At 40.3% G+C, this 115,343-nt stretch carries 86 protein-coding genes and 1 tRNA gene (2 of these 87 cut by a window edge); 54 read left to right on the top strand and 33 right to left on the bottom strand.

The features are described from left to right. Both LQ201_RS02755 and LQ201_RS02750 read right to left on the bottom strand, forming a co-directional pair. Positions 1-1,409 carry the 5' portion of a gliding motility-associated C-terminal domain-containing protein gene (locus tag LQ201_RS02755; protein ID WP_230143657.1) on the bottom strand. The gene continues 541 nt to the left of window position 1, outside the view, so 1,409 of the gene's 1,950 nt are visible here — the first part of the coding sequence; the start codon lies at positions 1,407-1,409; its stop codon lies off the left edge, out of view. Between the two features lie 77 nt (positions 1,410-1,486). Next, entirely contained in the window at positions 1,487-2,503 is a 1,017-nt protein-coding gene (locus LQ201_RS02750) for an acyl-CoA reductase (protein ID WP_230143659.1), read from the bottom strand. A gap of 78 nt (positions 2,504-2,581) precedes the next feature. On the opposite strand from LQ201_RS02750, the gene LQ201_RS02745 reads away from it, so the two are divergent. Next, a complete protein-coding gene (locus LQ201_RS02745; protein WP_025143125.1) occupies positions 2,582-2,932 on the top strand; it encodes a 4Fe-4S dicluster domain-containing protein in 351 nt (116 codons plus the stop codon). 165 nt (positions 2,933-3,097) lie between these two features. On the opposite strand, the gene LQ201_RS02740 is transcribed toward LQ201_RS02745, so the two are convergent. Then, positions 3,098-3,550 carry a universal stress protein gene (locus LQ201_RS02740; protein WP_108200692.1) on the bottom strand — a complete coding sequence of 151 codons (453 nt, stop codon included), beginning with the start codon at positions 3,548-3,550 and terminating at the stop codon, positions 3,098-3,100. A gap of 110 nt (positions 3,551-3,660) precedes the next feature. Here LQ201_RS02740 and LQ201_RS02735 point away from each other — a divergent pair, with 110 nt between their 5' ends. The 3 genes from LQ201_RS02735 to LQ201_RS02725 are packed head-to-tail and all read left to right on the top strand — an operon-like array spanning position 3,661 to position 6,023. Beyond that, positions 3,661-4,446 (top strand): C40 family peptidase, encoded by a 786-nt coding sequence (locus LQ201_RS02735; RefSeq protein WP_230143661.1) that lies wholly within the window; start codon positions 3,661-3,663, stop codon positions 4,444-4,446. A 39-nt stretch (positions 4,447-4,485) separates the two neighbouring features. After that, positions 4,486-5,247 (top strand): hypothetical protein, encoded by a 762-nt coding sequence (locus LQ201_RS02730; protein WP_230146594.1) that lies wholly within the window; start codon positions 4,486-4,488, stop codon positions 5,245-5,247. Between the two features lie 17 nt (positions 5,248-5,264). Beyond that, positions 5,265-6,023, top strand: coding sequence for a carboxypeptidase-like regulatory domain-containing protein (locus tag LQ201_RS02725; protein ID WP_230143665.1), 759 nt, complete (start codon positions 5,265-5,267; stop codon positions 6,021-6,023). A 56-nt stretch (positions 6,024-6,079) separates the two neighbouring features. Here LQ201_RS02725 and LQ201_RS02720 read toward each other — a convergent pair whose 3' ends face one another. The 10 genes from LQ201_RS02720 to hisG form a co-directional block, all read right to left on the bottom strand. Continuing rightward, positions 6,080-6,976, bottom strand: a complete 897-nt coding sequence (locus LQ201_RS02720) for a WD40 repeat domain-containing protein (RefSeq protein WP_230143667.1) — start codon at positions 6,974-6,976, stop codon at positions 6,080-6,082. An 81-nt stretch (positions 6,977-7,057) separates the two neighbouring features. Next, the gene (gene hisIE / locus LQ201_RS02715) at positions 7,058-7,660 is read right to left on the bottom strand and encodes a bifunctional phosphoribosyl-AMP cyclohydrolase/phosphoribosyl-ATP diphosphatase HisIE (protein ID WP_230143669.1); all 603 of its coding nucleotides are present in this window, start codon (positions 7,658-7,660) and stop codon (positions 7,058-7,060) included. Next, positions 7,657-7,932: a hypothetical protein gene (locus LQ201_RS02710; protein WP_230143671.1), complete on the bottom strand. Its 276-nt coding sequence runs from the start codon at positions 7,930-7,932 to the stop codon at positions 7,657-7,659. Before LQ201_RS02710 ends, hisIE begins: the two co-directional genes overlap by 4 nt. Before the next feature lie 9 nt (positions 7,933-7,941). Then, positions 7,942-8,697, bottom strand: a complete 756-nt coding sequence (hisF, locus tag LQ201_RS02705; protein ID WP_230143673.1) for an imidazole glycerol phosphate synthase subunit HisF — start codon at positions 8,695-8,697, stop codon at positions 7,942-7,944. A 309-nt stretch (positions 8,698-9,006) separates the two neighbouring features. Then, positions 9,007-9,756: a HisA/HisF-related TIM barrel protein gene (locus LQ201_RS02700; RefSeq protein WP_230143675.1), complete on the bottom strand. Its 750-nt coding sequence runs from the start codon at positions 9,754-9,756 to the stop codon at positions 9,007-9,009. A gap of 1 nt (position 9,757) precedes the next feature. After that, positions 9,758-10,390: an imidazole glycerol phosphate synthase subunit HisH gene (hisH, locus tag LQ201_RS02695; RefSeq protein ID WP_230143677.1), complete on the bottom strand. Its 633-nt coding sequence runs from the start codon at positions 10,388-10,390 to the stop codon at positions 9,758-9,760. 193 nt (positions 10,391-10,583) lie between these two features. Beyond that, entirely contained in the window at positions 10,584-11,717 is a 1,134-nt protein-coding gene (gene hisB / locus LQ201_RS02690; RefSeq protein ID WP_230143679.1) for a bifunctional histidinol-phosphatase/imidazoleglycerol-phosphate dehydratase HisB, read from the bottom strand. A gap of 1 nt (position 11,718) precedes the next feature. Further along, positions 11,719-12,759 (bottom strand): histidinol-phosphate transaminase, encoded by a 1,041-nt coding sequence (gene hisC / locus LQ201_RS02685; RefSeq protein ID WP_108200683.1) that lies wholly within the window; start codon positions 12,757-12,759, stop codon positions 11,719-11,721. A 79-nt stretch (positions 12,760-12,838) separates the two neighbouring features. Continuing rightward, a complete protein-coding gene (gene hisD, locus LQ201_RS02680; RefSeq protein ID WP_230143681.1) occupies positions 12,839-14,161 on the bottom strand; it encodes a histidinol dehydrogenase in 1,323 nt (440 codons plus the stop codon). 49 nt (positions 14,162-14,210) lie between these two features. Then, positions 14,211-15,062 (bottom strand): ATP phosphoribosyltransferase, encoded by an 852-nt coding sequence (gene hisG / locus LQ201_RS02675; RefSeq protein ID WP_230143683.1) that lies wholly within the window; start codon positions 15,060-15,062, stop codon positions 14,211-14,213. A 274-nt stretch (positions 15,063-15,336) separates the two neighbouring features. On the opposite strand from hisG, the gene LQ201_RS02670 reads away from it, so the two are divergent. The 23 genes from LQ201_RS02670 to LQ201_RS02560 all read left to right on the top strand — a co-directional run bounded on the left by LQ201_RS02670 (position 15,337) and on the right by LQ201_RS02560 (position 38,487). Continuing rightward, on the top strand, positions 15,337-16,899 hold the full coding sequence (locus LQ201_RS02670) for a L,D-transpeptidase family protein (RefSeq protein ID WP_230146593.1): 1,563 nt from the start codon (positions 15,337-15,339) through the stop codon (positions 16,897-16,899). 72 nt (positions 16,900-16,971) lie between these two features. Continuing rightward, positions 16,972-17,664 (top strand): NUDIX domain-containing protein, encoded by a 693-nt coding sequence (locus LQ201_RS02665; RefSeq protein ID WP_230143687.1) that lies wholly within the window; start codon positions 16,972-16,974, stop codon positions 17,662-17,664. Between the two features lie 68 nt (positions 17,665-17,732). Then, complete coding sequence (prs, locus tag LQ201_RS02660; RefSeq protein WP_230143689.1) at positions 17,733-18,575, top strand: ribose-phosphate diphosphokinase; 843 nt, start codon at positions 17,733-17,735, stop codon at positions 18,573-18,575. Positions 18,576-18,602: 27 nt separating this feature from the next. Further along, positions 18,603-20,099: an ADP-ribosylglycohydrolase family protein gene (locus LQ201_RS02655; RefSeq protein ID WP_230143690.1), complete on the top strand. Its 1,497-nt coding sequence runs from the start codon at positions 18,603-18,605 to the stop codon at positions 20,097-20,099. 16 nt (positions 20,100-20,115) lie between these two features. After that, positions 20,116-20,625: an O-acetyl-ADP-ribose deacetylase gene (locus tag LQ201_RS02650; RefSeq protein ID WP_230143692.1), complete on the top strand. Its 510-nt coding sequence runs from the start codon at positions 20,116-20,118 to the stop codon at positions 20,623-20,625. A 13-nt stretch (positions 20,626-20,638) separates the two neighbouring features. After that, positions 20,639-21,181, top strand: a complete 543-nt coding sequence (locus tag LQ201_RS02645) for an RNA 2'-phosphotransferase (protein WP_230143694.1) — start codon at positions 20,639-20,641, stop codon at positions 21,179-21,181. A 1-nt stretch (position 21,182) separates the two neighbouring features. Continuing rightward, positions 21,183-21,917 (top strand): metallophosphoesterase family protein, encoded by a 735-nt coding sequence (locus tag LQ201_RS02640; protein ID WP_230143696.1) that lies wholly within the window; start codon positions 21,183-21,185, stop codon positions 21,915-21,917. Positions 21,918-21,934: 17 nt separating this feature from the next. Continuing rightward, positions 21,935-23,392, top strand: a complete 1,458-nt coding sequence (locus LQ201_RS02635; RefSeq protein WP_230143698.1) for a nicotinate phosphoribosyltransferase — start codon at positions 21,935-21,937, stop codon at positions 23,390-23,392. Positions 23,393-23,451: 59 nt separating this feature from the next. Further along, positions 23,452-23,856 (top strand): hypothetical protein, encoded by a 405-nt coding sequence (locus LQ201_RS02630; RefSeq protein WP_230143700.1) that lies wholly within the window; start codon positions 23,452-23,454, stop codon positions 23,854-23,856. A 60-nt stretch (positions 23,857-23,916) separates the two neighbouring features. Continuing rightward, positions 23,917-25,956, top strand: coding sequence for a BatA domain-containing protein (locus LQ201_RS02625; protein ID WP_230143702.1), 2,040 nt, complete (start codon positions 23,917-23,919; stop codon positions 25,954-25,956). Next, entirely contained in the window at positions 25,953-27,209 is a 1,257-nt protein-coding gene (locus LQ201_RS02620; RefSeq protein ID WP_230143704.1) for a dihydroorotase, read from the top strand. The genes LQ201_RS02625 and LQ201_RS02620 overlap by 4 nt, the downstream gene beginning before the upstream one ends. Positions 27,210-27,372: 163 nt before the next feature. Further along, positions 27,373-28,041 carry a hypothetical protein gene (locus LQ201_RS02615; protein WP_230143705.1) on the top strand — a complete coding sequence of 223 codons (669 nt, stop codon included), beginning with the start codon at positions 27,373-27,375 and terminating at the stop codon, positions 28,039-28,041. 16 nt (positions 28,042-28,057) lie between these two features. Further along, positions 28,058-28,627: a DUF4199 domain-containing protein gene (locus tag LQ201_RS02610; protein ID WP_230143707.1), complete on the top strand. Its 570-nt coding sequence runs from the start codon at positions 28,058-28,060 to the stop codon at positions 28,625-28,627. Between the two features lie 170 nt (positions 28,628-28,797). After that, positions 28,798-29,748 (top strand): glycosyltransferase family 2 protein, encoded by a 951-nt coding sequence (locus LQ201_RS02605; RefSeq protein ID WP_230143708.1) that lies wholly within the window; start codon positions 28,798-28,800, stop codon positions 29,746-29,748. Between the two features lie 68 nt (positions 29,749-29,816). Beyond that, positions 29,817-30,785 carry a glycosyltransferase family 2 protein gene (locus LQ201_RS02600; RefSeq protein WP_230143709.1) on the top strand — a complete coding sequence of 323 codons (969 nt, stop codon included), beginning with the start codon at positions 29,817-29,819 and terminating at the stop codon, positions 30,783-30,785. After that, on the top strand, positions 30,782-31,570 hold the full coding sequence (locus LQ201_RS02595; RefSeq protein WP_215125730.1) for a hypothetical protein: 789 nt from the start codon (positions 30,782-30,784) through the stop codon (positions 31,568-31,570). Before LQ201_RS02600 ends, LQ201_RS02595 begins: the two co-directional genes overlap by 4 nt. A gap of 47 nt (positions 31,571-31,617) precedes the next feature. Beyond that, positions 31,618-33,117, top strand: a complete 1,500-nt coding sequence (locus LQ201_RS02590; protein ID WP_230143711.1) for a GH3 auxin-responsive promoter family protein — start codon at positions 31,618-31,620, stop codon at positions 33,115-33,117. A gap of 252 nt (positions 33,118-33,369) precedes the next feature. Continuing rightward, entirely contained in the window at positions 33,370-34,530 is a 1,161-nt protein-coding gene (locus tag LQ201_RS02585; RefSeq protein ID WP_230143712.1) for a 1-deoxy-D-xylulose-5-phosphate reductoisomerase, read from the top strand. A 28-nt stretch (positions 34,531-34,558) separates the two neighbouring features. Beyond that, positions 34,559-35,947, top strand: a complete 1,389-nt coding sequence (gene rseP / locus LQ201_RS02580; RefSeq protein WP_230143714.1) for an RIP metalloprotease RseP — start codon at positions 34,559-34,561, stop codon at positions 35,945-35,947. Between the two features lie 83 nt (positions 35,948-36,030). Further along, the gene (gene hscB, locus LQ201_RS02575) at positions 36,031-36,567 is read left to right on the top strand and encodes a Fe-S protein assembly co-chaperone HscB (protein ID WP_230143716.1); all 537 of its coding nucleotides are present in this window, start codon (positions 36,031-36,033) and stop codon (positions 36,565-36,567) included. Positions 36,568-36,795: 228 nt separating this feature from the next. Next, the gene (locus LQ201_RS02570; RefSeq protein ID WP_116249862.1) at positions 36,796-37,092 is read left to right on the top strand and encodes a DUF3817 domain-containing protein; all 297 of its coding nucleotides are present in this window, start codon (positions 36,796-36,798) and stop codon (positions 37,090-37,092) included. Positions 37,093-37,138: 46 nt separating this feature from the next. Next, on the top strand, positions 37,139-38,338 hold the full coding sequence (locus LQ201_RS02565; protein WP_230143717.1) for an aminotransferase class V-fold PLP-dependent enzyme: 1,200 nt from the start codon (positions 37,139-37,141) through the stop codon (positions 38,336-38,338). 69 nt (positions 38,339-38,407) lie between these two features. Continuing rightward, positions 38,408-38,487, top strand: a tRNA-Leu gene (locus LQ201_RS02560). A gap of 253 nt (positions 38,488-38,740) precedes the next feature. Here the strand turns inward: LQ201_RS02560 and LQ201_RS02555 are convergent. Together LQ201_RS02555 and LQ201_RS02550 are read right to left on the bottom strand one after the other, a co-directional pair. Continuing rightward, entirely contained in the window at positions 38,741-39,763 is a 1,023-nt protein-coding gene (locus LQ201_RS02555; protein WP_230143719.1) for a hypothetical protein, read from the bottom strand. 10 nt (positions 39,764-39,773) lie between these two features. After that, the gene (locus tag LQ201_RS02550; RefSeq protein ID WP_230143721.1) at positions 39,774-40,913 is read right to left on the bottom strand and encodes a hypothetical protein; all 1,140 of its coding nucleotides are present in this window, start codon (positions 40,911-40,913) and stop codon (positions 39,774-39,776) included. A 787-nt stretch (positions 40,914-41,700) separates the two neighbouring features. On the opposite strand from LQ201_RS02550, the gene LQ201_RS02545 reads away from it, so the two are divergent. The 12 genes from LQ201_RS02545 (at position 41,701) to LQ201_RS02490 (ending at position 71,074) form a co-directional block, all read left to right on the top strand. Further along, complete coding sequence (locus tag LQ201_RS02545; RefSeq protein ID WP_230143723.1) at positions 41,701-43,119, top strand: glycoside hydrolase family 28 protein; 1,419 nt, start codon at positions 41,701-41,703, stop codon at positions 43,117-43,119. A gap of 13 nt (positions 43,120-43,132) precedes the next feature. Continuing rightward, a complete protein-coding gene (locus LQ201_RS02540; RefSeq protein ID WP_230143725.1) occupies positions 43,133-46,528 on the top strand; it encodes a DUF4450 domain-containing protein in 3,396 nt (1,131 codons plus the stop codon). Between the two features lie 94 nt (positions 46,529-46,622). After that, positions 46,623-50,945: a hybrid sensor histidine kinase/response regulator transcription factor gene (locus tag LQ201_RS02535; protein ID WP_230143727.1), complete on the top strand. Its 4,323-nt coding sequence runs from the start codon at positions 46,623-46,625 to the stop codon at positions 50,943-50,945. Between the two features lie 1,100 nt (positions 50,946-52,045). After that, positions 52,046-54,325 (top strand): fasciclin domain-containing protein, encoded by a 2,280-nt coding sequence (locus LQ201_RS02530; protein ID WP_230143729.1) that lies wholly within the window; start codon positions 52,046-52,048, stop codon positions 54,323-54,325. Between the two features lie 83 nt (positions 54,326-54,408). After that, on the top strand, positions 54,409-57,633 hold the full coding sequence (locus LQ201_RS02525; RefSeq protein WP_230146592.1) for a SusC/RagA family TonB-linked outer membrane protein: 3,225 nt from the start codon (positions 54,409-54,411) through the stop codon (positions 57,631-57,633). Positions 57,634-57,643: 10 nt separating this feature from the next. Beyond that, positions 57,644-59,197: a RagB/SusD family nutrient uptake outer membrane protein gene (locus LQ201_RS02520; RefSeq protein ID WP_230143733.1), complete on the top strand. Its 1,554-nt coding sequence runs from the start codon at positions 57,644-57,646 to the stop codon at positions 59,195-59,197. A 23-nt stretch (positions 59,198-59,220) separates the two neighbouring features. After that, on the top strand, positions 59,221-60,975 hold the full coding sequence (locus LQ201_RS02515; protein ID WP_230143736.1) for a fasciclin domain-containing protein: 1,755 nt from the start codon (positions 59,221-59,223) through the stop codon (positions 60,973-60,975). 146 nt (positions 60,976-61,121) lie between these two features. Beyond that, complete coding sequence (locus LQ201_RS02510) at positions 61,122-62,627, top strand: fasciclin domain-containing protein (protein ID WP_230143737.1); 1,506 nt, start codon at positions 61,122-61,124, stop codon at positions 62,625-62,627. Between the two features lie 15 nt (positions 62,628-62,642). Next, complete coding sequence (locus LQ201_RS02505) at positions 62,643-65,840, top strand: SusC/RagA family TonB-linked outer membrane protein (protein WP_230143739.1); 3,198 nt, start codon at positions 62,643-62,645, stop codon at positions 65,838-65,840. Positions 65,841-65,861: 21 nt separating this feature from the next. Continuing rightward, complete coding sequence (locus tag LQ201_RS02500) at positions 65,862-67,574, top strand: RagB/SusD family nutrient uptake outer membrane protein (RefSeq protein ID WP_230143741.1); 1,713 nt, start codon at positions 65,862-65,864, stop codon at positions 67,572-67,574. A gap of 45 nt (positions 67,575-67,619) precedes the next feature. Then, on the top strand, positions 67,620-68,924 hold the full coding sequence (locus LQ201_RS02495; protein ID WP_230143743.1) for a polysaccharide lyase family 1 protein: 1,305 nt from the start codon (positions 67,620-67,622) through the stop codon (positions 68,922-68,924). Between the two features lie 5 nt (positions 68,925-68,929). After that, entirely contained in the window at positions 68,930-71,074 is a 2,145-nt protein-coding gene (locus LQ201_RS02490) for a hypothetical protein (RefSeq protein WP_230143745.1), read from the top strand. 177 nt (positions 71,075-71,251) lie between these two features. On the opposite strand, the gene LQ201_RS02485 is transcribed toward LQ201_RS02490, so the two are convergent. After that, positions 71,252-71,641, bottom strand: a complete 390-nt coding sequence (locus LQ201_RS02485) for a helix-turn-helix domain-containing protein (RefSeq protein ID WP_230143747.1) — start codon at positions 71,639-71,641, stop codon at positions 71,252-71,254. A 98-nt stretch (positions 71,642-71,739) separates the two neighbouring features. On the opposite strand from LQ201_RS02485, the gene LQ201_RS02480 reads away from it, so the two are divergent. The 3 genes from LQ201_RS02480 to LQ201_RS02470 all read left to right on the top strand — a co-directional run bounded on the left by LQ201_RS02480 (position 71,740) and on the right by LQ201_RS02470 (position 76,100). Continuing rightward, the gene (locus LQ201_RS02480; RefSeq protein WP_230143749.1) at positions 71,740-72,714 is read left to right on the top strand and encodes an NmrA/HSCARG family protein; all 975 of its coding nucleotides are present in this window, start codon (positions 71,740-71,742) and stop codon (positions 72,712-72,714) included. Positions 72,715-72,942: 228 nt separating this feature from the next. Next, complete coding sequence (locus tag LQ201_RS02475) at positions 72,943-73,917, top strand: glycoside hydrolase family 5 protein (RefSeq protein WP_230143751.1); 975 nt, start codon at positions 72,943-72,945, stop codon at positions 73,915-73,917. A gap of 359 nt (positions 73,918-74,276) precedes the next feature. Continuing rightward, a complete protein-coding gene (locus LQ201_RS02470; protein ID WP_230143752.1) occupies positions 74,277-76,100 on the top strand; it encodes a glycoside hydrolase family 2 protein in 1,824 nt (607 codons plus the stop codon). 205 nt (positions 76,101-76,305) lie between these two features. Here LQ201_RS02470 and LQ201_RS02465 read toward each other — a convergent pair whose 3' ends face one another. From LQ201_RS02465 to LQ201_RS02415, 11 genes are all read right to left on the bottom strand, one after another. Continuing rightward, the gene (locus tag LQ201_RS02465) at positions 76,306-76,920 is read right to left on the bottom strand and encodes a TetR/AcrR family transcriptional regulator (RefSeq protein ID WP_230143754.1); all 615 of its coding nucleotides are present in this window, start codon (positions 76,918-76,920) and stop codon (positions 76,306-76,308) included. 131 nt (positions 76,921-77,051) lie between these two features. Then, positions 77,052-77,639, bottom strand: coding sequence for an SRPBCC family protein (locus LQ201_RS02460; protein WP_230143755.1), 588 nt, complete (start codon positions 77,637-77,639; stop codon positions 77,052-77,054). A gap of 19 nt (positions 77,640-77,658) precedes the next feature. After that, entirely contained in the window at positions 77,659-78,438 is a 780-nt protein-coding gene (locus LQ201_RS02455) for an SDR family oxidoreductase (RefSeq protein WP_230143757.1), read from the bottom strand. A gap of 65 nt (positions 78,439-78,503) precedes the next feature. Further along, entirely contained in the window at positions 78,504-79,400 is an 897-nt protein-coding gene (locus LQ201_RS02450) for a 3-hydroxyacyl-CoA dehydrogenase (protein ID WP_230143759.1), read from the bottom strand. Positions 79,401-79,486: 86 nt separating this feature from the next. Then, positions 79,487-82,540 (bottom strand): efflux RND transporter permease subunit, encoded by a 3,054-nt coding sequence (locus tag LQ201_RS02445; protein WP_230143761.1) that lies wholly within the window; start codon positions 82,538-82,540, stop codon positions 79,487-79,489. Positions 82,541-82,550: 10 nt separating this feature from the next. Then, entirely contained in the window at positions 82,551-83,597 is a 1,047-nt protein-coding gene (locus LQ201_RS02440) for an efflux RND transporter periplasmic adaptor subunit (RefSeq protein WP_230143762.1), read from the bottom strand. A 5-nt stretch (positions 83,598-83,602) separates the two neighbouring features. After that, on the bottom strand, positions 83,603-84,976 hold the full coding sequence (locus tag LQ201_RS02435) for a TolC family protein (RefSeq protein WP_230143764.1): 1,374 nt from the start codon (positions 84,974-84,976) through the stop codon (positions 83,603-83,605). A gap of 44 nt (positions 84,977-85,020) precedes the next feature. Further along, positions 85,021-85,629, bottom strand: coding sequence for a TetR/AcrR family transcriptional regulator (locus tag LQ201_RS02430; protein WP_230143766.1), 609 nt, complete (start codon positions 85,627-85,629; stop codon positions 85,021-85,023). Positions 85,630-85,918: 289 nt separating this feature from the next. Then, on the bottom strand, positions 85,919-86,815 hold the full coding sequence (locus LQ201_RS02425; protein WP_230143767.1) for an AraC family transcriptional regulator: 897 nt from the start codon (positions 86,813-86,815) through the stop codon (positions 85,919-85,921). A 59-nt stretch (positions 86,816-86,874) separates the two neighbouring features. Beyond that, positions 86,875-87,693: an SDR family NAD(P)-dependent oxidoreductase gene (locus tag LQ201_RS02420; RefSeq protein ID WP_230143769.1), complete on the bottom strand. Its 819-nt coding sequence runs from the start codon at positions 87,691-87,693 to the stop codon at positions 86,875-86,877. Positions 87,694-87,847: 154 nt separating this feature from the next. Then, positions 87,848-88,195: a helix-turn-helix domain-containing protein gene (locus tag LQ201_RS02415; protein ID WP_230143771.1), complete on the bottom strand. Its 348-nt coding sequence runs from the start codon at positions 88,193-88,195 to the stop codon at positions 87,848-87,850. Between the two features lie 206 nt (positions 88,196-88,401). Here LQ201_RS02415 and LQ201_RS02410 point away from each other — a divergent pair, with 206 nt between their 5' ends. Beyond that, the gene (locus LQ201_RS02410) at positions 88,402-89,175 is read left to right on the top strand and encodes an NADPH-dependent F420 reductase (protein WP_371823034.1); all 774 of its coding nucleotides are present in this window, start codon (positions 88,402-88,404) and stop codon (positions 89,173-89,175) included. Between the two features lie 255 nt (positions 89,176-89,430). On the opposite strand, the gene LQ201_RS02405 is transcribed toward LQ201_RS02410, so the two are convergent. The 5 genes from LQ201_RS02405 to LQ201_RS02385 all read right to left on the bottom strand — a co-directional run bounded on the left by LQ201_RS02405 (position 89,431) and on the right by LQ201_RS02385 (position 93,031). After that, a complete protein-coding gene (locus tag LQ201_RS02405) occupies positions 89,431-90,477 on the bottom strand; it encodes an alpha/beta hydrolase (protein WP_230143776.1) in 1,047 nt (348 codons plus the stop codon). Position 90,478: 1 nt separating this feature from the next. Continuing rightward, positions 90,479-90,904, bottom strand: a complete 426-nt coding sequence (locus LQ201_RS02400) for a cupin domain-containing protein (protein ID WP_230143778.1) — start codon at positions 90,902-90,904, stop codon at positions 90,479-90,481. 90 nt (positions 90,905-90,994) lie between these two features. Beyond that, on the bottom strand, positions 90,995-91,453 hold the full coding sequence (locus tag LQ201_RS02395; RefSeq protein ID WP_230146591.1) for a cyclophilin-like fold protein: 459 nt from the start codon (positions 91,451-91,453) through the stop codon (positions 90,995-90,997). Between the two features lie 17 nt (positions 91,454-91,470). After that, complete coding sequence (locus tag LQ201_RS02390; RefSeq protein WP_230143782.1) at positions 91,471-92,067, bottom strand: sugar O-acetyltransferase; 597 nt, start codon at positions 92,065-92,067, stop codon at positions 91,471-91,473. Between the two features lie 85 nt (positions 92,068-92,152). Then, positions 92,153-93,031 (bottom strand): AraC family transcriptional regulator, encoded by an 879-nt coding sequence (locus LQ201_RS02385; protein WP_230143783.1) that lies wholly within the window; start codon positions 93,029-93,031, stop codon positions 92,153-92,155. Between the two features lie 854 nt (positions 93,032-93,885). Here LQ201_RS02385 and LQ201_RS02380 point away from each other — a divergent pair. From LQ201_RS02380 to LQ201_RS02370, 3 genes are read left to right on the top strand one after another with little or no spacing between them, the layout of a single operon-like run. Further along, on the top strand, positions 93,886-97,281 hold the full coding sequence (locus LQ201_RS02380; RefSeq protein WP_230143785.1) for a TonB-dependent receptor: 3,396 nt from the start codon (positions 93,886-93,888) through the stop codon (positions 97,279-97,281). A 9-nt stretch (positions 97,282-97,290) separates the two neighbouring features. Next, positions 97,291-98,781 carry a RagB/SusD family nutrient uptake outer membrane protein gene (locus LQ201_RS02375; RefSeq protein ID WP_230143787.1) on the top strand — a complete coding sequence of 497 codons (1,491 nt, stop codon included), beginning with the start codon at positions 97,291-97,293 and terminating at the stop codon, positions 98,779-98,781. A gap of 6 nt (positions 98,782-98,787) precedes the next feature. After that, positions 98,788-100,203: an arylsulfatase gene (locus tag LQ201_RS02370; protein ID WP_230146590.1), complete on the top strand. Its 1,416-nt coding sequence runs from the start codon at positions 98,788-98,790 to the stop codon at positions 100,201-100,203. A 203-nt stretch (positions 100,204-100,406) separates the two neighbouring features. Here the strand turns inward: LQ201_RS02370 and LQ201_RS02365 are convergent, their stop codons facing one another. Next, a complete protein-coding gene (locus LQ201_RS02365; protein ID WP_230143791.1) occupies positions 100,407-103,181 on the bottom strand; it encodes a substrate-binding domain-containing protein in 2,775 nt (924 codons plus the stop codon). A gap of 335 nt (positions 103,182-103,516) precedes the next feature. Between LQ201_RS02365 and LQ201_RS02360 the strand changes: the two genes are divergently transcribed. The 8 genes from LQ201_RS02360 to LQ201_RS02325 all read left to right on the top strand — a co-directional run. After that, entirely contained in the window at positions 103,517-104,848 is a 1,332-nt protein-coding gene (locus LQ201_RS02360; protein ID WP_230143793.1) for a sugar porter family MFS transporter, read from the top strand. A gap of 20 nt (positions 104,849-104,868) precedes the next feature. Then, positions 104,869-105,759 (top strand): carbohydrate kinase, encoded by an 891-nt coding sequence (locus LQ201_RS02355; RefSeq protein WP_230143794.1) that lies wholly within the window; start codon positions 104,869-104,871, stop codon positions 105,757-105,759. Between the two features lie 37 nt (positions 105,760-105,796). Next, the gene (locus LQ201_RS02350) at positions 105,797-108,877 is read left to right on the top strand and encodes a TonB-dependent receptor (RefSeq protein WP_230143796.1); all 3,081 of its coding nucleotides are present in this window, start codon (positions 105,797-105,799) and stop codon (positions 108,875-108,877) included. Between the two features lie 18 nt (positions 108,878-108,895). After that, positions 108,896-110,614, top strand: a complete 1,719-nt coding sequence (locus LQ201_RS02345) for a RagB/SusD family nutrient uptake outer membrane protein (protein WP_230143798.1) — start codon at positions 108,896-108,898, stop codon at positions 110,612-110,614. A gap of 57 nt (positions 110,615-110,671) precedes the next feature. Beyond that, entirely contained in the window at positions 110,672-112,186 is a 1,515-nt protein-coding gene (locus LQ201_RS02340) for a glycoside hydrolase family 32 protein (protein ID WP_230143800.1), read from the top strand. A 438-nt stretch (positions 112,187-112,624) separates the two neighbouring features. Next, positions 112,625-113,224, top strand: coding sequence for an RNA polymerase sigma factor (locus tag LQ201_RS02335; protein ID WP_230143801.1), 600 nt, complete (start codon positions 112,625-112,627; stop codon positions 113,222-113,224). A gap of 95 nt (positions 113,225-113,319) precedes the next feature. Then, positions 113,320-114,513 carry a FecR family protein gene (locus tag LQ201_RS02330; RefSeq protein ID WP_230143803.1) on the top strand — a complete coding sequence of 398 codons (1,194 nt, stop codon included), beginning with the start codon at positions 113,320-113,322 and terminating at the stop codon, positions 114,511-114,513. Between the two features lie 210 nt (positions 114,514-114,723). After that, positions 114,724-115,343, top strand: the beginning of a protein-coding gene (locus LQ201_RS02325; protein ID WP_230146589.1) for a SusC/RagA family TonB-linked outer membrane protein. Its footprint extends 2,701 nt past the window's final position; the window shows 620 of its 3,321 coding nt (coding positions 1-620); its start codon is at positions 114,724-114,726; the stop codon falls past the right edge of the window.

Below are 115,343 nucleotides of genomic sequence, written 5' to 3'. Positions count from 1 at the left end.
CATCTTCCGTCTGAAACCTGAACAGTATATATCGTGGTTTCAGTTGGTGAGGCGATTGGGTTAGCGATTTGAGGATCTGACAAACCTTTTGATGGGCGCCAAAGATAGGTAGAGCCACCCGATGCTTCTAATTGAACCGATTTACCTCCACAAATGGTTGCAGTTTGGATATTGGTTATTGGAATTATTGGCGCTAAAACCTCAACGGTTGTTGTTGCTGGCGATGTACATCCATTAGCAGTCACCTGAACAGTATAAGTGCCTTCCATCGCTTTAGTTGCATTGGCAATAGTTGGGTTTCGCTCTGCAGAAAGAAATTGGCCATCTGGACCATACCACTTATAACTTATTCCCCCAGATGCATTTAGTTGAATGGTATTACCAATGCAAACCGGTCCAAAATTCTCAGCCGTGGCTGTTGGCAATGGGTTTACAGTAACCTTTATAGGCTCTGATATCGCTCTACAATAAGTTCTGTCAATATTACCATTCATAGCCGTAATTAACCGATATTGATAAGTGCCAGCTATGCGATTGGAAAAATCCATAGCAGTTTGTTTCATTGTTTTGCCAGCAATGTCAGCCCAGCCGCTACCGGTATTTTCCTGCCATTGATAAACTGCGTTTGTATATCCTGCAGTAATATTTGCATCTAAAATGAAATTGTTGGTATTGCCTTCGCACATATTTAATAAAGAGGCATTCGTGTTGAAAAATGGGACGATAGCTGGACCACAAGCTTGTACTGTAATATCATCCAAAGCAAAATCGTTTCCGCTATTTGTTGGTGTTCTGTTAACTAGTTGTAAGGTTACGGTTGAGCTGCTGCCATTGGTGAAATCTACGAAATATTGATGCCAGGTGAGGTCTGCGGGAACACTTCCAGTAGATTTCTCATTTAATACATTGCCATTAGGATCGGTGATGCGCAAGACCATGTTTGGGGTTTGGGCATTGGCAGCCGGCGAATTTGAATTTAATACCCAGATGGACAAGCGTAAAATAGTATTTGGGCACAAATTGTCCATTTGTTGCTCGAAAAATACGGTTGGTGTGGCAATCCCATCAATCAGAAGCATCAAACCATTGGGATCTCCGGTATGATCAGCATGTGGCTGCCAATAAATGGGGAAGGGATTACCTGGTGTTGCAGGTGTTTTAACCAATCCGGATTGATTCGGCCTTAAAGCAGAATTGCTCGGTCCTGGTGGACCAATAAATTCTGTAAATGTTGAAGCACCTGGTGCATATTGCGACAATGGGCCATACCAATTATCTGTACTATTTCCCTGTCCAAAAGTCTGACTAATGAGTGGTTGTCCGAAAGTACCACTGCAAAGTTGTGCTTTTGCTAAATTTGCAAACAAAAAAATATAAAGAAAGAATAAAGCTTTTGATAGCGCGTGCATTTACTGGTTTAGATTTATACAATATTAAATAAATTTAAAATCTAAACGCCATCAATGGGCAAAGTCACTCACCAATATTAATTTAACCCATTCAAAAACTCAATGGTATTTACATTATCTGCATAGTCCCAAAGTTTGGGGTGCTGGCTTTGGCCAAAACCGAAAGTGTTTAAACTTAAAGGCGATTTGCTAATCACACATTGAATGTTTTCTGATTGGTTTTTCAGTTTATCTTCAAGCGCTTGCAGTTGCTCGTATTCTTCATAAAAAAGAACAGCCAAAGGCGATGTCAGGCGCTCATCTTCTTTTAATAACAAGAAACCATTGTCGAAGTGTTTAGCAGCATTAACCAGATAGATAGATTTATTGTAATCGTAATTGTTATTGTATTTAAAATGATTGATAATAGGTTGAAAACTTTCTACGCCTTCGTAAAAATTTGCAATATCATATCCTTTTGGAAAATAAATTTTAGATACATTTCTACAACCTAAGCCAAAATAATCGAAAATATCGGCACCTAGCTTCTGGATATCCTCGAAACTTTCAGAACCATCTAAAACTGCAACACTGTTCCTGTTTTTTCTAATAATGTTAGGCACTTTACTGAAATAATAGTCGAAATAGCGAGATGAATTGTTGCTTCCGGTTGCAATAACAGCATCAAAATCTTTTAAGCGCTCTACATATTCTATTTTATCCTCAAAAGCAGGTTCTATTTTAACGAGTTCTGCAATTACGGCTTTAATTAATTTATCATCAGCCGAAGAAAGTTTGATTAAAGCAATATTACCAGTGGCTAATACACTTAAAACATCGTGTAAACCCACCAATGGGATATTCCCTGCCAGGATTAAACCCACCTTTTTTGGAGTGGTACTAAACTTAACCGATTTGAACCAAATGGCCAAATCACCCTCATTTAACATCTCAGCAAAAGATAAAATCGATTTTTTTATGTTTTCTGCAGTAAACCATGCATTAGTGCTTTCAGCGGTATAAAATGCATTTCCTAGTATGTCAGTAGGGTTTGTAAGCAATTTACCTAGTTTGTTGAACGCGATTATTACTTTTTCTTGAGTTAATGCTGACATATTTAGAATTATTATTAAGTGATTATATCTTATATTTGCAGCGCAAAGGTAAACTAAGCAAAAGAATTAGACGAAAACATGGCGATTAAAATAACAGATGAGTGTATAAATTGTGGGGCTTGCGAACCAGAATGTCCTAATAACGCAATTTACGATGCCGGTACTGCATGGCGTTTTTCTGATGGTACAAATTTAAATGGTATCATTGATTTTGGTAATCAACAAATTGAAGCTGATGCAGCTCAAGAAGCAGTTTCGGATGAAGTTTATTACATTGTGTCCGATAAGTGTACAGAGTGTAAGGGGTTTCATGATGAGCCTCAATGTGCGGCAGTTTGCCCGGTTGATTGTTGCGTAGATGACGAAGACATCCGCGAAACCGAAGAAGAATTATTAGCGAAGAAAGCTTGGTTACACCAAGAAGGATAAGCCTTTATTAGATATTTACAAAAAAGTCCCGCTTAAAGTGGGACTTTTTTTTTGGCTGTTTGTAGTTGCCAATGAAGTAATGAGTAGTAAACCCAGTTTTCTGTATTCCGTTTTCAGTTAAGAGTTTGCAATTACCAATGAACTAATGGCTATTGAACCAATGAACTAATCTACATCACATTTATTAGGAATAATCAAAACCGGACAAGCAGATTTTCTCGCCACGTGTTCTGCAACGCTGCCCATTAAAAAATGGTACAAGCCCGTACGTCCATAGGTACCAATAACAATTAAATCAGATCCCCACTCGTCTGATTGTTGGATAATACCATGCGCTGCGGTATCAACAACACTTAAATAAGTAGTTTTTGCACCTTTGCTATATTTCGTCTCCATTTCTTTGAGCAAAATATGGCTGTTTTCTTCGCTATTGTCATATGTTTCTAAAAATACTGGTGCCAAAGTTAAATCGGGATTTACGTTGGCCGGAATAGGCTCGATAATGTTAACCAATGCTACTTCTGCTCCAAATTTTTCAGCCATGTCGTAACCGGCTTTTGCCGCTTTTTCTGAGCAGGTACTGTTATCAACGGCAATTAATATTTTTTTAAAATTCATGGCGAGCATATTTAAAGGGTGATCATCATAAAAATAACAAATTTGTGTGTAAAATGTTAGGCAATGGATGTATTTTATTAGTTTTACAATAGTTTCACGAGCATATTTAAATGGAAAATCAATACGGTATTTGTAGGGTTGCTGTAGCGTCCTTAAGAGCTGATGCATCAGATAAAGCAGAAATTGTTTCGCAACTTTTATTCGGCGATCATGTAGAAATTATTCAGAAGGAGGGACGTTGGTGGCTTATTCAAAATGGCTATGATGGTTATGAAGGCTGGATGGATTTCAGACAATTGGCCCCGATTACCCAAAGCCAGTTTGCAGAAATGCACGATTGTAAACTGCTTGCCCCATTAAGTTTCAGTAATGTGCTAACAGCAGCCGATGGAAGTTCATATCATTTAAGTCCGGCAAGCAACCTTCCTTTTTTAAAAGATGGATTTTGTTATGCCGGCGAGGAAAAATTTAAACTGAATTTCGAAGCTTACGACAATAGTGCTGTGGATTTTGTTGGTAAAGTTACCGAAACGGCAATGTTTTTTCAAAATATCCCGTACTTATGGGGTGGAAGGAATTTGTTTGGCTTGGATTGCTCTGGTTTTGTACAAACCGTATTTAAAATGTTAGGCATTAAGTTAAACCGCGATGCCTCACAACAGGCCGAACAGGGTGAACTGGTTGGTTTTTTAGCTGAATGCAAGGCTGGTGACGTTGCTTTTTTTGATAACGACGAGGGCAGAATTACTCACGTAGGTATTATGCTCAGTCCAAATGAAATTATCCATTCCTCAGCCAAAGTAAAAATTGATCCGATTGATGATCAAGGGATTTTTAATAAGGAATTGGGTAAATATTCGCACAAGCTGAGAATTATTAAACGTTTTGTGGAATAGTAGCAGAAAATGTATCATAATATAAAAGATACATTTTTTATGCCATCTAAATTTAAAATTCAAATCTCAAATCCTTGCCATGCAGCGTGGGAAGGGATGGAACCGCAGACAAATGGAAAATTTTGTGGCTCCTGTCAAAAATTGGTTGTAGATTTTACTCATTTTACTGATGCAGCGCTAAAACAGTGGTTTAACCAAAATCAAGTGGTGAGTTGTGGAAGATTTAAGCCAGAGCAGCTTGATCGTTATATAGGTGGCAAAACCGCGACATTTTTCAAAATTTTTAAACCCAGTTTAATCGCAGCTTCAATTTTTGCATTTTTAAGTATTCCTAAATTCACTTATGCGAAATACGTAAGGCCATTGGAAACTGAATATAAAATCCAACAAAGCCAAGTTTTGGATGATGTAAAAGGAGAATATACCTTTATAATGGGAAGAGTGTATGATCAGGATGGAATTGGCTTAAATCATATAAACATCGAATTAAAAGATCAAAATATTTATGCTGAAACGGCCGCCGATGGCTCATTCTATATTAAAATTAAAAAACCAAAAAACAGGACTATCGCCGAATTGATTTTTACTTCAAACGCATTTGAGACTAAAAAGAGTTTATTTCTTTTAGGAGAGGAAAAAGAGATCTCTATTATTTTACAACATGCAATGCAGATGGATTTTACAAACAAGATAGTTGTTGATAAGCTAAGCGAACAATTGGTTGGAAGACTTGGTGGTATCTCGATAAAAACAACTGTAACCAGGCAAATTGTGAGCGGTGTTATAAATATCTTTAGATAATTTGTTAATTGAATTTTATGAGCACAAATTTTAAGATCCAGATTTCCAATCCTTGTCATGAGGAATGGAGCGAGATGATCGATAATAATACGGGAAAATTCTGCAATTCGTGTCAAAAATCAGTTGTTGATTTTACCAATTTCTCAGATCGCGAATTGCGTAGTTGGTTTACAGAGAATCAGGGCAAAAGTTGCGGTAAATTTAAGCCAGAGCAGCTCGATCGTTTAATCAGTGTGAAAGAGAATTATCGACTCAATAGATTTAAACCAAACCTGATTGCAGCATCTCTACTGGCTTTTTTGAGTGTTCCGAAGTTAAGTGACGCCAAAGTAGTCAAAACACCTTTTAATCAAACAGATCGATACCGCAAGAACACTCCTTTTGAAGAGAAAGCAGAAATTTTAGGCGATACCTTAAAGACAATAAAAGGCAGGGTGGTAGATAAAGATGACAAGCAGCCACTTCCTTCAGTATCTGTTATGGTAAACAACCGGGTGGCTTTTGCTTCTACCGATCAAAAAGGAAATTTTGAAATTAAATTACCTTCAGATTTTAATGCTAAGAACTGTACTTTAACTATAACTTACATTGGCTATAAGCGTTTGAATTCGTTGGTAGATTTAGCTGACAATAAAAACCTGAATCTTGAGCTATGTCTTAGCGATGAAATTATGGGAGATGTTGTTGTGACTAGAATGCCCTTCTGGAAAAAAGTATATTTTAAAATGAGAAATCAACTTCAAGATATCAATCCGTTTTATACGAATAAAAAATAGCTTAGCTGCGCTACAGGTCAGTGTGACGATAACACTCAACAAAAATAAATCTTAAATTATTCCATCTCCCAAACCATCACCTGCCGATCATCACCTGTAGAAATGAGGTATTTACCATCATGGCTCCATATAATTTTATTTATCGAATGGGTATGGCCCATGCCTGCTTTCTCTAAGCTTAAAATTTTATATAATTTGAAGTTCTCTGTATCCCAGAGTTTAATGCTTTTATCCTGACTGCTCGTAGCGAAATAAGGCAGGCTAGGGTGAAAGGCAATATCGTAAACAGTAAACATATGTGCCGGAACCGTTTCCCTAAGCTCATAATTTGGCAGATCCCATATTTTTAATTGCGCATCCCTGCTTCCCGAAATTAAGTATTTACCTGTTGGATGATATGCCAAAGAGGTAACAGGTAATGAATGCCCTTCCAGAGATTGTTTGAGGCTATAATCAGCCAGGTTATAAATCCTGATTAGGTGATCCTTGCAACCAAAGGCAACTTCACTTTCGTTAGGTGCAATTGCAATAGCCCTAACCGTATCGTAAGCTACCTGAAAACGGTAAATCTCTGTAAACTCTACTAACGACCAAACCGCAACCGTTCCGTCCTCGCCCGTAGTTAAAAGCTCATTTTTGCCTTTTACCGTTTGTATATTGAAAATGGGTTTGGTATGTGCATTGATCCTTGCAATTACTTTCTGATCATTAAAATCATAAACGCTAAACGCACCACTGCGTTCACCGATAAATAGTTGTTGATTGTAATAGTGTAAACAATATACCGAGCTCTGTACCGGCATTTTAACCTTTACAAAAGCCATCGTATTTAACGACCATTCTACAACGCCCTTATCGTTTCCTGCACTAAAAAATATACCATCCTCATCCGAATTGGCGAGCGCATAAACAGGGTTTTGGTGTCCGGGAAGGGTTTGTAGGTGTTTGAGCATTTCTTGAGTTTTATGGTTTAGGGTTTAGTGTGTAGGGTTAGGCATATAGCACCTTAAACCTTACGCCTTTTACCTCAAACCTTATTGATGTCTTTTCTCTAAATTCTTCGCTATATCCTGAATCGATAAACCTTTTTCTTTCAATAAAAACAATAGGTGAAAAACAAGATCCGATGCTTCTCCAATGAGTTCTTCTTCCGATTCGGCAAGTGCTGCGATTACCGTTTCTACACCTTCTTCACCAACTTTTTGAGCAATCTTATTTAATCCCTTGCTACGCATTTTGTTGATGTAAGAACCCTCAACCGGGTTTTCATATCGATCATTAATGATGTTTTCGAGTTCGAAAATAAAGTTTTGGTTAAAATCTGTTTTAAAACAGCTACGGCTACCGGTATGGCAGGTTGGGCCAACGGCATCCGCTTTGATTAGAATGGTGTCGTTATCACAGTCTACAAAAAGTTCTTTAACAAACAAAAAGTTATTGCTGGTTTCACCTTTTGTCCAAAGGCGGTTTTTTGAGCGCGAAAAGAAAGTTACCTTGCCTTCGGCCTGCGTTTTCTCGAGTGCTTCAGCATTCATATAACCCAGCATTAAAACCTCTAAAGTTTTATAATCCTGAATGATTACTGGAAGTAAGCCAGCTGTTTTATCCCAATCAAGGGTTGATATATCGATTGTCATTTAATTGTATTGTTATTTGCAGAGTGATGATGTTGTAAAATTAACTGCAGTATTATTTCTAAGTCAGATTTGTTAATATTTCCTATTGCTTCTATATCTGGGCCATAATTTAAATCGTATTTTAGGTTAAATCTTTCTCCTTTAAATCTGCAAAGGATAAGGTTTGCTTCAGGAATAAAAGCTTCTTTTTCTACTACAATCTCACATACAGCATCCATTTTATTTAATGCATCTAAAATTTCTGAATATGTTAAATTGTACAAATTCATCATTGATCGCAATTAGATCCTTACTGGAATACGATTTCTTTTTAATTCTTGTTTTAGATCAGGGATTAAAATTTCGCCATAATGAAATACCGAAGCTGCCAGTGCGGCATCAACATTGGCCTTTTGAAAAACCTCGGTAAAATGCGCCATACTACCCGCTCCGCCTGATGCTATAATCGGGATATTGATCATTTGGTTTACTTTACTGAGCAACCCGCAATCAAAACCTGCTTTGGTGCCATCGTGGTCCATCGAAGTTAACAAAATCTCTCCTGCACCTAAATCTTCTGCCTGTTTAATCCAGTTTTCGGTTTCCAGTTCGGTAATTAGTCTCCCTCCATTTAAGTGGACCATATTTTTACCGTTTACATATTTGGTGTCGACTGCCAAAACCACAAACTGCACTCCAAAGGTTTTAGCCAGATCTTCAATTAGCTTTGGATTTCGGACAGCTGCAGAATTGATGCTGATTTTATCTGCCCCTGCATTTAATAACGCTTCCGCATCCGCAATTTCTGTTATTCCACCACCAATGGTAAAAGGAATATTTAATTGACGAGCAACTGATTTAACCATTTCAATCATCGTTTTACGACGCTCGTGAGTAGCCGTAATATCAAGGAAAACCAATTCATCGGCACCTTGTTGTGCGTATTGAGCGGCCAGTTCAACAGGGTCACCCGCATCACGTAAATCAACAAAGTTTACACCTTTTACCGTCCGACCGTCTTTAACGTCTAAACAAGGAATTATTCTTTTACTTAACATTTGTTTGGGGTTTCGTCATTGCGAGGTACGAAGCAATCCTACAACGATAGCTAAAGCATGAAGATTGCTTCGTACCTCGCAATGACGAGTATTATAAAATTTATCTTTTTACTAAACCTATTATCGTTAAAACAATTCCAATTAGAAAAGTCGGGATGCATAATAATAAGGAATATTCACCTGTAACGGACATTAATTCCGTGAAGTCACCTCTGTATGCAAACATATGAACTCCCCATATAAACATTGCAATTCCGGCTATGAGTATGATTAATCCAACGAAAAATAATGTTTTAGATTCCAAGTATTTTAAATTGAGCTCAACGCTTTCAAATTCCACTCTTTAATTTCTTCGATGGTAATGCGGTCTTCGTAGATCGCTTTTCCAACCACTACACTTCTAATTGGATATTTAGCCAGATCATAAATATCCTGCATCGAACTTACACCACCTGAAGCAATCAGTTTGATCATAGGCGAGTGTTCAAGCAGTTTTTGGTATAAATCGATTGCTGCGCCACCTAATTTCCCATCTTTGCTGATATCGGTACATAAGAAACGGAAAAAGCCCAGTGAAAGACATTTGTCAACGTAATCCATCAGTTTAATCGGCGAGCTTTCCATCCAGCCAGAATATTTAATTACCTCATCCAAAACGTCGATTGCAATTACTATGCGGTTAGCGTAATCGTCTTTTTTAGCAAAAGCTTCACTTAGTTGAGGTAAAAAATCAGGATTGGTAATGGCCTGTGTACCTACAATTACACGATGGATGCCGGCATCAAGCAAATTGGTCACCTGCTCAATGGTCCTGATGCCACCACCGTACTGCACTTTCATTTCGGTTTTTTTGATGATCTCGAAAAGTGCTTTTTGATTGCCAAAATCGCCTTTGGCTCCATTTAAATCAATAATATGGATGAAATCTGTACCATTTGAACGGTATTTTTCTATCATTTCGGGGATAGAAACGTCATATTCCGTTTTTTGGTTGTAATCGCCTTCACGAAGACGGACAACTTTTCCATCCAAAATATCAATAGCAGGTATTATGTACATTTTATAAGCTTAAGTTTGAAAAATTTTTTAATACTAGTTCGCCGGCTTTTCCCGATTTTTCGGGGTGAAATTGAACGCCGTAAAAATTATCTTTTTGCACTGCTGCCGAAAACTTTAAACCATAATCAGCAGATGCGATGTCAAAAGTAGGGTTATATTCAATAAAGTACGAATGCACAAAGTAAAATTGTGTATTATCTTCAACACCTTCAAATAGCGAATTGTTTTTCGGACTAACCGCATTCCATCCCATGTGTGGTATTTTGATATTCAGCGACTTATCAAATTTTTTGGTTTTAACGGGAACGATATTTAAAAGCGCTGCATCGCCCTCTTCCGAATGTTCTGTTATGAGCTGCATGCCCACACAGATGCCAAGCACAGGTTTTGTTAGTTTTTTAATGGCTTCAACCAAGCCCGTTCCCTTTAATTTTTCCATGGCGGCACCCGCATGGCCAACACCAGGAATGATGATGTGGCTATATTTTTCAAGGTCGTTTTCGGTGTTTACCATGCCGTAAGCCACATTTAAGCGATCTAAAGCTGCGGTAAGGGAGAAGATGTTGCCTGCTCCGTAATTTACTATTCCAACCCCTAAATCCCCTGAAGGGGACTTCGAATTTTTATCGTTCATACAATTTGCATTATATTTTTTTTCTTGTTTTGAAAATGAAAGTCAGTTTTTCATGGAGGCTGTAGTCCCGCTATCGCTTATAGTCCGCTCCCGATGAAGAATCGGGATGCGGGCTATTCCGCTCTATCGGGTTTATTAACAGCGGATGGCCGTCAAAACCCTCCGCCTTAAACCTTTCAGCCTTTCACCGTTCTTACAATAGCCCCTTAGTACTCGGCAATACCATTTTCTCTGCATCACGTTTAATTGCCATTTTAATGGCTTTGGCAAATGCTTTAAAAATAGCTTCAATTTTATGGTGCTCGTTATCACCTTCTGCTTTAACGTTTAAATTGCATTTTGCAGCATCACTGAACGATTTAAAGAAATGGTAAAACATCTCCGTTGGCATATCGCCAACTTTTTCGCGTTTAAACTCAGCATCCCAAACAATCCAGTTTCTTCCCCCAAAATCGATGGCTACCTGTGCCAGGCAATCGTCCATTGGTAAGCAAAAACCATACCTTTCAATGCCTAGTTTATTGCCTAATCCTTTGGCAAAGGCTTCTCCAAGGGCAATTCCGGTATCTTCTATGGTGTGGTGCTCATCAATATGTAAATCGCCTTTAGCAATTACCTCTAAATCTACACTTCCATGTCGGGCAATCTGATCAAGCATATGATCGAAGAAGTTCAAGCCTGTTTCGATTTTGGCTTTTCCTGTTCCGTCAAGGTCAAGGTTAATGGTAATGTCAGTTTCGTTGGTTTTGCGCTCATGGTGAATTTTTCTGCTTCCTGCTTTAAGCAAGTTATAGATATCTTCCCATTTCTTGGTTTCCAGAATAATCACATCCAACAAAGTTTCGTGTTTGTCAAGTGCTTCAGTCGACCCCAATGCATCATTCTGGCGAAGAAATATCGCCTTAGCACCCAAATTTTTGGCTAAAACCACATCATTTAATCGGTCTCCGATCACGAAAGAATTTTTCAGATCGTAATCTTCGCTAAAATATTTGGTTAATAAAGCAGTACCAGGTTTGCGGGTAGGTGCATTGTCTTTCGCAAAAGTTCTATCAATTACAACCTCGCTAAAATGAACGCCTTCGCCTTCAAAAGTATCCAACATAAAATTGTGGATCGGCCAGAAATTTTCTTCAGAATTTGAAGGCGTTCCCAAGCCATCCTGATTGGTAACCATCACCAACTCGTAATCCAGTTCGGCAGCAATTTTAGATAAATAATATAATGAGCGTGGATAAAATTTAAGCTTTGCAAAACTATCTACCTGTTCGTCATCAGGCTCAATATTTAATGTCCCATCACGGTCTATAAACAATACTTTTTTCATCTTAAAAATTTTCTAGAACAGTTAATAGTTTGTCGTTTTCTTCTTTTGTACCTACTGTAATCCTTAAACATCCTTCGCACAAAGTTACTTTAGAACGGTCGCGTACAATGATACCCTGATCAACCAAAGTATCGTAAATTTTTAAGGCATCGGTAACTTCCGTCAGGATAAAATTAGCATCAGAAGGATAGACTTTTTTAACAATATTTAATGCATTTAACGCCTTGCTTAAACGGTCTCTTTCTGCCACAGATTCTTTAATCCAATCGTTCACCTGGGCGATGTTTTTTAGTGCTTCAAAAGCTAAGTCCTGCGTAGCCTGATTGATGTTATAAGGTGGCTTAATTTTGTTTAAAACATCGATCACTTTTGTCGAAGAAAAAGCCATGCCTAAACGTAAAGCGGCAAGCCCCCAAGCTTTCGAAAAAGTTTGTAGAACCACCAGGTTTCCGTATTCGGTTAGCTCCTGAATAAAGGTCTTCTGACGGGCGTAATTAATGTACGCTTCATCAACTACAACGATGCCATTAAAATTGGCTAAAATTGTTTCAATATCTTCGCGATTTATCGAATTTCCAGTCGGATTATTTGGCGAACAAATGAAGATTAATTTTGTGTTTTTATCGATCGTTTCTGCGATCTTTTCCATATCCAATTGGAAGTTCGGAAGTAGGCTAACTTTGCGTATTTCTACATCGTTTATGTTGGCCGAAACCTCGTACATTCCATAGGTTGGTGGCAGCACAATTACGTTGTCTTTTCCAGGATTACAAAAAGCACGGAACAATAAATCTATCGCTTCATCGCTGCCGTTACCTAAAAAAGTATTCTCGATTGGCACACCTTTTATTTTACTGATTGCATCTTTCAGATCAAGCTGCAATGGATCAGGATAACGGTTGTAATTTGCCGGAAGTGGCGAACCATAACTGTTTTCATTTGCATCTAAAAAAACTGATGCCTGACCTTTAAATTCATCCCTAGCGGTAGAGTAGGGGCGAAGGTTTTTTATATTTTCTCTTACTAAATCGTTAATGTCCATTTTAATGGTTTGTTGGTTTCCTGCGGTTTGATTGCACAGATTAAGTGATTACACTGATTGTTTTTCCCTTAGTTTTATTTTATGCCGTTTCATCTTCGGACTTTGGACTTCCGACCTCGGACTCAAAGTTCAATCTAATACTTACTGCGTTCTTATGCGCATGTAATCCCTCGGCTTCTGCAAGGATTTCAACCGTATTGCCAATGTTATTTAATCCATCAGCCGATAAATGCTGAAAAGTGATCTTTTTCAGAAAAGCATCAGTTGATACGCCCGAATAAGCCTTAGCAAAACCACTGGTTGGTAAAGTATGATTCGTTCCAGAGGCATAATCGCCAACACTTTCTGGTGTAAAGTTGCCTAAAAACACCGATCCAGCGTTGATAATCGATGGAATAAGGCTTTGGAAATGTTCGGTAGCCAATATTAGGTGCTCTGGTGCATATTCATTTGAAAATTGCATTGCCTCATCCAGGTTTTTAGCAAAAATTGCATAAGAATTGGCTATCGCTTTAGCCGCTATCTCCTTTCGTGGGAGGATATTAAGCTGATTTTCAATTTCTTTTAACGTATCAGCAATGATCTGATTTGAAGTAGCCACTAAAATGGCTTGACTATCAGTTCCGTGTTCCGCCTGCGCGAGTAGATCTGCAGCAATAAATGACGGATTGGCAGTCTCATCAGCAATAACCAATACCTCTGATGGTCCTGCAGGCATATCAATGGCGACTTTGTTTTGAACCATTGTTTTTGCTGTAGTTACATAACGGTTACCAGGACCATAAATCTTATATACCTGTGGTACGCTTTCCGTTCCGAAAGCCATTGCTGCAACAGCTTGTGCGCCCCCAATCAGGAATATTTTTTCGATGCCCAGCAGCACCGCACAGTAGGCCAGATAACAATTGGTTTTGCCATCACTTTGCGGAGGAGAACACACTACAATTTCTTTGCAACCTGCGATGATCGCAGGAGTGGCAAGCATTAAAAAAGTACTCGGTAAAACGGCTGTTCCTCCTGGGATATAAAGTCCCACTTTTTCAATTGCCCTCGATTCGCGCCAGCACACAACACCTGGCATCGTTTCGATTTTATCTTCAGTTTTTAACTGCGACTGGTGAAATGTTTTGATGTTTTGGTAAGCTGTATCAATCGCTTTTTTTGCTTCTGCGGGAATGGTAGATGCAATCGCTTTTAATTCGTCAGTACCCAAAAACAGCTTCTCTAAATCAACTTTATCAAATGCTTTTGCAAAGTTAAAAAGTGCTTGGTCGCCATCTTTTTTTACGGTGCTAATGATGTCGGCTACCCGTTCTTCAACCAGTTTATCGTCTTCAATCTGCCTCGAACAAAGTTCTTCAATTTTTGATTTAGATAAATCTGTATAATTGTAGATTTTCAATGTTTTATAATTTTAAATTAACTAATAGTTAATATGAATTTAAACGATTTTACTTGATTATTTTCTCGATTGGCATTACCAAAATACCTTCAGCACCTGCTGCTTTTAAACTGTTTATTTTATCCCAGAAATCTTCTTCGGCAATTACAGAGTGAACGGCTACCCAGTTCGGTTCGAAGAGTGGAACTACTGTTGGGCTTTTAACACCGGGAAGTAAATCGACTACTTTTTGAAGGTTATCTTTTGATACATTTAGTACCACGTATTTGTTAGATTTTGCGCTAAGTACAGAGCGGATACGTTGAAGCAATTCTGCAACTTCAGGATTATCAGCTATTGATTTATTTCCGATTAAAACGGCTTCAGATTGCATCACATCAGCGAAAGGTTTTAGTCCGTTGCTTTTTAGTGTTCCACCTGTTGATACGATATCAAAAATAGCATCACTTAAGCCTAAACCCGGACCAATTTCTACCGATCCTGAGATGGTTCTGATATCAGATTTTATGCCTTTTTTCTGTAAGAATTTTTCGAGGATTACCGGGTAAGAGGTAGCAATTGCTTTGCCATTTAACTCTTCCAGTTTTTGGATATTACTGGTGGCCTGAACGGCGATTTTTAAGGTGCATTTTCCGAAGCCTAATTTTTGAAGATAGTCTACTTCGGCTTTGGTTTCTACAATTACATTTTCTCCAACTATACCCAAATCGGCAATGCCATCCTGTACATATTCAGGAATATCATCATCCCGGAGGAAAAGAATTTCTAAAGGAAAATTGGTAACGGTTGAGATGAGTGAGCTTTTGTAGTTTTCGAAAGATAAACCACAGTTTTTGAGTATTTCTACAGATTTTTCGTTTAACCTACCCGACTTCTGGATAGCGATTTTAAGTGTTTTCAAAGTATTGAATATAGAGTGAACAAGAAATTATTTTACGGAAAAAAGTTTTGAAGTACAAAACAAACATATCATATCGCCTATCGGCGATGGTGTAAATGTAAGTGATGGTTCAAAGTTAAATTCATAAATTATTTCTGCCAGTATCAATGCTTTAGCTGATAAGCGCTGGCAAATATAGCGTTTGAAATGGTAAAACAAAAAATAATGGCACTTAATTTGCCATTATGCTGTTTTTATTGCCAATAACCCTTATTTTGTACTAAAATTTTACGTGTTGAAAAAGTTTCGCTTTCTAATTTTCCCCCTTATTTTGTTTGTTTCTGCCTGTGGATGGTTTAAGAGCCCTCCAGAGATTGGTAAGGTGTTATCTGAACATTTTAAGAATAAAATTTATAAAGATTTCGATACTGTAGCTTATGATAGCATTTTTGTAAAGACTTTGGATAGTCTTTCAGACAAATTTGTAAATCCGAAAACAATTAAAGGTTATTATGCCGATAATCATCGCCAGCCTGTGCTCGTTACCCGATTTTATATTAATGGAAACTTAGATTCGCTGGTAAGCTATTTAAACGAAAGTAGGGTTCATGGCTTCAATCCGAAGATTTTTAAAGGGGATGAGATTAAAAGCTTATTAGATGAATTAACAGCAAACAAGTTTAAAAAGGTAGAAGAAAGTTATCCGGTTATAGCGAAACTAGAATTGCTATCGGCCAATGCCTATTTAAATTATACAAACTATTTAAAATTTGGGGTGGTAAATCCCCGCAATATATTTTCGCGCTACTACATTAAAGTTAAACGTCCGGACAGCGCTGGGATGATCAATCTTTTGAATGGTGTGAGCCTTTTTGATACACTCAGATCTGTTCAGCCAAAATCTGCTCAATATAAAGCTTTACAGGCTGCATATTTAAATACAGATGCTTACGATGAGAAACGGATTTTACTGCTAAATATGGAGCGCTTCCGTTGGAAAATGCCAGAGACTGGGGATAATTATGTGCAGGTAAATATCCCTGATTTTAGATTAACCTGGCTGGATAAACAAGATACCGTAATTACAATGAAAGTTTGCGTTGGCGGGAGGCGTGAAAACGGTTATGAAGAGAAGTTAAAAGCCTTTGCGAAATCGGGCAACCTGGATGATAAACCGAAGAACCATGAGACACCTTTATTGTTCAGTAAAATCAATTCCATTCAGGCCAATCCGATCTGGAATATTCCGGTCAGCATTGCCCAAAGTGAGATCTATTGGATGGCCAGAAAAGATCCATATTATTTATCGAACAGCAACATTAAAGTTTACTATAAAGACAAGCTAATTGGTGAGCCTGATACCATCAATTGGAATAGGTATTCGCGTGATAAATTACCCTTTAAATTTAAACAGGGATCTGGCGGTGGAAACGCTTTAGGAAAGTTTAAATTCATCTTCGATAATAGCTCGAGTATTTATCTGCACGATACCAACAACAAGAACGGGTTTAACCTCACCAACCGAGCTATAAGTCATGGCTGTGTACGCATTGAAAAGCCATTAGAATTTGCCGAACTCTTGGTTAAAGATTCTTACACTTATGATAAGCTTAGGGCAGAAGTAGATTTGCCACCGATAGATAGTACACATGTAAAATGGTATAAAAAACGTATGGCACAAAAGGCCGATACAACCAAAGCATTTCAATTAAAACCAGCTTGGTTTGCCCCAAAGAAAAATGTCCCATTAATTATTACCTACATTACTGCCTGGTCGCAAAATGATAAGATTGAATATAGACCTGACGTTTATGGTATGGACGAAAAACTTTGGGCTGCGATGAAGAAGTTCAGGTAGAATTTAATCGAGAGTATCGATCTTCTTGGTTAAAAACGATTAACTTTGTGTTGTTTTAACACAAATTAAAGGATGATCGATCAAAATATTAAAATTGCTGTTGATGCCATTGTTTTTGGCTACGAAAAGGGAACACTTTATGTGTTGGCTGTTCAGCAGCGATTTGGTAAACTGGCCGATAAATGGGTTTTGCCAGGTGGATTTATTTTAAACGACGAGCCTTTGCTTATGGCAGTTGAGCGAGAACTTAAAGAAGAGGCTGGTATAAACGTAAATTACCTCGAGCAACTGGGTACTTTTGGTGATGATGTCAATCGCGACGAACGCTTCAGGGTAATTTCTGTTGCTTATTTTGCCCTGGTTAATCCTAAAAATTTTGTATTAAAAGCCGATACCGATGCTAAGGATGCGAAATGGTTTCCTGTAACCGGGATTCCGCAATTGGGCTACGATCATAATGAAATGGTTAATCTCGCACATCAGCGTTTAAAAAGCAAACTCACTTACCAGCCGATCGGTTTTGATCTGTTAGATCAGGAATTCCTCTTTTCTGATCTTGAAAATCTGTACTGCTCCATTTTAGAAAGAGACATAGACCGACGAAACTTCAGAAAAAAAATTCTAAGTTTTGGAATTGTTACAGAAACCGATAAAGTGGTTAAAATTGGTGCTAGCGGCAGGCCAGGCAAACTTTTTACCTTCGATAAGGCAAAATATAACCAGCTTTTGAAAGAAAATTTCCAATTTGATATTAGGTTTGCGTAAAATAAACACAAATTATCCTTTGCATTCTAAAAATGATTTTTATATTTGTGTAAATAATACGCAAATATATGTTGAATCTTAATCCAAGTTTTACTCCGCTAGGCGAAAATAACTTAATCGAATACAAATCTTTCTTATTTGCGGGTGGCGAACCACACATTAAAATTTCGACCAATTTTGATGTTGCTGCTCCGGTTACCATTACGCAAAGAATAAATTCCTTCAATGATTTAGGTATGATCTGTATTACGGTTGATGCCTTGAGAAGAATGGGTGTAAAAGAAATCGAACTTTTTATACCATATTTTCCTGCTGCAAGGCAAGATCGGGTAATGATTCCTGGTGAGCCTTTATCGGTGAAAGTTTATGCCGATATCATTAATACCATGGCATTGGCAAGTGTTACCGTTTTTGATCCGCATAGCGAAGTAACACCAGCCTTGCTCAACAACTGTGTGACAGTTTCCAATCACGAATTTATAAAACAGGTAATTGCAAACATTGGAACTGATGTAAAACTCATATCCCCTGACGGTGGAGCTTTAAAGAAAATTTATAAAGTATCTGAGTTTTTAGGTGGTGCAGAAGTGGTGGAGTGTTCAAAAAGCCGGGATGTAAAAACAGGTAAACTTTCAGGATTTAAAGTATATGCCGAAGATTTAGCTGGTGCTGATTGTTTAATTGTGGATGATATCTGTGACGGTGGTGGTACATTTATTGGCTTGGCAGAAGCACTAAAGGCTAAAAATGCTGGAAAACTTTATTTAGCGATTAGTCATGGCATATTTAGCAAAGGTTTTGACGAGTTGGGCAAATATTTCGAACAGATCTTTACTACCGATTCGATCAAGGAAGTTGATCATGAAGGGGTAACACAGATAAAACTGGCTGATATTTTAAATAAACGATAGTTTATTGCAATTTAAAATCTAAAACAAATGAAAACCACAGTTATCCATAGTTCAATATTCGGCCTGGTGGTTGGCGATGCACTGGGAGTGCCCGTAGAATTTAAGAAAAGGGATTTTTTGAAAAGATTTCCGGTAAAGGATATGCAGGCGTATGGTGTTCATAATCAGCCGTCAGGTACATGGAGTGATGATAGCTCTCTTACGTTTTGTTTAGCCGAAAGCCTGTGTAGCGGCTATAATTTAGATAATATTGCTCAGAAATTTCTTCAATGGTTTAATGCCGAGATTTGGACCCCTCATGGAAAGGTTTTCGACATCGGTATAGCAACAGCTGAAGCCATTAAAATGATAAAACATGGTGCTGATCCGGTTTTATGTGGTGGAGCATCAGAAATGGATAATGGAAATGGATCTTTAATGAGAATTCTACCTCTGTTATTTTATCTTCAAGATAAAAACGACTTGCAGCATGTTTTTCAGCTGGTAAAAGAAGTTTCATCCATTACCCATGCGCACTTTCGGTCGGTTTTTGCTTGCTTTATCCATATCGTTTATGGCTTGGAGCTTTTAAAGGAAAAGGATAAAAGTGAAGCGTATCTTAAAATGCAGATTAAACTCAAAAAATTTATCGCTGATAATGATTTTGAACAAAAGGAAATTGAATTATTTAAAAGGGTTTTGATAAATGATATCTCTACGGTTCCGGAGAGCGAGATTTATTCTTCTGGTTATGTGTTGCACAGTCTCGAAGCTAGCTTATGGTGTATCCTCAGTACCGAAACTTATGAGGATGCCGTTCTAAAAGCAGTTAATCTTGGTGATGATACTGATACAACTGGGGCAATTACAGGTGGTTTGGCAGGTTTAATTTATGGTTTTGAATCTATTCCTGAAAAATGGCTTAATACAATTGTTAAAAATAATGAAATTGAAGAACTCTGCGAAAAAATGAATGCGGTGTTTATGAAAAAGCAGAAATATAATGTTGCAGATATAAAAGAAAGTAATGAATTTCTATTTTTTTGGGGACATCAGGCTCCGAAAAATGGAACGCTTTCTAAAGCTTGTTTAAGCCAATGGTGGCCATCTCCTTTTATTGAAAATGACATCATCTATCAAACAGCTGAACATTATATGATGGCAAAAAAGGCTTTATTGTTTAATGATCAACAGGTTTTCGAAAAAATATTAGCGAAAAAATCTCCCAAAGATGTAAAAGACCTAGGGCGACAGATCAGAAACTTTGATACAACAAAGTGGGATGCTCATAAATATGAAATTGTAAAACAGGGAAACTTGCTTAAGTTTTCTCAAAATGAAGATTTGAAATCTTTCCTTCTACAAACCAAAAGTAAAATCTTGGTTGAAGCCAGTCCGGTTGATGCAATTTGGGGGATTGGTTTGCCAGAAGATAATTCAAATGCGATCATTCCCAGAAATTGGAAAGGTTTAAACCTATTAGGTTTTGCATTGATGGAAGTTAGGGATGAGCTACCCGATCTTAATGTTAAGACCAATCATTAAGTAACGAATTTGAAAAATGATTTTAGAACTAATCAAAGCCGATATAACAGAAGTTAAAGCCGATGCAATCGTTAATGCAGCAAACAGTTCTTTGCTTGGTGGCGGAGGGGTAGATGGTGCCATTCATAGAAAAGGTGGTAAAGCCATTTTAGAAGCTTGCGTAGCCATCAGGAATAAACAAGGGAATTGCAAAACCGGAAATGCGGTAATTACCACGGCAGGGAATTTACCAGCAAAATATGTGATCCATACGGTTGGACCTGTATGGAATGGTGATAGTGAAGAAAAAAATGTTTTGCTTGCAGATTGCTACCGTAACAGTTTAACCTTAGCGGTTGAAAATGATGTTAAGATTATAGCATTTCCCAACATCAGCACAGGGATTTATCACTTCCCTAAAGATAAAGCAGCAGATATTGCCATTGCCACGGTAAATAATTTTGCTGAAAAAGAAAAGATAGAGAAGGTAATCTTCGTTTGTTTCGACGATGAAAATTATCAGCTCTACAAAGAGAAATTAGGGTAATAACATTGAAGTCATGGACAATAAAATAACAAAAGGCATAAGTAAACTACTCAGCTATATTTTAAGACATTCGCCAGAAACCATAGGCTTAGAACTTGACGAAAACGGTTGGGCAGATGTAAATGAACTGATTGCCAAATTCGACCTCTATGATAAGAGAATAGATTTTGAAAAGCTCGAATTCATCGTTGAAAACAACGACAAAAAGAGGTTTGCTTTCAATGATGATAAAACTAAAATAAGGGCAAGCCAGGGGCATTCCATTTCAATAGAGCTAAACCTTGATGAAGCAGAACCACTAGAATATCTCTATCATGGTACAGTTGAAAAGTTCCTGTTGGATATTAAATCGCAGGGATTGCAAAAGATGAGCAGACAGCATGTGCATTTAAGTGCCGATAGAGAAACGGCCAATAAAGTAGGTGGCAGGAGAGGAAAGCCGATTATCCTTACCATTAATAGTGGAGAGATGCACAGGGCAGGCTATAAATTTTATTTATCAGCTAACAATGTGTGGCTTACAGATGTTGTGCCAGCTGAATATATAACGTTTTAATATGGGCAGAACATTAGTAATAGGTGATATACACGGGGGATTAAAAGGTTTAGTTCAGCTATTCGAGCGTGCAGAAGTAACAAAAGATGACAAACTGATTTTTCTTGGCGACTATGTGGATGGATGGAGTGAATCGGCACAGGTAATCAATTACCTGATGCAATTGGAAGAAAACCAGCAATGTGTTTTTATCAAAGGAAATCACGATGCCTGGTGTATCGATTGGTTAGAAAAAGGTATTGTAGACGATGTTTGGTTTGTTCACGGTGGTAAATTAACCATCGAAAGTTATAAAAATATAGCTGATCAAGTAAGGCAAAAGCATCTAAATTTCTTTGAACGCATGAAAGATTACTACGTGGATGAGCATAACAACCTCTTTATCCACGCCGGTTTTTCTTCCATGCACGGCCCCGAAAAAGAACGTTATTCTTCCAATTATTCATGGGATAGAACACTTTGGGAAATGGCCCTAACTATGGATAACAGAATTAAAAAAGATTCAGCAATTTACCCGAAACGTTTATTACTCTACAATGAAATTTATATTGGCCACACCCCAACGCTTTACTACAATATTGATGTACCCATGCAAGGCTGTAATGTTTGGAATATCGATACAGGTGCTGCATTTACCGGAAAATTAACCTGTTTGAATATCGAAACCAAAGATTTTTGGCAAAGCGATACTTTGCAAAGCCTGTATCCAAACGAAAAAGGAAGAAATAACACTTAACTATAAATATAAAAACGATGAACCCATTATTATTAACCGACGGATACAAAGTAGATCACCGCAGGCAATACCCAGAAAATACTACATTGGTTTATTCTAACTGGACGCCAAGAAAAAGCAGGCTAGAAAACGTAAATCATGTGGTGCTTTTTGGCTTGCAGTATTTTATCAAAAAATACATCATTGAAGATTTTAACCAGAATTTCTTTAAACAGCCAAAAGAAGAAATTTTAAAGAAATACGCGCGCAGGATCAATAATTACCTGGGAGAAAATTTGGTAGGCATACAGCATATAGCTGATTTACACGATCTGGGTTATATTCCAATGGTTTTTAAATCACTACCAGAAGGTGCTGAAGTGCCTTTGCGTGTACCCATGTTTACCATGTACAATACAAAGCCTGAATTTTTCTGGTTGACCAATTATTTCGAAACCTTACTATCAGCCGTGGTGTGGTTGCCATGCAATTCTGCTACCATAGCTAAACAATACCGCACCATTTTGGATCAGTATGCCGCAGAAACCTCTTCAGTTTCAGAATTTGTAGATTGGCAGGGGCACGATTTTTCTATGCGGGGTATGGGTGGAATAGAAGCTGCGGTAACTTCGGCAGCCGGGCATTTATTAAGTTTTACAGGAACAGATACCATTCCAGCCATCGATTTCTTAGAAGAATATTACAATGCAGATTCAGATAAAGAGTTAATCGGTGGGTCAGTAGCTGCTACAGAACACTCCGTAATGTGCATGGGGACCAATACTGGAGAACTCGAAACCTTTAAACGTTTGATTTTAGAAGTTTACCCGAAAGGAATTGTATCTATCGTTTCTGATACCTGGGATTTATGGAAAGTGCTGACCGAATACCTACCTGTTTTAAAAGAAGATATTATCGCCCGCCCAGGTAAAGTGGTAATTAGGCCAGATTCGGGAGATCCGGTTGATATTATCTGCGGAAATCCAAATGGCAAAAACGAAAATGAGAAAAAGGGTGTAATCGAGCTGCTTTGGGATGTTTTCGGTGGAAGAACCAACAACAAAGGGTTTAAAGAACTGGTACCACAGATTGGTGCTATTTATGGAGATAGCATTACTACCGAAAGGGCTACACAAATCTGTGAGCGGCTAAAAGCTAAAGGTTTTGCCTCTACCAATGTTGTTTTTGGCATCGGTTCATTCACCTATCAATATAATACACGCGATACTTTTGGTTTTGCGATGAAAGCCACTTATGGAGAAGTAGACGGCATTGGTCGTGAAATATTTAAAGATCCAATTACTGATGATGGAACCAAGAAATCAGCAAAGGGTTTATTGCAGATTTTTAAAAATGCAGAAGGCGAATACGAGCTGAAAGATCAATGCAGCTGGGAAGAAGAAGCAAAGGGCGAATTGAAAGAAGTTTTCAGAGATGGAAAGTTATTGATTGATTATTCTCTCACCGAAATTAGAGAAAGGCTAAAGAATAGTTAACTTTGCCAAGTTTTTAATCGACTGGCCATGGCCGGTCGATTAATTTTTTGAAAGATACAATGCAGAACAATCCCACATTTAACCATCAGGCTGATATCGTAAATAGTGCCATTAGATTTATAAACGCCTGGTTTAAACAATCGAAGGCCATTACAAACGAACTGAATGATTTTTTTATTCTCCCAGGTAATAAAGTTATTGGTAAGGATGTTATTATTGGTCGGTTAAAAGGTGTTTTCGGTCGGTCTGATGAATATGTTGGTGGCAGATACGATATTATCGATGTTAATTTCGAGCTTTTGAACGATGATAAGGGTATGGGCTTTGTTGAAGGCGTTGCAGGTTATAGAGATGTTGTTCAAAAACAGTCGAAAATTGTAAGCGGACCTTTTAAACTGTATTTCGCATTGCATAACGGTGGCTGGAAAATTGTAAATATCGAATTTCCGGGTTTCAGTTATTAAAACGACTTTATTACAATAGTAATTCGCCACTTTCCATAATTTTTCTATCTTTGGTTTTTAATGAATTTCCTTTATCCGGGCTTTCTTTTCGCACTAATATCGGTTGCCATCCCGGTTATCATTCATTTATTCAATTTCAGGAAGTTTAAGAAGGTTTATTTTTCTAATGTTCAGCTTTTAAAAGAAGTAGAACAACAAAATTCTTCCAAAGAAAAACTTAAAAACCTGCTTATTCTGTTGTCGCGGATTTTGGCAATCATCTTTTTGGTGCTGGCATTTGCCCAGCCTTATATTCCGGCGAACAATCAAAAAACTACTGCTTTAAACAATGTAGTGAGCATTTATATCGATAATTCTTACAGCATGGAAGCCATTAATAAAGATGGTAACCTGCTTGATGAAGCCAAGCGGAGGGCAAAAGAACTGGTAAAAGGTTTTGGAATGAACGATCGTTTTCAACTGTTGACCAATAATTTTGAAGGAAAACACCAACGATTGTTAAACGAGGAAGCGTTTTTAAAAGCATTGGATGATGTTAAAATCTCGGCAGCAAACCGTAATCTCCAACAGATACTCAACCGGCAGGGGAATGTTTTAACGGGTTCCGCAAATAAGTATAGCTTTCTGATTTCCGATTTTCAAAAAAATATCTCCACCACCAATAAACTCGATACAAAAGCAGATATTCAATATTCATTTTTGAAACTGAATGCCAATACGCTTCCGAATGTTGCCATAGATAGCGTTTGGGCACTTTCGCCAAATCATCAGCCGGGAGCAAATGAGCGTTTGGTTGTACAGTTGAAAAATTACTCAGAGGAGGAAGCAAAGAACATTCCTCTAAAACTTAGCATCAACAACCAACAAAAGGGATTGGGTGCCGTAACCATTCCTGCAGGTAAAACGGTTAAAGATACCCTGAATTTCTCTGGACTGAACGCAGGATGGCAAAAAGGTATAATCACTATTAAAGATTTTCCGGTAACCTTTGATGATACACTTTCCTTTAGCTTTAAGGTAGACGAAAGTTTTCCTGTTCTGAGTATTAATGGAGCCAATACGGGCAATTACATTAAAGCACTGTTTGCTGCCGATCGTTATTATCAACTCACCGAGAATGCCGAAAGCAATGTGAATTATAGCAATTTTGCCAGTTACGGCCTGATTGTGCTGAACGGTTTGAAAAATCCATCAACAGGATTGGCACAACAACTAAAAACCTACCTGAATGCAGGTGGTACGGTGGTGCTTTTTCCTGATTTAGATGCCAATATTCAAACTTATAACTCATTTTTAAGCGGATTGTCGCTTCCTGCCATTCAAACGTTAAATACTACCGCCTCTAAGGTTGACCAGATTGATCTGCAAAACCCCATTTTCAAGACTGTTTTTGAGGAAATTCCCAAAAATCTAGATCTTCCAACAGCTTCCCGTTATTATTCTTTCGTAGAGAAAAATACCTCTAATAAAGAAGATATTATGTTATTGCCTGGCAGAAAACCTTTTTTCTCTAAGTATGGCGTAGGTAACGGGCAGGTGTATTTATCTGCTTCAGGGCTTAATACAAGTGACGGGAATTTAGCCCATCATCCGGTGTTCGTGCCGCTGATTTATCGTTTGGCATTGAGTGGAGGGAATGAAACGCCTTTATATTACAACCTCGGTAATGATAATGCCTTGGCGGGTAAAAAGATTACGCTAGGTAAAAACCAAAGCTTAAAAATTACTGCTGATGGTTTTGAGGCAATTCCTGAAATCCGTCAGGCAAATGGGAAAACGCTGATTTACATTGCCGATCAGATAAAAAATGCAGGCTTTTATAACCTGAAACTTGCAGATTCGCTACTTGCTGTTTATAGTTTCAACAATGGCAGAACAGAATCTGATATGCATTATTTAGACAAAACAGCACTCAATCAGTTGGCTGACAAAGGCAATATGAAAATATTCGATACCGATAAAGATGCCGTTAAATTAATTGCCGGCACTAATAAAATCGGGCAGACTTTATGGAAACTTTGTCTAATTTTGTCGCTGATTTTTATTGCAGCAGAAATTTTGCTCATCCGATTTTTTAACAACACAAAAAAAACAATATGAATCTCCTGGTTAAAAATGTAGCCATTGCCGATCCGCAAAGTAAATTCAATAATCAACAATGCGATGTCCGGGTAGAAAATGGCAAAATTAAAAACATAGGTAAATTAACTGCCGATAAAAACGAAACTGTTTTTGATGCTCAGGGTGCTTTCTTAACGCCGGGTTTTTTCGATCTAAACTGTGTAGCTGGCGATCCGGGTTTCGAAACCAAGGAAGATATTCAAACATTAACAGCAACGGCAAAAGCTGGAGGTTTTACAGGCTTAGCTTTATTGCCGCAAACCAGTCCGGTTGTGCAGTCAAAATCTCAGGTAGAATACATTATCAATAGGGCTAAAAACAATTTGGTTGATGTGTTGCCAGTTGGTGCGATAAGTCAGAACCGTGAGGCAAAAGAGCTTGCCGAACTGTTCGATATGCAGCAGGCAGGTGCGGTAGCTTTTTCAGATGGCGATAAAGCCTTACAAGACGATGGTTTTATGAGCCGTGCATTACAATATGCAAAAGGTTTCGATGCCCTATTAATGGTTTATCCCGAAAATAAATCCATAGCTGGCAAATCGCAGATTAACGAGAGCAAAAATTCTGTGCTGTTGGGCATGAAAGGTTTACCCGCATTGGCTGAAGAAATGCATATTGCCCGCGATATTTTTCTGGCATCTTATAATGAAACCAAAATTCACATTAGCAATATTTCAACTGCCGGGGCTGTGGCTTTGATTCGTAAAGCAAAAAAAGATGGCGTTCAGGTTTCGTGCGATGTAACCGCACATCACCTGGTGTTTACAGAAGACCTTTTAAGCGATTTTGACAGCAACTATAAGGTTAAGCCACCATTGCGTGGAAAAGCAGATGTAAAGGCGCTAATTGCTGGCTTAAAAGACGGAACCATTGATGCCATTACTTCTCAGCACCGTCCCGAAGAAATCGAATTTAAAAATGTAGAGTTCGAAATTGCGCACTACGGCATCATCGCTTTACAAACCGTGTTGCCACTATTATTAAAGGCTGGATTGGATATCGCTTTAATTGCAGAGAAATTGGCCATTAATCCACGTAAATTATTAAATTTAACTGTTCCGGTAATCGAAGAAGGTATTGAAGCCAACTTTACCATTTTTAATACGGCAGAAAAATGGTTATACAATGCTGCAAATAACCATTCAAAATCGGCAAACAGTCCATTATTGGGTGCCGAACTTACCGGAAAAGTAACTTTGGTTTATAATAATAATCAGTACTGGGAGAATTAAGGTTGAAGGCATGGGGTTCTTAACCATTTCTTAAAGGTATTAGTTCAAAAAAAAATTTGATAAATTAACAGGCTATAAGAACTTAAAGACTAAAGCAAGAAATTACAATTTTGTTGTTCAGGTCATACAATCTTATCATCCTAAAATCCTAAAAATCTTAATCATGGATAATAGAGTAAAAAAAGCACTAAGTGCAGCCATTAACAAGTATGCTGAGGTTTCAGCTACCAATGTAGACGGTTTTGAAACAGAATTATTAGCTGCTTTTGAGCTTGATGTTAACTTTTTAGATAAAGCGACTGCTTTCGATGCCGTTTTCGATTCTCACCCGAAATTTGAAGAATTACGCGAAGTATTTTTCGATTTATTAATGGTGAATTTCTTTAGCAGTGACGTACAGAAACTGGAAGACGACTATTTAGAAAGTGATGAATGGGCGAATATCGAAGAAGAAACCATAGATAGAGGAACAGAATTGTTAAACCTTCTGCTTTACATTAAAGAGTGTAAGGATGAAGATTTAGATCCTGAATTGGGCGATTTCCTTAAAGAATTTTTATTGGTAGAAGACGATGAGTTTCAGGATGAATTTGAGATTTACGAAGAGCTGATCAGTAACCAACAATTAGCAGAAACCAGTGTAGAAGAGATTTGTAAAACAGCTGCAAATTTAAATATCAGTGAAGAAATGCAAGAATTGTTTGTTCCATTTATGACTTTTTTCCTCGATGTTGAGGGAAGTGCAGAAACAACTAAAGAAATAATTCAGTATAGCAGTAACAAATCGTTCGATTCTGCTACTTATATATTAATTACAACAATTAATAATTAAACTAAAACTTAAAATTATGGACAAGAGTGCTCTTATTTCCAAATTAGCTATTAAAAATGGATTAATGCTCGCTGCGGTTTCGATAATCGTATCGTTAACCTTGCATTTCATAGACCCTGTATTAATTTACACCAGTTTTGCGGCCCAGATAGGTATATTTGTTTTATTCATCGTACTGTTAGTAGTGGTGGGAATAAACATCCGTAAAGAAATAGGCGGGTTTTGGACATTTGGAGAGGCCTTTAAAGCTTATTTAATCATCTCCCTTATTTTAGCCTTAACTGCAACGCTTTATAATGTGATACTAATGAAATTTATCGATCCAGATCTTCCACAAAGAGCTGCTGCTGCTATCGAAGAGGCACAGAGAGCTATGATGGAAAAATTCGGAATGGCTAGCGAGCAAATTGATGAGGCGATAGCTAAAGGTGGAAATATGCAAGAGAAGCTTGAACCTACTTTTAAAAACATCTTTACAAGCTTTGGAGTTTCACTTGCACTGTATGGGGTACTTTCTTTAATCCTCTCAGCTATCTTAAAGAAAAAACAACCAGTTACATTCGATTCGTTTCCAAAGGAAGGTTAATTTCTTTTATAAAATTTTGAACGTGCAGGTTTTATCATTTAATTTGATGAAATTTGCACGTTTTTAATAATGCGTCATTGCGAACGAAGCGTGGGAAATGCGCAGGGGTGTGGCAATCTTATAATAGATTGCTTCGTCGTTCCTTCTCGCAATGACGATAATACTCAAAAATGGATATATCAGTTGTAGTACCCTTATTTAATGAAGATGAATCTTTGCCAGAATTAACGGCATGGATTGATAAAGTGATGATCGACAATAATTTCAGTTATGAAATTATTTTGGTTGATGATGGTAGTACCGATAGATCATGGGAGGTGATTGAAGAATTAAGATTTCAAAACCCTGCCATTAAAGGCATTAAGTTTAGAAGGAACTACGGTAAATCTGCAGCCTTAAATGTTGGTTTCGAAGCTACTCAGGGCGATGTGGTCATTACCATGGATGCCGATCTGCAGGATAGTCCGGATGAAATCCCTGAATTATACCGCCGCATAAAAGAAGAAAAGCTTGATATCATTTCAGGCTGGAAAAAGAAACGTTACGATCCGATTACGAAAACTATTCCAACTAAATTATTCAACGCGGCTACCCGCAAAATGAGCGGTATAGAGCTGAACGATTTTAACTGTGGCTTAAAAGCTTACCGTAGCGATGTGATCAAAACCATCGAAGTTTACGGCGAAATGCACCGTTATATCCCGGTAATTGCCAAATGGGCCGGATTTAGTAAAATATCCGAGCAGGTGGTAGAACACCGTGCCCGCAAATATGGCACAACAAAATTCGGCTTTAGTAGGTTTATAAATGGCTTTTTAGATTTACTTTCTATATTTTTTGTTGGTAAATTCGGCAAACGCCCCATGCACTTTTTTGGTTCATTAGGTGTTTTAAGCTTCTTTATCGGTATAATTATGGCGCTTTACATATTATTCGAAAAGAAATATTTGATATGGCAGGGCTTAGCTTACCGCGATGTAACCGATCAACCATTGTTTTATTTATCACTGGTTGCCATTGTTGTTGGTTCGCAGATGTTCCTGGCAGGTTTTATTGCAGAACTCTTATCGCGTAACGCACCAGAAAGAAACCAATATTTAATCGAAAAAGAACTTAAATAAGCTGAAAGACTAAAGCTTAAAGCACAAAGCGCTTTGGTCTTTAGTCTTTCAGCTTTCAGCTTCAAGACATGTTTTTCTCCATCATCATTCCACTTTACAATCGTCCTCAAGAAATTGACGAACTTTTAAACACCCTAACTAAACAGACTTATTTGCAGTTTGAGGTTTTGGTTATAGAAGATGGTTCGAAAAACGATGCAAAAGCAATTGTAGCTTCTTATGCGGATAAACTGGACATTAAATATTACTTTAAAGAAAATGCCGGACAGGGCTTTGCCCGTAATTTTGGTTTCGAAAGGGCAACGGGTGATTACTTTGTTATTTTCGATTCAGATTGTTTAATTCCTGCAAATTACCTCGAAACGGTTAAAAATTATTTGTATGAGCATCATTTAGATGCCTATGGCGGTCCGGATGCCGCACATGATAGCTTTACGCCTGTGCAAAAAGCAATTAGTTATGCCATGACATCGCCTTTCACCACTGGTGGAATCCGCGGAAACAAACAGCACGTAGGCCAATTTCACCCCCGCAGTTTTAATATGGGTGTTTCCCGTCAGGCCTGGGAGAAGGTAGGTGGTTTTATCTTAACCCGATTGGGCGAAGATATCGAATATAGTATCCGTATTCACGAAAACGGTTTTAAAATTGGGTTAATCCCAGATGCAAAGGTTTACCATAAACGCCGGACAAGTTTTAGTCAGTTTTACAAACAGTTACACTTTTTTGGCAGGGCGAGGATCAATATTTACAAACATTTTCCAAAAGAATTAAAATTGGTACATTTTTTTCCAGCACTGTTTACATTGGGTTTTGGTTTCACCGTTTTGTGTAACTTTATATATCCTCCATTGGCATATGTGTGTAACTTCTTCTTATTGATTTACTTTATGTTGATATTTTTTCATTCATGGTCTGTAAATAAATCGTTAAAAGTTGCATTTTTGAGCATTATCTCTTCATTTATCCAATTAACCGCTTATGGTTTAGGATTTATACAGGATTTATTTAAACGAGTGGTATTCAAACAACAATGATAAATTACCTAAAAGAAAGTACGTTCGCCGTTAATGATGTAATTCAAAAGGCGTGGAGCATCACCAAGAAACACTATTTCTCGATTGCTACACTATGTTTTCTGATGTTTATTACTGCAAGCGCTTCGAGCTTAATGGCCTTTTTTATTAAGGATGTAAGCAAGGCCTTGAGTGTAATCATGGTGATTATTTTTGTGCTGCTTTATTTTACCATCAATCTTTCGCTGTTTAAATATATCTTCCATTTAATGGACGATGAAGAAAACGATGTGAAAATTGTAGATACGCTTCCAACCAGGCAACAAATTATCCGGTTCCTGGTAGCTACCCTTTATTTTGTGGGTTGTATCCTTGGTGTTTATCTGGTGGTAATCCTGGTTGCCTTTCCTTTTATTTATACCGGGATTAATGTGGCAATTGTTAAAAATGTGGCCATTTCAGTAGGCATTATTGCCATTTTTATCACCTGGTTAAGAATTTCATTTTTCCCGTTTTTTATTATTGATAAAGGCGCGACACCATTTGATTCGATTAAATTGAGTTTGGCTACCACTAAAGGAAATTTCACGAAGATTTTATTGTTATTGGTGGTTTTAGGTGGAGGATATTTAATTTATCTGTTGTTAAACTACCTGCAATGGCCATTGGTGGCTTTTATTGTAAATATTTTAAGTTCATTTATCATTGTTCCACTTTCGAGTGTAGCACTAACTGTTGCATACCGCAAAATTTCGAGCGAATATAAAGGCGATGAGCATCCAGATATTTTGCATAATATCGTTTAGGGTAGGATTTATATTCAATCACTCAATCATTCAAAATTCAGTTTAGTATGGGATTAAAAGCAGCATTAAGTAAACCCTTTGCGGCATTTGCAGTTTGGCAGATTAACAAATGGAAGCATAATGCCGTAAATGCTCAGCATAATATCCTGAAAAAGCTGATTCATGAGGCTAAAAATACTGCATTTGGAAAAGATCATCATTTCGCTGAGATTAAAACCTATGCTGATTTTAAAAAACATATTCCCCTTCAAGATTACGAAGGACTAAAACCCTATGTAGATCGTGTAGTGGCAGGCGAAGCCGATGTACTTTGGAAAGGTAAACCACTTTATTTCGCCAAAACATCAGGTACTACTTCAGGTGTAAAATATATTCCACTATCGAGAGAATCGATGCCTGAGCACGTCAAAGCTGCCCGTAATGCCATTTTAACTTATATTAATGAAACAGGTAAGGCTGATTTTGTAAACGGAAAGATGATTTTTTTGCAAGGGAGCCCGGTTTTGAGTGTAAAACATGGAATCAATGTTGGGCGTTTATCGGGCATTGTGGCACACCATGTGCCTGCTTACCTGCAAAAGAACCGATTGCCTTCTTACGAAACCAATATTATCGAAGATTGGGAGCAAAAAATTGATGCCATTGTTGAGGAAACCATTAATGAAAATATGACCTTGATTTCTGGTATCCCACCTTGGGTACAGATGTATTTCGATAAACTTTCAGAGAAATCAGGAGGGAAGAAAATAGCCGAAATATTCAAGAATTCTAGCCTGTTTATTTATGGCGGTGTAAATTTTGAGCCTTATCGGGCAAAAATTGAACAAAGCATCGGGAAGAAAATTGATGCTATAGAAACTTATCCGGCTTCGGAGGGCTTTATTGCTTACCAGGATTCACAAAAAGATAAAGGACTATTGTTACTGGCCGATGCGGGGATTTTTTACGAATTTGTTCCAGCTGATGAATATTACAACGATAATCCAACACGGTTATCGCTTAGTGAGGTTGAATTAGATACCAACTATGCGTTAATTTTAAATACCAATGCAGGTTTATGGGGTTACAGCATAGGCGATACGGTGAAGTTTGTTTCGAAAAATCCTTACAAAATAGTGGTAACCGGACGGATTAAACATTTCATTTCTGCTTTTGGGGAACATGTAATAGGAGAAGAAGTAGAACAGGCAATTTTGAGTGTGGCCAATGAAGAACAGGTAGAAATTACAGAATTTACAGTTGCCCCCCAGGTTAATCCAGAAGCCGGTCAATTGCCTTATCACGAGTGGTTTGTAGAATTTTCGTCTGCACCAAAAGATATGACAGCTTTTAGCAAAAAGGTTGATGAGGCTTTGCAAAAGAAAAATATTTATTACTTTGACCTGATTGAAGGAAACATCCTTCAGCCATTGATTATACGTACTTTGCAAAAAGATGCTTTTGTTAACTACATGAAAAGTGAAGGGAAGTTAGGCGGACAGAATAAAGTGCCACGCTTGAGTAATGATCGGAAATTGGCGGATGGGTTGGAGCGGTATATTGTTTAACTAATCTTCCTCGGTTCGTGTCCTCACGAAACGAAATGAGGAAAAGTAGTTCGTGGAGACACGAACCACGGCATTGGAGCGAAGTGCAACGCAGTCGAGAAATCTGTATAGATAGATCTCTCCATTTCGCTTCACTCCAGTCGAGATGACGATCAACTCAACAGATGCTGTAAGGGTGACAAATGGGTGGACAAATAAATAATTAGATAAAATGCTTAATTTAACCTTAAGCGTTACGATATTAAAAACGATTTGAAACGAATAACCATATTAGGTTCTACAGGAAGTATAGGTACACAAGCACTAGAAGTGGTAAGGGATCATCCCGATACATTTAAAGTTGTTGTATTATCGGCCTTAAAGAATTCAGCATTACTTATTCAACAGGCGAAGGAATTTAAGCCAGCCATTGTTGTAATCTGTGATGAAAGCAAGTACGGCGAAGTTAAAACTGCTTTGTCTACACTAAATATTAAAGTTTTGGCAGGTGAAGCCGCATTGTCAGAAGTTGCGGCCTATGATGATAGCGATGTGGTATTAACGGCATTAATGGGCTCCGTGGGATTAAAGCCTACTATTGCTGCGATTAAGGCTGGAAAAAATATTGCTTTGGCCAACAAAGAAACCTTGGTGGTAGCCGGCGAACTGATTACACAACTGGCAACGGAACACCAGGTTAAAATTTTACCGGTCGATTCAGAGCATTCAGCAATATTTCAATGCTTGGTAGGCGAGGAGCAAAATGAAATCGAAAAAATTTATTTAACAGCTTCCGGCGGACCATTCTTAGGCAAAACAAAAGATTTTTTATCTACAGTAAAGAAAGAACAGGCTTTAAAACATCCCAACTGGGTGATGGGCGCAAAAATCACGATCGATTCTGCATCCCTAATGAATAAAGGCCTGGAGGTAATTGAGGCAAAATGGTTGTTTAATCTTGATGTAGATCAGATTGATGTAATTGTTCACCCTCAATCTATCATTCATTCCATTGTTCAGTTTACCGATGGATCTATGAAAGCACAAATGGGTGTTCCGGACATGAAACTGCCTATTCAGTATGCTTTAAATTATCCCGACAGGCTAAAAAACAATTTTAAACGTTTTAACTTCCTAGATTATCCAAACTTTAGCTTTCAAAAAGCCGACATGGGAACATTCAGGAATTTAGACCTGGCATTTACTTCTTTACGAAAAGGCGGGAATATGCCTTGTATTTTAAATGCTGCGAATGAAATTGTTGTTGAAGCATTTTTGAATGATAAAATCGGTTTTCTGCAGATGAGCGAGGTTATTGAACAGTGTATGGAAGAAATCAGTTTTGTTGAAAAACCACAATTGAGCGATTATTTAGAAACTGACAAACATAGCCGTATCTTAGCCGGCGAATTAGTAACAAAAAGTATAGTTTAACATCTAACATAAAATTTTATAAGAGAATATGAATGGATTGATTATGGCGGGGCAGCTGCTGCTCGGATTGTCTTTATTGGTAATATTACACGAATTAGGGCATTTCTTGGCAGCCAGGGCATTTGGTATTAAAGTAGAAAAGTTTTATTTATTTTTTGATGCCTGGGGTTTCAAGCTTTTTAGTTTTAAAAGAGGTGATGTTGAATATGGAGTGGGATGGTTGCCACTTGGCGGTTATGTAAAAATTGCCGGAATGATTGATGAGAGCATGGATACCGAGCAGATGGCTCAACCTGCTCAGCCATGGGAATTCCGTTCTAAACCTGCCTGGCAACGTTTAATCGTAATGCTGGGTGGTATTATCGTAAACGTAATTGTAGGTATTTTTATCTTCTGGATGTTAACCTTTAACGTCGGGCAAAATTATACTATTAACAGCAAACTGAACGATGGTATTTCTGTAGGCGCAATTGGGAAAGAAATCGGTTTAAAAAACGGAGATAAGATTTTGGCCATCAACGGCAACAAGTTAATCCGTTTTGAAGATGCTATATCGAGCAAAGTATTGTTTGATGGAGCCCAGTTGACCATTTTAAGGGAGAATAAAACACTTTACATTTCTGTTCCGGATATTATTTTAAATAAAATATCGAAAAACGATAAAGAGAATTTTATCTCGCCCAGATATACAATGGAAAGTGTAGACAAGGTAAGTGCGCCTGATGAAAAAGCAGATAAACCATCTTTTTTTGATAAGCTGTTTGGCAGGAAGTTCGAGAAACCCGTATATCCAGCTTATGCTGCAGGGATTAAACCGGGCGATAGTATTTTATCGGTTAATGGAAAACAGATTACTTTCTTCGATCAGTTTAAAGAAGAGGTTTCTAAAAACAAATTAAAACCAATTACCATTAATGCGCTACGCAATGGCAAAGAAGTAAAGTTCGATCTTAAAGTAAGCAAAGATGGAACGATTGGAATTATCCCTAATTTAAAAATGCCTGAAACTGCACATGTAGATTTTGGCTTTATAGAGTCGTTACCAGTTGGTGCAAGCATGGCATGGAGCACTTTTGTAGATAATGCAAAAGGCATTGGGAAAATGATTACCGGAAAGTTAAGTGCACGTAACATCAGCAGCCCGATTGGGATTGCAAAGGTGTATGGCAGTACTTTCGACTGGGTTAAATTCTGGACTTTAACAGGATTAATTTCGATGGCATTGGCATTTATGAATTTATTGCCTATTCCGGGCTTAGATGGAGGCCATGTAGTGTTTCTTTTAATCGAGATGGTGCAACGTAAGCCTGTAAGCGAAAAAGTGCTGGAGAAGGCGCAAATTGTGGGCTTTGTAATCTTGATCTGTTTAATGGTGTTTGCTTTTGGTAATGATATTCTAAAATCCTTCGGTAAGTAAAACCAAATTTATATAATTGCCGCAGATGCGCAGATTTGACGAATCAATCTGAACATCTGCGGCTTTTTAATTTAATATGCACCATGAGCGCAGCAACAACAGATAGTAATTATTTCGATTTTTACGGGTTACCGATCCAGTTTAATCCAGATCAAAATGCAGTTAAAACAAAATTTTATGCATTTAGCAAGCAGTTTCATCCTGATTTTTATGCCAATGAAAGCGAAGAGAAGCAGCAAGAAGTACTCGATCTGTCAACTTTGAACAACAAGGCTTACCAGACACTGAGTAATGCTAAAAAACGCTTAAAATATGTGCTGAAATTAAAAGGGATTGTAGAAACAGACGAAGGTTATCAACTTCCACAATCTTTTTTAATGGAAATGATGGATGTAAATGAGGCCTTAATGGATCTGGAATTTGAGCCGGATGCCGAAAAGCTAGCGCAGGTAAAACGAGATGTTGATGCCATAGAAAAAGACCTGGCTAACGAATTGAATGATCTGATAGGCCGTTTTGATAGCAACCCAACAGCATCTGATGCACTACTGCCCTCGATTAAGGATAATTTTTACCGACAGAAATACGTAGATCGGATTAGGGAACGCTTGCCGAAGTAGATGGAAGATTCCGAAGTCGGGGAGTCGGAGGTCCGAAGATGTAGCGTAAAAAAATAAGCGCCCAACGCTGCGCTCTTTGTGCCTTTTCTTTGTGTCCTCTGCGGTTAAAAGACGGGAAGCCCTAAACCTTCCGCCTTCAACCTCTTTAAAACACCCGATTGTAAAATCATTTTTTAGTTTTTGATAGGCAAAAGCTTTGTTTTACTTTCGGAGCAAACAATCAGATCAATGAATAGTTCCCTTTCAATTTTTCGCAAAGTAGCCGTAGCGGAAGGCATATCCTATTTGCTTTTATTATTTGTAGCGATGCCGTTAAAATATTTTGCAGATCTTCCTTTGTATGTAAAATATACAGGATGGGCACACGGATTATTATTTGTGTTATATGCCGCTACCTTAGTTTTAGCTTGGCAAGAACAAAAATGGAAGTTTGGTAAAGCCGTTCTGATCTTTTTAGCATCACTTTTGCCATTTATGCCCTTTGTAGTCGATCGCAAATTGAAAGATGAAAGAGCGCTAAACTAATTGGCCATTACACAAATTGCTTACCTTAGTATTATGCGCTTAACAAATGATCGCCAGAGGTAGGTTAGATATCCGTTTTACCGAACTTTTTAAGGGAGCATTATACTGTATTGGTAGTGCTTGCGGTTTTAAAAAAGAACAACCTCAGTTTCCTAAAGGGCAGTTGCCCTGTCTTTCTGTTCGTACAGGTTTACATCTCGTATTAGAAGCACTAAATCTTGAACCTGGTGACGAAATACTGGTTGCAGATATTAACATCCCTGATATGTTTGCAATCATTGCTGCCTATCATCTAAAAGTTGTACCATTAACTATAGATAAAAATACATTAGGTATATCTGCAGGGCAGATAGCGGCCGCTATTACGCCCAAAACAAAGCTGCTGCTCATTACCCATTTATTTGGCGCCATAATGGATACCGAACCATTGCTTAATATTGCCAAATTGCATAATCTGATCGTAATAGAAGATTGTGCACAAGCTTATGATGGAATTTATGAAGGGGATTTAAAATCGGACGTGGTATTGTTCAGTTTTGGACTAATTAAGACAAATACAGCCTTAAGCGGTGCGATACTTCATATTAGAAACGAGCAATTACTTGCAGCGGTAAAAATATTGAACAATAGGCTGCCGGTGCAAAAAGGTAATCGATACTTCAAAAAAATAATTAATGCTGTCCTGATTAACATGCTTGTCGCAAGATGGCCATTTACCATAGCTTATTGGCTTTGTAAGCAATTTGGCAAAGACTTCGATACGCTTATTACTGGCTTTACAAGAGGTTTTTCCGGTGCAGATGTAATGGAGAAAATCAGATACAGGCCATGTTATGCTAATTTGTGTATGTTGCAGCGTAGAGTGAGTAATTTTGATCAATCTCGTATTCATAAGAGAAAGCTACTGGCAAACCAGTTATTATTGAATGTTGATTCGCGAAATATTATTGGTGCAGCAAACCTAAGGCATACACACTGGGTAATTCCGGTAGTAGCGGCCAACCCATCACTGTTACTCGATAAATTAAGAGAAAAAGGATTCGATGCCACGTCAAAAGCCTCTAGTTTAATTAAGATAGGTTTCGCCAGTTTGTCGCCAATAACCTCAAATGAGCTAATACTGCAAAATTTAGTTTATCTGCCAATGGATCTGAAAATGAGTAAAAAAGAAGTTAAACAATTGAACCAGTTGTTATTAGGTAATCTGTTGAACGATGAAGGTTTTGGTAAATCAGATCAGACATAAAAAGAAGCAAATAAAATTTGCGAATTAAGTGCTTAATTTATACATTTGCATCCCGCTGAATAAGCAAATGCCCAGCTGGCGGAATTGGTAGACGCGCTGGTCTCAAACACCTGTGGGAAACCGTGCCGGTTCGACTCCGGCGCTGGGTACCGAGCCGGATTTAGTTCTAATTTAGATCTAAATCCGGCTTTTTTGTTTCGTAGACCTTTGTTAATCTGATAGATAAGAAGCGCTGCAGAGTTGATTCGGGTGTTTCGACAATCATTTTCAAAAATTCGACATCTTTCTGGATAGATCGAACCAATTATCAAGCGTTTTTGCTCAATATTGCCGTTCTGATATTTCGTAAAATAAGTATTGATGGGCAAGCATCGTAAGATTCCATTTTAAATTTACTTATTGTTAGAAAAGTCCTTTAGTTAGCTTTTTGAGTGACTGGTCGACCTCCTCCAAATGGTTGGATTTCTCATCAAGCTGTTTTTTGGAGCTTTTGATTTCGCGCTCCAGTATAGCACTCCGTTGCCTGATCAGTGCGGGATCATAACTGATGTTCTCTTTAGCTGAACCTGTACTGACACTGGTTTGCTGATATACGTTGTTGAGATCAGATATAACCGATAAAATCAGTTCGGTTGTTGAAAGAAAAGAGCTGTTATTGGCTAGGCGGTTTTGCATCTGCTCATACTTTTCTACCAGGCCGGCATGTTCAAGCTGGAGATCTGAAAAACGCTGGCTGAGTTGCCTGGATCCATTAAGTCGCTGGGCTGCATTGAGTTGCTGCTCATAATCTTTCACTTGCTGCTTCCAGTAATTGGCCCTTGAAAGGTAGTTTGGGAAAGCCGCCTGCAAAGGATGGTAAACCCGGTTATCGCCCTTCACTTTTGCCATTGCCATGAGGTTAGCAGAGCGGAAAAGCCTGGTGTTAAGTTCCCTGGGGATCCAGCCGATAGATAGCCCAGATTCCGATTTGTACACCCATAGATAATAACTGATATCCCTGGCCGTAGTTGAAATATCTTCAGAGAGGGCTGGGGTATTAAGGTACTCCGAGTAAGCATCAACCGGATCCATACCTACACCGCAGGGTAAAACGAAATATTCGGGTAAATAGGCATTGCCAAATTCATCCTGATACAACCTAATTTTGAGCAATTGCCCATTATTAGCATTCATTGACCGGGATAGCCTTGAAAGAAAGGGCTTAATTGTCTTTTCATATTTGGTAACCAAGTCTTTCTGTTTGCCAGCCATGATCAGGTCAAAGAACCCACCGAAAAAAACCTTCCCAGGGCTTGCAGGCATTTTATCTAGATCAATGGTTAGCGCACCAGAGGATTCCGCGAAATCAATGTCCGGGGTTTCCTGTGCATAGGATACTCCTATAGACGATGAATAGAGTAATACCGCTAAAATATATTTTTTCATGTGCTGGACGCTAAAATTGGTTACAGAAATTCAATGCACGGTTCGCGGAGAAACTACAGCTTACTGCTGAATAAAGCCTGAGTGTGCTTAGCTTTATCCCACCTTCGATAGCAGTTCGTTCCCCTTCGATTTGGGCGGTAAGTGCTGCAACAGTTGGCATGCCCGAAACAGGCTGGGGGCCAATCATGGCTCCTTGGGGAGTCATTGAGTTATAAATGACCCTGTTGCCCTTATCGCCGTTACGGGTGACTATGTTTGATTTTACCGTTTGTATGCGCTCCGAAGGCTCGATCAGGCCAAGGGCAACGAGTTCACTTATTTTATCGTTATCGGTTTGCTGGTCAGCAGTGAGTGAATAGGAGTAAAAACCGGTCCTCATATACCACCAGCCGTAGTCCCAGTGATATTCCCGGCCCTGGTAAAGTGACTGCACGGCCGCACGGTCTAAGAAAGCCTTGCGCTCTTTTCGGATCTGTGCAATTTTGTCGGTCAGGTTAGCCTGCCCCTTACCATATAGTACTTTATTGAAAAAATCCCGGTAGGTTTTCATGACCGAACTGATTTTTTCGGGTGAATGTTTTAAAAAGACCATGCAGTTGTGTTCAATATACATGGCTGCCGCGATCAGGGGCAGGTTGAGGTAATTGTCATAAAGCATGAGCTGGTTAACTTTCCTGTTTATATTTCCCCGAAGCTGATCGATATCGGCCTCTATTTCCACAAAACGCTTTGGATTGTATTCAACTCTTTTATAAAAATCCATGTAACTCTGAAACTGGCCAATGTAGCCCTGGATACTGTTGCTCTTGATTTCCTGTGATACCTCAGCAGGAAGCTGACCAACTAGCTCGATCACTTCATCAACTTTTCCAGATACTACATCAATACTTTCCTTGATCACATCGAGCTGCCGGCTGATATTCTCCAGCATTTTGATCTGCAGGGCCAGAAGCCCATTACTTGAACTGTTTCCCTTGAAAAGCTTGGAGGCACTAATCGCAAATTGGACAACAGCAATCACTGTAGCTGCGGCAACCCTTTCCCTTTTTCGTGGTAGGGCTACTGGAAAACTAAAAATAGTGGCAGGGCGTAATAGCGTTCCCAGCCCGAGAAGGGACATACCCTTAATAAAGCGTCTTCTGTCTGACATGGTTTTAGGTTATTTTAGGGGTGTATATTATGTCAATTTTAGTCGCAGGAACGAGTTGGCCGACAATAATATGAACAAAGTTTGCCCGTTCGGGGAAACCCTGTAAGGTGACATGGTTAATGAAGAGCGGCATACTGATCTGTTTGGTAACCGAAGATAAAAAAGCTACTTAAAAAAAACAAGACGACGTTTGTTTTCTGGCTGGTCATTTCGATATACCACTATGTGGCTGGTTCAAACAAGTGTGCAAACCAGCCGCATAAGATATGGAGATCCAATAATTTAATCACGATTTTTTAGGTTCATTACCGACTTTTTATCAAATACGTCGATTTTAAGATATCTCCAAAGGATTCAGGAAATGGCGTTAAACTTTATTCTATATACGATAACATTTTCAAATCTTGTAAAAGTTGTATTGACGTGAAGTTGAATTAGGGTACCAAGCCAGAAAGATAGTTTTTCGAAACATTCTTTCCGGTTTTTTTATGCTTTAAATCGCTGTTTATAAGATGTCTAAAACTACTTTCTCCGAATCTTGCCAAATTTTTAGTTCTAAAGTAATCTGATAAAGATTCATTTTTTACAATACACCTCTCCGACTGCGGAAATTATTCATCCTTGTTTAGAAGAAAGAATAGAAACACAAACGAGCAACATCGTTAGAGGTCTTTATGCAGGATACAGCAGGATGGTTGGGCGCGCCACCTTTTATATATTAACCGGAAATAAACCAGCAGCTGTATAACGCTTGCTATAACGTATAACCAAATATATTCCGGAATTTATGAAAAGCATCCATTCTTTTATGCTGGTAGCCTTTATGCTCGTTAGTATTACCGTTTTTGCCCAGCCCAAAACGCCAGATTGGGTAAGCAAGGTGGGTGCGAGGAAATTCAGTTTTAAGCAGAATAATTACCTTGTAAATAAATACGGAGCGATAAATGATGGTAAAACTTTGGCTACAAATGCCATTCAAAAGGCCATTGACGATTGCGCAGCGAAAGGTGGGGGCATCGTTTCTTTTGAAGCGGGCAAATACCTTACGGGATCAATTTTTATTAAAAAAGGCGTAAACCTAAAAATTGATGAAGGTGTTGAAATTTTGGGTAGCCAGAATATTAAAGATTATCCTGAAATTGATACACGTGTGGCCGGCATCGAAATGAAATGGCCAGCGGCGCTAATCAACATTCTAAAACAAGATAAAGCTTCAATTTCAGGCAAAGGGCTCATTAATGCCCAGGGCAAACCATTCTGGGAATATTACTGGAATTTAAGAAAAGAATATGACCCGAAAGGGCTAAGGTGGATTGTAGATTACGATGCCAAACGTCCAAGAACGATACTGGTTGAATCGGCAAAGGATGTGGTGATCAAAGATATTCATGTGCAACAGGCTGGATTTTGGACCGTACAGATTTTGTACTCTTCTTATGTAACGGTAGATCACATTACCATTCGAAATAATGTAGATGGTAGCGGCCCGAGTACTGATGGAATTGACGTTGATTCTTCGTTATGGACGCTGATTGAAAATTGCGATATCGATTGTAATGATGATAATTTCTGCCTTAAAGCCGGTCGCGATTGGGATGGCCTAAGGGTAAACCGACCAACCGAATACGTGGTAATCCGCAATTGTGTGGCGCGTAAAGGCGCAGGCTTACTTACTTTGGGTAGCGAAACATCAGGCAGTATCCGCCATGTGTGGGCCACCGACCTGGTAGGCTATGGAACGGGTAACGCAATTAATGTTAAATCGGCCAAAACAAGGGGAGGTACGGTAGAAGATGTGTATTTCGGTAACATTACCATGCATGGGGTGGGCAATGTGATTCAGGTAAATCCAAACTGGAATCCTTCTTACAGTTATTCTACTTTACCAGCGGGATATAATCCAGATTCTATCCCCGCACATTGGACCAAACTTTTAACCCATGTAGACCCAGCGAGCAAGGGTATTCCTAAAATACAAAACATCAATGTGTTTAATGTTACCGCTACCGGTGCTAAAAAGGCAATCAATGCCATTGGTTTTTCAGAAACCATATTGAAAAACTTTAACCTCTCCAACCTGAAAATAGAAGCAGCTACCGCCGGAACGATCGATTTTGGGCAAAACTGGACTTTTGATCGGGTGAATATTACAGCTGCAGACCAAAGCGCATTGAAAGTAAGTAATTCAGTAAGTGTAAATCCTTAGCCGTTTCGAAAAAATGAAAAGATTTTACAGTTTATGCTACTGCCTGGGTTTATCGGTGACTACACTTTTTGGACAAGAACTTTATCCGCCAACCTTAAAATCAGGAACCTGGCACAATGAAGATGCAAGTTTACGTTACCGTCCGGAGGGAAGAGACTTTGTTATCCATAACGGTACAAGAAGGTTTACCAGAGCCTTATATGGAACCAATACAGCATTTCGGGTCGAGGCTGGCGATCTGCCTGAATTTGCTTTGTATATGCCAGCTATGGGCGGTAACCTGCAGTTTGGCTTACTTGATGGAAAAAATAGCAAATGGCTGATTAAGGCAACAGATATTACCGCCAGGTATCGTCCAGGATCGATGATTTACACGATAAAAGATCCATTGCTGGGAGATGGGACGCTTCATTTAACGCTTCTTGCATTGAGCAATAGCGATGGAACGGTGTTAAAAGCCCGTTTCGAAAATGTGAAAAAAGGAATAGAACTGCTTTGGGTTTTCGGTGGAGCAAGTGATAAAAAGTTTAGCCGGAGTGGCGATATGGGGGTAGATCCCGAATCTTCTTTTTATCTCGAGAAACAAAATTGCAAGGATAATTTATTTACGGTTACAAAAAACAGTTTCGAGCTCCAATATGCTAAAATCAAAAAAATAAGCGGAATTTTCCCTGCCGAAATCAGGATTGCTGATGCAGCCGATCTATCCTCCCCATTAAACTTAGATCAATCTAAAACACAACAAAATCCAGTAGTTACCGGAAAAATGAGCGTAGAAAATGGTAAAGATTTCTATGTATTGATCCAAAATCCTGAAAAAGATAACGCACCTAAAACATGGGATAGTGCTACCCAATTTAAAGAATCAGAAAAGAAACGTAAAGTTTTGGCCGATCGGGTACAGGTTGATACGCCAGATCTTTTTTTCAATACCATTGGTGGTGCTTTGGCCATGGCTTCGGATGGGATTTGGGAAGCGCCATCTTATATGCACGGTGCCATAGGCTGGCGGATGCGCTTGCCCGGTTGGCGTGGACCTTATACTGCCGATCCACTAGGTTGGCACGATCGGGCACGAACACATTTTGATGCCTACGCCAAATCGCAGGTGCTCAATCCCGAGAGTGGTCCTGTTTTGGCCGATACTGCTTTTAATCTTTCACGATCAAAAGAGGCCATGGGGACTGCAATGTTCAGCAATGGTTACATTAGTCGTGAACCGGATGGAAAATCGATCAGACCACACCATTACGATATGAACCTAGTGTACATCGATCAACTGCTCTGGCATTTTAACTGGACTGGCGATTTAACTTATGTGAAAGAAATGTGGCCAGTAATTAAGCGGCACCTGGCTTGGGAGAAAAGAGTTTTTGATGCAGATGATAACGGTCTTTATGATGCCTATGCAGCCATTTGGGCAAGCGATGCATTGCAATATAGTGGCGGAAGCGGAACACATAGCTCAGCTTATAACTACCGCGCGAATTTAATTGCCGCTAAACTTGCCCGTTTGCTTAATGAAGATCCGAGTGTTTATCAAAAAGAGGCCGACAAAATATTAAAAGCCATGAATACCCAACTCTGGATGCCAGAAAAAGGCTGGTATGCAGAATATAAAGATGCTTTAGGCCTACAGCAATTGCATCCGGCTGCGGGTTTATGGACGGTTTATCATAGTATAGATTCGGAGGTGCCAGATGCTTTTCAGGCCTGGCAGAGTTTAAGGTATGTTGATACCAATATCCCACACATCCCGGTAAGGGCAAAAGGACTCGAAGATAAAGGTTATTATACCCTATCAACCACAAACTGGATGCCTTACGAGTGGTCGTTAAACAATGTGGTTTTAGCCGAAGTTACCCATACTGCACTGGCCAATTGGCAAGCGGGCAGGACTGAAGAAGCCTTTAAACTTTGGAAAAGTGAACTATTGGCCAGCATGTATATTGGTGGAAGTCCGGGTAATTTCGCCCAGGTTTCCCGATATGATGCCATTTTAGGGGAGTCGTACCGCGATTTTGGTGATCCGGTAGGCATTAACTCCCGAACACTCGTTGAAGGGCTTTTTGGTGTGGTGCCTGATGCGCTGAATAAAACCTTGCTCATCAGACCAGGTTTACCGCAAGAATGGGATCATGCGGCCCTAAACATTCCTGATCTTTCTTTTTCTTTTAAACGAAAAGGATTAGTGGATACCTATGAGCTATTGCCGAGATTTGCCATTAGGCTCGGACTTAAAATGCGCATTAAAGCCAGAAGCGATCAATTAAAATCGATTAAGATCAATGGAAAAGCAGTAAAATGGAAAAATGTAGCCGACGCAATTGGCTTACCCGAAATCGAGATTGAAAGCGCAGTTGCAAAAGATTATCTGGTTGAATTGATTTGGGGAAGCGAAACCTTAAATCGACCCAAAATTAACGTAGCCTATAGTGCTGGTTCGAAAATGGAAGTCGATTTTGGCAAGGCTAAAATTGTTAAAGTATTCGATCCACAGCAGGTGCTTAACAATAAAAACACAATTGGAGGCAAACTTAGTGCAAATCTTCAGGGCGAACCAGGCGACCGTACCTTCTTTGCCCAGGTTACAAATGGTCAGTTTACCTATTGGTTTCCTGTCTGTTTCAAACTGAAGGAGGCAGTGAAAAAGCCGGATCAAATTTTAGATTTAACTGCTAAAGAATGGGCAGGTAAAAAGCTTGAAACACAGGATTTATCGACTTATTTTAACGATCAGGTCGGTCAGATTTTTAACCATAAATACCTGTCACCACGGCCACAAACCACCACCTTACAGTTGGCCTGGCAAGGCATTGGCGATTGGACGCACCCCAAATTAAAACCCGAAATTAATGATATGGGCTTACGTAAACTGGCAGGCAATAAAGGTGAATTTTCATTGGCTTCTGGCGTGGTTTTTAAAACACCGTCAGATAGCACTTCAAAGAATATCATTTACACCGCTCAGTGGGACAATTTTCCCCGAAAGGTAGAAATTCCACTCTCTGGTAAAGCAAGCGGTGTGTTTTTCCTTTTGGCCGGAACAACCAACCCCATGCAAAGCAGAATGGATAACGGCGAAATTACGGTTCAGTATACCGATGGATCTACCCAAAAACTGCCCTTACGTAATCCCGAAAATTGGTGGCCAATTGAGCAGGATCTTTTCACCGATGGTTTTGCTTTCGATACCGGTGCAGAACGGCCTGTACGTGTACACCTCAAAACGGGTAAAATCGTAACCGCACAAGATGGCGATAGCTGGAACGGAAAAGACATAAATGGAGGTGCAGCAACAGCGCTGGGCCTAAAGCTTGATCCTAACAAAACACTGGCTAAGCTTACCTTATCTGCACTTTGTAATGATGTAATTATTGGTTTAATGGCTGTAACCCTGGTTCGTTAGTTTTTTAATAATGTGTTATAAAAGCTGGATATCGAAAAAAATAATATTGCCGATCATAACGATTTGCTTGCCTTTCTTTTCTGCTTTTTCACAATTGAAAAGCAATATCGCGCATTATTCTACCGAAGATGGGCTTTCGCATGATGGCGTGCTCTGCATTACCCAAGACCGCGATGGTTTTATGTGGTTTGGTACTTTTGATGGTCTAAACCGTTTCGACGGGACAAATTTTGTGGTTTACAAAAGCAGACCTGGCGATAATTCTAACCTGCGAACCAATAAAATAAGAGAAATCGTAGAAGATAAATCCGGCTACCTGTGGGTAAAAACCTACGATTTTAAGATTTATCGATTTGATAAGCGTACCGAACAATTTTTACCCGTTTCTGATGGCCCTTTTAAAGCATTTTTTAAAGACCAGGTAATTATCGACCATATGGTGCCTGATACTAAAAATGGTGTTTGGTTGCTAACTGAAAATCAAGGGCTTTTGTATGCTGCAAATAACTTTAAAGGGCAACACGGCATCATACAGTTTGCTAAAGAGCAGAAGCCTGGCAAACAAATTAAAGGAAACGCTGTGAAATTCAGGTACCGGGATGAAAAGCAAAGGATCTGGGTAGGCACCGAAGGCGGATTGAACTGTCTACAACGGAATAACAATGGTAACTATCAAGTGCTCAGGTTTTCTGCACCTATAGAAAAAATGCTTTCTTCTTTTGCGGTTAACTGTGTTGCGCAGAGCAAAGAATCGCTTTATTTTGGTACTGGTGATGGAAATTTATTAATCTACGACCTAAGGACGCAATCTTTTCAGGTTAAACAGATTAGTAAGGGAACTGCATTTAATTCCATTTGTTATTCAAAAGCGGGTCTGATTTATATCTCCACCATGGGGAAGGGAATGCTCACGGTTGATCCCATCAGTTTTAAAGTAAGCCAATCTGGAAGCAAAGAAAATTATCTATCCCTCAACGAAGACCATTCAGGATTAATCTGGATTGAGCCACAGGAAAATGGAATTATAAAGTACGATCCTAAAACACAACAATATAAATATTTCAGCCAAAAAAGAGATTTCAATTTCTCGAGCCGCGATTATAGCGTAGTTGCCGATGCAAACGGGATATTGTGGGTAAGCATGAAAGGTGGTGGTTTTGGCTACTATAATCCACAACGCGATGAGATTGATTATTTTTATGATCAGCCTGGCTCTTCAGACCAAAAGTTTTCCAATATCATTACGAGTTTATATGTAGACCGTATGGGTACCCTTTGGATGAGTGCACGCGATGGTGGGATTAATAAGGTGGTTTCTCTTACTGATAAATTTAATTACCACCGCTTGGCCAACAACCCCAAAAACCGCTCAGAAAATGAAGTAAGGGCCATGATGCACGATCAGAAAGGGCGCTTATGGGTTTGCAGTAAAGACGGCCGCATTCGGGTTTATGAGAATGAAAAAGAAGTTGATGTTTTTGGAAGCGGAAATAAACAGATTGGTACCGTTTACAGCATTATAGAAGATAGCAAGGGCAATGTTTGGTTGGGGACAAAAGGAGATGGCCTGTTTAAAGCCACACCAACCGATCAAAGACGGAATCTTTATACACTTAAGAATTTTAGAAACAACCCAACGGATGTAAACAGTTTGAGCAGCGATCTGGTATATTCGGTTATTGAAGATTCGAGAGGGCGCATTTGGGTGGGCACATTGGGCGGTGGCATTAACTTATTGAGCAATATCGATGGCAAAGAAGGTTTTAAGAATTTTTACAATGCTTTTCATAATTATCCATTTGGCTGGGCGAAGGTTATCCGATATTTATTAGAAGACAACAGTGGCAGGATCTGGATTGGAACAAGCAATGGTTTGCTGCGCTTTGATCCGAACAAGCCTGTTGCCAATGGTTACCGGTTTTTAGCTTACCGTAAAATCCGCGGAGACCATGCAAGTTTAGGGAATAATAGCGTACAGTATATTTACAAAGATAAAGCTGGGGGAATCTGGATTGCTACTTTTGGTGGTGGATTAAATAAAGTAATTGCCGATCCGAACAATCCTGATGTATTGCGCTTTGAGGTGTTTACCACACAAAATGGCCTGGCGAATGATGTGCTGCTCAGCATGAGTGGCGATAAAGAAGGTAACATTTGGATTGCAACCGAACGCGGTTTATCCAGGTTTAACCCAAAGCATAAAACATTCAAAAACTACGATTCTTTCGACGGATTGCCAAAAGTTGGTTTTTCTGAGGCTACCTGTTTTACGGCAAACAATGGGCAGCTTTATTTTGGTCTTACTGATGGTTATATCAAATTCAATCCTTCAAAAATTGCCGATCAGCGTACTTCAGCGAAAATGGCGCTGACCAAAATTCAACTGTATTATAAGGATATTGATCCCGGAGATAAGGATTCTCCTTTAAAATTTACCATAAACGAAACCAAGTCGCTAGTGCTCAACTACGATCAGAATGTAATCAGTATTGATTACACGGTGCTCGATTATCGTGTTTCCAACAAAATAACCTATGCCTATAAACTCGAAGGTTTCGATAAAACCTGGCACCAGGTAAACGACCTGCGAAGGGCAACCTATACTAACATTCCGCCGGGTACCTATACCTTTAAAGTGAAGGCTACAAATGATGATCTTTTTTTAACCCTGCCCGAAAAAACGTTAGAAATCATTGTCCATCCACCTTTTTATTTGAGCTGGCCGGCTTATCTGGTTTATTTTTTGCTGGCTATTGTTATCGCTGTTTTAGCAAGGCGGATTATTGTAACCATGATCAGGTTGCGCAATAAAGTTTTGGTAGAACAGAAATTAACGGAGGTTAAACTTTCTTTTTTTACCAATATCTCGCACGAACTCAGAACGCCACTTACCCTGATTGTAAATCCATTAGAAGAAATATCACGTAACGAAAAGTTATCAGACAGGGGAAGGGAATTTATAAATGTGATCCGCAGAAATGCGAACCGCATGATCAGGTTTACCAATCAGCTACTTGATTTTAGAAAACTGCAGAACGGAAAGATGCAGCTTAATGTTGCTGAAATTGATTTGGTGGCTTTATCAACGGAGGTGGCCAATCATTTTTTTGCCATGGCCGACGAAAAGCAGATTAAATTCGATGTTTTTGCCGATCAGCAACCGGTTTTGGCTTGGGTAGATGGAGAAAAGATTGAAATTATTCTTTATAATCTGCTCTCCAACGCATTTAAATTTACACCACCTCATCGAAAAATCTGGATCGAGATTAAAACAGAAGAAGAAACCGGCGACATACTGATTCACATTATTGACGAGGGCAAAGGCATTTCAACAGATAAACTGGAGGAAATATTTGAAATCTATCACGAAGAAAGTATTACCGCAGATACCAATTTGAAGGGGACGGGAATTGGTTTGGCACTGGCCCGTGGATTGGCTTTAAGTCACCATGGCAAGCTGTGGGCCGAACAGCATAGCAGTGGCGGCATGATTTTTACCCTGCAATTAAAATCCGGATATGCCCATTTCGATGCTTCGGAAGTGAACTTTACTGAAAAGAGCAGCCTGGAAGAACCGTTAAGTTTAAGCGTACCTGCGGGAAACCAGGTGTTACCAATCAATTCAAATACCAATGGCCAGCATCCGCAATTGTTAATTGTAGAGGATAACCCTGACCTTCGAAACTTTCTGGAGCTTAGTTTTAAAGATCATTATCGCGTTAGTACAGCTGGCGACGGCGCTGAAGGTTTTGAAATGGCTTTGGCCATACTGCCCGACTTGATTATCAGCGACGTAATGATGCCTAAAATGGATGGGATCCAAATGCTCGATCAGTTAAAAAATGATGCTGCTACCAGCCACATTCCCGTAATTTTACTCACCGCTAAATCGTCTATCGAAAGTCGGATTGAAGGCTTAAAATATGGTGCAGATATTTATTTAACCAAACCTTTTAATACTGATTTCCTTTCTGCGGCAATTGATAATTTGATCCGTTCGAGGAAAAAACTCTTCGAGCAACTCTCCAATAAACAAGAGCAGCGTATTGTATCCCTTCAGCCCGACGAAATTGTAATTACCTCAAAAGACGAAACCTTTTTGAAAGAGATGATCAAAATTGTGGAAGAAGGGATGATCCAATCTGATTTTAATATTGATGAGGTTGCGGCAGCAATTGGTATGGGCAGAACAACTTTCTATAAAAAGCTAAAGAGTTTGACCTCATTGAGTCCGGTGGAGTTTGTACGCGATATGCGCCTTAAACGCAGTAAACAACTGCTTGATTCGGGCAAATGCACCGTTTCAGAAGCGGGTTATTTATCCGGTTTTAACAGTTTGCCTTATTTCAGTACCTGCTTTAAGGAGAAATATAGCGTTTCGCCATCTGCTTATCTAAAAACAATGGTGAATAGCTAGATTGAAATTGGTTCTGGTTTTTTCCCACAGATTTAAGATGATATACGCAGAAATTATGACTGACTTTCCTCTGCGTTAATCTGCGAAATCAGCAGGAACCAAATGGTAGCAAGGTTTATATTTTCTCCCGCAGATTTAAGGTGATGTGCGCAGAAATTATGACTGACTTTCCTCTGCGTTAATCTGCGAAATCAGCGGGAACCAAAAAGCAGCAAGGTTTATGTTTTTTCCTGCAGATTTAAGATTATATACGCAGATTAGATTGTCTTCCCGCTGTGTTAATCTGCATAATCAGCGGGAACCAAAAAGCAGCAAGATTTATGTTTTTTCCTGCAGATTTAAGGTGATGTGCGCAGAAATTTATAATTGATTTTACTCTGCGTTAATCTGCGAAATCAGCGGGAACCAAAAAGCAGCAAGGTTTATGTTTTTCCTGCAGATTTAAGATGATATACACAGATTAGATTGTCTTCCCTCTGTGTTAATCTGCGAAATCAGCGGGAACCAAAAAGCAGCAAGATTTATGTTTTTTCCTGCAGATTTAAGGTGATGTGCGCAGAAATTTATAATTGATTTTACTCTGCGTTAATCTGCGAAATCAGCGGGAACCAAAAAGCAGCAAGGTTTATGTTTTTTCCTGCAGATTTAAGATGATATACACAGAGTAGATTGTCTTCCCTCTGTGTTAATCTGCGAAATCAGCGGGAACCAAAAAGTAACAAGGTTTATACTTTTTCCCGCAGATTAAGAAGAACTCCGCAGATTTAATAATTATTGTTTTACTCCACGGTAACCTGCAAAATCAGCGATAAAAACCTCCAAAACCACTCTTTTCACCAAATAACGAAAGCAATTCGTCAATTTCTGAAAACTCATTTTAGCGGTTTGAGATAGATTTGTATTGAATAACCAAATATATAACCGAACAAGTAAGCCGGTAGCTTAAAGATTTACATTGAATTTTATTAGCAGGATATGCTTCTATAATATCCTGGGTTTAGCGCAGAAATAAAAATCGATTTTATTTCTCAACCGCTTTGCTGTATTCAATTTTTCTCTTCCGCCACTGCTTGCTTAAACCTGTACTAACCAAATAATTTATGACCAGACTTTTTACAAGTTCGTGTTGTTTTCTGTTTTTTCTGGCCGTTTTATCAGGATGCCAGAAAAAAGAATTTGATGCATTTTATGAGCGCCCAGCAGGTTTGGGAGATCCTATTTACCAACAACTAGAAGCCAGGGGCAATTTTAAACACTTAACCGCGGTAATTGACAAAGCGGGTTATAAAGATATTTTAAGCAAAACAGGCTGGTGGACCTTCTTTGCACCGAATGATGCGGCTTTCGAACGTTTTTTTAAAGATCAGAATATTAAAGGTACTGCCGAGATCAGCGATTCGATGGCTACCTCAATTGTAAAATACGCATTGGTTTACAATGCTTACCGCAAAGACCAGTTGAGTAACTACCAAATGGCAGGCGGGGCAGAAACGGGTGTTGGTTTTGCCTTTAAAAGAAAAACTGCTTATTATGACTGGGTACAACAAAAAGGTGATGGGGTGCGGGCAAAAGTTATCGCCACCAACCGCAATGTACAATCGGTTAGAGGCGTAAATACTTCAGCCTATGTAGATGGCGATAACAATAATAAATACATCCCTTATTTTACCACTGCATTTATGTCCACTGGTGGTATGAGTGCCGGCGATTATAACGTATTTTATCCAGGTTCTACCTATAATGGGTTTAATGTGGCAGCAGCAGCAGTAGTAAATATGGATATCAGTGCCGAAAATGGCATGATCCATGAAGTAGACCGTGTTACTTTACCTTTAAAAAGCATCGACCAATATATCAGTACCAATGCCAATTACAGTGAGTTTAAAGCACTGCTCGATTCGCTAAAATTTTATGTCTCTAATGCATACCAAACCCACCGCAACTTTGTAGCTACAGGCAGTTCCGATTCGGTATATGTAAAAGGCTATAACGGTTTACTGGCTTATTCCATCAATAATGAGAATTATCAGCAGCCTGGGGTAAACAGTTATCTGGCTAACGAATCTCAAAAATCAAGCTGGACCATCATGGCGCCAACCAACGAGGCTTTTAGGGCTTACCGAAAAAAAATATTGGGCAAGTATGGCAATTCATTCTTTAAAAGTACTCCACCAAGCATTGTTATCGATTTTATCAATTCGCATATGTGGCCAACAGCTTTATGGCCAAGTAAATTTGCCCAAGGTCAAAATTACCTGCTCGAAACCACCACGCTGAGCTTAGATAATGCCGTGGATAAACAGATTTTGAGCAATGCCGTTTTTTATGGGGTAAACCAGGCACACAGTTCGAACGTATTCCGGACAGTTTATGGTGTGCCTTATCTTGATCCGACTACCAATCTTACTTTATTGGCCTATGCCGATGGAGGCTCTGGGGTTAAAATATACACCACACAACCAGGCGTAAGGCAAACCTTATTGGTAATGCCCGATGCGGTGGTAACAGCAGCAGGTTACCGCTACAATGAAGGCAGTATTGGTACCACAACTACTGCCTGGGGCTATCGTACTTCGCCAACAGCAAGTTATTCGCATAATCAGATTTACCGTGATAATGCTTTCCGTTTATTTAAAACAGGTGTTTTGCTTACCCCAACTGGCGAATTAAGCAGTTTGAGTGGTTCAGGGATTGTTGAAAGTCAGAGTGGCGATTATGTTCGCTACCGCAATGGAAAAATCCAGACCAGTGGAACAGTTGATACCGGTATTGATATCAACATTACCAAAACAGATGCGACTTCGATTAATGGCATTGTATATTATGTTGATGCACCGCTGGCTTTTACCGATAAAAATGTAGGGCAGCACCTGCAAAATCTGGCCACCAGCGATCCTACACGTTTTTCGTCTTTTTATTGGTTTGTTTCTACCTCTTCACTCTACAATGCTACTACAAAAGCCATCTCAGGTATGAATACAGGTATTGATAATAAATATACCCTATTGGTACCCGATAATGCTGCCATTACACAAGCCATTAAAGATGGTTTATTACCTGGAACAAAAGCTACGGGCGCTTTACCTACAGCGGCACCAACATCTGAGGCGCAGAAAGATATGGTAAGAAAATTTATCCTTTACCACATCATCAATGGCGAATCAGTAGCAGTGGATGGTAAAAAAGCCGATAACTACTTAACCCTGTTGCAAACAGAGTCTGGAGACAATACTTTGCTGAATATCTTGAATCAGCCAAGCAACCTGATCATCACCGATCGGGCGGGGCGCACTACGCAGGTAAATTTCAGTTCGAGTAACCAACTCTCTAACCGTACCCTTATCCATTCCATTTCCAATTATCTCAATTACAATAAGTAACACTTACAGATAAAACTAGATTATATAAGATGAAAATATTTCTATATAGAATTTTCTGTCTATCTGTTATGATTTTAACAATCATGGGATATTCAGGAACCCTCCGTGCACAGCAGCCCGTTACCGTGCGTGGAAAAGTAACCGATAAAAAAGACAAACTCGAAATTATAGGTGCCTCGGTTATTGAGGTAGATCAGAATAAAAGAACCATTACCGGGGTAAGTACTGATATCAACGGGAATTTCGCCCTAAGGGTAACCAATACCAAAAATCAGTTGGTGGTTTCATTTATTGGCTATAACAGCCATAATGCAGGTGTGATTGGTAACCGCACAACCATAAATGTAACGTTAGAGCCAAGCTCGAACAGTTTGCAGGAAGTGGTGTTAACCGCCAAAAAAATGGTGAATAACGGAACAGGCTTAAACATAGCAGAACGTAACTCTACTATTGCATCAGCAACCGTTAGCGGTAAAGCTTTAGAAGAGCTGGCGGTAACTTCAATCGATCAGGCTTTGGCCGGGCGTTTATCAGGAGTAGATTTTGGTACCACTTCAGGAGATCCGGGAGCAGGAATGTCGATTAGGATCCGCGGTACTTCATCGATCAACGGTTCTGCCGAACCGCTTATTGTACTCGATGGTATGCCTTATGAAACGGAAATTCCTTCTGATTTTAACTTCGGAACAGCCGATGAGCAGGGTTATGCGCAGCTTTTAAATATTGCACCATCCGACATTAAAGATATCACCGTTTTAAAAGATGCAGCCTCTACTGCAGTTTGGGGATCGAGGGCGGCCAATGGTGTACTCCTGATCAATACCAAACGTGGCGAAAGGGGAAGGCCTGTGGTATCGTACAATTTTAAGGGTTCGATGGCGCAGCAGCCTAATCCCATTCCTTTTTTAACGGGCGATCAATACTCAATGCTTATTCCAGAAGCGGTAATGAATGCTACAGGTTTGCCCCTCGACTTTTTAGGCAACAACGGACAGAACAAGGCATTCCAATACGACCCGTCTGATGCCTATTATTACTACAACTATAGCAACAACACCGATTGGGTAAAACTGATTACCCGCAATGGTTATACACAAGATCACAACGTTTCGATGAGCGGGGGTGGTGAAAAAGCACGTTATTATGCATCGGTTGGTTATTTAGGTCAAACCGGAACTACTTTGGGAACCGATTTATCAAGGATTACGGCTAAGATTAATTTGGATTATATCGTATCGAGCAAACTGAGGTTCAGGACAGATGTAACCTATACACATGTGGATAATAATCTTAACTACGATAAATCTTTGCGTAGCACGGCGATTAATAAAATGCCGAATATGTCTGATTATGAGTATGATGAATATGGAAATAAAACTTCAGCATATTTCTCGCCAATTTCCAATATCCAGGGCCGTTATAGTGCAACCTATAACCCTTTGGCCATGGCAAATGAAGGTGCAAGTCATTTAATAGGCGAGCGTATTACACCAAAATTTAATCTTCAATACGATATTTCTCCGGTTTTATTTTCGACGGTAGATGTTCAGTTTGATATCAACAATACCAAATCCAAAACCTTTTTACCTCAAATTGCCACTGGGCAACCAAGTACCGAACCAACCGTAAACCGGGCTTCTGATGCCGATGGGGATTCGTACAACATTCAGTCGAAAATTAACCTGATCTATCGTCCGCATTTAAGCGAAAAGCATAATCTTCAGGGTTTGATTTCTTTTCAAACCAACGATACTAAATCGGCCTCTTATACAGTTGCCACAGCAAATACGGCTTCTTCTGAATTTCAAGACCCATCCAATCCATCCATTACCAATGGATCTGGTTTGGGCTTAAATTCCAGTCAGGCACAATCCAGAAGTGTTGGGATGTTGTTGCAGGCACAATATGAATTTTTAGACCGCTACATTATCAACATGAATGGCAGGGTAGATGGTAACTCCAAGTTCTCGCCAGATAACCGTTTTGGTCTTTTTCCGGGGATTTCTACCCGATGGAGAATTTCAGGCGAACCATTTATGAAAAACCTCAAGTTTATTGACGATTTAAGTTTACGCTTAAGTTATGGTGCGAGTGGAAAAGCGCCAGGGAGCAACTATGCTTATTTTAACAATTACACGCCATTTTCATGGTCATACGCTGGTCGTGCAGCGGTTTATCCCTCAAACATCGAACTTTCCAGGTTAAAATGGGAAACTGTAGTAGGTAAGAACCTGGGCTTCAATTTATGGCTGTTCGATAGTCGTGTTAAAATCGACGCAGAGATTTATCAGAACACCACTAAAAACATGTTTTACAATGACCTGAGGATTGCTGCTACTACCGGTTACAATGCCATTGACATGAACATTGGTACCATGAACAACAATGGTTGGGAAATCGGCATCAATACTACGCCTGTTAAAACTAAAAAATGGATTATAAACTTTGATTTCAATATTTCGAGGAACATTAATTCCATCCAATCCATTTCAGAGTTCTATCCAAGAGAAAGCTCCGTAGGACTTCCGGCGCAGGGATCTTATAAATCTTTCCTGATTATCGGTAATCCATTTGGCTCATATTATGGCTTTAAGTACAAAGGGGTGTATAAAGATGATGATGCGACCATTGCCAGAGATCAGAACGGGAAAGAAATTATTGGACCAAACGGCCAGACCATTTACATGCGTTACAATTACCCCACAGTTGATTATGTATTCCAACCAGGTGATGCGATGTATGAAGACATTAATCACGATGGAAATATTGATGAAAAAGATATGGTTTACCTCGGCAATTCGGTGCCAAAATTTACCGGTGGTTTTGGGCCAAGCGTAATCTTTAATGGCAACCTGAAAGTACAGGCATTTTTTAGTTATCGCTATGGTTACGATATCGTAAACACCGCTAAAATTACCACCACCAATATGTATGGTGTTAACAACCAAAGTACTGCAGTTTTAAGGCGCTGGAGAAACCCTGGCGATGTGACCGATATGCCACGTGCCTTATACGGCGTAGGTTACAATTGGTTAGGCTCAGATCGCTATGTAGAAGATGCCTCCTTTATCCGTTTAAGCTCGGTTACTGTACGCTACAACTTTACCCAGAATATGCTGAAAAGGGTCGGTGTAAAAAGTGCCAGCATTTATGTAACCGGACAAAATTTATATACCTGGACGAAATATACCGGACAAGATCCTGATGTAACCTCGGTAGGGAGCAGTAATCCTTTTTCTTATGCAGCTGATGGTTCGCTTACACCACCCTCCAAAACCTTTACAATGGGCTTAACCCTTGGACTCTAAATGATTAACCATGAACAGAAAAATTAAATATACGCTACTGGTTTTCGTTACACTGCTGAGTGTTTTTGGAACTTCGTGCAAAAAATGGCTGGATTTAAAACCTCAGGATGGTTTAACCCGCGATGAATACTGGCAAACCAAAGAACAGCTTGATGCTGCGGTGATGGGCTGTTATGCCTCGCTTTTAGGCGGAAGCAATATACCATTGGCCAAGTATCTTTTTATTTGGGGCGAGCTCCGTGCCGATATGGTGGTGCCCGGTTTAGAAATCTCTTCTGATGATGACGAATCGAAACTGAGTGGATTGCTGAGGGATGAATATGATATTATGCGTACCCAGATTGCCTCTACCAACACGCTGGTAAACTGGGAGGCCATTTACAAAACCATCAATTATTGCAATACGGTAATCAAATTTGCGCCTGAGGTAATCAATAGGGATAAAACTTTAACACAAACGGCTTTAAATGGTTATTTAGCCGAAGCCCATGCTTTACGCGGATTAATGTATTTCTATCTGCTGCGCTCGTTTGGCGAAGTGCCACTTAAACTCGAACCTACTTATAACGACTCGCAGATTGGCGCTATTGCCAAAAATACCCAACAGGAAGTGTACCTGCAGGTGATTAAAGATTTGTTGTTTGGCAGCGAAAACGGACAGGTAACCTATGGCAGTATGGCCGAAGATCGGGGCAGAATGACTAAATTCTCTGCTTACACCGCATTGGCCGATGCTTATTTATGGAATGAGGAATATCAAAAAAGTATCGATGCCTGCAATAAAGTAATCGAATCCGGTAAATACAGGCTGCTCCCAAATGGAACACAACAAACCGATTTTTACAATACGGTATACCTTAACGGGAATTCGGTGGAAGGCATTTTTGAGTTTCAGTTTGATAACCAAAAGCTCAATCCCTTTGCACCCATGTTCGGCATAACCGGAAGAGAGTTTAGGGCAGCCGATTGGATTGCAGAAGGTGGATTGTTCGGAACAGATTTGGCTAACCTGAGCAATAAAGATATCCGCGGAAATGGTACCTCGATGTTTGAGGCCAATTCTGCCATCTGCAAGTTTACCAATTTCAGAACGGCAGCCACTTCTTTCACCCATTGGTTTGCCTATCGTTATTCGGACGTTTTATTAATGAAAGCCGAAGCGCTAACCTGGCTGGCACCTGGTAACAGTGCCAACGGAACCCAGGCCATTGAATTGGTTGGTCAAATCAGGGCAGCCCGCAATGCACAAACTTTTGTAGCTGATAAATTTATCGAAATACCTGATCCTGCACTAACGGCCAATGTTTCGCAATATGTATTTGAAGAACGGGCACGCGAATTTGCTTTCGAAGGCAAACGCTGGTACGATATTCTGCGCAATGCCAAAAGAGGCAACTACGCAAACGAAAAACTCCTGATCGATATTGTTTCTGCCAGTGCCCAACCAAGTAAACAGCAAACGGTAATCAATAAATACCGCGATCACAGAAGTCATTATTTCCCGATCTATTCGTATGAGTTACAAACAAACAAGGCGCTTGTTCAAAATCCATTTTATCAATAATTGCTAACCAAAAAAATAAAGCTATGAAACAGAATGTTAAAATAGTGCTGCTGGGATTATGCAGTTTATTTATGTGTCTTTGGGCTTGCCGTAAAGACTCGGTAGTACAGGGAACATCAAATGTGGTAAATATGACCCAATATTTAACAAATCACCCTGAGCAGTTTTCAGAATTGTCAAAGATTCTCGAAATCTCCGAAACCGCTTCTTTTTTGAATGCTTATGGATCTTACACACTTTTTGCACCAACAAACGATGCCATTAAAGCCTATTTGCAAACTAAGGGGAAAAGTGCGGTAGCCGATATTTCCGCTGCGGATTGGAAGAGTTTTATCCGTTTGCATCTACTTGAAGATTCTATACCCACATCTAGATTTACTGATGGTAAGCTATTCGATTTAACGATGTATGGTCAATATTTAACCACTTCTTCCGAGCTGATTTCGGGGGTAACAAAAATCCGTATCAACAGGCAGGCAAGTGTAATCCAGCCTAATATTTCAGTAGGAAATGGTTTGATCCACAGTATCGATCATGTATTAACCCCTGCTACTTTAACCGTTGCGCAAACCGTTGCCGCAAATCCTGATTATTCGATTTTTACCGAAGCGCTACGGGAAAGTGGCCTTTATGATAAACTGAACATCCTTCCTGCCAATAATCCAGATGAAAAGCAGAAATTTTTGACGGTAATTCCCGAAAGTAATGCCACCCTCGCAGCCGCAGGCATTAACAATTATGCGGCTTTAAAAGCTAAATATTCGGCTACGGGAAATGTAACACAGCCAACAGATGGTTTACAGCTTTTTTTAAACTATCATATTTTATATGGTGCCAAATATTTAGCTGATATTATTACCGCCAGTGCGCACAATACTTTAGCACCTTTGGAGGTTTTAACCTCAAAGCTTTCTGGCGAAACCGTGTTGATGAACGATGATACCTTTAATGGTGTTTACGAACCTGGTTTTTCACTCCTTCGCGATAAAAGTGATGTTACGGCCAGTAATGGTGTAGTACATCAGGCTTCTGCACATTTCGATATTAAAGTACGCGCACCATTCAGGGTAGATTTTGATGTTTGTGCTTTTCCCGAAATGTTGAAGAATACACAGTATTATAAGAAGAGCAATTATTTCTTTACGGGTGATGAGGCTGCGGCTTTAACCGAAATTAAATTCTCAGGTAGGGAAGAGGGAAAAGACCCAACCAAATCGCTGATTTATAGATACGGCAGTGCCGGAACCTCGACCAACTCGTACAACAAAGATATTTTGGTTATCCCGCTGGCTACTGGAGGAACGTCAAATACTTCGGAATGGGTAGAGTTTAGAACACCGCTGCTGATTAAAGGGAAATATAAAATCTGGGTATGTATTTATGCACAGGCCGAATCGAATACCACTACCGAGGTGCAGGCGAGTATCGGTTTGGATGGTACTACCGATAGGGCTCCTTTATCCAATTCGCGCATCTTAAACTTTACTGTAAAACGCCCTGGGATAAATAAAGTAGTAAATGGGGTAACGGTGATTGATGCCGATGCAGAAGAGGCTGTAGGTTTTAAAACCTATATGGCGAGCACGGCAGGCGCACAGATTGGAAAGTTAATGGGCATTGCAGATTTACCACAAACAGGCCGTTATTGGTTGCGTTTAAAAGCCATAAACGGCTCGCAGGCCACCAACAATGTCGATATGATCCATATTATTCCGGTTAACGACGACCAGCAATACTGGAAATACAATGTTGATGGATCTAAAATACTAAGGCCATAATTAATAACTAACCACAGATAAAAAGGATAGACACAGATCCAGTATTGAAAATCTGTGTTTATCTGTGTGCATCTGTGGTAAAAAAAGCGTGCAGTTAATAACATCGCCTCTTATTTAGGAGTGACTTAAATAAAAAATATACCAAAATGATGATTGATTTTAAACCAAGATATTTTGTTTTGCTATTTCTATGTACCTGTTTGGCCTTTGCTGGCTGTAAGGATGCATGGAAAGACCATACCGAGATTAATATCGAAAGATTAGACCGGACCCTTTTTGAGCAGATCAGTAACGATGCCAACCTGAGTACTTTTACTTCTTATGTGGTAAAAACAGGTTACGATGCTGTACTGAAATCGTCTAAATCTTTTACCGTATGGGCACCCAGTAATGAAGCATTGAAAAGTATCGACGCCATAGTAGTAAACGATACAGCTGCATTAAAGCGTCTTGTGGGGAACTATATTGCCAATCAGAGCTATTTCACCACATCACCGAAACCTTCTATGGTCATCAGGATGCTGAATGGCAAGAATACCATTTTCACCAAAACTACCTTCGAAGAAGCAAATATTAGTCAGGCTGATGTTTACGTGAAAAATGGCGTTTTGCATACCATAAATGCCGCATCAATGCCCAAAGCCAATGCCTGGGAGTTTTTGCAGAGTCTTGGTACTGCCAGTTTACAGAAAGATTTCATCAAAAGCCAGGAGCAGGAAGAGGTAGATACGAGCAAAGGTGTTTTGCTGTATAAAGATCCGGTGACAACTAAAGGCGTTTACCAGGAAGGTACAACCTTTAAAGTAATCAGGAACAGGTATTTTCAACGCATTTCCAATATCAGCAGCGAAGATAGTTTGATGACGTATATCATTTTAAATAATACCGCTTTTACCGCCGAGCAAAATAAACTGGCTGCCTATAACAAACATGCCAATGCGCTTTATGCCGATACCTTAACCAAGTGGAGTGTAGTGAGAGATCTTGTTGTAAATAAGGTATATGGATTAAATGAATTACCCGATTCGATGACTACCGTTACCGGGGTGAAAATCCACTTAGATAAAAGTGCAATTGTAGAAACCCGTTTGTTAAGCAATGGTATTGCCTATGTGGTAAATAGCATTGGTTACAAACTGATGGAGAATAAAATCCCAACGGTTATCATTCAGGGTGAAATGCCCGATTCGTTACGTGTACCTGCCAACCCACTGGCGCGGATTAAAAACGATCCACAAGGTAAACGTTTCACCGATCTGCAAACAGGAAGTATTACTTCTAGTCCGAGCCCACTTTACTACTATCGCTACAAATCGACCGTTCATTCAGTAAAGTACGAAGTGTATTGGAGGGCGATAAACGACATCCTGGTGGCGCCAATCAGTATGAAAGTGGATTTTAATACCAGCAGAAGTTTTGGTAGCGTACTTTTCCCGCTGGCAACTGTAGGTTACCGTTCCGTGCCATCCATAATTGGTTTGGCGCAGGGCAGTGATGCTTACCGCGATGCCTATAAAGATGTCTATTTAGGTACTTATACTGCTGATACTTATGGAACGCTGTATACTTTTCTGGCTTCATCTTTAGCCGCATCGAGTACGGCACCAACCGCCCTTTCTTTAGATTATATCAAACTAAAACCAGTTAACTAAGCCCTTAAAGAATTTATGTACAACTATACAAAAACGGTTATCAAAGGAATTTTACCGTGTTTATTGTTCTTTGCACTGAACAACTCTTTGTTGGCTCAGGAAAAAGATTCGGTAAGCACCACGGTAATCAAATTTAAAAGGCCCATCGGACCGCAGGTGAGCGGTGTGGTAATCGGCGCATCGAGCAAAAAGCCATTGCCGGGTATCAGTGTTTCGGTAGCAGGTTATGCTGCTGCACTTACAGATGAAAAGGGAAATTTTAAAATCGGTGTACCCAATTACAATGCCGTACTGGTGATTTCGGGCCAAGGTTACCAATCTAAAGAAGAAGCATTGAAGGGACGTAAAACGATCAGCAAAATTGCCTTGTTCGAAGAACGTTACGCTTCGGTATATGATGCTGCAGTATTGCCATTTGGCGCTGCTTTAAAGAACCGCACACCTTACTCGGTTAGCACAGTAAACCTGAACGGAAGCTGGGAGCGAAGCAACGAAACGCCAGATTCTTATTTGCAGGGAAAAATTGCCGGATTAGAGGCGCTTAGAAGATCAGGCACGCCAGATATTGGCGCTGATCTTTACCTGCGAGGGTATAATTCTTTATATGCGGCTAACCAACCCCTAATAGTGGTTGATGGCGTAATTTATGATGTAAATACGTATGGAAGCTCCATTATTGCTGGTCATCAGAATAACCGCTTAGCCAATATCGACCTTAAAGATATTGACAATATTACCCTCATTAAAGATGGTGCATCGATATATGGAACCAAAGGTGCCAACGGAGTATTAATGATTACCACAGGCCGGGCTAAAGATGTAGCCACGAGATTGGATTTTTCAGCATACGGAGGTTATAATGGTACAGTAAGTCGGTTACCTGTAATGGAAGCCGATAATTACCGCATTTTCTTGTCTGATCTGCTTAAAACCAAACCGGGCATGACCGATGCGCTGATTAAAGCAGAACCTTATATGAACGATAATCCGAATCCAGATTATTACAATTATCACCAGAATACCAACTGGCAGGATCAGGTAATGAGCAGTGGCATCAGTCAGAATTATTACCTGAAAGTAACCGGAGGCGATGATATTGCTACTTATGCTCTATCTTTAGGTTATCTAAACAACGATGGTTTAACTGATAGTACCAATTTAACCCGTTACCAAACCCGTTTTAATGCCAATCTGAATCTTTCGGCTAAATTAAAATCGCAGGTTAACCTCGCCTTTACCCGTAGCGAGCAGAACTTAAGAGATCAGGGACAGGCTTATGCCACCAATCCACTATACCTGGCCTTGGTTAAAGCACCTTTTCTTTCTCCTTTTGAGCTGTCGGAAACTGGTGTTCAATCGCCAAACCTTGCCGATACCGATATATTTGGTACAAGTAACCCCAGCGCAGCGATTAAAAACATCCAGGCACTTAACCGCAGTTACCGTTTTTCAGGTTCTGTTGGTTTTAATTATGATTTTAATAAAGCTTTCAAAGCCAATACACTCGTTGGTATTACTTATGATAAAGTACGCGAAAATTATTTTACGCCCATGTTGGGTATTGCCCCGGTTTTATTGCCCACTGCAGTTGGATATAATAAGGCAGCAGCAGGTGTACAGCGTTTGTTTACTGTAAATACCGATACCTGGGTATCATACAACAAGGATTTAAATGAGGTAAGTAAATTAAGCGCAAACCTGGGTTTCAGGTTGCAGCACAGCAGTGCCGAAGTAGATAACGGTGCTAGTTTTAATACGGCCAGTGATGATTTCGTAACGCTGGGCGGTGCACAAAGTACGCTACGTATAGTAGGCGGATCTTTAGGCAAGTGGAACTGGTTGAACAACTATTTTAATGTGAATTACGAAGCTTACAACAAGTACTTCATATCGTTCAATATTGCCGCCGATGCTTCTTCGCGTTTTGGCAAAGATATACCGGATGTGATGAACTTTAATGGCGTAAAAATGGCTTTGATGCCGTCTGTTGCAGCTTCCTGGCTGATCTCATCAGAAAGTTTTATGGCTAATAACAACTTTATAGAAAGCCTGAAACTGCGGGCCAGTTATGGCTTAACCGGTAATGATGATATTGGCAATTATACCGCCAAATCGTACTATGTATCGCAAAATTTTTTAGGCAGACAAGGATTGGTTAGGGGAAATATTGGCAATACTGCCCTAAAATGGGAGCGTAATGCCAAATTAAATATTGGAGTGGATGCTTCCTTTTTGAAGGAAAGATTAAACATCAGCCTAGACCTTTACCGGAACAAGATTAGCGATATGCTGATTTACGAACCACTGCTAACGGCAACAGGTTTCAGCTATGCCCTAAGTAATGGCGGTACCATGACCAATAGGGGGCTGGAACTTTCCATAAACGGCAGATTGATAAACCAGACCGATCTGAAATGGGATATGGGCCTTACCTATAGCTTAAATAGGAACAAAATTAGCCAGTTGGGTGGTAATGATCAGTTACTTACACAATATAGCGGTGCTACGATTATCACTCAGATCGGCGATGCGGCTAATTTTTTCTATGGTTATAAAAGTAATGGAGTATATGCGTCAGATGCTGAAGCTGTTTCTTCAGGCCTGAGCAATAAAACAACCGATGGTGCTTTTATTCCTTTTCAGGGTGGAGATATGAAATTTGCAGACCTGAATGGAGATAAAGTTATTGATGAGCGTGATCGCCAGGTGATCGGCAATCCAAATCCTGATTTTGTTGGCGCTTACAGCAATAAACTAAGCTACAAACGCTGGTCGTTAGATGCGCTTTTCACTTTTAGTTATGGCAACGAAATATATAATAGTACACGTGCCATTTTAGAAAGCATGAACGGTTACAACAACCAAAGTCTTGCGGCGGTAAACCGTTGGCGTGTTGATGGGCAGGTAACCGATGTGCCGCGTGCATCCTGGGCCGACCCATCGCGCAATAGCCGCTTTTCCGACCGTTGGATCGAAGACGGTTCATACCTGAAACTAAGAACGGTATCATTAAGCTACAATGTGCCTATAAAAGCCAATTTTATCCGTTCGGCAACCGTTTATGCCATCGCCAATAATGTATTTACCGCAACTAATTATCTGGGTTACGACCCTGAGTTTAGTGCCGGAAACAGCGTATTTGCCAGAGGTGTAGATATAGGTTTAGAACCCAGCTTTAGATCGATGTTCCTGGGTGTTAGAATCGGTTTGTAACCTTTAAAGAAAAATATTGAGATGAATAAGAATTTATATATCACCATTGCCAGCTGTTTATTGTTCGTGCTGGTATTGAGCAGCATCTTGTCCTGCAAAAAGGCATTCGATATTGAGCCAGAAGATGCCTTAGAAGCTTCGCAAACCTATAGAAATGTGTACGATGCCGATGCAGCCGTGCTGGGCATTTATGGTAAATTTGTTAAGCTGGCCGATAAATACATGCTCTTGAACGAGTTGCGTGGCGATTTGCTGGATGTAACCTCCAATGCCAACAACTATTTAAAACAGCTGGGCACGCAGACCGTTGCAGCCGATAATCCTTATGCCGATCCGAAGCCTTTTTACGAAGTAATTATCAACTGTAATGATGCCCTGAAGAACTTCAACATCATGCGGGAGAAAAAGCTGTTGGATAATACCCAGTATTACCAGCGTTATACCGATATCCTGTTTCTGCGCAGTTGGTTATACCTGCAACTGGGCATCCATTATGGCACTGTTCCTTACGTAACCGATGCCTTAACCACCATTGCCGACCTGCAGGATGAAAGCAAGTTTCCTAAACTCGCTTTTGAAGATCTGTTAAGCCGTTTGATCGCTGAAACAGAAGCCACGCCAAGAGAATATTTAAATCAGAATACTTCAGCTGCCAGTCCAACGCTCATTTTGCCAATGGATGTGTATACCGTTAAAGATGGTGTTTTTAAATTTTTTATCCAGCGCCGCTCATTTTTAGGCGACCTGAACCTTTGGAAAGGGAACTACCTAAAGGCTGCAGGTTATTATAAAGATGTGATGGAAACAGGTACCAATTCGAGTACCGGCAGCGACCAGCAGATCGATTTGTACGATACCTATCGCGTAGGTGACGACAACTCACAGGATCACTCTTTAAAAACCACGGCTGTACTCAATCCATGGACCAAGATTTTTTCTGCACCATTGGCCGATCGTATTGCCAACTGGGAACGGATGTGGACATTGCCTTTTAGCAGCAACTTTTCGCCTGGTAATCCATTGTTTGCACTGTTTTCTAAATCAGGCGATTATCTGGTGAAACCATCCAGCTTATCAATCCGCAACTGGAACAACCAAATACGTACAGATGGAAGTTTAACCGATAGAAGAGGCTTGGATATGTCTTACCGTTTGGTGAATGGCATTGAGCCTGAGGTATTAAAATATTCGCAAAATTATAGCTTGAGTACGCCTTTTGATAAAACAGGGGTTTGGGTGATTTACCGTGCTGCTGTTTTACATCTGCGTTATGCAGAGGCGGCCAACCGGTTAGATCGACGGGTTTTGGCTGGTGCTTTGGTAAACAGTGGGATTAAAGCTGCTTTTGGTACCAAAGCATTATATAATGGCGTACCTGATAGCTATCCTTTTGATTTTAATGGCGATGGAGGAACCATCAGGGGCAACTGGTACCGTAATTCGGGCATCAGGGGGCGTGCTGTAAACCAGGATTACCCAATCACCGTAGCCAGTACAGTTTTAGAAGTAGAAGACCGGATTATGCAGGAAGAAGCCTTAGAGACCGCATTCGAAGGTTATCGCTGGCAAGATTTGTTGCGCATCGCTTTGCGCAGGCAGGCTACCGATCCCAATTATCTGGCCGATAAAATCGCAGCCAAGTTTGAAGCCGCAGGCGATGGCGCATCGGCCGCTTTGGTACGCTCACGCCTGGCCAATAAGGAAAACTGGTACCTGCCTTTCAAATTAAAATAAAATCCTACATCATCCTATTATATAATAGCAATTAAAATCTACCAAATGTTAAATAGAAAGAAACCCGATCAATTGATGATCAACCATAGTGTGAAAAAATATTTTAAAAGTTTAGTATGTATATTGTTTTTAGGCTTAACGGCGCATATTGCCCAAGCGCAGCAACTGGCTTTTCCTGGTGCGGAGGGCTTTGGCCGTTTTGCCATTGGCGGTCGAGGAGGCACGGTGTACCATGTAACCAACCTGAATGATACCGGTGCTGGCTCTTTTAGGGATGCGGTAAGTAAACCGGGCAGAACGGTTGTGTTTGATGTTTCAGGTGTCATCAAAATAGGTGGCAAAATTGCCGTATCACCAAGAATCACTATTGCAGGCCAAACCGCTCCAAAAGAAGGAATCACCATTTACGGAAATAGTGTTTCTTTTAAAGATTCGACCATTGTGCGTTACATCCGCTTTAGGGGCAGCATTAACATGTCTAAAGGTTCTTGTACCGTAGTTGCCGATGACCTGAACGATATTATATTCGACCATGTTTCAATCGAATGGGGGCGTTGGGATAACCTGCACATCAAAAAAAGTAAAAATGTAACGCTACAATATTGTGTGGTTGCCGAAAGTATCGATCCACAACGTTTTGGCGCTCTTTTAGAAGTGCCAGAATACGTAACGATGCATCATTGTCTGTTTGCGGGAAACCAGAGCCGTAATCCCAAAGCAAAGGCCAAAATCGAATTTATAAACAATGTGGTGTACAACTGGGGTAAAAGTGGTTTTGTAGGTGGACATTCGAGCGCTGATCATTATCAGGATCTCGTGGCTAATTATTTTATCTCCGGACCAAGTTCTACCGATAGTTTTTTAAGCATGTTCAGCAAAACAGATCATGTTTACCACCGGGATAATTATACCGACCTCAATAAGGACGGAAAACTAAATGGCCGTCTCATTACTGATGAAGACTTTATCAAGGAAACAGCCACGCTTCTCAAAGAACCTTCGCTTCTGCCAAAAAGCAGCGTTAAAATAAGCACGGCAGCAAAGGCTTATCAAACAGTTTTGGCAGAAGCGGGTTCTTCATTAAAAAGAGATGCAGTAGACCTCCGTATTATGGGCTATTTAAAAAGTATCGGCACAAAAGGTGCTATATTTAAAACCGAGGCCGATGCCGGCGGACAACCAGAGGCTAAGCTGGTTAAATTAAGCGTAAAGGATGCAGACCAAGACGGGATTCCAGATGCTTGGGAAAAATCAAAACGCTTAAACCCGACAGATGCTATGGATGCGCAGAAAATTAATGTAAATGGCTATAGCAACCTAGAGCAATATTTAAATGATTTAGTAAAATAAGCGGTATGTGTAGAATCAAAAACCAATTTAAGTGCTTGATGCTTTTTGTAATGCTTTTCATCTGCAATACTGTTTTTGCACAGATTGATCGGGAGGCATTGGTAACACGGCATACCGTTATCGTAAAAAAAATAGACTCCCTATCTTCCTTATCGGTAGGCAATGGTCGCTTTGCCTTTACGGTTGATGCTACAGGACTGCAAAGTTTTCCTGATCGCTATGCGAAAGGCGTTCCACTTGGTGCCCAATCGCAATGGGGATGGGGATCGTACAAAAATGAAGGTAAGTTTAACATCACCGAAGCCTATAAATATTACGATCAATACGGCCGCAAAGTACCCTATACCGTACAGTTAAATACACCACTTAGAGCTAAAGAGGCTACTAATTATTTTCGCCAGAATGTACACCGTTTACAATTGGGGAATATTGGTTTCGATCTGATTAAAAAGAACGGACAGCTGGCCAAAGCCAACGATATCAAAAACATTAACCAAAACTTAAACCCCTGGACGGGTGAAATTAAGAGTAGCTTTACCTTAGAAGGGATTCCTGTTGAGGTAACTACGGTTGGGCATCAGGATCTTGACCTGATCAGTGCATCGGTTTCGTCGCCTTTAATTGCAGCTGGAAGATTAAAAATCAGGGTTAGGTACCCCGTAGCTACTGGCGAATGGGCAGATGTAGGTAATAATTGGAGCAACAGCAGCAAGCATCATTCACAGTTGGTAGCACAAAGTGCCGATGGTGGGGTAATTAAGCGCCAGATCGATTCTGCGGTTTATTATACTTCCTTTTCGTGGAAGGGTAAGGCTCAGTTGACGGAGAAACAGGCACATTATTTTACCATTACACCCAATAAATTTAGTCAACAGTTCAGCTTCAGTTGTCTTTTTTCGCAGCAGCGAAGCACACAGGCTGTTCCTTCTTTTGCATTGAGCCTAGAAAATAGCCAGGAGCAGTGGAAAGCCTTTTGGATGAGTGGTGCTGCGGTAGATTTTAGTGGAAGTACTGATAAACGTGCATTTGAACTCGAACGCAGGATTATCCTTTCCGAATACCTCACCAAAATACAATGTTCGGGCGATTTCCCCCCACAAGAAACTGGTTTAACCTACAACAGCTGGTTTGGTAAACCGCACCTCGAAATGCATTGGTGGCATGGGGTCCATTTTGCATTATGGGGCAGGCCTGAATTGTTAAACCGAAGCACCGATTGGTATTTCACAGTGGCCAATAAAGCCAAAAAAATTGCACAGATACAAGGATTTGATGGCTTACGCTGGCAGAAAATGACCGACAATAAAGGGAACGAAAGTCCATCATCAATCGGTGCCATGTTGATCTGGCAACAGCCACATTTCATTACCTTCGCCGAACTGGAATACCGTGCACAGACAGATGAAAAAGTATTGCAAAAATACAAAGACCTTGTATTTAAAACAGCCGATTTTATGGCTTCATTTGCCCATTTCGACGCTGCAAAAGGATGTTATGTACTCGGACCCGGGCTAATTCCTGCACAAGAACGTTTTAAGGCCGAAACAACCTTTAACCCCACTTATGAGCTGGCTTATTGGGAATGGGGATTGAAAACCGCTCAGGAATGGCGTTTGCGTTTAGGTTTGCCACGAAACCCAAAATGGGATGATGTGATGGCTAAATTATCACCCCTGCCGATACAAAATGGCGTGTATCTGGCTGCAGAAAGTGCACCTGATTCTTACACCAATCCCGAATATAAAACCGATCACCCTTCTGTATTAGGGGCATTTGGTATGTTGCCGGAAACAAAGTTATTGGATAAAGCAACCATGCGTAAAACCTTTGATCTGGTTTGGAAAGACTGGAGCTGGAATGATACCTGGGGATGGGATTTCCCGATGACAGCCATGACAGCCACACGCTTAGGCATGCCCGACAAAGCGATTGATGCCTTGCTAATGCCCGTACAAACCAATACTTACCTGATTAACGGTCATAACTACCAGGATGATCGTCTTCGCATTTATTTGCCTGGAAACGGAGGTTTACTTACCGCTGTGGCTTTAATGTGTGCTGGCTGGGACGGAAATAATACCACAAATCCTGGCTTCCCTAAAGACGGAACCTGGAAGGTGCAATGGGAGGGCTTTAAGAAGATGATGTAGGAGGGAATGGAATCGGTAAGATGAGAGATGTATGATATGGGAAGTGTGGGATGTGAAATCGGAATAGGTTAGGCTATTAGTCGGGCGCCGGGTATTAACCAGGCTTAAGCCCCAAACCTTAAAGGGTTGCTAGTTAAAAAGGCAACCCTTTTTGTTTAGACTTTCAGTATGTTATCGTTAATGGTTATTTTCGATAGGATTTTTAACAAATTCGCCTTCTTGCATCGCAATCTGATTACCCCATGCTGTAATCGCTTCTAAAATTGGGCTGAATGTTTTTCCAAAATCGGTTAGACTATAAATCACTTTTATCGGCGGTTTATCGCCGTAAACTTTTCTCGACACCAGGCCATCTTTTTCTAATTGCTTTAATTGCAGACTCAATGTCATTTCGGTAATAGATGGTATGTCTTTGCGAAGCTCATTGTACCTTTTTGCTTTATCCTTTAAATGATAAAGAATAACAGCCTTCCATTTGCCACCCACCAGGCTCATCGCAAGGCTAACCGTGCAAGGATAAATTTCCTCCTTTAGTTTTACGTAATCGCTAATACATTCTGTTTTCATCCTATTGTTTTAACCTATCCTTTTGGATAGTTATTGCAAATTTATACTACTATAGATAGTTTTGCAACTATAATTTTTATAGTTGATAAAATAATATAATGAGATCAGGTTTTAAAGCAAAAGAGGTAATCGAAAAAGACAAGCCATTGATCACGATCGTTGGCGTTTTGGGGAAACAGGGGCATAGTGCTGCACTTACGCTGTTACATAGCGGGTGTTATCGTGTGCGGGGCATTACTCGCCGCGTAGATTCGCCAGAAGCACTTAATTTAACAGAAATGGGCGCTGAGCTCGTGAGTTTACCACTTGATCTGGGGCATGAGAAAGATTTTGTTGAAGCATTCAGGGGGTCGGAAGGGGTTTTCATCATGACACCTAGTATTGTGCCGCCGCATACCCACGAAATGGAACTGGGTAAACAATTAGCCGATGCGGCGGTCGAGGCAGGCGTTAAGCATATTATTTTTAGTAGTTTGGAAAATGTGAGAAAAATTACAAACGGCAAAAAGTTTGCGCCTCATTTTACCGATAAAGCAATGATTGAAGAATATATCCGAACGCTTCCAATCACCAGCTCGTTTATTTACATGGCCTTCTTCTACACCAATCTAATGGAGTTTTATCCCCCGAAATTGGTTGGAGATACCCTTGTATTTCCGATTTATTTACCTGAGGATTTTCGTGCTCCATTTGTTGATCCCCTTACCGCTACAGGACCAGCAGTTTTAGAGATGTTTTCTAATCCAGATGAGTATGCAGGTAAATCTTTGCCTGTTATCGGCGACATTATTTCGCCCCTGGAAATGATAGATACATTTATTCGGGTCACAGGTAAAAAGGCCATCTATAGTTCCGCATTTACACAAGAAGAACTGCTTCGCCATTTCCCTGAATTCGGTACAAACGAGCTTTTGGTAAAGGAAATTTTAGGAATGGCAGAATATGCTGTCGATTATGGCTATTTTGGCAGAGAACGTGATTTGTTATGGAGCCGCCAGGTTAACCAAAGCAGTTTAAGCTGGGAACAATTTCTGCACAGTACCGGATGGCAAGGCCAAAAGCAGACTTACTGATCGCTTTCAATCGCCTGCTTCATCAAGGGTATACTTTGGAAATAGTTTGATATGATTATTTTAAATTTTATTTAGTTGGGATTTGGTATTTTTTTAGCTTATTGCAGGTTAAAAAGGATCTCTGGGCAAAATTGCCTCAAGGGTGTAGCCACAAGAATAGTCTAGACGATGATTTTATGCTTTTTGTCGATAAAACATAGTCAATGTACCGTATTAAATAAATTCCTTATGAAAAGAGTTATGTTACTTTCAGCTTTTGCCTTTTCTACCATTATTGCTCTTGCGCAAAACGTAAACTGGGTTGAGCGGAACGGCGCCTTAAAAGTTGTTGGTGGGAAAATCTTAAACCGTAAAAACATTGAACCACAGCTCCGAGGTATAAGTTTATCGTGGAGCATCTGGGGAGGCAAAAAGTATTATAATCAAGATGTTGTAAACTGGCTTAAATCTGATTTTAATATCAGTTTATTGCGTGTGTCTATGGCGGTTCAGCCAGATAATGGTTATCTGCAGGATCCCCTTGGACAGGAAAAGCTCATAACCGAAACGATCGATGCGGCCATTAAGAAGAATCTGTATGTGGTGATTGACTGGCACGATCACCATGCAGATGAACATTTGGATCAATCAAAAATATTCTTTGCAAAAATGGCCAAAAGGTACGCCGGGAAACCGAATATTATTTATGAGATATTTAATGAGCCAGAAAAAATAGCATGGCAAACCGTTAAGGATTATGCGGTGCAGGTAATTGCCGAGATCAGGAAATACGATGCTGAAAATGTAATTGTTGTTGGTAGCCCGCATTGGGACCAGGATATAGACGTGGTTGCCAAAGATCCAATCAAGGGATTCAGCAACATTGCTTATTCTTTTCATTTTTATGCGTCTGAACCAAGCCATCAGGAAGTTTTAATGAGGCGGGCTGATAATGCAATTTCTGCTGGTCTGCCCATTTTTGTAACAGAGTGGGGTGTGGGCGAGGCTAATGGCGATGGTATATTCGATACCAGTAAAACCGATAAATGGTTTTCTTGGATGGAGAAAAACAAATTGAGCTGGGCAAACTGGAATATTACCGATAAAAAAGAAACAACTGCACTGTTAATGCCTGGTGCATCTCCAAAAGGAAAATGGAAGCCAGAAATGCTTAGTCCGGCAGGGAAATACATTAGGACGACGCTCAGGAGCCTGAACAAATAATATCAGATTTCCTGGCTTAAATAAATAATCCCGTTCCAGAAAAATTCCACGCGAACGGAAAATTATTCCAATCAGATAACTGCCAATTTCTCGTTGTGATTGTGCGTTTCCCTGATCATATCGATATCCCCTGAAGTGATTAACGCTATGCAACCAGTTCCTAAAGGAAGGTCGTGATTTACTATTCTTTTTACGTTATGGCCGTGGCTTCAGGTAGAATGAACTTTTTAATCCACTCAAAAAAAGTTTCATTACAAAACGATACTTGTTGTGGTGTTTTTATTTAATAAATCGTTTTAGATTGATGAAAAATAATATATTAGTGTCGTAGAACCAAAGATCCTTAATCTCCAGATAATATGAAAAATATAGGTTTACCAATCCTTTTCCTGATAATATTGTTGCAGGTATATGGTGAAAATGTTTGCGCCCAGACAGCAAAACTACCTACTAAATGGACTGAACAGGCGATGACGGCCCAAAATCCTTTTCCTGATTATCCCCGGCCCCAGATGGTGCGCGGAGAATGGAAGTCGTTAAACGGCAAATGGGATTATATCGGTGGAAAAAATAAACTTAATGCATTCAATCCGAAAATGCCGATTGCATTTGATGGAAAACCAGAACAGATACTTGTTCCATACTGCCCTGAATCGGTGATCTCGGGTATTGAGCGCAATCAGGAGGTTAACATGTGGTACCGCAGGCGTTTCGAAATTCCACAGAACTGGAAGGGTAAAAATATTTTAATCAATTTTGAGGCTGTTGATCATGATGCAACTATTTTCGTTAACGGAAAAAAGGCAGGGTCTCATGCGGGTGGCTATGATGCTTTTTCGCTGGATATCACCCCATTGCTAAAATCTGGGCGTAATGAGCTAATTGTTGCCGCTTACGATTCCAATGATGGCAGAATGCCTTCGGGCAAAAATGGACCACGGGGAGATTATACCTTCAGCTCGGGCATCTGGCAGAGCGTATGGCTTGAACCGTTGGGCGCAGCTCACATCAAAAATATTAAGCTATTGCCCGATCTGGAAAATAACAGGCTCAAGGTAACTGTCGATGCAAATTCCTCTATGGTATCCGCGGTAGCACTTGATGGCAATAAGATCGTATCCCAGGCGCAGGGAAGTAACGGAAAGACTTTTTATCTGCCCATCCCAAATCCAAAGTTATGGTCTCCAGATGAACCTTTTCTTTATGATCTTAAAATCACGCTCAAAGATCAGAACGGTGAAACCGTTGATGAGGTAAAGAGCTATTTCGGTATGCGCGATATCAGGTTGGGCAAGGTGTCTGGTGTGATGCGTCCGCTGTTGAACGGAAAGTTCATCATGCAGGTTGGCCTTCTCGATCAGGGCTATTGGCCAGATGGAATTCTGACCGCTCCCACCGAGGAGGCGCTGAAATCTGATCTGGAATTTACAAAAAAGGCAGGTTTTAACCTCATCCGCAAACATATGAAAACCGAGCCGAAACGTTTTTACTATTGGGCAGATAAACTGGGCGTGCTGCTTTGGCAGGACATGCCTGCAATCTGGTACCAGAATGAGGATACCGCAAAAGTACGCTCCGTTTTTCGCAAGGAGCTCAAGGCGGTAATGGATGAATATTACAACTCACCCTCAATTATTGCCTGGGTACCCTTTAATGAGAACTGGGGTGCTTTCGATGTACCGGCGATTACGGACTGGGTAAAAAATTACGATCCCTCACGACTGGTAAATGGAAATTCGGGATTTAACAACAATCCCGGTTATCAGAAAGCGGCCGGTGATCCGGGTAATGGAGACTTTGTGGATACTCATATTTATATAGGCCCTTATGATGCCTCCAGACCGGACGATAAAAGGGCGGCATCTTTGGGAGAATTCGGCGGTGTGGGGCTTTTTGTTAGGGAGCACATGTGGCCTGTGGAAAACAATGCATATGCCTATGAACCTACCAGTGCTGCGTTGACGGATAGGTATGTACTGCTGATGAGCCAGGTTGAACAGCTGATGAAGTACAAGGGCCTTAGTGTAGCCGTTTACACCCAGACAACCGATGTAGAGCATGAGGTTAACGGATTGCTGACCTATGACCGTGCGGTTGAAAAAATGGATATCAAGAGGGTAAATGAAATAAACAGGGCGGTGATAACTGAGGGAAAAAGATTAAATGCACTGGGAGGACACTAGAATAGATGACTGGGCGGGTTATTGAATTATTGATAAGGATTTCATTTTTACTGTTAGGTATTTCATGGCAACCCCGCTCTGTGATGAGGTTTATGATTAGCATATGAGGCTAATATTGGGCCATTGTTAAATTTATCTCTATTGCCACGATCGATAAATTTACTTGTTTTTATTATCGGCAACAAAATTGCTTAAAACCGGACATTTAATTTTGATATTGAACCATGATGTTTTTATCCATTATTTCAGATAGAAAAGAACAGGTTTTTTGGCTTACGAGATCAGAGATATCATTTCTTTTCGCAATGCCTGATCCTTGAAATCTCGCTCTTGTGGCTGCATCGTTCAGAAATATCATATCAAGTTCCCTTAAGAACTGGATGAACACCCCCTTAAACATATGGGGGCTATTGTCATCTCTCCCAAAGACAGCTTTTGAAACCAAATTCATATTTTCAGTCACACATACCCTTCTTGATAAACCCAGGTTGTCTAAAAAACCTATCTTTCTTAAGTAATCCGGGGAATGGTATAGCCGACTATATTTTTCAAATGTTAAACGCTTTATTTCAACCAGTTCATCGATAAAATTGGATAGCGACTCATATCTTATACACTGCTTTTTGATCAAAATACGTTCTTCATTCGTTATTTTTTCTAAAACACAGATCACCAGTTCGTCTTTGTTCTTGAAATACCAATATAGAGATGGAATACTCACCCTTAACGATTTGGCTATATCTTTAAGGGGAGTTTTTTTAATTCCAAAATGTGAAAACAGCTGTATAGCGGCATCTATTATCTTACTTCGATTTAACATATCATATAAATTTTATAAGGATATCAGACAACGCTAACTGATCAAAATAATTTACAAATGGTCTAAACTCCCATTATTAATCTGTATGTATCTCTATGTTTAAATATAATCAAAGAGGGCTCCTAAGTATATTAATTCTTTGATTGTTGTTCTGATCGTTCTTTCAGGTTTATTAGCCATTCTCCAATATGGTTACTAACCATATTTGGTGCAAAAATCTTCTCCATTTTTGTTTTTGGTCCATTTTGAGACTCGTTTGAAACAACTTTGCAGCCATCTTTGGTTGGGATAATCACCCACGCATTGTAAACGGTCATTTTTTTGTTATCGGTTTCACCTAACCAAGCGATTTGATACGGAGGATTGAATTCCCTGATGGCTGAGGTGAATTTGCCCTCCGGATTCCAGATAAAGACACTAGATAAATTAAGTCTGCCTTCAGGCGAATTGGACAATTTGATGCCTTCAGATCTTTTGTACCATTCCGGCCATTTCCCTGCATTGATGAAGATATCCCAAACCACTTGGGGCGAAGCTTTAATGTCAATTTCGTTATGTATGAAAAAATCAGATTCTGCCGGTTTAAATCCTTGCGGCCAGTTGATTTTTTCGGAATAGGGCAGGCTTGACTGAACCACTTTCTTGTGTGAATAACAAGAGGAAAGGAGCAACGATATGCCCGTTAAGCCAACGAGCATGAATGATTTTATTGTTTTCATTTTATATATCATTTATAAACTATTTTTGTTTTTGACTTGCCAGCCCCTTTTTAATCTTCATCATAATACCATCAGGAACAAAATTGGGAAGTTTAGCGTTAAACCAGTTTTGAAAACCAACTACTTTTTTTCCACTCCCTTCTAGTAGATGCTTTACACCCTGTGTTGCCACTTCTTTGGGAGTCATCGGCTTGGTTTTATGAAGGTTGGTAGTTTGCATCTCAGGTGTGGTAAATCCGGTATCCACAGTACCAGGATAAAGAGACGAAACGGTAACTCCGGTACCTTCCAATTCGGCAGCGAGTGTTTCACTAAATGCCTTTACGAAAGCCTTGGTGGCAGAATACACAGAAAAATAAGGCATCGGTAAAAATGCGACCACCGATGCTATGTTCATAATCCGGCCAGATTTGCGGCTGACCATATCTTGTGCAAAAAGTTTAGTCAATACAACCAAACTGGAAATATTTAATTGAATCATACTCAATTCTTCTTCCAGTGGCGTTTCAGTAAAATTGCCATAGTTGCCAATACCAGCATTATTTACCAGGTGGGTCACCAATAGGTTTTCATCTTTCACCTTTTGGTAAAGGTTTTTAGCAGCATTCACATCAGAAAGATCTGTAGCGAAATATTGAACCAGAATGCCAGACTTGTTTATTAGTTCTGATTGCATTTGCTGTAATTTGTTCTCTGTACGGGCAACCAAAATCAGGTTCTTTTTTTGTGCTGCCAATTGATTGGCCATTTCGTAGCCAATTCCGGATGATGCTCCGGTGATTAATATGTATTCTTTCATCTTTAGTAAAATTTATGTGGGTAATGCTTTAATTCGTTTTACAGGGTACTTCTAACCTTTATTTTCTATTTCAGGAAATCAGCGTTTTGATAAGCTGGGTTTGGATAAGTATAAAAACCTTCTCCTGTAGAAATACCGAGTTTATTTTGATCAATGAAGTTCTCTTTCATAAAGCCCTGTCTTTGCTTCCAGACCTCGTCTCCACTTGACTCTGCAATTGAGCTCACTACATTGTAGGCTGTATTCATTCCAACAAAGTCTAACATAGCCATTGGCCCCAGATCAACCCCCAGGCTTTTCATCCAGGTCTTGTCAATAGAGGCCACATTGGCAACACCATTTCGGTAGAGGTCGAACCCAGCTATCAATAAAGGCAATAAAAGCGAGTTCGTGATGTAGCCGGGCTGTTCTTTATAGATTGGTATGGATATCATCCCGATCGATTTAGCGAATTGAACTATCTGCTCAAAAATTTCGGGATCTGTACTGGGATGTCCCATAATTTCCGCCAAGTTATTCTTTAGCAGATTAGTGGCGAAGTGCAAAGCCAAAAACCGTTCAGGCCTGCCTGTTTCAGCCGCAAATTGGCTTGGCAACAATGTAGAAGTGTTGGTGCAGAAAATTGTTTTCTCCGGAGCCAAAGCACCCAGTCTGGAATAAAAATCTTTTTTTATCTGAATGTTTTCCGGAATCGCTTCAATCGTGAGATCGGCATCTTTTACGGATGCCGCCACATCTGTTGTAAAGTTTATGGTTGAGACTGCAATATCCAAATCGGCAGGTTTCGCGTTCAAATCCTGCTGATACGATTTTTTAAACTGCTCGAACTTCAGCTTTGCATTCGCCAATAGTTCTTCGTTGATATCGAACAAAGTCACATTATAGCCATGGTAAGCAGTCTGAAAGGCAATCTGCGCACCCAGTACGCCAGATCCAAATACGGTAACGTTTTTAATTTTCATCTTTTAATTTTTAAGTATGCAGTTAATCAGGTTAATCAAGAACAGTCTCAATTCCAGAAACAAGTCTTCCCATCTATTTTGACATATCATATCTTTTCGTGCAATTGTGGAGGTATGAGTTTGTACATTACCGGGGTAACGATCCTTGATAATATGGTAGAGCTGATCAGCCCTCCAATCAGTACAATGGCAAGTGGCGCTATCTGCGGATTGGGATTCATGGCAATCGGGATGAGACCGCAAATAGCTGTAATAGAAGTAAGTACAACAGGAAGAAACCTGGTTTCACCGGCAATATGGATCGCCTCATCTATGCTTTTTCCATCTTCCCGCAATTGGTTGGTAAAATCAACCAGTAACAACGAATTCTTTACCTGTATGCCCGATAAACCAATGAAACCGATGATCGATACCAGCGACATCGGATTTCCTGTCATCAGCAGAAATATCACCCCGCCCAAAACGCCCAAAGGAATAATTGATAAAACGATAATGATCCCCTTAAATGTCTTAAACTGTAGCAGCAGCACAGCGATAAACAGGAATGTACTCAGGATGATCACCGAAAGGAAATTTCCCCCCAGCGCATCACCTTCCGATTCAGCCTCCCCAGACAGTTTATAATAATAGCCCTTGGGCATTTTTAATTTGTTGAGTTCGGGCACAATATCCTTGAGGATATCATTTGCCAAAACATTATCCTTGGTGAGCGAGGTAACCTTTGCAAACCGTGATTTATTGAAATGATTAATTGCAGTTGGAGAGGTTTCCAGCCCAATGGTTGCAATCTGATCGATCTGAATTGGTGCACCCTGGATATTGTTCACATAAAGGTTCTTTAATGCATTTAGATTTGAAAATTTATTACGTGGAATGGTAATCACCACATTCCTCGAATCACCCCTGTCATCAATGTAATCCCCAACAGTTAGTCCGGCAACAGCCAACCTGATCACCTTGTCAATGTCGCTGGTCAGTACGCCCAATGTCCGCGCCTTTGCCTTATCAATCTTGATCTTTACATCTGACTTATAGGCATTGAGTTCATTGTTGATGAAAAAAGTACCTGGATGTTTACGTAACAGCTCCTCCACTTTGAACGAGAGCGATCGCAGGGTATCCTGATTCTCTCCAAAAACCCTGACCACAATATTCGCCTCTATCGGAGTGCCTTGTTCAAAATCCTTCACCTCTATTTTTGCATAGGGGAAATCAGTGAATTTGCTTCTAAGCGTTTTAATCAGTTCAGTTTTGTCATTTGGGCTTGTCTCTTCTTCCAATTGCACAAAAATCTGAGCAAAATCCGGTTTTATATCCTGCTGATGCACGTTGTAATAGATCTGTGGGTTACCTTTTCCTACATTTGAGGTGTAGTAAACGATTTCCTTATGCTTTTTCAGTTCCATTTCCACCAGCTTTGCGGCGCTATCGCTTTCTGGGATATTTGCCTGTAGCGGCATTTTAATATTGATCAGAAACATTGGCTTTTCTGAGGTTGGAAAAAGTTTAAATCCTGCCAGTGGGAAGAGTAAAAAGGCCAATACGCTTAATGCAATGGAAATACTAATGGTTGCCTTTGGCCACTTTAGCGCCAATGGCATAATACCACGATACGACCAGGTCAAAAAGCCCTGCAATTTTTTTAAGAAATAATTTCCTTCCCCATGGGTATGGGTTTTCAGGATCTTGCTGCCGATAAAAGGCACGAGTGTAAGCGCCACGATCATAGAGGCCAGTACACTGGTAATAATGGCCATAGGTAGGCTTCGGATAAATTCTCCGGCCATATCAGGCAGAAAAGCCAATGGTAAAAATGCAATCACAAGCGTTGCGGTACAGCCTACAACAGCTGCCCCAATCTGTTTGGTACCCTTTAAAATAGCATCCTTTCTGGAATGGCCTTCCCTTAACCACCTTTCTATATTCTCTACAACAACGATACTATCATCAACCAATAGCCCCAATGCTACCACAAGCCCAACAATACTGAGCTGGTTGAGTGAGAAGCCTAAAAGGTTCATTGCAATAAGACCAAGGGCCAGTGAGAGTGGAATGGAAATCATTACGATCAGTGATGGTCTGAAGCCCAAAGGCAACAGGGTAACCACTACTAATAGTATGGCCAATCCAAAATCAAAGCCCAGGTGTCCCAGCCGCTTTGATACCATATCTGCCTGGTCAAAATTTTTGACCATTTTAATGTTCTGCGGCAAGGTTTGAGAAAATTGTTCCAATACTGGAGTGTACTCTTTCTTAACCTGACTGATGTCCACATTGTTCTTCATCGAAGAGGTAACCAATATACAGCGTTGTCCATTGATCCTGGTAATGTGGTTAATGGTACCGTCCATATAGCTAACATGGGCCACATCCTTTAGGTATATGATTTTTCCATTGGAATTATAGATTATCGTATTGGCCACATCTTTAACATCTTTAAACTTACCACTGGTCTTCACATTAAAGACCTTACTATCTATATTAATACTTCCTCCTGGAATATCAGCCGCCTCGCTTTGTAGGCTGCCTATAACCAGGTTCAATGGTATTTTTAGCTGTGCTAGTTTATCGAGTTGCATGTCGATGCGGATTTCCTGCTCTGGCATCCCGGTATACTTTACCTCTCTCAGATTGGTAATCTTTTCCAGCTGGGTCTTCAATTTGTCCGCATTGTCGCGCAATGTTTTGGACGAAGCGGTGTTTGAGATCAGCGCAACCTGAATAATCTTTACATCTGACGAAGCAATTTTTTCGGTCTTGATCTGATAAATGTCCTTTGGAAGTTCGCCGTTTTTCAGCGCATTGATTTCCGTTGATATTTCCTGGTATTTGTTATCCACATCAACACCATACTTGAACTTGATCTGTATCGCTGCTACACCATCTTCAACCGTGGTCAGGATCTTATCGATGTTCTCCAAGCCATAGATTTTATTTTCTATGGGCTTTACCACTTGTTCTTCCATATCCTTCGGGCTGGTACCAGGGTAGATTACCGTTACCAGATATTGCGGAGGGTGGGTAGTAGGATCCTCCGAGCGGGGCATGGTAAAGAGCGTAAGCAGGCCCACCACTGCCACAAGCACAAATATGATCAGGGTAAACTGGTAGTTCTTTACAGCAAAATTTGTAATTTTCATCTCGTGGTTTTTATTTGATAATTTTTACGGTGGACTGTTCGTTGAGGTAGGCGCTATTAGAAATAACTATGCGATCTATTCCTTCCAGTTTATCTTTTAGGTAAACATTTTTATTGTCAAACTTCAGGATGGTTACAGGCACTTTTCTAACGCTGTTTGCATCCTTAGGGGTAAAGATGTAACCCGTCTCTCCATCTGCCTCTACAAGGGCACTGAATGGGATCACGGTCCTGTTTTCTGAAGCATTGGTTTCGATTGCCGCCTTCCCAAACATGCCAATTGCAGGTTTCAGATTGCCCATCTGAAGCTTCAGCTCTACCTGAAAAGATCCGATAGCGGCATCAGCCGATTGAAGTTTACGCAGTACCGTTGCCTGGAATGGCTGTTCGGGATAACCATCAAGATAAACAACCGCCCGTTGCCCTGCACTGATTCCTGCCCACTCCAGGTCGGTTACCCCAACCTTTAACAGGTAGCTGTCAGTTTTTTGGGTTGAGCCCGTCATCAGCACCGGCATTCCGCCACCAATCACTTCGCCTACACTGGCAACCTTTTTGGTTACAAAACCATCAGAGGCCGCGTAGATTCTGGCATAACGCTGATTGAAGGCGGTTGCCTCACTTGTTTTTTTTGCAACATCCAATGCCGTTTTGGTGTTCTGCAGCTGTTCCAGCGTAAAAACGCTGTCTTTATAAAGGTTTACTGCTCTGGCATAGTCGCGAGCGGCCTTATCTACACCAAGATTCGCTTGGGCCAGACCGGCTGCAATCTCGGTGGTATTCAGGGTGGCCAGCAATTGCCCCTTTTTAAAAAATTGTCCCTCATTTACCAGGATGCTACTGATTACCCCACCAATTTTGAAGGAATAATTGGCATCATTTTCAGTGCCGACTAATCCAGTGACCTGAATGGAATTTGTTACCCCAAAAGAGGAAAGGGGCGCAACTTTTACAGAAATGATATCTGGCTGGCCAAGAGGATTTGTATTTTTCGGTTTTTCTTTGCAGGCAAACAATAGTGATGTAAGCGCAATAAGTGTGAGTTGTGTCTTCTTCATGATATTTATTGTATGTTGAAACTGGCGTTGGCACGTTGGATAGCGGTAAGGGATATCCAGGTGTCGAATAGGGCAATGTTGGATTGAAGTTGGGCATCTACCCATTGGTTCTGGGCATCAAGTAGTTCTATATAAATGGCCATTCCCTCTTTATAGAGCTTGGTCATGTCATTATAATAGGTCTGACTGGTTTTTAGTTGTGATTGGGCCGCCCGGTACTGAGCTGAAGCACTTTGCAGGTTTGCCCTGCGCACATTCAGTTCGGTAAGTAGTTGCTGGGTTACATGATTGGTCTGCGCCGATACAGCTTGTTCACTGGCAATAGCCTGTTTTATCTTATAACTGTTCCGTCCTGAGGAAAACAGGTTCCATTCCAATGAAACGCCCAATAGATAATATCTGCTTTTTTGGTTAAACTTCCAGTCAAAGGACTGAGAACCCAGATCGAGCGAAGTACCAACTTTAGGTATGAGATAAGATTTGGCAAGGCCGGTAAGGTTTTTATTTATTCCTTTGGCAATCTCAAGCTTCGCCAGTTCCTCGCGGCCATTCACATCATTAAGCAATAAATTATCCTGGGCGGGCAGCAATGGAACATCGTCGGCCAGAATGGGATCCGTTAATGGCCTGTTCAATAGAAAATTGAAATAATAACGGGCAGATTCCTCTGTTTTTTGAGCAGCGGTAAGTGATGCGTTTATTTTTGATACCTCGTTCTGGCTGCGGATCACAGCCGTACGGTTGATTTTGTTGTTCTCAAAGAGTTTCCGGTTTACCCTTTCACCTTCTTCGAGCAGTTTCAGAAAGGATTGGTAAATCCTTATTGCATTGGTAGCTTTAAGATAGTTGTAATATGCCGTTTTAATTTCTTTGACCAGTTCACGTTTATACATCTGTATTTCCGCTTTTTGCAAGTCCACCTGTTGTGCTTTGATCCGCTTGTTATATACGAGTTCGGCATTTAGGATGGGAAGACTGGTGCGGAACTTGGCATCGTAGAAGTTATCGGGATTAAGCAGTATGCTCTGGTTCTCGAGCTGGGGAAAAGAGTTACTTCCTGTGAGCTGGTTCAACGTGGAGTAGGCGGCGTTAAAAAGATCACCTGTAGGAAAATCAATTGTTCTGCCTCCGTCGGCTTTCGTGTAAGTTGTAGAAAAAGTTACGCTGGGCAGGAACATGCTTTTTGCCTCTTGAAGGGCATAGATGTTCTTTTGCAAAAGGAAGTTTTGCTCCTTGATGCTCTGATTTGACGCTAGCCCCTGTGCGATATAGTCGTCCAAACGATTTTGGGCATTTAGCCCCAATGGGAGTAAGATGACTGAGCACTTTAAGACGGTCAGTCTGTAAATAGTAGGCAGGTTTCGAATGTAATTAATCATTGTAATAAAATTAAACAGTGTTCAATAAAATATTAAAAAAAAGGTTAACCCTTCTCAAGTAGTGAAACAAAACATGCATAACCATTCTCCATAAGTTCCTTGTTGGTCTTGTGTTCAAAACTCATAGTTCTGTCTTTGCAGAAAAGAGCACAGATGCCATGAGTAGCAGATAGGATCATAAATGTAAGATACTCTGAATCCATGTCTTTAAAGCGGCCAGCCTGTTGGCATTCTAATACCAAGTCATGCAGGTACTTTATTGCTTCTTTTGCAATCTGGAAACCGCTTTCTTCTGAATTTTTTAACGGCTCTTCTACCAGGAACATGAGGTTATAATAATCTTTATTCTCCTGGGCAAACTGGATGAATGCACGTCCAGAGGCTTTTAGGCGTTCAAATGGCGCTATAACCGAATCCAGCACCCGAAGTTGTTTAAGAAGCAGGCTAAAGCCCTCTTTATGGAGTTCCTGAAAGATTTCACCCTTATCTTTAAAATGGAAATAAATTACCCCGGCACTATAGCTGATCTCAGTGGCGATGTTGCGCATACTGGTCTGCTCATAGCCGTTCTGAAGAAATACTTTTCTGGCACCATTTAATATGCGCTGCCTCATTTCTTGCTTCTCTCTTTGCTTTCTTTCTGTAATGCCCATTGATAAAATAATTTATAAAGATATTAACCTGATTAAGGAAATAACTTTTTCATTTGCAGCTTCTCATTTTAATTGACAGCACAAATGTATTGAACACTGTTCAATAAAACAAATATTTTTTTAAATGATTGTATGTTTTACTTAACCTTGATGATTTTGCTGAAAACTAATAATTTAAGATTAGAATCTCTATCAACGTTTAGCGCTACTTGTTGCAAGTCCCTCAGCCGAGACTTTTTCAAGGGGGATTAATTATAACATTAAGAAGGCTAGCGTATCAACGTTGCTATTAATTTAGGAAGTGGTCTTTGAATTGCGTGGGTGATGTTCCCACTTCTTTTTTAAACAGCCGGGAAAAATAGGTCGTGTTTTCAAAACCAAGTAAATGCGAAATCTCTGATACATTCAATTCGCCTTCTACCAATAGGTTTTTAGCTTTAGCAATCAGGAAAAGGTGGATTAGCTCTAATGCCGTTTTTCCTGTCTCTTCCTTTAGCAGATCGGTTAAATAGCGCGGAGATATATGCAGCTTTTCTGCCATTAAAGAAACAGTGGGAAGTCCAATCTCTTTCGTTTTCCGCTCTTCAAAATTAACTGCAAGTAATTCGTTGAACTTTGTTACTGTTGAGCCGGATAATTGTGTACGGTTGATAAACTGTCTTTTATAAAAGCGCTGTGCATATTTGAGCATGGCGTCAATATGGCTAACTATGATGGCCTTGCTATGTTCGTCGGTATTATTGTGATATTCTTTATCAATGCTGAAATACAAGTTCCAGATAATTTCCTCCTCTGCAGGGGAGAGATGCAAGGCCTCATTCACCTCATAATCGAAGTAGCCATATTTCTTAATATCGTGGTAAAGGATAGTTCCGGGTAAGAAGTCTTCATGGATAATAATCAGAAAGCCTTTCTCTTCCAGTTCGACATTTTTAAAGGCAACTTTTTGGTGGGGCTTTACAAAAGACATCGAGCCACGGTCGTGGTCATATTTTGTTTTCCCATATTGCATGCTGCCCGATTTCAGCTTCTTAAATCCTATGATGTAAAATTCCGAAGAAAATTCGAGTATATTATTTCCGTCGCAGGTGCCCCGCTCACCGTATGCCACACTAAAAAGCGGATGCTCTGGCGGGTTAACGCCAAGCGCTTCATGCAGTTTGCTTATTTTTTTAAAGTGATCCATTTTTTAGCAGTGATAAAAACAGAACCCGGCAAATCCGGATCCTATAAAGTTAACTTTTATTAGCCATGTGCTGCCACAGAAACGTCCTGCCATGATTCCCATGTTTTCAGGCGCTCTTCGTAAGTATATTTTACCCAAGGAAAAGCAGTCTTGCCCAGTAGCAACCTCAATGGCGGATTTTCAGTATCAACTAATTTTAGAACCGCTCCGATAGTTGCAATAGGATTGCCGGAATCTTGCTCTCCGGCATGCTCATAAAAATCTTTTCTCATCTCATCGTAAGCATTTACAGTTGCACTTAAGGCAAGTGAATTGGTGCCGAAAAAATCTGTGGAGAAACCAGCCGGTTCCAGTATGGTTATCTTAACGCCAAAACCGCTCACTTCGCCGGCCAATGTTTCCGTAAGGCCTTCGACCGCGAATTTTGATGCACTATAAAGTCCCATCAATGATACCGTATTGAGTCCCAGCGCACTTGAAAGCTGAATGATGTGCCCCGATTTTTGCTCGCGCATAATAGGGAGGACCGCCTGTACAGTCCATAATGAACCCATTACATTCGTTTCAAACTGCGATCTCACGTCCTGCTCGCTCAACTCTTCTACAGCTCCAACATGACCGAAGCCTGCGTTATTAATTAATACATCGATACGGCCAAAGTGTTTTTTTGCAATTTCGATCGATTCAAAACTCAACTCTCTATCGGTTACATCAAGTTCTAAGACCAATAGATTCGAAGGGAATTCCTTTGCAAGTTCAGCCAATGTTTCCGGGTTGCGCACAGCCGCAACAACATTATCACCACGTTGTAAAAATGCTTCTGTCCAGATCCTGCCGAATCCGCGGGATGCGCCAGTTATAAAAATCGTTTTTGTCATTATATTATTATTTAATATTTGATGATGACAAATTTCAATCAATTATTAACAGCTATTGTGATACAAAAGTAGGTAATAATGAAACGTTTCTACGTTAGACCAATATTATGCTCTTTTTGATCTGCTTAACTACTTCGAACATCAGCTAAGTGCATTAATCTTTCGTGACTACTTTTCTATGGTTGATTCCCCAATCTTTTAAGGAATATATTATCGGTGTTAAGGTATCTGCATAAGGTTTCAGGGTGTACAGGATTTTGACGGGGTAGCCATCTAAAACGGTACGCTTTAATAGTTTATGCTGCTCCAGGTCCTTGAGTTCTTTAGCCAAAACTTTAGGAGTTATCCCTGGAATGCTTTCCTGTATGTCTGTAAAACGATCATTACCAACACCCACCGAAATAATAATGGGCAGTTTCCATTTGCCACTGATTACATCAAGCGCGTCCCTTACCGGCTTAACGGTATTCAAACAGTCACAGTGTTCTTTCTTCTTGGTCATAGTCTCATCCCTTAAATAATATCACTTTCCTTTGGGAAAGTACTATACAAAGGAAAGTAAAATATGATAACTTTGCAATAGTTATTTGAAATAGGCTGATTGTTAAGGATTAACGAAAAATTGAAATTTTGATCTTCTAATCAATCAATATGGTATGAAAAGACTTCAAGGAAAGGCTACCATAATCTGATAACACATCAAAACAAATATTAAAGATACTAAATATGAAAATAGGAATAATAGGTACAGGTGCCATTGGAGGTACCATTGCGAAAAAAATGGTTGCAGCAGGGCATCAGGTTTTCGTAACCAATTCGGCTGAATTTGTTGAACTGGAAAAGCGGGCAAATGAATTAGGTGCATTGCCTTCGCCCTTAAAAGACCTTGTTAAAGGTAAAGCTATGGTCGTACTATCAGTGCCAACCATAGCTATTCCTGGCCTGTCAAAAACTTTATTTGACGAAATGCCACCAGATACCATTATAGTGGATACGTCCAACTACTATCCATTCCGCGATGCCGACATCGAGGAAATCAAGAACGGTAAAGTGGAGAGCGTGTGGGTTGCTGAACAAATCGGGTGCCCTGTTATTAAAGCATTCAATAATCTGCTGGCAGAAAGTCTTGCGTTTGGGGGGAGATCTAAAGGTGCACCAGGGCGTATAGCAATGGCTATATCAGGAGATGATCCAAAAGCAAAAAAAGTTATCTCCGGACTTATCGACCAAGCAGGCTTTGATGTGGTTGATGCTGGTAATTTGGAAAGTTCATGGAGACACCAGCCAGGAACTCCGGCTTATTGTACAGAATTAAATGTATCGGACCTGAAACAGGCACTCAACGATGGTGTGAGGGAAGTTGCTGCTCAAATTAGGGATTCTGTGATTAAACTATTCGCTGAACGCACTACTCAACCCTCACATGAGGAGATCGTGGAATTTAACCGCGCCCTATTTCCTAAAAATCCAAAATCGGAGTAATTGGAGGTACAGTCATAGCTGAAAAATTAATTTACCACCGTAAACCTAAATTATATGTTAATTGATAGGTCGAGGAAGAATCGTCATCTCGCCACTATGCATTACTCGGGACGAGATGACGCAGATTTTGGAATTTGTCATTGATAGGGAACACACCGATTAAACCCATTGGCATGTTATCTAAAAGCTCCGAATCGATGTATTCTTCAGTTAATAAAACTCTAGGTTTGGTAGCACAAGTATTTTAACCATTCATTACTTTAAATTAATTTTAAAGAAACTATCCAATTTGTCAAAAGGGATTACATCTACTTTATCATACAAATCTACATGAACGGCTTTTGGAATAATAATCAATTCTTTCGGTTCATTCGCAATTTTGAAAATATCTTCACTGAAATATCTTGAATGTGCATTTTCTCCTGCAATCATTAGCATTGGCCTTGGCGAAATTTCTTTCACATAACTTAAAATTGGCATATTCATAAATGAAATTGGATTGGTAATCAGCCAGGCCCCGTTTGAATTAACTGAATTGACCTGAAAACCACGCGGCGTTCTATAATAATCGAAATATTCTTTAACGAATTGTGGTTCATCGCCTTTCAATGTTTCCGGTAAATTTCTCGGACCATCTGCAGGTTTTCCGGCTTTGGCATCCTTCCAACGTTGCTGGCTTAAATCTTCCAGCGTTTTGGTTCTTTGCTCAAGCGTCACAACATCATTGTATCCCCTCGACATTACTCTGGTCATATCGTACAAACTCGTAGTGGCAACCGCTTTTACTCGTTTATCAATTGCTGTTGCATTCAATGCGAAACCTCCAAATCCACAAATTCCAATGATGCCTATTTTGTTTCTGTCTACATTTTTCTGTAATCCCAGAAAGTCAATTGCGGCACTGAAATCTTCAGTGTTGATTTCCGGTGAAGCAACATTTCTTGGCTCGCCACCGCTTTCACCGGTGTAAGATGGATCAAATGCCACAACAGCAAAACCACGTTCTGCCATTTGATTGGCATACAATCCTGACGATTGTTGTTTTACTGCTCCAAAAGGTCCGCCGATTGCCAATGCCGATAATTTTTCGGTTCCTATATTTTTTGGAATGTATAAATCTCCGCTTAATGTAATGCCATATCGGTTTTTGAAGCTAACTTTTTGACGAGTTACTTTATCGCTGAGCTGGAATGTATAATGTTCTTTTGATGTATTCATTTTTTCTGAATTTGATTTTACTTTTTGTGCAAATAATTGTCCTGTTACCAGAAACAGTACAGCGATTGCTAATACTTTTCTCATTTTATTTTGATTTATTTTTTTTAATTGAATATTGTTCATCTGTTACGGCTTCGTTCCAGTTTACAATGCCTTTTTCTGTGTTTGGAACGATGTACAGCTGTTGCAAGCCCACATCAGCACTCGCTCCGTGCCAATGCCTTACATTTGGTGGGCATTTTACGACACTTCCTTTTTTGATGATTTCAACAGGCTGCCCTTCGATTTGATGATAGCCCACTCCGTCGGTAATAATGAGGATTTGGCCTGCAGGGTGACTGTGCCAATGGCTTCTGGCACCGGGTTCGAAATATACATTGCCAACTAATGTATTGTAAATGCTATCTGAAGCAACCAGGCTGGTAGGATAAGCACTCCCAGTAAAGGTCGCGCTCGAGCCTTTTTCTCCCTTAGGGAAAATTTCTGTTAGTGCGCTTTTATCATTTTTCATATTTTCTTTATTTTGATTGTTGCACGATAGTGCTGTCAGTGAGACAGATATCCATAACAAAGTGGATTTATAGCTACTTTTCATTTTATTCTAATTGTTTTCAAATTTTACGATCACATTTCCGGCACCCAATGCCTGGGCAAGCCCGGTAGGATTGTCAACATATCCAAGTTTTGTATAACTGTATGAGGTGTTGAAATTTTTATAAAAAAGCACCAAAACATTGTTTCCGTAAAGCATTAGGTCACCAACCTTTATATTACCTCCAACTATAGCATTTGTAGGCAGCAGGCTGGGAAAATCGTAGTATTTTTCATTGCCATTTAGCTCAGTCATATTTATAGTAAGTGGCAGCCGGGCTTTAAATGCCGTTGCACTTGGGTTGTTATATAATACTGCTGTAAAAACTGATGAGCCGATTGTAATTTTCATTTTGGTTGTATTTGTATCTGATGACGTATCCCGGGTTTCCGCTTGTTCAGGATTTTCATCCTTGGAACAGGCGTTAAGTTGCATAGCAATCATCAGAACCAGAATTATAGCTTTCATTTTCATCTTTAATCATCTTAAGGTTGAATAGTTTTAATGAACTTTGCCGGAATTCCACCCACAACTGTATTGTCAGGAACATCTTTTGAAACTACCGCTCCTGCTGCAATTACAGCATTTTCGCCAATGGTTACACCTGGTAAAATAGTAGCACTGGCGCCAATCCACGCATTTTTTTTGATGTGAATGGGCTTGCCTATCAGTCCGTTTCGCTCCTGAGGATTTAATGGATGATTTTCGGTAATGAGGCTGACTTTCGGGCCAATTAGAACATCATCTTCAATGGTTATTCCGCCCAATGCCAGGAAGGTGCAGTCGAAATTGATGAATACGTTTTTACCAATGTTGATGTGTTTGCCGTAATTGATGTATATCGGCGTGAAGACGGTTACATCCTGAATTTCTTTGTTTAAAATTCTGCTCAGTATTTCTGAGATTTCCTCAGGATTTGAGGAATTATTCATCTGAATAAGCAATTCTTTCACAGCGAATGCTTCTTCCCTCAATCTGCCTATTTGAGGATCGGTGGGAAGTATGGTTTCACTAGCCAAAAGCCGCTCAAAAATATCTTTTTGAGATGGCAAAAAACTAGGAATATGGTTTGCATCTGACATCGTATTTGGATTTGATTACCAAGTACAAAGTTAGCCCCGCCCTTAGGCAAGATAGTAACGATTATCAAACCAATGATTAAGAAAATCAAACTTCTGCTAAACGAAATGCAGTAGGATTGGTTCCAGTAACTTTTTTGAAGAAATTGTTGAAGTAGGTGGGATAGTCGAATCCTAACGCGTAGGCGATTTCTGAAATGCTCCAGTCGGTGTGTTGCAAAAGTGCTTTTGCTTCTGTGAGAATTCGCTCGGTAATATGGGTAGTTGTTGATCTTCCGGTTACTTCTTTTACTGCACGATTAAGGTAATTGATATGTACATTCAGATGCTGTGCATACTGTTGTGCAGTTCTCAGCTGAAGCGAATTTGCAGTAGTTTCAATCGGAAATTGTCTTTCCAGCAACTCCAGAAAAACGGAAGTTAATCTTGAGGAGGCATTTTTGTTTTTCTCGGAACCTTCCGAAGGTTCCATCTTTAGCGATTCGTGGATAATCAGGCTGATGTAATTGCGAATCAACTCATCTTTAAATACATAATCACTTTCTTGTTCAGTAATCATTTTCTGAAAAATGGTATTGAGGAATGTTCGTTGCGCTTCGGTTATTTTCAAAACCGGTGTTCCGCCGATTTTAAAAAAAGAAGATTGTTGCAGGCTTTCAGACCGTTCGGAATTTTTAAAGAATTCTTCCGAAAAAAGAATGGTATAGCCTACATAAGTTGTAGAAATCGTTTCCCAGGAGTAAGGGATATGCGGATTTCCAAAAAAGAGAATCGTTCCTTCCTGCTCGTAAGTTTTATCTGAATAGTGAATCCTGCTTTTTCCAGTCGTTAAGCAAATTTTATAGAACTCCTTTCGGCTATAGGTACGGGTATCAGTAGTGTCTTCTTCTATTTGAAATGCTTTAAAACCTTGCAGTTTCAGCTCATTGTTAAACTTTGAAATTGCTCTTGTTACCTTCTCTTTCATTTAACAAAATTAAGAAATTCAAATATATCTGTCGGAGTTTGCCGTTTATTTTTTATAAAGCCATATAAATGTATTAGCGATAATTTACGCTTATTAGTAAAGAGGCCATCGGGTTATGGCAGTTACAGCACTTTAATTTGGATTGTTGAACAATTAGCTGAAAAAGCAAGTGCTTATATACAACAACAGCTAGTTTTATGAATAGAATAATTTTTGCGCGTATAAATTGTTATGCCATCGTTGCCGGAAGTTGAAAAATTATCAAAGTCGTAAAATTTGTTAAATGTTTGTAGGGGATGTTAAGATAATATAATTTTGTCTACTAGTACTATAGATTTAATATATTATGATATCCAAAACAGTTACTTATCCCCTTATTCTGATCTCTGATACATCCTACAATAACTTTGGTTGCTGTTGTTGAACCTCTAGTTTTAGTCTTTTCCGAGTTTTTATTTTTTTTAATGACCATGTGGAAGGGAAATAATCAAACCTAAGTAGATCCGCTAAAGTTATGACCTCTGTATAATCTTAACATAATATGGCATTAAATAAAGAAGTGGCTAACTGGAATTGGAAGCGAAAATGTTCAATGGATAATCTAAAATCAATTATAAAACACAATACCCAAAGGTATAGAAAGGAGTTTGCAAAATAAGATAGTTACTGAATATAAATAAGGGGAAATGCAGAAATGCATTCTCCCCAGATTTCGACCATTGCCGGAGATCAATTGGCGTTGCATCCGGTCAGTTTATTCAATGATCATGTCAAAATTATGAATTCTGCACGGGAATTTTTCATATTCCCAAAGCTTGTTGCAGTTTCATGATTGGCATAAAACAATATAAATTATGAAAATAAGCGGAAAGTCCTGGAAGGACTCGCATAGTACATCTTTGTCAAAAATACTTTTATTACTCTGCCTGACAGGAATTCTTCTGATTTCCTCCGTTCTGCAGGCCAGGGCAAAAAGACGCGGCGAAGGAGAAAATATTAACCCCCTCTCTCATTCAAAGGTAGCCCTTGTGGCAAATTTGACAGCATATAATATTCCTAGTGGTTCTTTTAAGATTTCAAATAGTGAAGGTCTACGCTTGCGGACTGTTACAATTAAAGGAAAAGTAACCGATGAAAAGAACCTTCCTCTACCTGGCGTTAGTGTTAGGATTAAAGGAACTGCTCAGGTGGTATCAACCAATCCAGACGGCGAATTTCAATTGGTTACCGAGCTAAATCAGCCTACTTTGGTTTTTAGCTATGTAGGTTATAAAACACAGGAAGTGGTTTACAAAGGCCAGCCGCTCTCTATAAAACTTGATCCTGATCAAAGTAAGCTCGAAGAAGTACTTGTGGTAGGGTACGGTACGCAAAGAAAAAGTGATGTATTAGGCTCAGTAGCCACTTTTAATGCAAAAGCAGTAGAAGAAAAGCCGATATCAAGAGTTGAGCAGGCGCTTATCGGCCAGATGGCCGGCGTTCAGGTAAGGCAGCAAAGTAGCACGCCAGGAGCTGGTTTAAGTATCCAGGTACGTGGGGCTGGCTCAATAACGGCAGGTAATGAACCTCTTTACGTATTGGATGGCTTTCCTTTGGATGTAGCCAGTCAGAATGCCTCCGGAGGTATTTCAAACAGTCCACTAGATAACCTTAATCCAAACGATATCGAGAGTGTTCAGGTATTAAAAGATGCCGCTGCGGGCGCCATTTACGGTTCGCGTGCGGCAAATGGGGTAGTAATTATCACAACCAAAAAAGGTGTTGCGGGCAAACCAAGAATTAGCGTGAATGCGAATGCAGGTGTTAGTTCGGTAGCCAGAAAAATCGATATGCTGAGTGCTGATGAGTGGGTTGCCCAGGCAGCAGAACTGGCCAACACTGCATGGGTAGCCTCAGGTACAGGTAGAACGGCTGCCCAAACCAATGCTGAAAGAGCCGCTATTTTAGGCCTTGCTCCAGGTACCATTAACACCTCTTTTATGACCGATCCGAGATGGGCACAACCTGGCCACCCCGGACTTGATTATGTAGATTGGCAGGATGCTATCTTTACCAATGCACCTTATCAGAATTATGAGGTTTCAGCAAGCGGAGGGGCAGAAAATGTAACCTACTTTATTTCAGGTAACATACTTAACCAAAACGGAACTTTGATTAATTCCAATTTTAAAAACTATGGTTTAAGGGCCAATGTGGAGGCCAATGCGAGTAAGAAGCTTAAATTCGGAATCAACCTTGCGCCATCTTATTCTGTTAATAATGCACCTCCGGGGGAGGGTAAGGATAACCAGCTCATGAACGCTTTACAGATGGTGCCGGTAGTTGAAAGTTCAGCAGGCTTAAATTCTGGCGCTTACGGAAACAGTACCTATACCTGGGCGAGCCCAAGGTTAATTAGTCCGTATGCCTATTTGGAAACCGCAATAAACAAGGTAAAAACTTCAAGATTATTGGCTTCTATATATGCAGATTATCAAATAATTAAAGGCCTTTCAGTAAGGTCGAGTGTAAATTATGATAACGTTGATCGAAATACTTCAAAATATACATCCGATCAGGTAACCGTTGGTGCAGCATCGGCCTTGTTAACTAATCCAGGTCTTTACTCAACCGGCTCTTATGCGGTAACCAAGAAACAAAACTTTCTTAACGAAAATACCCTTAATTACACTACAACAATTGCTGGTGTCCACAAGATTTCTGCCATTGCGGGAGTGTCATACAACATAGTACATACCGAAGGGGTAAGCCTTGCAACGGCCGGAGGTTTTGCCAACGATATCATCAAAACCTTAAGTAACGCCATTGCCAACGCTGCAGGGGTAACCACTACAGGAACTTCAACTGCAGCTAATAACACCTTATTCTCTTATTACAGCAGATTACAGTATGCTTTTAAGGATAGATACCTTTTGTCTGGTACCATCAGAAGAGATGCCTCTTCTAAATTTGGATCTGAAAACCGCTGGGGAACCTTTCCTTCGGTATCTGCCGGATGGAAAGTTTCAGAAGAGTCTTTTCTTAGAGATGTTAAGGCCATTAGTGAGTTAAAACTAAGATTAAGCTGGGGTAAATCGGGCAACAATAATATTGGCGACTATAACGCCATAAGCACCCTGGTAAATTCGAATTACGTATTTGGTGGCAATTCACCAACAACTGCTACAGGGCAGGTGGTTTCTGGCCTTGCCAACAAAGCGCTGAAATGGGAAACATCCAACACCTATGATCTTGGTTTAGACCTCAGTCTTTTGGCCAACAGAATCAATTTCAACTTCGATGCCTATCATAAAAAGAATAGCGATCTTTTGTTAAACCTGCCGGTACTATCTGCAAGTGGTTTCAGTACAAGTTTACAAAATATAGGTGCCGTGGTGAACAAAGGACTGGAGTTCGGACTGAATACGGTAAACGTTAAAACAGCCAATTTCACCTGGACAATGAGTGCCAATATTGCCTTTAACAAAAATATCATAACCGATCTTGGCCCAACACATGCCGATATCGAAATTGCTTCTGCTTATAGCGGTAGCAATGCACCATATCTGCTGAGGGAAGGACTCCCTGCTTTTAGCTATTACATCACTAAAACCGATGGAATTTTAACGGCTGCTGATATTGCCAATCCGGCTGTGGCAAAAGTATCCGGACAGAAAGTTGGCGATGCGAAATACGTCGATACCAATGGCGATGGAAAAATCAGTGCAGCCGACAGGGTAGTTGGCGGACAGCCTTCTCCCAAATATACCTGGGGTTGGACGAACAATTTTAAATATGGGAATTTTGATCTTGGTATACAGCTGTATGGCCAGCGTGGAGGTTCGATACTTTCTTATCTGGGCCGTGCAATCGACTTTTCTGGAAGTACAACTGCAAATGTTCTTGGGGTATGGAGAGACCGCTGGACTGCAGCAGATCCCAATCCGGATGCACCAAGGGGTAAACTGGGCGCAACTTATACTTACCCAAATGTTACCTCTGATTGGGTTTACTCCAGCGATTTCTTTCGGGTGCAGAACATTACTTTGGGCTATAACCTGAAGGGATTGATCAAAGCCCCTGGTATTTCTTCGGCACGAATATTCGTAGCACTCGAAAACTATTTCTCTCATGATAAATATAAAGGGGGAGCGAATCCAGAAGCGCAGAATACGAACGTAAGTGGAGATGCCAGCTATGCAATATCAGGCGATTACGGTTCGGCACCATTAAGTAAAACAGCTTCAATTGGAATAAACATTGGCTTTTAACAGAATTAGATGAAAACGAAAATATACTTAACCCTGTTCTCCGCAATACTGCTGTTTGGCAGTTGCGAAAAACAATTAAATCAAACACCAGAGTCGAGTTTGGCTACAGCGAATTTTTTTACCAATAATAACGACTTTCTTCAGGCTGTAAATGGGGTGTATTCCCAGTTGAGCAATTATCCCAGTCAGGCATTATGGCTTGGTGAAATGCGTAGCGACAACTTAAATGCGACTTCGGATGGTAACCGTGATTGGGACGGGATCAATAATTTTACGCCGAGTATTACCACAACAGGATTTATCACTACTGCCTGGAAAGCCAATTTCAATGGTATTTACAATGCGAATACTGTTCTGGCAGCATTAGAAACCAATGGAAGTGTGCTTACTGCCGCAAATGCGACAAGGTATGCTGCAGAAGTCCGTTTCTTAAGGGCATTTTATTATTTTTCCCTGGTGCGGACTTTTGGCCAGGTGCCATTAATATCTACGGTAAAGAGCGCTGCGGAAGTCGCAAGCATTCCACGTAGTCCGGTAGCTGATGTTTATGCACTGATCGAATCCGATCTGCAGTATGCAGCAGCCAATCTGCCTACAGCTTTTACCGGAATTGATCTTGGAAGACCAACTTCCTATGCTGCAAAAGGGTTGCTGGGATTGGTTTATCTCACCAAATCGGGCCCAACATATGGTATAAACGGACCTGGCCTTAACAGCAATGAATATGATAAGGCTGCCGCTTTGTTCGATGCGGTGCTTACCGGGAGTCCCTATAGTTTTGCCTCCAATTATGCATCGATATTTTCTTACAACAACGAAAATAATAGTGAAGTGGTGTTTGATGTACAGTTTGCTTCGAGTTTAAACGGAGCAGGTTTTCCTTCCCATTTGGTGCCTGTAGCTTATTGGACCAGTAATGGGATTTCCAATAGTTTTGGAAATGGTTATGGAGCCAGTACTTTTCCGGTTTCTAAAAGTTTAGTGAGTTCTTACACCACCAATACGGTAAGCGGCACCGATGTGCGATATCCTTTCAATGTAGCGACTACCTATACGGCTGGTCCTTTTATCAAAAAATACATCGATGTGGCCAAAAAAGGCCTGTCGGGTAAAGATTGGCCGATTAATTTTATCGTACTGCGTTATACCGATATATTGCTCATGAAAGCCGAATGTATCCTTCATGGTGCAGCAGGCGCTCAAAGTGATGTAGACGTGGCTGTGAACAGGGTGAGGACCAGGGCTGGCATAGGTACATTATCGAATGTAAATATTCAGACCTTAATGCAGGAGCGGCAAAGGGAGTTTTTAGGCGAAGGGCTCCGCTGGAACGACCTTGTGCGCGAAGGCCTGGCCGTCTCGCAGATGAATGCCTGGAGAGTAGCCGATGCGATCACGAAAATTAATGAAATTGTGCCGAACTATGTCATTTATCCGGTGCCTGCGGCAGAAATTCAAACTGCACCCGGTCTTTATACTCAAAATCCGGGCTATAACTAGTATATTATGCGAAGAATAAGATTTCAATTCAATAAAATGATCAAAAGAAGTTTAATCATCATCGGTTTTTCGCTCCTTTATAGCGGTGTTATATTTGCCCAGCGAAAAGCTGGGCAAAAGCCCAATATTGTTTTTATTTTGGCCGATGACCTGGGTTATGGAGATGTTGGTGTTTACGGGCAAAAACAGATCCTCACGCCCAACATCGATAAGCTGGCCAATGAAGGAACACGCTTTACCGATTTTTATGCCGGTGCACCAGTATGTTCGCCATCACGGGGATCCATCCTTACAGGCCTCAACACGGGGCATGCTACAATTAGGGGCAATGCAACCGAACAAGGAGGGCTTGCAGGGAAAAAAGGGAAAAATGTAGTGTACCGGGCCAATCTTACCAAGGACGATTATACTATAGGAAACCTGATGCAGGATGCTGGTTATCATACTTCGCTGGTTGGAAAATGGCATGTGGATGGATATGATTCGCTCGCTACACCTTTACAAAGGGGCTTCGATAAATTTTCGGGATGGCTGATCAATATTCCCTCAACTTACGCAAGCACCTATTGGCCTGATCACCGTTATATTAATGGAAAACTCGTAACAGTTGAACCTAATACGAATGCAAAAAAGGGCTATTATGAAACCAATATCTGTACAGACGAAGCACTGGCTTATCTGGAAACCCAAAAAGATAACAAAAAGCCTTTCTTTTTAATGTTGAACTTTAATAATCCGCATTCACCGCTGGATGTTCCTGATCAAGCCGTCTACAAGAATAAAAACTGGCCTGAAGATATGAAGACGTATGCGGCCATGGTGTACTATTTAGACCAGTCGGTAGGTAAAATAAAAGATTACCTGATCAAAAGTGGCCTGTCTGAGAATACGATTGTGTTTTTTGCATCAGATAACGGCCCAAGGTCGGAGCCGACCAGTCAGCTTAAAGCGGTATCTGAATTCTTTGATTCGAACGGTAAACTTAAAGGATACAAAAGGGATATGTATGATGGAGGGATCAGAATTCCATTTATCGCATGGGCGCCCTTTATTAAAAATGCGCCGAAAACAAGTGAGGTACCAGGGTATTTCCCTGATATTATGCCAACTTTTGGAGAGATTGCCGGTAAAACTACTGGATTCCGTACAGACGGCACTAGTATATACCCGGTTATTAAGGGCGGCAAGGTTAAAACCGACCGCTTTCTATATTGGGAATTTTTCGAATTGGGCTTTGAGCAGGGGGTGCGTTATGGTCGGTGGAAAGGGGTGAAAAGACACCATAAACTCGAACTTTACGACCTTAAAACGGATATTGGCGAAACCAATGATGTGGCTGCTGCCCATCCTGATATTGTAAAGAAAATTGAGGAGTATCTTTTAACCGCCAGAACAGATTCGCCGTATTGGACGGTAAAATGAAGGCAGTATTTTCAGTTTATGTTCGATCTGGAACTAACGGTTTATCTGAGCGTAGTTGATTGCTTTTAATATATCGAAAAACGGGTCTTCGACTACGCTCTCCACAGGAGTCCTTTGGACAGACTGACATACTAGTAATTTATAATAAAATTTAAACAGGCGCTAAGTCTGAAGGTGAAATCGAACCCGTTTTTCTAGTTTGGCTATTGAGTTGGGGATTGGTTTCTCTTAAACTCACTTGGCCTCATGCCATATTTCGATTTAAATACCGTCGAAAAGTAATTTGGTGAGGAGAATCCGACCATATAGGTGATTTCTGCAATTGTGTACCTTTCATTGATCAATAAAAATTTTGCCTTTTTTAACCTTCTGTTTATGATATAGTCGGTTACACTGCAATCCAGTAAGGCCTTTACTTTTCTGTATAACTGCACCCTTGAAACCCCCAGGGCTTTACTAATCTCCTCTACACTGAAGTTTTCATTGCTTAGGTTCTGCTCTACGAGACCTGAAAAATCATTTACAAATTTTTTATCCAGGCTTTTTGAAATAGGTTGCCTGTTTCCAGAACTGATGTCGCTTGTGTAATGAGACTTTAGCAAGAGTCTGTTTTTCATCAGGTTCCGTACAGTAGCCAGTAAATACTCATAATTGAAAGGTTTAACGATATAGGCATCTGCCATGCTTTCGAAGCCATTGATCTGCTGTTCTACACTGCCCTGAGCGGTGAGCAGGATGATGGGGATATGGGATGTACGAATGTCGGATTTGAGCTTCTCTGTAATTTTCTTCCCTGAAAGATCTGGCAATACCACATCGCAGATGATCAGATCTGGCACCTGCTCGTAGGCAGAAGTGATTCCGCTCTCTCCGGTATTTGCAATAAATACCTCGTATTCCTCATCAAGTTTCTCAGCCAGATAATGCAGAAGGTCTGCATTGTCTTCTATTATCAATACCGACCGTTCTTTTAGTTCACGCAACAAATCATGGTTCTTTTCTCTCTTGAGATGCTCTAGTTCGCTCGTATAGATTTTTGCATTTTCATAAAGCTCTTCTCTTTCAGCCTGTTGGGTGTGCTTCTCTTCTTCCCGAAGGTGTGCTGACCCAAGGGGTAGGGTAACAGTAAAGATAGTACCCTGCCATTTCCGGCTTTCTACGGTTAGGTCACCATGTAAAAGATTCATCAGTTCCTTCGAAAGGGAAAGGCCCAATCCAGACCCTTTTCTTGCATTCGAGTCTGCCTGATAAAAATGTTCAAATATATGGAGGATTTCTTCCCGATCCATTCCAGGTCCATTGTCTTCCACTTTAATAGAGATATGAGCATCGTCTTTACTCACTGTAATGTGAACTGTTCCATTGGCTGGCGTAAATTTTAGTGCGTTAGATATCAGGTTGAAGATTACCTTGTCGAACATGTTCACGTCAAACCATACTGTTATATCCGATTCTTTAGTGAAGAGTCTGAGGTCTATGTTCTGTTTTTTTGCAGCGAGCTGAAAGGTCTCAATGATGTCTGCAATGAAATCTATAATATTGTTCGATGTCGATCTTATGCGCATCTTACCATACTCAATTTTCCTGTACTCAATGAGCTGGTTGATCAGGCGCAGCAGGCGAAAAACATTTTTATTGATCAGTTTTAGGTTTTTTCCTGCAAGGGCGTTGATTTTTTCGTTATTAAGCAGATCTTCCAGGGGAGAGAGTATCAGGGTAAGAGGGGTGCGGAATTCATGAGATATATTGGTGAAGAAGTTCAGTTTGGCCTCCGTCGCCTCTTTAGCCTTTTCAGACATCTCAATAAGCTTATTACGCTGGTTAAGGATTTCCAGGTTATTCGCCTCCAGGTTTTTGTTGATTTTCCTGTTTTCAAGTAGGGAGAAAAAAGCCAGTCCCCCGAAAACCACAGAGAGCACCAGGGTGACCACGGTAATATTTAATGTAAGCTGTTGGTTGTCAAACAAAGAACGTTGTTCAGCCAAGAGTGATTGCTGCCGTTCGATATCTCTCTGCTGGCTGCTAAATTTGCTCCACTGCAGTTTCATGAGCTGAACATTCGACGAATCTATCACCACAGACTGAAGGATATTTTCTTTGAGGATGGATTCTTTTCCAAGGATACGGAATGCTGTGGAAATCGCCTCTTTGCCTCCCGTTGGATAAAGCATGCTGGCATCTATCACTTTGCCATCAATCATCTGGAGGCCGCCTCCTTGTCCAGGTAGTGCATCTATTCCAATAATGGTCACCTTCTTTTTTATTCCGAGTTTATCCAACGCTTCCCTGGCTGCTGAAGCCATCTGGTCATTGTGCGCAAAAATTAGATCTGTGCTACGCAATGCCTCCTTCATTTTCAGCAGTTCATCAATAGCGTGCGATTTTAACCAATCGCCATAGATCTGATTCGAAATCCTAATATTAGCAGATTTTTGGAGCCCTTCGGCAAATCCTCTCTGGCGCTCTATTGTGGGAGAGGAGCCGGGAAGTCCCATGATTTCCAGAATATTTCCTTTCCCTTTAAGCAGACCGGATACATACTGTCCGGCCATCTTGCCAATCTGATAATTGTCTGCACCAACATAAGCAGTATAAGCCGAAGATGATGTTTTCCTATCGATAATAACCACAGGGATACCACTATTATAAGCCTGTTCAACGATTGGAGTGAGCGGCCGGGCCTCGTTAGGGGATATAATCAACAGGTCGATATTCATTTTTAATAGTTCCCCGACTTGTGAGATTTGTTTGCTATTGCTGTTGTTTGCATCTCTATATACCAATGTAGCACCAGGATGCAGCGAAAGCTCCATTTTCATCTCTTCCAGCATGGTTTTCCGCCACAGATCTGAGCCAACGCATTGTGAAAAGCCTATAACGTATTTTGCTTCCTTTTTCTTGTCGCTACAGCCACAAAGAATAGCTGTTAGGGTGACCAGTATAAGTATCCTATGAAGGAAGTGAAGTCTTGCGGTCATATCTATCATTTTAATAAGGGCAGTGCCTGGCACCGGTTGTATCTGGTTAGGATCCTGTTTGTAAGAAATAATGCTAAAGATAATCAAATTTGAAACTTTAAGGAATTGGCGCTCGGCTGCGAGTGGGAGGATGAAAGGTACAGATGCATCAAAACCTTACTATTGATGTTTCAAAAGTGTAACCTCATTGGCTCAGGTAAAAATAATAAATTTTAATTATCTGTTAATCAGTTATTTAGGTAATGTGTCAAGATTGTATTTTTTTGGAACAGATTTGTTATCCTCCCTTCCTGTTTTTGACCAACTTGCAATCCTCAACCAATAAATAAACCCTTATGAAAAAACATTCCGTCCTGGCTTGGTCCATGGTCGTAGCCCTAGGCGGCTTTCTGTTTGGATTCGATACAGCCGTTATATCAGGTGCTGAAAAATCCATTCAACAGTTTTGGAACCTCTCAGCATTTTCGCATGGACTTACCATATCTATTGCACTTATCGGTACGGTAATCGGCTCTCTGGTAGGATCCCGCCCCTCTGATTATTTCGGAAGAAAAAATACACTTTATTTCGTCGCTGCGGCATACTTACTTTCCTCACTTGGTACCGCACTGGCAGATAATTGGTATATCTTTTTAGCATTCCGCTTTTTAGGTGGTTTAGGTGTGGGGATATCTTCCGTTACTGCACCCATTTATATTTCAGAGGTGTCTCCGGCACATAGAAGGGGCCGGCTTGTTGGGCTTTTCCAGTTCAATGTTGTACTGGGAATATTGATCTCCTATCTTTCAAACTATTTGCTAAGCCAGGGAGGAGAGGCATCCTGGAGATGGATGCTTGGTGTTCAGGCATTTCCATCTATAATATTCCTTGTGCTAATCTACTTTATTCCTGAAAGTCCAAGATGGCTTATACTTAAGCGTGGTGCATACGATAAAGCATTGGAAATCCTACGCATTATAAATCCGTTAAACTGTGATGAAGAGCTTGCCGCTATACAGAAATCCGGAAAGGATATGCAGCGGGATAAATCTTCAGATGGACTTTTTTCAGGAAAGTACAACAAGCCTATAATCCTGGCCGTGCTGTTTGCTTTCTTCAATCAGGTATCTGGCATAAATGCCATTATCTATTATGCACCAAGAATTTTTGAAATGGCAGGGCTTGGTGCGCATTCTTCACTTTTATCAACTGTTGGTATCGGAATGGTCAATTTTATATTTACGCTTCTTGCGATCAATATTATAGATAAAGTTGGTAGAAAAACACTGATGCTGATCGGCTCTTTCGGATTGATTATTTCTCTTGGGCTTGTAGCAGTTGCATTTCTTAGCGGTTCGTCCGGCGGGTTTGAGATCCCGATTTATGTAATGCTCTTTATTGCTTTTTTTGCTTTTTCGCAAGGGGCGGTTATCTGGGTATTCATTTCAGAGATTTTCCCAAATCAGGTCAGGGCAAAGGGGCAAACACTCGGAAGTTCTACCCATTGGGTAATGGCAGCACTGATTGCATTCTGCTTTCCCTATCTGGCAGAGTCATTTGGAGGTGCAAACATATTTTTCTTTTTCTGTGCCATGATGGTATTGCAGCTGGTGTTCGTTTGGAAGATGATGCCTGAGACAAAGGGGAAATCTCTGGAGCAGATAGAGACCGGAATTGTAATGCACTAAATAAAAAGAAAGACAAGAATATGATCACACCTGCTATATGCTTTGGCGAAATATTATGGGATGTGCTGCCTGATGGGCGCATGCCAGGTGGTGCACCGCTAAATGTTGCCTATCACCTCAATAAGCTTGGCCTGTCCAGTAGTATCATCAGTAGAATCGGAGATGATGAAAACGGAGTGAAACTGGAACGTTTGCTTGATGGTTGGCAAATTAATAAAAGCCTCCTTCAACGCGATACGATCCATCCTACCAGTGAAGTAATTGCCCGCGTGGGCAGCAAAAATGAGGTTTCTTATGAAATCGTGTTTCCCGTGGCATGGGATTTTATAGATCATCAGTCCATTATCGATAGCGCACTGATATCATCCACATATTTTGTATACGGAAGCCTGGCCTCCAGAAATACGCTTTCCAGAGAAACGCTGTTCAAATTCCTGGAAAGCGATGCGATAAAGGTGTTTGACATCAATCTTCGCCCTCCTTTTTTTGATAAGAGCCTATTGGCAAATCTGATGGAACGGGCAGATATCATAAAATTTAACGAGTCGGAGCTACACATGGCCCAGATTCTTTTCGGGGGAAGGTTCATAAATGAGAGAGAGCAGGTCCGTTTTATACAGGAACGCTTCAGTGTTCCAGAGGTAATCGTAACCAAAGGCGAATTTGGAGCTTCCTATTATAAAATGGATCAATCCTTCCATGCCTGGGGATCTGAGGTGAAGGTTAACGATACCATCGGGAGTGGAGATTCATTTCTGGCAGCCTTCATTGCCAATCATCAATTGGGGCTGGCACCAAAAACCATTATAAAAAATGCGATCGGAATGGGTGCTTTTATCGCTACCAAAAAGGGGGGCTGTCCGGAATATGAGATTGAAGAATACAAAAAGTTTATTGACGAAATATTTTAACTGAACATTAATAAATACTAACCAAATCTGAATTTTTATGAGAAAAATTTTCCTTACCTGGCTTTTTGCCTGTATGGTAATGGGCCTGGCATTTGGCCAGACCAGGGTAATCAGTGGCGTTGTCACTGACAATGAGTCCATCCCTCTGGAGGCTGTAACCATAGTGATCGTAGGTACCCAAAAAACGGTAACCACAGATGCTAATGGTAGTTTTAAAATTGAAGCTTCTGCCGGTCAGTCGCTTAGGTTCATTTATATTGGAGCTGAACCATTAACCATTCCCATAACCGCAGAATCAGCCAATCTTAAGGTCAAACTCGACATCGCGATCAATAAGCTCAACGAGGTCGTGGTAACAGGTTATCAGAAGGAACGCAAGAAAGACATTACCGGAGCAGTCAATGTGGTTGATGTTTCAAAGATCAGGGATATCCCTTCTGGTAATGCTGTAAAGTCTCTTCAGGGAAGGGTACCAGGGGTACTGATTACCACCGACGGTTCTCCAACCGGTCAGGCAACAGTAAGAATCCGCGGTATTGGAACCCTGGGCAATAACGACCCGCTTTATGTAATCGATGGCGTGCCAACCAAAAACGGGTTGGAACAGTTAAACCAGAACGACATTGAATCTATTCAGGTGCTTAAAGATGCCTCTTCGGCTACTATTTATGGCTCACGTGCAGCGAATGGGGTAATCATCATCACTACAAAAAAAGCCAAAAAAGGCTATTCAAAGATCGACTTCAATGCCTCTACATCCATTCAGAATTATGCCACCAAACTTAAAACGCTTAATGCCGAGCAAAGAGGCCGTGCCTATTGGCAGGCGGCGGTAAACGATAAAGCCAACCCCAATAATAACCAGATCTATCAGTACGACTGGAACAATAACTTTAACAATCCGGTGCTTAACCGTGTGATCTTTCCGGAGTACATCGATGCGGCAAAGACCATGAAGCCCGCAGATACCTACTGGTTTGATGAGATTGCACAAAATTCGATTATCCAGTCCTATGACGCAGCCCTTTCCAATGGCGGTGAAAAGGGAAACAGTCTTTTTTCGGTGGGTTATTATGATAATAAGGGTATCGTAAAAGAGTCAAGAAGCCGGAAATATACGGCAAGATTCAATTCTGATTACAATTATCTGGACGGTAAGTTAAAGATTGGGGAGAATTTTTCAGCAAGCTACATTAAGAATGCCCAGATCCCGACAAGCGATATCCTTTTTGCCTCGCTCGTACAGCAGCCCATTGTACCGGTATATACCACAAGCGGAGGCTGGGGAGGCCCTGCAGCAGGAATGACCGATAGGCAGAACCCGGTTAGGTTAATAGAGGATAATAAGCAAAACACCTACAATTTCTACAGGTTTTTCGGAAATGCATATGCAGATTACCAGATCATTCCTCGATTGAACTTCAGGACAAATTTTGGTGTAGACTATAACGGTAGCTATCAGCGCCTGTTAAAGAAATCATATGTTTCGGGCTTTTTGGCAGATCCTGCAAACCAGGTGAGCAATTCACAGACCTATCAGGGTAATATCATCTGGCAGAATACCCTTAACTATAAGGTTACCAAGGATAAACATAACCTGGAAATACTCGCCGGACAGGAATACATAAAGAACATCAGTCAGGAATTTTCTGCAAGCAGACAAGGGCTTGCGATAGAAAATATTGATTATGCCTACCTTAATGCAGGTAGCTCAAATACCCTCAACGGGGGAAGTGGGGCAGGAAACAAGCTGTTGTCTTATTTCGGTAAGGTCAACTACAGTTACAACGATCGTTATATCGCCTCTGTAACTTTGAGGAGAGACGGTTCTTCGCGTTTTGGTAAAGATAACCGATACGGTACTTTCCCAGCTTTCTCACTTGGTTGGAGAATGAGTGAAGAAAAGTTTATAAAGGACCTGGGTCTGTTTTCTGATCTGAAGCTTAGGTACGGCTGGGGCCGGTCTGGAAACCAGGAAATCCCCAACAATGCCACGCGCTCGCTATACGCTGCTATTTACGGGATTGACCCGACATGGGATTTTGATAAAGGTACAGCATATGATATCACAGGCGCAGGTACAGGTCAGCTGCCCTCTGGTTTTACCCTTATCCAACAGGGTAACGACAACCTGAAATGGGAGTCTTTAAGAGAGTCGAATTTTGGTTTAGACTTTGGTTTATGGAACAATAAGCTTACCGGTTCTGTTGATTATTTTATTAAGAAAACCTCAGATATCCTAATCAGTCCCGCTTACCTGGCGGTGCTTGGAGATGGGGGGAACAGCTACAGTAATGGGGCTTCGCTTCAGAACAAAGGGCTTGATGCGATTCTTACGTATGAAGATAAGATTGGTGATGATTTTAGCTTCAGCCTGACGGGTAACTTTTCACTCTACAGGAACAAGGTGACCTATCTGCCTAAAGATGTACTGGCTTCCTATCCCGGCAATGGCACCGACAAAAACGTGCTCGGAAGGCCCATAAACTCCTACTTTGGATATGTTGCAGATGGCCTCTTTACTTCACAGGCAGAAGTGGATGCTTATGCCAGTCAGCCTGGAAAAGGATTGGGTAGGATTAAATATAAGGATATAAACAATGATGGAGTGATTAACGATCTGGACCGCGACTTTATAGGCGACAATAGTCCTAAGTTCACTTATGGACTGAATGTTTCCCTTAGTTATAAAAACTTCGATATGAGTTTTTTCCTACAGGCCATCAATGTAGATGTGGTGAACGACTTTAAAACCTATACCGATTTTTCTTCGCTTTGGACAGGTACGAACTGGGGCAGCAGGACGCTTGATGCCTGGAGTCCTTCAAATCCAGGCTCTACCATTCCAGCGCTCACGCTTGTAGACCGCAATAATGAAGGAAGGTTCTCTACTTATTTTATTGAAAACGGATCTTACCTCAAGCTGCGCAACCTGCAGGTTGGTTATAACCTTAAAAAGGCACTGAATATGAAAATACAGAACTTCAGGATATTCGTTCAGGGCAGTAACCTGTTTACCATAAAGAGTAAATCTTTTACCGGTACTGATCCTGAGATTCCCAATTATGGATTTCCTGTGCCAGTTGTTGGTACCCTTGGGGTAAATATTACATTGTAAAATTAGATATATCAAAAGATGAAAAAATTAATATATACACTGGCATTCTTCGCTACCGTATTCTTCTCATGCGAAAAAGCACTTGATGAGCCAGCACAGGGCGTGGTTTCCGGCGATGATCTGAATACTCCGGAGAATATTGATAAAATGGTCATTGCAGCTTATTCTGCACTTGGAAATGATCACTATACTTCTCCATATTCCAGTATGTGGCCGTATGGAAGCGTTCGTGGAGGAGACACCTATAAAGGAGGGGATGGGCCTGGAGACCTTTCAGAGTTCCATTTGTTTGAGACATTTTCCCTTAACAGACCTGATAATGCACTCATCGACCAGCTTTGGTTCAGACTGTATGTTGGTGTCGGTCGAGCTAATGATGCGTTGAGAAGAGTTAATGCCATGCCTGCCACAGACTATCCAAACAAGGTTCAACGCCAGGGAGAACTTCGCTTTTTAAGAGGACATTTTTATTTTCTGCTAAAGATTCTTTTCAAATACGTTCCCTTTATCGATGAGAATATGGCAAAGGCCGACTATCCGTCCATTTCCAACAAGGCCTTGAGTAATGATGCGCTTTGGACGAAGATTGCAGATGATTTCAGAGCGGCCGTTACAGCGCTACCGACAGATCAGAACGATAAGGGCAGGGTAAACAAAAATACTGCGAAAGCTTATTTAGCCAAAGTGCTATTGTACCAGGCCTATACCCAAAGCGAAAATAACGCGGTGAGCGGTATTGATGCTGCTAAATTAAACGAAATAAATACATTATGTGATGAGATCATCGCATCGGGCAAATTCAGCCTGAGTACGGATTATGCCAGCAACTTTTTATCTGCTTCTGATAACGGCCTGGAATCTGTTTTTGCTATCCAGTATTCAAAAGATGATGGTACACCAAAGGGGAGGCTGGATTATGGGCATGCGCTTAACTATCCGATGAACCAGGAATATGGATGCTGCGGTTTTAATGTGCCCAGCCATGACCTGATCAATGCTTTTAAAACAGGAACCGACGGATTGCCTCTTTTTTCCACCTACAACAATACAGATGCGGCGGCTTCTCTCGACTTTCAGAGCAGTTCATTCGATCCACGACTTGATCATACTGTGGCCAAGCCAGGTGCACCTTTTAAATATAAGCCAACATTTGTATTCCAGCGCTCCTGGTCAAGAGCACCGGCTATTTACGATGCGTTTGCCAGTATGAAAGAAGCAGTACTTCCAGATGACGCTTCTTTTCAGAAAGTTCCACCATTTATCGGAAGTTCGAAAAACTGGCAGATCATCCGCTACTCAGATGTGCTGCTTTGGAAAGCAGAAGTGTTGATAGAGCTGGGGCGGCCATTGGAAGCTGTTCCGCTGATCAATCAGGTTAGAAACCGTGCAAACCTAAGTCGTAACCTACTGAAAAATGCAGCTGGAAACCCGACTTCAAACTATAACGTTCAGCTTTATCAACCAGGGGTAAATTGCACCTGGACCCAGGATTTTGCAAGGCAGGCCCTAAGATTTGAAAGAAGACTTGAGTTCGCCACAGAAGGTTATCACTTTTTTGATTTGGTGAGGTGGGGGATTGCTGCGCAGACTATGAACGCTTATTTTACAGTCGAAAAATCAAGGGTTGCCCATCTCGCAGATGCCCGGTTTACGGCAGGAAGGGATGAATATTTCCCAATTCCATTAAATCAGATTAACTTTAGTAGCGGGGTATATAAACAAAACAACGGATGGTAATATTTCTAATGTCCAGGGAGCCTTCCCTGGATATTTGTTAAATTTTAAAAATACAACATGAAAAACAAATCTATAAGATCGATATTCTTTTTGCTTTTTTGCCTATTTTCTGTCGGTTCTAAAGCTCAATCTACAGGAGGCGAAAAATACAGGCCAGCTTTCCATTTCTCACCAAAGGCACATTGGATGAATGATCCTAACGGAATGGTGTATTATAATGGCGTTTACCATCTTTTCTTTCAGTATCATCCCGGAGGTACAACCTGGGGACCTATGCACTGGGGACATGCGACAACCCAAGATTTCTTTAACTGGGAGGAAAAGCCCATAGCACTTTATCCAGATAGCCTGGGCACTATTTTTTCTGGAAGTATCGTAATTGATAAAGACAATACCGCAGGATTTGGCAAAAATGCTATGGTTGCAATATTTACGCATCATAACCAGAAAATCGAAGAGGCCAAGACTGGTCTGCACCAATACCAGAGTATTGCTTATAGTAATGATGAAGGTAAAACGTGGACTAAATATAAGGGTAACCCTGTGCTTCCAAACCCCGGGATAAGTGATTTCAGGGATCCCAAGGTAATGTGGTATGAGCAAGGCAAAAAATGGATCATGACTTTAGCAACAAAGGACAGGATAACTTTCTATTCCGCTCCAGATCTTAAAGCCTGGAAACGCGAAAGTGATTTTGGAGCCAACCTGGGCGCCCATGGTGGGGTTTGGGAATGCCCGGATCTATTTCCACTCAAAAGCAATGGTAAAACGGTATGGGTGCTTTTAGTAAGCATCAATCCCGGAGGCCCTAACGGAGGTTCTGCAACCCAATACTTTACAGGAAACTTTGATGGGAATAAATTCGTGCCAAATTCTACAAAAGAGAAATGGGTGGATTATGGAACCGATAATTATGCAGGGGTTACCTGGTCTAACACTGGCGACAGGAAGATATTCCTTGGTTGGATGAACAACTGGCAGTATGCCAACCAGGTGCCTACCAAGGCCTGGCGCGGCGCTACAACAATTGCCAGAGATTTATCGCTCGCAAGTGTAGATGGAGATTATTATCTTCGTTCATTACCTGTAAAGGAAATTTCGCCATCATTAAAGCCTGTTTATAAGAAAGGACCTGTTATTATTGATAAGGAGATTGACCTTTCTGCATATGCCAAAGCTCTGGATGGAAAGTTCAAACTCGATCTTAGCCTTGAAAATACCAGCGACTTCAATATTATATTATCGAACGTTAAAGGACAAAAGCTGATTATAGGCTACGACAAAAAGAACAACAGTTACTTTATCGACCGGACACTATCTGGCGAAACATCATTTGAAAAAGGATTTGCAAAAAAACATAGTGCGCCCAGGTTACTGGCCGATAAGAAAATCAATATTAGCTTGATCCTGGATGTAGCATCTATAGAACTTTTTGCTGATAACGGATTAACTGTGATGACAGATATCTTTTTTCCGGATAGTGCTATTAAAACAATCAAGATTCAGAGCAAAGCCGTTAGGAAGTTAAGCAGTCTTTCTCTGTCAAAGATTGACGAGAAGCAATTAAAATAGTGTAAGAGGTTGTATCTTAAATATAGATTTGTCATCCTTTCCAAAGGACTCCTACGAAGAGGGGGTAATTTATTTTATAAAAATCAAAATAGATGAGAGAGACGTTTTTTTTGCAGTGATAGGCTGCGAAGAATCGTCATTGCGAGAAGGCTTTTTCAGCCGACGAAGCAATCTTACAACGATCGCTACCAGCGTGCGCATTAAGATTATTCATTTTTGCAGTTGTTTTTAAAGGCATTCATGAGCTCGCTTCGTTCGGTTATCTTTGTTCCTCGCAATGACGACCTTTCTATAGGATTTGTCTTATGATAAAACATTAATCACCAAAACCCTGGCAAATAAATATCCTGTAAGTATTCATTGAAATATATGCCAATGGCGTTTCCCCGAAATTATTATTACCTTGTATTTTTAAGTTAATGTATATTTGTCGGACGAATGGTCAACATTAATCACACGGATGAAAAGTCTTTATTGCTTCAATTGAAAAACGGTGATGAGCGTGCATTTGAAATACTATACAATAACTATAAATTCCGGATTGCCGGAAATTTATTCAAACTTCTCAAATCTGACGACCTGGTAAAAGAAATGCTGCAGGAGCTTTTTTTTAAAATATGGGAAGTGCGGACACAGATTGATCCCGAAAAGTCATTTAAATCATATCTCTTTCGTATAGCGGAAAACCTGGTGCATGATTATTTTCGGAAAGTGGCAAAAGACAAACGTTTACTGACTAAAATAGTTGCTTCAAGTTCAGAGCTTTATCTTCATGTTGAAGAAGATATGCTGAGTAAAGAAGATGCCCAAAAATTGCAGAACGCCATAAATCTGATGCCCCCTCAGCGTAAAATGGTATTTACACTCTGTAAATTAGAGGGTAAATCTTATAAAGAAGTAGAGGAGATTATGGGCATTAGTGCCAAAACCATCAGTAGCCACATGCTGCAAGCCAATAGGTTTCTTAAAACGTATTTTAGGGATTCTCCAACACTTACCATTTCGATCGTTTTAGGTATTTTATTCAAAGGCTTTTGATGGTGATCGTTAATTTTGGAAATTAATTGTTAATTTTTTATTAACCGACTAAGGATATTTTTGCTTAGCTCCGTATTAGCTGTAAAAATTGAACCTTGAAGCCATCCGATCAACTCCATATTCTCTTCAAAAAATACCTTAATAATAGCTGTAGTCTTGAAGAAACACAGCGTCTGATGAGGTATTTTCAGCTTGATGAAGATCAGGAAGTGTTGAAAGATCTCATTATCGGCGTTTTAGAAATTGAGGACGAACGTTATGAAACCGATCCTGCCATTGCCGGGGTACTGGCTAAGGTAGACCGGGATCTGTTTGTTCAGATACATGAATCAGCACAAGCCGTACCTGAAGGTAAAAATAAAACACTTAAACTTTGGTTACAAATCGCTGCTGTTGCTGCCGTTTTGGCCGTAGTATACATCGGTGTTTATTTCTTTAATAACCAATCCGAAAAGGTTGCCACTGTCCCTGTAACAACTGTACATGATATCAAACCAGGGGATTTTGGCGCTACACTTACTCTGGCAAATGGAAGGAAAATTAGTTTAGCCAATGCATCCAAAGGTGAAATAGGAAGGGAATCAGGAATAGTGATCACTAAATCAGGCGATGGCAAATTGGTGTATCGAGTTAGTGAAAAGGTTTCGGATCCAAATGCATCCAATACCTTGTCTACCGCCCGTGGCGAAACCTATCAGGTGCGGTTGCCCGACGGATCGCTTGTATATTTAAATGCCGCTTCCAGCCTCACCTATACCACCTCCCTCATTGAAAACGGAAAACGGGTAGTTACCCTTAGTGGTGAAGGATATTTTGAAGTGGCTAAGGATAAGCAACATCCATTTATTGTAAAGACAGACCGGCAGGAAGTAGAAGTATTGGGAACTCATTTTAACATCAGCAGTTATGCTGATGATGAAATAGAAAAAACCACCTTGCTGGAAGGAAGCGTGAAGCTCTCAGCATCGGGTAACTACAAATTGCTAAGACCAGGGCAACAAGCAAGGTTATCCGCTGGTAAAATAAAGATTATTGAAACGGATACCGATCTGGCTGTTGCCTGGAAAAACAATGAATTTGTAGTCGAAAGTGAGCACATTGAAACAATCATGAAAATGATCAGTCGATGGTATAATTTGGAGGTTGTTTACGTTGGTGAAAAAACCACCCAGCGTTTCAGCGGCAAAGTGTCAAGATTTGATAAACTGTCAAAAGTACTTGAAATCGTCGAGTCAACAGGGGAAGCCCATTTCGATGTAAAAGGACGAACCGTGTATGTATCAAAATAAACAAACTAAACTATTAATAGAATACTAACCTTAAACCAACCAAATGAAGAAAAGATTACACTAACTCAAGACATGTTGAACGAAACCAGGCCCTGATTAGCCATCAGGACCTGGCAAAAGTTTGGAACATTCAATTAAAAATCAAACTAATAACCGCAGTCCTCTGTACGGTCCAACGCAAAAGAGGCTGCTTAACCAAACCGACTACTAATGTATCAAAATTCAAGGAAATTTGGTATGCCTAAACGGCTGTACCTTAAATTATTGCTAACTATGCGCTTAACCATCGTAATTATAATAGCGTGCTTTTTGCAGGTGAGTGCGTCGAGCTTTGCCCAAAAAGTGACCTTAACCAAGTCGAATGCTTCACTCCGATCTGTCTTCAAAGAACTTAACCAACAGACGGGTTACAATTTTTTTTATACGGACAATTTGTTGGAAAATTCGTCGCCAGTAACCATCAATGTTAAAGATGTAGAATTGTCTGCTGTACTTAACCAGATTTTTGCAGCGCAAAACCTGGATTTTGTTATCCGTAACAAAACTGTGGTCATCAAAGCAAGTGAGCTGGCCAGGCAGGAAATCATTTCCGGTTTTGTAGGCGATGCCAAAGAACGCAAGCCCATCCCGGGTGTTACAGTGTCGATCAAGGGAACAAAGTCTACCGTTCAGACGGATAAAAATGGAAAATTTACTATCAGTATATCAGCAGGTGCAACCTCTTTGGAGTTCAGATTTGTAGGTTATAAAACCGTTGATGTACCCATCTCACCTAATTCGAATTATACCATTTACATGGAGGAGAATCAGGTTACGCTAAATGAGATGGT

This window comes from Pedobacter sp. Bi126, assembly GCF_918698245.1.
Classification (GTDB): Bacteria; Bacteroidota; Bacteroidia; order Sphingobacteriales; family Sphingobacteriaceae; genus Pedobacter.
The sequence above is the reverse complement of the archived record's forward strand: the minus strand, read 5'-3'. Positions and strand labels throughout refer to the sequence as shown.

Excerpts from the sequence above, each read along its gene's own strand:
- LQ201_RS02750 (WP_230143659.1), bottom strand. The coding sequence starts at position 2,503 with ATGTCAGCATTAACTCAAGAAAAAGTAATAATCGCGTTCAACAAACTA.
- LQ201_RS02745 (WP_025143125.1), top strand. The coding sequence starts at position 2,582 with ATGGCGATTAAAATAACAGATGAGTGTATAAATTGTGGGGCTTGCGAA.
- LQ201_RS02740 (WP_108200692.1), bottom strand. The coding sequence starts at position 3,550 with ATGAATTTTAAAAAAATATTAATTGCCGTTGATAACAGTACCTGCTCA.
- LQ201_RS02735 (WP_230143661.1), top strand. The coding sequence starts at position 3,661 with ATGGAAAATCAATACGGTATTTGTAGGGTTGCTGTAGCGTCCTTAAGA.
- LQ201_RS02730 (WP_230146594.1), top strand. The coding sequence starts at position 4,486 with ATGCCATCTAAATTTAAAATTCAAATCTCAAATCCTTGCCATGCAGCG.
- LQ201_RS02725 (WP_230143665.1), top strand. The coding sequence starts at position 5,265 with ATGAGCACAAATTTTAAGATCCAGATTTCCAATCCTTGTCATGAGGAA.
- LQ201_RS02720 (WP_230143667.1), bottom strand. The coding sequence starts at position 6,976 with ATGCTCAAACACCTACAAACCCTTCCCGGACACCAAAACCCTGTTTAT.
- hisIE (WP_230143669.1), bottom strand. The coding sequence starts at position 7,660 with ATGACAATCGATATATCAACCCTTGATTGGGATAAAACAGCTGGCTTA.
- LQ201_RS02710 (WP_230143671.1), bottom strand. The coding sequence starts at position 7,932 with ATGATGAATTTGTACAATTTAACATATTCAGAAATTTTAGATGCATTA.
- hisF (WP_230143673.1), bottom strand. The coding sequence starts at position 8,697 with ATGTTAAGTAAAAGAATAATTCCTTGTTTAGACGTTAAAGACGGTCGG.
- LQ201_RS02700 (WP_230143675.1), bottom strand. The coding sequence starts at position 9,756 with ATGTACATAATACCTGCTATTGATATTTTGGATGGAAAAGTTGTCCGT.
- hisH (WP_230143677.1), bottom strand. The coding sequence starts at position 10,390 with ATGAACGATAAAAATTCGAAGTCCCCTTCAGGGGATTTAGGGGTTGGA.
- hisB (WP_230143679.1), bottom strand. The coding sequence starts at position 11,717 with ATGAAAAAAGTATTGTTTATAGACCGTGATGGGACATTAAATATTGAG.
- hisC (WP_108200683.1), bottom strand. The coding sequence starts at position 12,759 with ATGGACATTAACGATTTAGTAAGAGAAAATATAAAAAACCTTCGCCCC.
- LQ201_RS02665 (WP_230143687.1), top strand. The coding sequence starts at position 16,972 with ATGATCGATCAAAATATTAAAATTGCTGTTGATGCCATTGTTTTTGGC.
- prs (WP_230143689.1), top strand. The coding sequence starts at position 17,733 with ATGTTGAATCTTAATCCAAGTTTTACTCCGCTAGGCGAAAATAACTTA.
- LQ201_RS02655 (WP_230143690.1), top strand. The coding sequence starts at position 18,603 with ATGAAAACCACAGTTATCCATAGTTCAATATTCGGCCTGGTGGTTGGC.
- LQ201_RS02650 (WP_230143692.1), top strand. The coding sequence starts at position 20,116 with ATGATTTTAGAACTAATCAAAGCCGATATAACAGAAGTTAAAGCCGAT.
- LQ201_RS02645 (WP_230143694.1), top strand. The coding sequence starts at position 20,639 with ATGGACAATAAAATAACAAAAGGCATAAGTAAACTACTCAGCTATATT.
- LQ201_RS02640 (WP_230143696.1), top strand. The coding sequence starts at position 21,183 with ATGGGCAGAACATTAGTAATAGGTGATATACACGGGGGATTAAAAGGT.
- LQ201_RS02635 (WP_230143698.1), top strand. The coding sequence starts at position 21,935 with ATGAACCCATTATTATTAACCGACGGATACAAAGTAGATCACCGCAGG.
- LQ201_RS02630 (WP_230143700.1), top strand. The coding sequence starts at position 23,452 with ATGCAGAACAATCCCACATTTAACCATCAGGCTGATATCGTAAATAGT.
- LQ201_RS02625 (WP_230143702.1), top strand. The coding sequence starts at position 23,917 with ATGAATTTCCTTTATCCGGGCTTTCTTTTCGCACTAATATCGGTTGCC.
- LQ201_RS02620 (WP_230143704.1), top strand. The coding sequence starts at position 25,953 with ATGAATCTCCTGGTTAAAAATGTAGCCATTGCCGATCCGCAAAGTAAA.
- LQ201_RS02615 (WP_230143705.1), top strand. The coding sequence starts at position 27,373 with ATGGATAATAGAGTAAAAAAAGCACTAAGTGCAGCCATTAACAAGTAT.
- LQ201_RS02610 (WP_230143707.1), top strand. The coding sequence starts at position 28,058 with ATGGACAAGAGTGCTCTTATTTCCAAATTAGCTATTAAAAATGGATTA.
- LQ201_RS02605 (WP_230143708.1), top strand. The coding sequence starts at position 28,798 with ATGGATATATCAGTTGTAGTACCCTTATTTAATGAAGATGAATCTTTG.
- LQ201_RS02600 (WP_230143709.1), top strand. The coding sequence starts at position 29,817 with ATGTTTTTCTCCATCATCATTCCACTTTACAATCGTCCTCAAGAAATT.
- LQ201_RS02595 (WP_215125730.1), top strand. The coding sequence starts at position 30,782 with ATGATAAATTACCTAAAAGAAAGTACGTTCGCCGTTAATGATGTAATT.
- LQ201_RS02590 (WP_230143711.1), top strand. The coding sequence starts at position 31,618 with ATGGGATTAAAAGCAGCATTAAGTAAACCCTTTGCGGCATTTGCAGTT.
- rseP (WP_230143714.1), top strand. The coding sequence starts at position 34,559 with ATGAATGGATTGATTATGGCGGGGCAGCTGCTGCTCGGATTGTCTTTA.
- hscB (WP_230143716.1), top strand. The coding sequence starts at position 36,031 with ATGAGCGCAGCAACAACAGATAGTAATTATTTCGATTTTTACGGGTTA.
- LQ201_RS02570 (WP_116249862.1), top strand. The coding sequence starts at position 36,796 with ATGAATAGTTCCCTTTCAATTTTTCGCAAAGTAGCCGTAGCGGAAGGC.
- LQ201_RS02565 (WP_230143717.1), top strand. The coding sequence starts at position 37,139 with ATGATCGCCAGAGGTAGGTTAGATATCCGTTTTACCGAACTTTTTAAG.
- LQ201_RS02555 (WP_230143719.1), bottom strand. The coding sequence starts at position 39,763 with ATGAAAAAATATATTTTAGCGGTATTACTCTATTCATCGTCTATAGGA.
- LQ201_RS02550 (WP_230143721.1), bottom strand. The coding sequence starts at position 40,913 with ATGTCAGACAGAAGACGCTTTATTAAGGGTATGTCCCTTCTCGGGCTG.
- LQ201_RS02545 (WP_230143723.1), top strand. The coding sequence starts at position 41,701 with ATGAAAAGCATCCATTCTTTTATGCTGGTAGCCTTTATGCTCGTTAGT.
- LQ201_RS02540 (WP_230143725.1), top strand. The coding sequence starts at position 43,133 with ATGAAAAGATTTTACAGTTTATGCTACTGCCTGGGTTTATCGGTGACT.
- LQ201_RS02530 (WP_230143729.1), top strand. The coding sequence starts at position 52,046 with ATGACCAGACTTTTTACAAGTTCGTGTTGTTTTCTGTTTTTTCTGGCC.
- LQ201_RS02525 (WP_230146592.1), top strand. The coding sequence starts at position 54,409 with ATGGGATATTCAGGAACCCTCCGTGCACAGCAGCCCGTTACCGTGCGT.
- LQ201_RS02520 (WP_230143733.1), top strand. The coding sequence starts at position 57,644 with ATGAACAGAAAAATTAAATATACGCTACTGGTTTTCGTTACACTGCTG.
- LQ201_RS02515 (WP_230143736.1), top strand. The coding sequence starts at position 59,221 with ATGAAACAGAATGTTAAAATAGTGCTGCTGGGATTATGCAGTTTATTT.
- LQ201_RS02510 (WP_230143737.1), top strand. The coding sequence starts at position 61,122 with ATGATGATTGATTTTAAACCAAGATATTTTGTTTTGCTATTTCTATGT.
- LQ201_RS02505 (WP_230143739.1), top strand. The coding sequence starts at position 62,643 with ATGTACAACTATACAAAAACGGTTATCAAAGGAATTTTACCGTGTTTA.
- LQ201_RS02500 (WP_230143741.1), top strand. The coding sequence starts at position 65,862 with ATGAATAAGAATTTATATATCACCATTGCCAGCTGTTTATTGTTCGTG.
- LQ201_RS02495 (WP_230143743.1), top strand. The coding sequence starts at position 67,620 with ATGTTAAATAGAAAGAAACCCGATCAATTGATGATCAACCATAGTGTG.
- LQ201_RS02490 (WP_230143745.1), top strand. The coding sequence starts at position 68,930 with ATGTGTAGAATCAAAAACCAATTTAAGTGCTTGATGCTTTTTGTAATG.
- LQ201_RS02485 (WP_230143747.1), bottom strand. The coding sequence starts at position 71,641 with ATGAAAACAGAATGTATTAGCGATTACGTAAAACTAAAGGAGGAAATT.
- LQ201_RS02480 (WP_230143749.1), top strand. The coding sequence starts at position 71,740 with ATGAGATCAGGTTTTAAAGCAAAAGAGGTAATCGAAAAAGACAAGCCA.
- LQ201_RS02475 (WP_230143751.1), top strand. The coding sequence starts at position 72,943 with ATGAAAAGAGTTATGTTACTTTCAGCTTTTGCCTTTTCTACCATTATT.
- LQ201_RS02470 (WP_230143752.1), top strand. The coding sequence starts at position 74,277 with ATGAAAAATATAGGTTTACCAATCCTTTTCCTGATAATATTGTTGCAG.
- LQ201_RS02465 (WP_230143754.1), bottom strand. The coding sequence starts at position 76,920 with ATGTTAAATCGAAGTAAGATAATAGATGCCGCTATACAGCTGTTTTCA.
- LQ201_RS02460 (WP_230143755.1), bottom strand. The coding sequence starts at position 77,639 with ATGAAAACAATAAAATCATTCATGCTCGTTGGCTTAACGGGCATATCG.
- LQ201_RS02455 (WP_230143757.1), bottom strand. The coding sequence starts at position 78,438 with ATGAAAGAATACATATTAATCACCGGAGCATCATCCGGAATTGGCTAC.
- LQ201_RS02450 (WP_230143759.1), bottom strand. The coding sequence starts at position 79,400 with ATGAAAATTAAAAACGTTACCGTATTTGGATCTGGCGTACTGGGTGCG.
- LQ201_RS02445 (WP_230143761.1), bottom strand. The coding sequence starts at position 82,540 with ATGAAAATTACAAATTTTGCTGTAAAGAACTACCAGTTTACCCTGATC.
- LQ201_RS02440 (WP_230143762.1), bottom strand. The coding sequence starts at position 83,597 with ATGAAGAAGACACAACTCACACTTATTGCGCTTACATCACTATTGTTT.
- LQ201_RS02435 (WP_230143764.1), bottom strand. The coding sequence starts at position 84,976 with ATGATTAATTACATTCGAAACCTGCCTACTATTTACAGACTGACCGTC.
- LQ201_RS02430 (WP_230143766.1), bottom strand. The coding sequence starts at position 85,629 with ATGGGCATTACAGAAAGAAAGCAAAGAGAGAAGCAAGAAATGAGGCAG.
- LQ201_RS02425 (WP_230143767.1), bottom strand. The coding sequence starts at position 86,815 with ATGGATCACTTTAAAAAAATAAGCAAACTGCATGAAGCGCTTGGCGTT.
- LQ201_RS02420 (WP_230143769.1), bottom strand. The coding sequence starts at position 87,693 with ATGACAAAAACGATTTTTATAACTGGCGCATCCCGCGGATTCGGCAGG.
- LQ201_RS02415 (WP_230143771.1), bottom strand. The coding sequence starts at position 88,195 with ATGACCAAGAAGAAAGAACACTGTGACTGTTTGAATACCGTTAAGCCG.
- LQ201_RS02405 (WP_230143776.1), bottom strand. The coding sequence starts at position 90,477 with ATGAGAAAAGTATTAGCAATCGCTGTACTGTTTCTGGTAACAGGACAA.
- LQ201_RS02400 (WP_230143778.1), bottom strand. The coding sequence starts at position 90,904 with ATGAAAAATGATAAAAGCGCACTAACAGAAATTTTCCCTAAGGGAGAA.
- LQ201_RS02395 (WP_230146591.1), bottom strand. The coding sequence starts at position 91,453 with ATGAAAGCTATAATTCTGGTTCTGATGATTGCTATGCAACTTAACGCC.
- LQ201_RS02390 (WP_230143782.1), bottom strand. The coding sequence starts at position 92,067 with ATGTCAGATGCAAACCATATTCCTAGTTTTTTGCCATCTCAAAAAGAT.
- LQ201_RS02385 (WP_230143783.1), bottom strand. The coding sequence starts at position 93,031 with ATGAAAGAGAAGGTAACAAGAGCAATTTCAAAGTTTAACAATGAGCTG.
- LQ201_RS02380 (WP_230143785.1), top strand. The coding sequence starts at position 93,886 with ATGAAAATAAGCGGAAAGTCCTGGAAGGACTCGCATAGTACATCTTTG.
- LQ201_RS02375 (WP_230143787.1), top strand. The coding sequence starts at position 97,291 with ATGAAAACGAAAATATACTTAACCCTGTTCTCCGCAATACTGCTGTTT.
- LQ201_RS02370 (WP_230146590.1), top strand. The coding sequence starts at position 98,788 with ATGCGAAGAATAAGATTTCAATTCAATAAAATGATCAAAAGAAGTTTA.
- LQ201_RS02365 (WP_230143791.1), bottom strand. The coding sequence starts at position 103,181 with ATGACCGCAAGACTTCACTTCCTTCATAGGATACTTATACTGGTCACC.
- LQ201_RS02360 (WP_230143793.1), top strand. The coding sequence starts at position 103,517 with ATGAAAAAACATTCCGTCCTGGCTTGGTCCATGGTCGTAGCCCTAGGC.
- LQ201_RS02355 (WP_230143794.1), top strand. The coding sequence starts at position 104,869 with ATGATCACACCTGCTATATGCTTTGGCGAAATATTATGGGATGTGCTG.
- LQ201_RS02350 (WP_230143796.1), top strand. The coding sequence starts at position 105,797 with ATGAGAAAAATTTTCCTTACCTGGCTTTTTGCCTGTATGGTAATGGGC.
- LQ201_RS02345 (WP_230143798.1), top strand. The coding sequence starts at position 108,896 with ATGAAAAAATTAATATATACACTGGCATTCTTCGCTACCGTATTCTTC.
- LQ201_RS02340 (WP_230143800.1), top strand. The coding sequence starts at position 110,672 with ATGAAAAACAAATCTATAAGATCGATATTCTTTTTGCTTTTTTGCCTA.
- LQ201_RS02335 (WP_230143801.1), top strand. The coding sequence starts at position 112,625 with ATGGTCAACATTAATCACACGGATGAAAAGTCTTTATTGCTTCAATTG.